General features: G+C 44.7%; 95 protein-coding genes (1 of these 95 running past the window's edge). 52 read left to right on the top strand and 43 right to left on the bottom strand.

The genetic code is table 11. The annotated features are described in order from the left end of the window. Nucleotides 1–736, top strand: partial view of a DUF2797 domain-containing protein gene (locus OQJ86_RS08820; RefSeq protein WP_265987513.1) — the 3' portion only. It extends 89 nt beyond the left edge of the window; the window shows 736 of its 825 coding nt (coding positions 90–825); its start codon lies off the left edge, out of view; it ends in the stop codon at nt 734–736. A 79-nt stretch (nt 737–815) separates the two neighbouring features. Here OQJ86_RS08820 and OQJ86_RS08815 read toward each other — a convergent pair whose 3' ends face one another. Both OQJ86_RS08815 and OQJ86_RS08810 read right to left on the bottom strand, forming a co-directional pair. Beyond that, entirely contained in the window at nt 816–2,051 is a 1,236-nt protein-coding gene (locus OQJ86_RS08815) for a cysteine desulfurase-like protein (RefSeq protein ID WP_265987512.1), read from the bottom strand. Continuing rightward, the gene (locus OQJ86_RS08810; RefSeq protein WP_010448603.1) at nt 2,035–2,694 is read right to left on the bottom strand and encodes a 2OG-Fe dioxygenase family protein; all 660 of its coding nucleotides are present in this window, start codon (nt 2,692–2,694) and stop codon (nt 2,035–2,037) included. The genes OQJ86_RS08815 and OQJ86_RS08810 overlap by 17 nt, the downstream gene beginning before the upstream one ends. A 368-nt stretch (nt 2,695–3,062) precedes the next feature. Between OQJ86_RS08810 and trxB the strand changes: the two genes are divergently transcribed. The 3 genes from trxB to cydC all read left to right on the top strand — a co-directional run bounded on the left by trxB (nt 3,063) and on the right by cydC (nt 7,630). Next, nucleotides 3,063–4,022, top strand: a complete 960-nt coding sequence (trxB, locus tag OQJ86_RS08805) for a thioredoxin-disulfide reductase (protein WP_009705851.1) — start codon at nt 3,063–3,065, stop codon at nt 4,020–4,022. 103 nt (nt 4,023–4,125) lie between these two features. Further along, complete coding sequence (cydD, locus tag OQJ86_RS08800) at nt 4,126–5,913, top strand: heme ABC transporter permease/ATP-binding protein CydD (protein ID WP_265987511.1); 1,788 nt, start codon at nt 4,126–4,128, stop codon at nt 5,911–5,913. Further along, nucleotides 5,906–7,630, top strand: coding sequence for a heme ABC transporter ATP-binding protein/permease CydC (gene cydC / locus OQJ86_RS08795; RefSeq protein ID WP_265987510.1), 1,725 nt, complete (start codon nt 5,906–5,908; stop codon nt 7,628–7,630). The genes cydD and cydC overlap by 8 nt, the downstream gene beginning before the upstream one ends. Before the next feature lie 87 nt (nt 7,631–7,717). Here the strand turns inward: cydC and dsdA are convergent, their stop codons facing one another. Continuing rightward, complete coding sequence (gene dsdA / locus OQJ86_RS08790) at nt 7,718–9,049, bottom strand: D-serine ammonia-lyase (protein WP_063345565.1); 1,332 nt, start codon at nt 9,047–9,049, stop codon at nt 7,718–7,720. Between the two features lie 15 nt (nt 9,050–9,064). After that, on the bottom strand, nt 9,065–10,402 hold the full coding sequence (gene dsdX / locus OQJ86_RS08785) for a D-serine transporter DsdX (protein ID WP_265987509.1): 1,338 nt from the start codon (nt 10,400–10,402) through the stop codon (nt 9,065–9,067). A 208-nt stretch (nt 10,403–10,610) separates the two neighbouring features. Between dsdX and dsdC the strand changes: the two genes are divergently transcribed. Beyond that, on the top strand, nt 10,611–11,552 hold the full coding sequence (gene dsdC, locus OQJ86_RS08780; RefSeq protein WP_265987507.1) for a DNA-binding transcriptional regulator DsdC: 942 nt from the start codon (nt 10,611–10,613) through the stop codon (nt 11,550–11,552). A gap of 4 nt (nt 11,553–11,556) precedes the next feature. On the opposite strand, the gene OQJ86_RS08775 is transcribed toward dsdC, so the two are convergent. Then, nucleotides 11,557–12,360 (bottom strand): EAL domain-containing protein, encoded by an 804-nt coding sequence (locus OQJ86_RS08775; RefSeq protein ID WP_104034805.1) that lies wholly within the window; start codon nt 12,358–12,360, stop codon nt 11,557–11,559. Between the two features lie 163 nt (nt 12,361–12,523). Between OQJ86_RS08775 and OQJ86_RS08770 the strand changes: the two genes are divergently transcribed. The 5 genes from OQJ86_RS08770 to OQJ86_RS08750 all read left to right on the top strand — a co-directional run bounded on the left by OQJ86_RS08770 (nt 12,524) and on the right by OQJ86_RS08750 (nt 18,041). Then, nucleotides 12,524–13,444: a helix-turn-helix domain-containing protein gene (locus OQJ86_RS08770; RefSeq protein ID WP_265987506.1), complete on the top strand. Its 921-nt coding sequence runs from the start codon at nt 12,524–12,526 to the stop codon at nt 13,442–13,444. Nucleotides 13,445–13,614: 170 nt separating this feature from the next. Further along, on the top strand, nt 13,615–14,547 hold the full coding sequence (locus OQJ86_RS08765) for a helix-turn-helix domain-containing protein (RefSeq protein WP_265987505.1): 933 nt from the start codon (nt 13,615–13,617) through the stop codon (nt 14,545–14,547). Between the two features lie 70 nt (nt 14,548–14,617). Beyond that, the gene (locus tag OQJ86_RS08760; RefSeq protein WP_039974469.1) at nt 14,618–15,565 is read left to right on the top strand and encodes a helix-turn-helix domain-containing protein; all 948 of its coding nucleotides are present in this window, start codon (nt 14,618–14,620) and stop codon (nt 15,563–15,565) included. A gap of 571 nt (nt 15,566–16,136) precedes the next feature. Beyond that, nucleotides 16,137–17,150 (top strand): helix-turn-helix domain-containing protein, encoded by a 1,014-nt coding sequence (locus OQJ86_RS08755; RefSeq protein WP_265987504.1) that lies wholly within the window; start codon nt 16,137–16,139, stop codon nt 17,148–17,150. Between the two features lie 504 nt (nt 17,151–17,654). After that, a complete protein-coding gene (locus tag OQJ86_RS08750; protein WP_265987503.1) occupies nt 17,655–18,041 on the top strand; it encodes a hypothetical protein in 387 nt (128 codons plus the stop codon). 87 nt (nt 18,042–18,128) lie between these two features. Here the strand turns inward: OQJ86_RS08750 and OQJ86_RS08745 are convergent, their stop codons facing one another. The 4 genes from OQJ86_RS08745 to OQJ86_RS08730 all read right to left on the bottom strand — a co-directional run bounded on the left by OQJ86_RS08745 (nt 18,129) and on the right by OQJ86_RS08730 (nt 23,909). After that, nucleotides 18,129–20,087, bottom strand: a complete 1,959-nt coding sequence (locus OQJ86_RS08745; protein WP_265987502.1) for a diguanylate cyclase domain-containing protein — start codon at nt 20,085–20,087, stop codon at nt 18,129–18,131. Beyond that, nucleotides 20,084–21,256: a sugar ABC transporter substrate-binding protein gene (locus OQJ86_RS08740; protein WP_038868698.1), complete on the bottom strand. Its 1,173-nt coding sequence runs from the start codon at nt 21,254–21,256 to the stop codon at nt 20,084–20,086. The genes OQJ86_RS08745 and OQJ86_RS08740 overlap by 4 nt, the downstream gene beginning before the upstream one ends. A 164-nt stretch (nt 21,257–21,420) precedes the next feature. Beyond that, complete coding sequence (gene serC, locus OQJ86_RS08735; protein ID WP_038868699.1) at nt 21,421–22,515, bottom strand: 3-phosphoserine/phosphohydroxythreonine transaminase; 1,095 nt, start codon at nt 22,513–22,515, stop codon at nt 21,421–21,423. 131 nt (nt 22,516–22,646) lie between these two features. Further along, a complete protein-coding gene (locus OQJ86_RS08730; protein WP_265987501.1) occupies nt 22,647–23,909 on the bottom strand; it encodes a DUF945 family protein in 1,263 nt (420 codons plus the stop codon). A 185-nt stretch (nt 23,910–24,094) separates the two neighbouring features. Between OQJ86_RS08730 and OQJ86_RS08725 the strand changes: the two genes are divergently transcribed. The 3 genes from OQJ86_RS08725 (at nt 24,095) to OQJ86_RS08715 (ending at nt 27,285) form a co-directional block, all read left to right on the top strand. Continuing rightward, nucleotides 24,095–26,035 (top strand): ATP-binding protein, encoded by a 1,941-nt coding sequence (locus OQJ86_RS08725; RefSeq protein ID WP_265987500.1) that lies wholly within the window; start codon nt 24,095–24,097, stop codon nt 26,033–26,035. Then, the gene (locus OQJ86_RS08720) at nt 26,032–26,529 is read left to right on the top strand and encodes a response regulator (RefSeq protein WP_038868702.1); all 498 of its coding nucleotides are present in this window, start codon (nt 26,032–26,034) and stop codon (nt 26,527–26,529) included. The genes OQJ86_RS08725 and OQJ86_RS08720 overlap by 4 nt, the downstream gene beginning before the upstream one ends. A gap of 207 nt (nt 26,530–26,736) precedes the next feature. Next, the gene (locus OQJ86_RS08715; protein WP_038868703.1) at nt 26,737–27,285 is read left to right on the top strand and encodes a hypothetical protein; all 549 of its coding nucleotides are present in this window, start codon (nt 26,737–26,739) and stop codon (nt 27,283–27,285) included. A 211-nt stretch (nt 27,286–27,496) separates the two neighbouring features. Here OQJ86_RS08715 and OQJ86_RS08710 read toward each other — a convergent pair whose 3' ends face one another. Then, nucleotides 27,497–28,084, bottom strand: coding sequence for a TfoX/Sxy family DNA transformation protein (locus OQJ86_RS08710; RefSeq protein WP_038868704.1), 588 nt, complete (start codon nt 28,082–28,084; stop codon nt 27,497–27,499). A gap of 369 nt (nt 28,085–28,453) precedes the next feature. On the opposite strand from OQJ86_RS08710, the gene OQJ86_RS08705 reads away from it, so the two are divergent. The 5 genes from OQJ86_RS08705 (at nt 28,454) to OQJ86_RS08685 (ending at nt 34,041) form a co-directional block, all read left to right on the top strand. Then, nucleotides 28,454–29,374: an HDOD domain-containing protein gene (locus tag OQJ86_RS08705; protein ID WP_265987499.1), complete on the top strand. Its 921-nt coding sequence runs from the start codon at nt 28,454–28,456 to the stop codon at nt 29,372–29,374. 107 nt (nt 29,375–29,481) lie between these two features. Then, complete coding sequence (locus OQJ86_RS08700; protein WP_265987498.1) at nt 29,482–30,387, top strand: lysine exporter LysO family protein; 906 nt, start codon at nt 29,482–29,484, stop codon at nt 30,385–30,387. A 208-nt stretch (nt 30,388–30,595) separates the two neighbouring features. Further along, a complete protein-coding gene (locus OQJ86_RS08695) occupies nt 30,596–31,108 on the top strand; it encodes a hypothetical protein (protein ID WP_005442243.1) in 513 nt (170 codons plus the stop codon). A gap of 121 nt (nt 31,109–31,229) precedes the next feature. Further along, on the top strand, nt 31,230–32,876 hold the full coding sequence (panP, locus tag OQJ86_RS08690) for a pyridoxal-dependent aspartate 1-decarboxylase PanP (protein WP_038874619.1): 1,647 nt from the start codon (nt 31,230–31,232) through the stop codon (nt 32,874–32,876). A gap of 310 nt (nt 32,877–33,186) precedes the next feature. Next, nucleotides 33,187–34,041, top strand: coding sequence for a MurR/RpiR family transcriptional regulator (locus OQJ86_RS08685; RefSeq protein WP_038868710.1), 855 nt, complete (start codon nt 33,187–33,189; stop codon nt 34,039–34,041). A gap of 67 nt (nt 34,042–34,108) precedes the next feature. Here the strand turns inward: OQJ86_RS08685 and OQJ86_RS08680 are convergent, their stop codons facing one another. Then, nucleotides 34,109–35,347 carry an iron-containing alcohol dehydrogenase gene (locus OQJ86_RS08680; protein ID WP_265987497.1) on the bottom strand — a complete coding sequence of 413 codons (1,239 nt, stop codon included), beginning with the start codon at nt 35,345–35,347 and terminating at the stop codon, nt 34,109–34,111. Nucleotides 35,348–35,706: 359 nt separating this feature from the next. Here OQJ86_RS08680 and OQJ86_RS08675 point away from each other — a divergent pair, with 359 nt between their 5' ends. Together OQJ86_RS08675 and OQJ86_RS08670 are read left to right on the top strand one after the other, a co-directional pair. Continuing rightward, the gene (locus OQJ86_RS08675; protein ID WP_005428550.1) at nt 35,707–35,973 is read left to right on the top strand and encodes a GrxA family glutaredoxin; all 267 of its coding nucleotides are present in this window, start codon (nt 35,707–35,709) and stop codon (nt 35,971–35,973) included. A gap of 182 nt (nt 35,974–36,155) precedes the next feature. Further along, nucleotides 36,156–37,838, top strand: coding sequence for an aspartate:alanine antiporter (locus OQJ86_RS08670; RefSeq protein WP_038868712.1), 1,683 nt, complete (start codon nt 36,156–36,158; stop codon nt 37,836–37,838). 109 nt (nt 37,839–37,947) lie between these two features. Here OQJ86_RS08670 and fabV read toward each other — a convergent pair whose 3' ends face one another. From fabV to OQJ86_RS08630, 8 genes are all read right to left on the bottom strand, one after another. Beyond that, nucleotides 37,948–39,150 carry an enoyl-ACP reductase FabV gene (fabV, locus tag OQJ86_RS08665; RefSeq protein WP_265987496.1) on the bottom strand — a complete coding sequence of 401 codons (1,203 nt, stop codon included), beginning with the start codon at nt 39,148–39,150 and terminating at the stop codon, nt 37,948–37,950. A gap of 180 nt (nt 39,151–39,330) precedes the next feature. Beyond that, nucleotides 39,331–41,616, bottom strand: a complete 2,286-nt coding sequence (locus tag OQJ86_RS08660) for an acyl-CoA dehydrogenase (protein WP_265987495.1) — start codon at nt 41,614–41,616, stop codon at nt 39,331–39,333. A gap of 69 nt (nt 41,617–41,685) precedes the next feature. Then, complete coding sequence (locus tag OQJ86_RS08655; RefSeq protein ID WP_038868716.1) at nt 41,686–42,312, bottom strand: TetR/AcrR family transcriptional regulator; 627 nt, start codon at nt 42,310–42,312, stop codon at nt 41,686–41,688. A 445-nt stretch (nt 42,313–42,757) separates the two neighbouring features. Continuing rightward, nucleotides 42,758–43,927: a Na+/H+ antiporter NhaA gene (gene nhaA / locus OQJ86_RS08650; protein ID WP_038868717.1), complete on the bottom strand. Its 1,170-nt coding sequence runs from the start codon at nt 43,925–43,927 to the stop codon at nt 42,758–42,760. A gap of 330 nt (nt 43,928–44,257) precedes the next feature. Beyond that, nucleotides 44,258–45,373: a lipocalin-like domain-containing protein gene (locus tag OQJ86_RS08645; protein WP_042604588.1), complete on the bottom strand. Its 1,116-nt coding sequence runs from the start codon at nt 45,371–45,373 to the stop codon at nt 44,258–44,260. Between the two features lie 8 nt (nt 45,374–45,381). Then, nucleotides 45,382–47,835 (bottom strand): ABC transporter permease, encoded by a 2,454-nt coding sequence (locus OQJ86_RS08640; protein ID WP_039977378.1) that lies wholly within the window; start codon nt 47,833–47,835, stop codon nt 45,382–45,384. After that, entirely contained in the window at nt 47,816–48,487 is a 672-nt protein-coding gene (locus tag OQJ86_RS08635; RefSeq protein ID WP_038874609.1) for an ABC transporter ATP-binding protein, read from the bottom strand. Before OQJ86_RS08635 ends, OQJ86_RS08640 begins: the two co-directional genes overlap by 20 nt. Before the next feature lie 129 nt (nt 48,488–48,616). Then, nucleotides 48,617–49,993, bottom strand: coding sequence for an MATE family efflux transporter (locus OQJ86_RS08630; RefSeq protein WP_265987494.1), 1,377 nt, complete (start codon nt 49,991–49,993; stop codon nt 48,617–48,619). Between the two features lie 94 nt (nt 49,994–50,087). Here OQJ86_RS08630 and OQJ86_RS08625 point away from each other — a divergent pair, with 94 nt between their 5' ends. Together OQJ86_RS08625 and OQJ86_RS08620 are read left to right on the top strand one after the other, a co-directional pair. Further along, nucleotides 50,088–51,527 carry a DUF2867 domain-containing protein gene (locus OQJ86_RS08625; RefSeq protein ID WP_265987493.1) on the top strand — a complete coding sequence of 480 codons (1,440 nt, stop codon included), beginning with the start codon at nt 50,088–50,090 and terminating at the stop codon, nt 51,525–51,527. A gap of 216 nt (nt 51,528–51,743) precedes the next feature. Next, complete coding sequence (locus OQJ86_RS08620) at nt 51,744–53,648, top strand: alpha/beta fold hydrolase (protein ID WP_265987492.1); 1,905 nt, start codon at nt 51,744–51,746, stop codon at nt 53,646–53,648. A gap of 152 nt (nt 53,649–53,800) precedes the next feature. Here OQJ86_RS08620 and OQJ86_RS08615 read toward each other — a convergent pair whose 3' ends face one another. The 3 genes from OQJ86_RS08615 to rsuA all read right to left on the bottom strand — a co-directional run bounded on the left by OQJ86_RS08615 (nt 53,801) and on the right by rsuA (nt 56,880). Beyond that, nucleotides 53,801–54,463 (bottom strand): DUF2913 family protein, encoded by a 663-nt coding sequence (locus tag OQJ86_RS08615; RefSeq protein ID WP_038868724.1) that lies wholly within the window; start codon nt 54,461–54,463, stop codon nt 53,801–53,803. Then, a complete protein-coding gene (locus tag OQJ86_RS08610; protein ID WP_265987490.1) occupies nt 54,463–55,665 on the bottom strand; it encodes a Bcr/CflA family multidrug efflux MFS transporter in 1,203 nt (400 codons plus the stop codon). Before OQJ86_RS08610 ends, OQJ86_RS08615 begins: the two co-directional genes overlap by 1 nt. Nucleotides 55,666–56,178: 513 nt before the next feature. Continuing rightward, a complete protein-coding gene (gene rsuA, locus OQJ86_RS08605; protein ID WP_265987489.1) occupies nt 56,179–56,880 on the bottom strand; it encodes a 16S rRNA pseudouridine(516) synthase RsuA in 702 nt (233 codons plus the stop codon). A gap of 154 nt (nt 56,881–57,034) precedes the next feature. On the opposite strand from rsuA, the gene OQJ86_RS08600 reads away from it, so the two are divergent. Continuing rightward, entirely contained in the window at nt 57,035–58,789 is a 1,755-nt protein-coding gene (locus tag OQJ86_RS08600) for a DEAD/DEAH box helicase (RefSeq protein ID WP_042601805.1), read from the top strand. A gap of 62 nt (nt 58,790–58,851) precedes the next feature. On the opposite strand, the gene OQJ86_RS08595 is transcribed toward OQJ86_RS08600, so the two are convergent. Beyond that, entirely contained in the window at nt 58,852–60,189 is a 1,338-nt protein-coding gene (locus OQJ86_RS08595; protein WP_265987488.1) for a GGDEF domain-containing protein, read from the bottom strand. A gap of 338 nt (nt 60,190–60,527) precedes the next feature. Here OQJ86_RS08595 and OQJ86_RS08590 point away from each other — a divergent pair, with 338 nt between their 5' ends. The 3 genes from OQJ86_RS08590 to OQJ86_RS08580 are packed head-to-tail and all read left to right on the top strand — an operon-like array spanning nt 60,528 to nt 62,983. Further along, nucleotides 60,528–60,956: a PepSY domain-containing protein gene (locus OQJ86_RS08590; protein ID WP_265987487.1), complete on the top strand. Its 429-nt coding sequence runs from the start codon at nt 60,528–60,530 to the stop codon at nt 60,954–60,956. Nucleotides 60,957–60,984: 28 nt separating this feature from the next. Then, nucleotides 60,985–61,644, top strand: a complete 660-nt coding sequence (locus OQJ86_RS08585) for a response regulator transcription factor (protein ID WP_038868732.1) — start codon at nt 60,985–60,987, stop codon at nt 61,642–61,644. After that, the gene (locus OQJ86_RS08580) at nt 61,634–62,983 is read left to right on the top strand and encodes an ATP-binding protein (RefSeq protein ID WP_265987486.1); all 1,350 of its coding nucleotides are present in this window, start codon (nt 61,634–61,636) and stop codon (nt 62,981–62,983) included. The genes OQJ86_RS08585 and OQJ86_RS08580 overlap by 11 nt, the downstream gene beginning before the upstream one ends. On the opposite strand, the gene OQJ86_RS08575 is transcribed toward OQJ86_RS08580, so the two are convergent. Together OQJ86_RS08575 and OQJ86_RS08570 are read right to left on the bottom strand one after the other, a co-directional pair. Next, entirely contained in the window at nt 62,980–64,341 is a 1,362-nt protein-coding gene (locus tag OQJ86_RS08575) for an LssY C-terminal domain-containing protein (protein ID WP_265987485.1), read from the bottom strand. The genes OQJ86_RS08580 and OQJ86_RS08575 overlap by 4 nt on opposite strands. Nucleotides 64,342–64,355: 14 nt before the next feature. Beyond that, on the bottom strand, nt 64,356–65,090 hold the full coding sequence (locus tag OQJ86_RS08570; protein ID WP_265987484.1) for a glycosyltransferase family 2 protein: 735 nt from the start codon (nt 65,088–65,090) through the stop codon (nt 64,356–64,358). A gap of 420 nt (nt 65,091–65,510) precedes the next feature. Between OQJ86_RS08570 and rplY the strand changes: the two genes are divergently transcribed. Next, nucleotides 65,511–65,789 carry a 50S ribosomal protein L25 gene (gene rplY / locus OQJ86_RS08565; RefSeq protein ID WP_038868737.1) on the top strand — a complete coding sequence of 93 codons (279 nt, stop codon included), beginning with the start codon at nt 65,511–65,513 and terminating at the stop codon, nt 65,787–65,789. Nucleotides 65,790–65,993: 204 nt separating this feature from the next. On the opposite strand, the gene OQJ86_RS08560 is transcribed toward rplY, so the two are convergent. Both OQJ86_RS08560 and OQJ86_RS08555 read right to left on the bottom strand, forming a co-directional pair. After that, a complete protein-coding gene (locus OQJ86_RS08560) occupies nt 65,994–66,509 on the bottom strand; it encodes a GNAT family N-acetyltransferase (protein ID WP_038868738.1) in 516 nt (171 codons plus the stop codon). A 21-nt stretch (nt 66,510–66,530) separates the two neighbouring features. Beyond that, complete coding sequence (locus OQJ86_RS08555; protein ID WP_265987483.1) at nt 66,531–67,229, bottom strand: GNAT family N-acetyltransferase; 699 nt, start codon at nt 67,227–67,229, stop codon at nt 66,531–66,533. A 349-nt stretch (nt 67,230–67,578) separates the two neighbouring features. Here OQJ86_RS08555 and ushA point away from each other — a divergent pair, with 349 nt between their 5' ends. Together ushA and OQJ86_RS08545 are read left to right on the top strand one after the other, a co-directional pair. Further along, the gene (gene ushA, locus OQJ86_RS08550) at nt 67,579–69,315 is read left to right on the top strand and encodes a bifunctional UDP-sugar hydrolase/5'-nucleotidase UshA (protein ID WP_265987481.1); all 1,737 of its coding nucleotides are present in this window, start codon (nt 67,579–67,581) and stop codon (nt 69,313–69,315) included. A gap of 445 nt (nt 69,316–69,760) precedes the next feature. Then, nucleotides 69,761–69,982, top strand: coding sequence for a hypothetical protein (locus tag OQJ86_RS08545; RefSeq protein ID WP_038868743.1), 222 nt, complete (start codon nt 69,761–69,763; stop codon nt 69,980–69,982). Nucleotides 69,983–70,083: 101 nt separating this feature from the next. Here the strand turns inward: OQJ86_RS08545 and OQJ86_RS08540 are convergent, their stop codons facing one another. Continuing rightward, nucleotides 70,084–70,332: a DUF1289 domain-containing protein gene (locus OQJ86_RS08540; RefSeq protein ID WP_080774337.1), complete on the bottom strand. Its 249-nt coding sequence runs from the start codon at nt 70,330–70,332 to the stop codon at nt 70,084–70,086. A 220-nt stretch (nt 70,333–70,552) separates the two neighbouring features. On the opposite strand from OQJ86_RS08540, the gene OQJ86_RS08535 reads away from it, so the two are divergent. Continuing rightward, the gene (locus OQJ86_RS08535; protein WP_038874586.1) at nt 70,553–70,999 is read left to right on the top strand and encodes an META domain-containing protein; all 447 of its coding nucleotides are present in this window, start codon (nt 70,553–70,555) and stop codon (nt 70,997–70,999) included. Nucleotides 71,000–71,080: 81 nt separating this feature from the next. Here OQJ86_RS08535 and OQJ86_RS08530 read toward each other — a convergent pair whose 3' ends face one another. From OQJ86_RS08530 to OQJ86_RS08515, 4 genes are all read right to left on the bottom strand, one after another. Next, nucleotides 71,081–72,571 carry a SulP family inorganic anion transporter gene (locus OQJ86_RS08530; RefSeq protein WP_265987477.1) on the bottom strand — a complete coding sequence of 497 codons (1,491 nt, stop codon included), beginning with the start codon at nt 72,569–72,571 and terminating at the stop codon, nt 71,081–71,083. Nucleotides 72,572–72,899: 328 nt separating this feature from the next. After that, nucleotides 72,900–73,568: a hypothetical protein gene (locus OQJ86_RS08525; RefSeq protein ID WP_265987475.1), complete on the bottom strand. Its 669-nt coding sequence runs from the start codon at nt 73,566–73,568 to the stop codon at nt 72,900–72,902. 167 nt (nt 73,569–73,735) lie between these two features. Continuing rightward, nucleotides 73,736–74,332, bottom strand: a complete 597-nt coding sequence (locus OQJ86_RS08520; protein ID WP_042601816.1) for a response regulator transcription factor — start codon at nt 74,330–74,332, stop codon at nt 73,736–73,738. Beyond that, entirely contained in the window at nt 74,322–76,127 is a 1,806-nt protein-coding gene (locus OQJ86_RS08515) for a sensor histidine kinase (protein ID WP_265987473.1), read from the bottom strand. The genes OQJ86_RS08520 and OQJ86_RS08515 overlap by 11 nt, the downstream gene beginning before the upstream one ends. A gap of 299 nt (nt 76,128–76,426) precedes the next feature. Here OQJ86_RS08515 and OQJ86_RS08510 point away from each other — a divergent pair, with 299 nt between their 5' ends. From OQJ86_RS08510 to OQJ86_RS08460, 11 genes are all read left to right on the top strand, one after another. Further along, on the top strand, nt 76,427–77,410 hold the full coding sequence (locus OQJ86_RS08510) for a sulfurtransferase (RefSeq protein WP_265987472.1): 984 nt from the start codon (nt 76,427–76,429) through the stop codon (nt 77,408–77,410). 21 nt (nt 77,411–77,431) lie between these two features. After that, entirely contained in the window at nt 77,432–79,228 is a 1,797-nt protein-coding gene (locus OQJ86_RS08505; RefSeq protein ID WP_265987471.1) for an FAD-dependent oxidoreductase, read from the top strand. Continuing rightward, on the top strand, nt 79,225–79,995 hold the full coding sequence (locus OQJ86_RS08500) for a (Fe-S)-binding protein (protein WP_265987470.1): 771 nt from the start codon (nt 79,225–79,227) through the stop codon (nt 79,993–79,995). Before OQJ86_RS08505 ends, OQJ86_RS08500 begins: the two co-directional genes overlap by 4 nt. A gap of 69 nt (nt 79,996–80,064) precedes the next feature. Further along, entirely contained in the window at nt 80,065–80,742 is a 678-nt protein-coding gene (locus OQJ86_RS08495) for a TVP38/TMEM64 family protein (RefSeq protein ID WP_265987469.1), read from the top strand. 335 nt (nt 80,743–81,077) lie between these two features. After that, complete coding sequence (locus OQJ86_RS08490; RefSeq protein ID WP_265987468.1) at nt 81,078–82,235, top strand: ABC transporter substrate-binding protein; 1,158 nt, start codon at nt 81,078–81,080, stop codon at nt 82,233–82,235. A 9-nt stretch (nt 82,236–82,244) separates the two neighbouring features. Next, nucleotides 82,245–83,954 (top strand): ABC transporter permease, encoded by a 1,710-nt coding sequence (locus OQJ86_RS08485; RefSeq protein ID WP_265987467.1) that lies wholly within the window; start codon nt 82,245–82,247, stop codon nt 83,952–83,954. Then, on the top strand, nt 83,920–84,567 hold the full coding sequence (locus OQJ86_RS08480; protein ID WP_265987466.1) for an ATP-binding cassette domain-containing protein: 648 nt from the start codon (nt 83,920–83,922) through the stop codon (nt 84,565–84,567). The genes OQJ86_RS08485 and OQJ86_RS08480 overlap by 35 nt, the downstream gene beginning before the upstream one ends. Then, the gene (locus OQJ86_RS08475; protein ID WP_265987465.1) at nt 84,560–85,168 is read left to right on the top strand and encodes a CDP-alcohol phosphatidyltransferase family protein; all 609 of its coding nucleotides are present in this window, start codon (nt 84,560–84,562) and stop codon (nt 85,166–85,168) included. The genes OQJ86_RS08480 and OQJ86_RS08475 overlap by 8 nt, the downstream gene beginning before the upstream one ends. A gap of 493 nt (nt 85,169–85,661) precedes the next feature. Continuing rightward, the gene (gene norR / locus OQJ86_RS08470; protein ID WP_265987464.1) at nt 85,662–87,191 is read left to right on the top strand and encodes a nitric oxide reductase transcriptional regulator NorR; all 1,530 of its coding nucleotides are present in this window, start codon (nt 85,662–85,664) and stop codon (nt 87,189–87,191) included. A gap of 543 nt (nt 87,192–87,734) precedes the next feature. Next, on the top strand, nt 87,735–89,396 hold the full coding sequence (gene hcp, locus OQJ86_RS08465) for a hydroxylamine reductase (protein ID WP_265987463.1): 1,662 nt from the start codon (nt 87,735–87,737) through the stop codon (nt 89,394–89,396). 76 nt (nt 89,397–89,472) lie between these two features. Beyond that, nucleotides 89,473–90,516: a hybrid-cluster NAD(P)-dependent oxidoreductase gene (locus OQJ86_RS08460; protein WP_038881401.1), complete on the top strand. Its 1,044-nt coding sequence runs from the start codon at nt 89,473–89,475 to the stop codon at nt 90,514–90,516. 92 nt (nt 90,517–90,608) lie between these two features. Here OQJ86_RS08460 and OQJ86_RS08455 read toward each other — a convergent pair whose 3' ends face one another. From OQJ86_RS08455 to OQJ86_RS08440, 4 genes are all read right to left on the bottom strand, one after another. After that, nucleotides 90,609–91,541 carry a class I SAM-dependent methyltransferase gene (locus OQJ86_RS08455; protein WP_265987462.1) on the bottom strand — a complete coding sequence of 311 codons (933 nt, stop codon included), beginning with the start codon at nt 91,539–91,541 and terminating at the stop codon, nt 90,609–90,611. 31 nt (nt 91,542–91,572) lie between these two features. Further along, nucleotides 91,573–92,265, bottom strand: coding sequence for a TIGR01621 family pseudouridine synthase (locus OQJ86_RS08450; RefSeq protein ID WP_038881403.1), 693 nt, complete (start codon nt 92,263–92,265; stop codon nt 91,573–91,575). Nucleotides 92,266–92,314: 49 nt separating this feature from the next. Then, a complete protein-coding gene (locus OQJ86_RS08445) occupies nt 92,315–93,928 on the bottom strand; it encodes a methyl-accepting chemotaxis protein (RefSeq protein ID WP_265987461.1) in 1,614 nt (537 codons plus the stop codon). A gap of 247 nt (nt 93,929–94,175) precedes the next feature. Continuing rightward, a complete protein-coding gene (locus OQJ86_RS08440) occupies nt 94,176–95,603 on the bottom strand; it encodes a sodium-dependent transporter (RefSeq protein ID WP_038873593.1) in 1,428 nt (475 codons plus the stop codon). A gap of 372 nt (nt 95,604–95,975) precedes the next feature. On the opposite strand from OQJ86_RS08440, the gene cls reads away from it, so the two are divergent. From cls to OQJ86_RS08420, 4 genes are all read left to right on the top strand, one after another. Beyond that, on the top strand, nt 95,976–97,436 hold the full coding sequence (gene cls, locus OQJ86_RS08435) for a cardiolipin synthase (protein ID WP_265987459.1): 1,461 nt from the start codon (nt 95,976–95,978) through the stop codon (nt 97,434–97,436). Between the two features lie 194 nt (nt 97,437–97,630). Beyond that, the gene (locus OQJ86_RS08430; protein WP_061034897.1) at nt 97,631–98,836 is read left to right on the top strand and encodes a cystathionine beta-lyase; all 1,206 of its coding nucleotides are present in this window, start codon (nt 97,631–97,633) and stop codon (nt 98,834–98,836) included. A gap of 280 nt (nt 98,837–99,116) precedes the next feature. Then, complete coding sequence (locus OQJ86_RS08425; protein WP_042601830.1) at nt 99,117–100,019, top strand: esterase/lipase family protein; 903 nt, start codon at nt 99,117–99,119, stop codon at nt 100,017–100,019. 13 nt (nt 100,020–100,032) lie between these two features. Further along, complete coding sequence (locus tag OQJ86_RS08420) at nt 100,033–100,890, top strand: lipase secretion chaperone (RefSeq protein WP_265987458.1); 858 nt, start codon at nt 100,033–100,035, stop codon at nt 100,888–100,890. 8 nt (nt 100,891–100,898) lie between these two features. On the opposite strand, the gene OQJ86_RS08415 is transcribed toward OQJ86_RS08420, so the two are convergent. From OQJ86_RS08415 to pspA, 7 genes are all read right to left on the bottom strand, one after another. Further along, nucleotides 100,899–101,459, bottom strand: a complete 561-nt coding sequence (locus OQJ86_RS08415) for a DNA-3-methyladenine glycosylase I (RefSeq protein ID WP_265987457.1) — start codon at nt 101,457–101,459, stop codon at nt 100,899–100,901. Nucleotides 101,460–101,530: 71 nt separating this feature from the next. Continuing rightward, nucleotides 101,531–104,635, bottom strand: a complete 3,105-nt coding sequence (gene vmeI, locus OQJ86_RS08410) for an efflux RND transporter permease subunit VmeI (protein ID WP_038881415.1) — start codon at nt 104,633–104,635, stop codon at nt 101,531–101,533. Then, nucleotides 104,632–105,717 (bottom strand): efflux RND transporter periplasmic adaptor subunit, encoded by a 1,086-nt coding sequence (locus OQJ86_RS08405; RefSeq protein ID WP_045402347.1) that lies wholly within the window; start codon nt 105,715–105,717, stop codon nt 104,632–104,634. The genes vmeI and OQJ86_RS08405 overlap by 4 nt, the downstream gene beginning before the upstream one ends. Nucleotide 105,718: 1 nt before the next feature. Further along, a complete protein-coding gene (locus OQJ86_RS08400; RefSeq protein WP_038873611.1) occupies nt 105,719–106,750 on the bottom strand; it encodes an efflux RND transporter periplasmic adaptor subunit in 1,032 nt (343 codons plus the stop codon). A 156-nt stretch (nt 106,751–106,906) separates the two neighbouring features. Continuing rightward, on the bottom strand, nt 106,907–107,296 hold the full coding sequence (gene pspC, locus OQJ86_RS08395) for an envelope stress response membrane protein PspC (RefSeq protein WP_265987456.1): 390 nt from the start codon (nt 107,294–107,296) through the stop codon (nt 106,907–106,909). After that, nucleotides 107,289–107,522, bottom strand: coding sequence for an envelope stress response membrane protein PspB (gene pspB / locus OQJ86_RS08390; protein ID WP_038873617.1), 234 nt, complete (start codon nt 107,520–107,522; stop codon nt 107,289–107,291). The genes pspC and pspB overlap by 8 nt, the downstream gene beginning before the upstream one ends. 14 nt (nt 107,523–107,536) lie before the next feature. Beyond that, nucleotides 107,537–108,208 (bottom strand): phage shock protein PspA, encoded by a 672-nt coding sequence (gene pspA, locus OQJ86_RS08385; protein ID WP_038873620.1) that lies wholly within the window; start codon nt 108,206–108,208, stop codon nt 107,537–107,539. 233 nt (nt 108,209–108,441) lie between these two features. On the opposite strand from pspA, the gene pspF reads away from it, so the two are divergent. The 7 genes from pspF to OQJ86_RS08350 all read left to right on the top strand — a co-directional run. Next, nucleotides 108,442–109,452, top strand: a complete 1,011-nt coding sequence (pspF, locus tag OQJ86_RS08380) for a phage shock protein operon transcriptional activator (protein WP_054755882.1) — start codon at nt 108,442–108,444, stop codon at nt 109,450–109,452. Between the two features lie 308 nt (nt 109,453–109,760). Further along, complete coding sequence (sapA, locus tag OQJ86_RS08375; protein ID WP_038881421.1) at nt 109,761–111,380, top strand: ABC transporter substrate-binding protein SapA; 1,620 nt, start codon at nt 109,761–109,763, stop codon at nt 111,378–111,380. After that, on the top strand, nt 111,380–112,342 hold the full coding sequence (locus OQJ86_RS08370; protein ID WP_038873626.1) for an ABC transporter permease: 963 nt from the start codon (nt 111,380–111,382) through the stop codon (nt 112,340–112,342). The genes sapA and OQJ86_RS08370 overlap by 1 nt, the downstream gene beginning before the upstream one ends. Continuing rightward, entirely contained in the window at nt 112,329–113,216 is an 888-nt protein-coding gene (locus tag OQJ86_RS08365) for an ABC transporter permease subunit (RefSeq protein WP_038873629.1), read from the top strand. The genes OQJ86_RS08370 and OQJ86_RS08365 overlap by 14 nt, the downstream gene beginning before the upstream one ends. Beyond that, nucleotides 113,216–114,211 carry an oligopeptide/dipeptide ABC transporter ATP-binding protein gene (locus OQJ86_RS08360; RefSeq protein ID WP_038873632.1) on the top strand — a complete coding sequence of 332 codons (996 nt, stop codon included), beginning with the start codon at nt 113,216–113,218 and terminating at the stop codon, nt 114,209–114,211. The genes OQJ86_RS08365 and OQJ86_RS08360 overlap by 1 nt, the downstream gene beginning before the upstream one ends. Continuing rightward, complete coding sequence (locus tag OQJ86_RS08355; protein WP_038873635.1) at nt 114,208–114,990, top strand: ATP-binding cassette domain-containing protein; 783 nt, start codon at nt 114,208–114,210, stop codon at nt 114,988–114,990. The genes OQJ86_RS08360 and OQJ86_RS08355 overlap by 4 nt, the downstream gene beginning before the upstream one ends. Nucleotides 114,991–115,149: 159 nt before the next feature. Then, nucleotides 115,150–115,343: transposase (locus OQJ86_RS08350; RefSeq protein ID WP_265987454.1), on the top strand; the 194-nt coding region annotated here is incomplete at its 3' end.

Raw genomic sequence — 115,343 nt, 5'->3', positions numbered from 1 at the left:
AGTGGATTTGAGCCCATTTCTTGGTAAACCCCTCACTCTAACTCACACTGGCAACATCTACTGTTGTTCTTGCGGTAAGAAAACCAAGAAGAGCTACTCTCAAGGCCACTGCTTTGTATGTATGAAGAAGTTGGCGAGTTGCGACATGTGCATCATGAAGCCAGAAACTTGTCACTACGAACAAGGCACCTGTCGCGAGCCGCAATGGGGTGAAGAGAACTGCATGGTGGACCACTTCGTTTACCTATCTAACACGTCAAGTTTGAAAGTGGGCATCACGCGTCATACCCAAATTCCAACCCGTTGGATAGACCAAGGTGCGACACAAGGTCTGCCTATCTTCAAAGTAAAAACTCGTCATATTTCTGGCTTGATTGAAATCGAATTAGCGAAACACATTGCTGATAAGACAAACTGGCGAACGCTGCTGAAAGGCGATGGCGACCCAATTGAACTGCAAGATCGCTTTGCAGAACTACTGCCATTAGTGGAAGACAAAATCGCTGAGATTAAACAGCAGTATGGCGATGACGCAATTGAAGTGTTGAGCGAAAACATCACTTCTCTAAGCTACCCAGTTCAGAAGCATCCGACTAAAATCACCTCGCACAACTTCGATAAAAACCCAGTTGTTACAGGTACATTGCAAGGTATTAAAGGCCAATACCTGATCTTCGATACTGGCGTGATCAACGTGCGGAAATTTACCTCGTATGAAGTTGAAGTGAGCGAATAAGCTCTCGGCTCATTGAATAAAAGAAACGAAAAAGCTCGAGCACCTGGCTCGAGCTTTTAGTTTGTGTCGTCTTCGATTCTTACGCGTCGAGGATATTTTCTAACACATCAAACAACATATCGATTTCTGCCGTCGTGTTGTAGTGCATACAACCGATGCGAACCACGCCGCCCGACTCTTCTAAGCCTAACTGGCGAACGAGTCCTAGTGCATAGAAGTGTCCATTCCAGACACAGATATTGTGCTCGCCCAACGTCTTCGCGATGAACTCTGGAGAGTATTTATCAAAAGTCAGCGCGAAAGTTGGCGTTCTCAATTGGTTACTTTCATTGTTAATACCAAACAAGTTCACGCCATCGAGCGCCCCTAAACGCTGCAAGAAATGCTCACTCAATTGCTGCTCATGTTGGCTGTATAACGCATAGCTTTGCTCTAGACGCTGACGAAGTGATGCTTCTTCATCGCCAAACTGGGCTAGGTATTCAACCGCAGCTGTGACGCCAGCCAAGCCTTCAAAGTTCTGCGTTCCGGTTTCAAAGCGCCCCGGTCCAATATTGGTTGCAGGTTCAACTTTGTAGGGCTTAACACTGTGTAACCACTGGTCTGCTACGTACGCAATTCCTACGTGTGGTCCGAAAAACTTGTACGCAGAACATGCCAAGAAATCACATCCTAATGCTTGCACATCGACTAAATGGTGCGGCGCGTAATGCACGGCATCCACATAAACTTGAGCGCCGCTACTGTGTGCCATTTTGACCACTTGGTGCATATCAACAATCGAGCCGGTGGTGTTCGATGCGTAAGTCACCGCAACTATGCGAGTTTTCTCATTCAACAAGCTCTGAAGATGCGCAAGATCTAGCGTGCAATCTTCTTCATTAATTCTGACTTGATGAACCACCACGCCTTTATCTTCTGCTGCTTGTTGCCAACTCGACACATTAGAGTAATGGTCTAGGGCTGAAACAATGATCTCATCGCCCTCTTTCCAATCTCGACTAATAGCGCGACTTAGCTGAAATGTCAGCGAGGTCATGTTCGCACCAAACACGATATTGCCAGAGGACGGTGCGTTTAGCAGAGCTTGTGCCGATTCGCGAGCCGATTGCATTACATCAACCGTCGCTTGGCTTGAGAAATAGTGCCCACCAAGGTTCGAATTGAATCGTCCAAGGTAGCTCACCATGCTATCCAGTACCGACTGCGGCACTTGTGAACCACCGGGTCCATCAAAAAAGGTCACTGGGCGATCATTGTGGTATTGCGCCAGTGCGGGAAATTGTTCTCGGATCTGATTAAGATTGAAGTTCATTTCGCTTGTCCGTCGCTGTCAGTACAAATACATCCATATGACCTTCTTGGTCATTAATCACTGAGCGAATTGGCACCGCGTTGTGCCACAGTTTGCTGTCTGCCAGCATTGCCACTTCGCCATTTTCCAATACTTTACGGAAAAAAGGCGCTTGGTTGTGGCTGCTGTAAAGCATGATGTCGCCACCCATGATGTTGTGACGCCCTACGCCTACTAGCGCGATGTGGTCAAAACCATCTTGGTGTACCCCTTCCGGTGCAACTTGGGTTTCATCGTAAATCGCAGTAATTCGAATTTGATGGATCTCGATTTCCTGACCGTTTGGTAAGTGGTTTGCGTTAACGAACAACTCACACATTTCACGGAAACCTTCACTGGAAAGAATCCCTTTTTCAATCGGCTCAAACTGGCGAATCACATCACCTTGGAAACGGTTGATATCAGAAGATTGTACAAAGCTGTTCTTATTTAAATCGACCACCTGACCGTTTTCAAACCCAACCACAGAGTAACGACGAAGACGATATTGGCCGTCGGCATGTTCCGTACGAGGTAGGCCTTCGAAGGAAGGAGAAAGTTGCTCAATCGCTGCCATGCTGAGCTGAGTCAAATGTAAGGTGTTCTCTCGTGAATGTAACATCATTGGCTCCTTTAATGAGGCACATTTAGCTTGTTTGAATTAACATTTAATTTACATCTTAGGATACGCAAATATTCTGCAATTACCAGAATTTGACGTTGATAGCTTCAACAAAAAAGAAAAAACGACACTTAGCACTATAATTAACATCAACAGCAGTTTAAACATTCAGAACGGAGCTTGCGCAGTATTTGAAACTAGAACTCTCTACTATAAACAGAATTTTATTCTAGTCTGGAACGCCTCTCCATAAACATCAGCAAGTTCTAACCTATAACCAATAATTCGATCCGCTCCTTTCGTTTATGCTTTTAAAGCACTAAGAATTTCCATACAATCGGGAGAAATGTTCAGCCCTCTATGGAGCCATAATGAGCGACGTAAAACACTGTAAATTATTAATTCTTGGTTCTGGCCCAGCAGGTTACACCGCAGCAGTATACGCAGCGCGTGCTAACTTAAACCCTGTGCTAGTAACGGGAATGCAGCAAGGTGGTCAGCTAACGACCACAACTGAAGTAGAAAACTGGCCTGGTGATGCAGAAGGTCTTACTGGTCCAGGTTTGATGGAACGCATGAAAGAACACGCAGAACGATTCGAAACAGAAATCGTGTTCGATCACATCAACGAAGTGGATCTGTCTCAACGTCCATTCCGTCTGAAAGGTGACTCTGGTGAGTACACTTGTGATGCGTTGATCATCTCTACTGGCGCATCAGCGAAATACCTAGGTCTTGAATCTGAAGAAGCATTTAAAGGTCGCGGCGTTTCAGCTTGTGCAACTTGTGATGGTTTCTTCTACCGTAATCAGAAAGTGGCGGTTGTAGGCGGTGGTAACACTGCTGTTGAAGAAGCGCTTTACCTATCAAACATTGCATCAGAAGTGCATCTGATCCACCGTCGTGATTCATTCCGCGCTGAGAAGATCCTTGTAAAACGCCTGATGGATAAAGTTGAAAGCGGTAATATCGTTCTTCATACCGACCGTACTCTAGATGAAGTGCTAGGCGACGACATGGGTGTAACGGGTGTTCGCATTAAAGACGTGAACAGCGGTGCGACAGAAGATATCGATGTAATGGGTGCATTCATCGCAATCGGTCACCAACCAAACACGCAAATCTTCGAAGGCCAAGTCGATATGAAAGATGGTTACATCCTCGTTCAATCTGGTCTTGAAGGTAACGCAACGCAAACCAGCATCGAAGGTGTGTTTGCAGCAGGCGACGTGATGGATCATAACTACCGTCAAGCAATCACCTCTGCAGGTACTGGCTGTATGGCAGCTTTAGATGCAGAACGCTTCTTAGACGCACTTACTGACAAATAACTTTTCACATTTGTGTCATATCCTTAAAGCCCAGCGGTATTCCCGCTGGGTTTTCTTTTGTATACTACCGCCTCATTAAAACAATTATCATTAAGCCTTCACGATGGATAAGAAAAAGCAAAGCAGCTTGAATAAGTGGCTTAAGCAACAAAGTAAGTTGGCCAAGCGCTGGCTGATGGTTGCGATAGGCCTAGGCGTACTATCAAGCGTGTTTTTATTGGCTCAAGCAGCCCTGCTCGCCTCCATTCTCCACCAACTCATTATTGAACAAGTCGACAAATCCGAACTCGTTTGGTACTTCGTCGGACTTGGTGTCACCGTTATCGGTCGCGCAGCTTGTACTTGGGGACGCGAAATCGCTGGATATCGTTGCGGCGAACAGATCCGCGTTTACATCCGCCAACTGATTCTCGATAAAGTTCACCAACTTGGTCCTGCTTATATCAAAGGCAAGCCAGCAGGTAGCTGGGCAACGTTGATTCTAGAGCAAGTAGAAGACATGCAAGACTTCTTCTCTCGCTACCTTCCACAAATGTCGTTGTCTGTTTTGGTGCCTTTCATCATCCTAGTAGTGGTTTTTCCAATTAACTGGGCAGCCGGTTTAATTTTCCTGATTACTGCACCATTAGTTCCAATGTTTATGGCATTGGTGGGGATGAAAGCCGCTGACGCAAACCGTAAGAACTTCAAAGCGCTGCAACGTTTATCTGGTCACTTTTATGACCGTTTGCAAGCAATGACAACCATCCGTTTGTTCGACCGTACTCAATCAGAAACCGAGACGTTAAAAGGTGCATCTGAAGTTTTCCGTACTCGCACTATGGATGTATTGAAGATTGCATTCCTATCTTCAGCGGTTCTTGAGTTCTTCACTTCTATCTCAATTGCGATTACGGCAGTTTACTTTGGCTTTAGCTATATCGGAGAGCTCAACTTCGGTTACTACGGCACAGGTGTAACGCTGTTTGCTGGTCTATTTATTCTGATCCTTGCGCCTGAGTTCTATCAACCATTGCGTGACCTTGGTACCTTCTACCATGCCAAGCAACAAGCAGTCGGCGCAGCAGAAAGCATTGTTGAATTTCTAGAGCTAGATGTAGACCAAGTAAAAGATGGCAACAAGGCCGTAGAACAAAACGCAGCGATTCATATCGAAGCTCAAGACCTTGTTATCTTCAGCCCTGAAGGTAAACAGCTTGCTGGTCCCCTATCCTTCTCGCTAGAAGCGAATCAAAGCACCGCACTGGTTGGCCCAAGTGGTGCAGGTAAAACCAGCTTAGTAAATACCATCCTTGGTTTTATGCCATACAAAGGCAGCTTAAAGATTAACGGCTGTGAACTTTCCGAGTTGGATTTGGCGACATGGCGCGAAACCATCAGCTGGATTGGTCAAAACCCAATGCTTTTGCATGGCAGCATTCGTGACAACGTCACTCTTGGTAAGCAAGATATTCAAGATCAGCAAGTCCACTCAGTACTGAGCGACTCCTACGCTGCAGAGTTTGTTGAAATGCACGGTCTGGACTACCAAATATCTGATCGCTCTGGCGGTTTGTCTGTTGGTCAGGCACAGCGTCTTGCCCTTGCTCGTGCGATGCTACAAAACGGCCGTTTTTGGCTACTTGATGAACCAACTGCAAGTTTGGATGCTCGAAGCGAGAAATTAGTTATGGAAGGCATCGGTAAATACACCGAATCCACCACTAACTTGATGATCACTCACCAACTCGCGCCGCTGCAGAATGTCTCCCAGATTCTGGTTATGCAAGAGGGTCAAATCGTTCAACGTGGCGATTACGCAACGCTGGCATCGCAAGATGGTTTATTTAAAGAAATGTTGGCTGCCAACCTAGCTCAACGTGAATCAGACAAGGGGAACTTAGATGCGTGATTTACTCCCTTATCTAAAACTGTATAAAAAGCACTGGTTTGGTTTGTCACTCGGTATGCTTCTGGCGTTTCTAACGCTGGCTGCTTCTATTGGCCTACTCACCTTATCCGGTTGGTTTATCTCTGCGGCTGCCGTCGCGGGTTTGACTATTGCTCGTGAAACCTTCAACTACATGCTTCCGGGCGCTGGCGTTCGTGGCGCTGCGATGGCTCGAACTGCGGGCCGTTGGGGCGAGCGTGTAGTTAGCCACAACGCAACATTCAAACTACTGACGGATCTGCGTATCTTCTTCTTCAAGAAGCTTGCGCCGCTGATCCCTGGTCGCGTTTCAACTCTGCGTGATGCGGATCTGCTAAACCGCCTAGTGGCAGACGTAGACGCGATGGACCATGTGTACTTGCGTCTTGTCAGCCCTGTGATTGTTGGCATCTTCGGTACCTTATCGCTAACCGCAGTGCTTGCCTTCTTTGACTGGCACCTTGCGCTACTGCTTGGCGGTATCCTAACGGTAATGCTGTTGGTGTGGCCAGTATTGTTCTATAAACTGGGCAAACATAACGGCGAACACCTGACTCAAAACAAAGCACAACTGCGCGTAGCAACACTGGACTGGCTGCAAGGTTACAGCGAACTGAGCCTGTTTGGTGCAGAAGAGCGTTACCGTAACGTGATTCTAGAAAAGCAAAAACAGCTGCTCTCCAACCAATTTGTTAACGCAAACCTCACTGGCATGGCGTCTGGCTTGTTGATGCTCGCTAACGGCTTGACCCTTGTTGCAATGCTTTGGTTTGCTGCGGATGGCGTTGGCGGTCGTGCACCAGACCCTTGGATTGCACTGTTCGCGTTTGCAACCATGGCGAGCTTTGAAATTCTGATGCCAATTGCTGGTGCTTTCCAATATCTAGGTCAAACACTGACTTCAGCACGTCGATTAAACGAAATCACGCTAGCTGAGCCAGACGTTGTCTTCCCAGAAACATCGAAGCGTGAAGGTGATAAGCCGTTAAATATTGAGTTCGACAAGGTTGATTTCACCTACCCTGATGGCCAGCAAAAAGTGCTGAAAGACCTGACACTGTCACTGCCACAGGGCTCAAAAACGGCGATTGTTGGCCAAACCGGTTCAGGTAAATCGACGCTTATTCAATTGCTTTGTCGCTACTGGGATGTAAACCAAGGTCAAGTGAGCATTGGTGGCGCGCCTCTGCAAGATTGGAGCGAATCCGATTTGCGCGCTGCGATCACAGTAGTTAGCCAACGTGTTGATGTGCTTAATGGCACATTGCGTGACAACCTATTGCTTGCGGCTCCAGAAGCAACGGATGAACAGCTGGCTGATATTCTGACTAAAGTAGACTTGGCGAATCTGTTAGACGAACCAGGGCTGGATGCTTGGCTAGGTGACGGCGGTCGTCAGCTGTCTGGTGGTGAGAAGCGCCGTATCGGTATTGCTCGCGCGCTATTGCGTGACGCTCCTATCCTACTGCTTGATGAGCCAACTGAAGGTCTAGACAAGCGCACTGAACAAACAGTGATGGAATTGTTCAAGCAACACTTCACCAATAAAACGGTGGTATTCATTACTCACCGTTTGATTGAGTTGGAAAGCATGGACAACATCTGTTTGATGGAACAAGGCGAAATCATCGAACAAGGTAGCCACCAAGCACTGCTTGCAGAAAAAGGTCGTTACCACCAGCTATTACAATCTCTGTAATACCGGGATTCAAATAGACAAAGGGCTCATCAATTGATGAGCCCTTTTCTTTTGCTCTCGCTGTTCCCATAACAAGTGCAAAATTCGTTAACGACCTGACTTGGCCAGATAAGCCGACATTTCCTCTTCCGGTACCATGCCGCCACCGGTCGCCCAAACTAAGTGAGTCGCGTTGTTTAATTTCTCTTCAGTAAACTGCATTCGCGCTTGGTAAGCTTTGTCGTTAGAAACATGCACCGCACCAATCATGCCCGCTAACGCTGATGGTTCTAAACGAATATCTTCCAGCTCACTTAACTCGCCTAGATGGTGATACATGCGCTCATCCGTCATGGTGTAGTAACCATCAAGCAGTCTTTCCATTGCTCGACCAACAAAACCTGACGCACGACCTACCGCTAAACCGTCAGCTGCAGTGATATTGTCGATGCCAAGATCTTGCACCGCGATGTCATCATGCAAGCCGGTGTGCACACCAAGCAGCATACACGGAGAGTGTGTCGGCTCCGCGAAGATACAATGCACATCGTCACCAAAAGCCATCTTCAAGCCGAACGCTACACCACCAGGACCACCGCCCACCCCGCAAGGTAAGTAAACAAACAGAGGGTGATTCGAATCAACGACAATGCCTATCTCATCAAACTGTTGCTTCAAGCGCTCGCCTGCAACGGAATAACCTAAGAACAAGGTTTGAGAGTTTTCATCATCAATAAAGAAGCAAGTTGGATCTTTCTCCGCTTCTTTGCGTCCCTGCTCTACAGCAACACCGTAGTCTTGCTCGTATTCCACTACATTCACGCCGTGAGAGCGCAGTTTGTCCTTCTTCCACTCTCTCGCATCTGCCGACATATGAACCGACACAGAAAAACCGAGTTTTGCACTCATGATGCCGATAGACATACCTAGATTCCCTGTCGAACCTACGGCAATGCTGTACTGCTGAAAAAACTGACGAAACTCTTCACTGAACAATTTGCTGTAGTCATCAGTTTCACTTAGAAGCCCAGCTTCAATCGCCAACTTCTCTGCGTGTGTCAGCACTTCATAGATGCCACCACGCGCCTTTATTGAACCTGAAATAGGCAGATGACTGTCTTTTTTAAGCATCAAACGTCCAAGAATTTGAGTGCCGTATTGCGTTTCCAAGCAGGACTTCATCTTGTCGATTTCAACAACGTTCGATTCAATAATTCCGTTAGAAGCCGCCGTTTCTGGGAAAGCTTTCACTAAGTATGGAGCAAAGCGTTTTAGTCGTTCACTCGCGTCTTTAATGTTGGCAGCACCTAAACCAACGAACGGCAAGCCTTCTTCAAGTGTGGCGATATTTGGGTTGAACCAAACCACCTCTTCTAACCCAATGAGTCGCTCAACCAAAGGGAATTCTGCTACTAGTGCGTTTACGTTATGCGTAGTCATTATTGTTTACCTTTATTAGATCATGTACGACAGAAGGAATGTGCCTGCTAATGCAACAAAAGAGGCAATGAATGTCGCTGTCGTGTAGTACTTGAAGATTTCTGTCATCGTGGCTCCACAATATTGCTTCACCAACCAAAAGAGCGAATCGGTCACTATCGTACAACCAATTGCGCCAGAGCCTATAGCCAGAGTAATGATTTCTGGACTTACGTTCGGATAAAGTGGGAGTAGCGGAGCCACAATTGCTGTCGCGCCCATCATGGCAACGGTGGCAGAACCCACTGCCGCATGAAGAATAATCGCGACAAGCCATGCAAGAAGGATCGGATGCATATCGAGATTAGAAAGTAACTGAGCCAATACATCCGCCAAGCCACTGCCCTTTAGTACGCCGTTGAATGCACCACCAGCGCCAATAATCAGCAAGATGTTGGCAATCGAAGAAAATGCACCTTCTGTTTTCTCAAGCAGTACACTCATGCCCATATTCTGCTTAATACCTAACATGTAATAAGCAACAAAAGCGGCGATAAACATTGCTGTGATTGGGTTGCCGATAAACTCCAAAGTGGTGTACAGCGCACTGCCATGTTCCATATTGAGTTCTGCCGTCGTTTTTAACAGCATCAGCGCAATAGGTAACATCACGGTGAATAGCGTCGCCCTCAAAGATGGTAATTGTGCTTCATCTTTCACTTCTAGTGAGGTGAACTCTTCAGGTACGGTTTTGAAAGGTAGACGTGCACCCAGCACCTTCAAGAACAACGGACCGCCAACTAAAGATGCAACCAAACCTATGAGTAAGCCATAGAAAATTACAGAACCGATATGAGCACCAAGCTCATTGGTCACAAACAATGCGGCAGGGTGTGGAGGAACAATACAGTGCACTGCCATCAAGGCGGTACAGAGCGGAATGGCGAGATTTAAAAGTGAGGTATTGGTTTTTTTCGCAATCGAAAAAGCCAGTGGAATTAGCAGTACCACGCCAACTTCTACGAATAGAGTAATTCCGCAAACAAGACCGATTAACACCATAATTACTTCAGGTGAGAGCCAGCGAATCTTTTGTAGGGTAAGGCCTATTCGTTCTGCCGCTCCAGATACTTCCATCATCTTGCCAAGTATGGTGCCTAAACCAATCACGACAGCAAGAAAACCAAGCGTTCCGCCAATGCCACTTTCGATAGCACTGACCATCTCTAAAGGTTGCATGCCCATCATCCCGCCAACGTAAAAACTGGCGAGTAACAGCGCTAAAAAAGGATGGAGTTTAAACTTAACGATCGCAAAAACGATCATTAAGATACTCGTTATGAGGGTAGTAATGACCCAAAGGTTGGATTCCATGTTCAGACCTATGTTGTTGTTTTAATTGACTGCAATTAAACGAGGAATCCATAGCCCTGACAAACGATCAAAACTCACCTTTAGATGAAGTAAATTGAAACAAAAGCGTGATTTATACGACATTTAGTGAATTTTTCGACCAATAGGTGAAGCTAACTATAACAACACCGTTATTATGTGTTTTATCAAGTTCTACTCGTTGACGCACATGTACACCAGAGACAATATTTTCGCCAAGAACCAACGCATCAATAGCTTTCAACTTTCCAAGCTTCATACTTTTGAAGTGGCAGCACGACACAGTTCATTTTCTCTTGCGGCAGAAGAACTCTCCATGACGCCTAGCGCCATCTCTCACCGTATCAACAAGCTTGAAGAAGAGCTTGGCATTGCCTTGTTTACCCGCTCTCACCGCAAAATCACGCTCACAGAAGAAGGTGAACGTATTTATCTCGCCTTAAACAGAACACTCAACGAGTTAAATCAAGAGGTAATGGAAGTCAGAAATGGCGAAGTCTCCGGAGAACTGACGATTTACTCTCGCCCTTCTTTTGCCCAATGTTGGCTTGTGCCTAGGTTGTACCTATTTAAGCAAAAACACCCTTCCATCGAGCTGAATATTCTTACTGGCAATGAGAACGTCAATTTCCAAGGCTATGGCATCGATGCTGCGATCTATTTTGATGAGCAAATGCCAGAAAAGTTGTGGTCGAAAGAATTGATGAGCGAAGAGATAATCCCGGTCTGCACTCAAACATATGCAGAACAATTTAATCTGTTTGAAAAACCGGCGAATTTGGTTAACGCCACCCTACTTCACGACAACCAAGCATGGGACTACAACTCTCATCACGATGAATGGGCGCTGTGGGCAAAGCAACAAGGCATAACAGGTATTGACGATATTCCAAGCATTTCATTCGACCGTTCCGATTTGGCCGTTAGTGCCGCAATGCACAATGCGGGCGTTGCTATCGGTCGACTGTCGCTGGTGGAAAAACGACTTAAAGCCGGCGAACTGATCACTCCTTTTAAAAACCAAACTCTGCAATGCAAACAGAAATATTATGTCGTTACGGCTAACGAGAAGCACTCACCTAAATTAGCGCTCTTCATTGGCTGGTTGAATCAACAAGTAAATGGGGAATAGCGAGCTACGCTCTTTTGAGTAACCGTTGGCTTTGTGCCAATGTGTCGAATGACAAATTGTCGTCAAGATCGCTGCGTAGTGTAGGTCGGTGTAAATAGTAACCTTGTGCATAATCCACACACAAACGTCGTACAAAATTCAAGTCGTCCGGAGTCTCTATTCCTTCTGCAACAAGGTCAAATTGGTACTTTTGCTTCCAAAGGCTTAAACACTGCCAAAATATCGCATACTGTTCTCCCCTCATGGTTAATAAGCTGCGATCCATTTTGACAATATCGGGCTCAACATAACGAATGATGGCTTCATCTCTGTGATTCGCACTACCAAAATCATCCAAGGCAATTTTGATACCCAAACGCTGGCAAACCTTTCTGTTCATTTGAAACATATGTTGATCAGCAACTTCCGTCGGATATTGGTTTTTCTCGGTAATCTCTAACCAGAGAGTCATTTTACCTCGGTTGCAAGACTGTAATAGAGGTAAAACATCTGCCAAAAATGAAACGCTCGCTAGATATGAAGGCGGAATATTGACCGAAATGAATCGGACAGAGCTCGGCAACATTTTCAATTGCTTGGTAAGTTTTTGAAATAAACGCTTGGTAAATTGGTTTGCGTACCCCTCCTCTTCGATACAACGAAATGAAGACTCAATACAACGAGGCGTATTCCATCGCGTTAACACTTCTGCTCCTAGAAGGAGATCTTGCCGCATACCATAGATCGGTTGATAGATTGGATAGAATGCTCCCTTACTAATATCAGCAAAGACCTGCTTACATTTATCCTCCTTGGTTAAATTACTCATACATAACACCATTCAAAAGTATTTGTCAGCCCGAAAGAGTAAATCAACGAAACGCACAACTGTAGGCATCGAAAAATGGGATTGCTTGAGCTTTGCTATGCGCCTTCTATAATGACATAGCAATCAATAACCTAATATAAAAACAGAATGAGAGAGGTATTTGATGTTTGGCGGCTATTTAAAGCAAGTGCGGGAAGAGATTGGATTAACACAAAAAGAGCTTGCCACTAAGCTTAACCTTGCAAGCGCCGAGTTTGCCTCCATCGGTCCAGTAACTATCAGTCGATGGGAAAGAGGAACGACCGCCCCCACGGTTATTAAAGCGATAAAGATTTTAAGAGTGCTGACGACAAACTTGATGCCTTTTTTGCGTCAGTTGCCAACGAAAGTAGATAAAAACCTGCTTGCTGAAATAGCAGAGTATCGTTTTAAATCGCCATGGGCGACCTTAATGGCGTCGTCTTACGACGTACCAACTCCGGCAGGAGAAGTCTTAGAATGCCCATTACTAGAAAGCGATCAAGACGTTTACTTAGCGAATCTCAAACACTTTTTTAGCAATATTGACCTCGACAATAAGGCACTTTTTGATGTTGATTTATATCAATACCAATTAGACAAAAAATTGTTTGCCCGAAAATTCATCGACAAAAATACGAAGGAAATATTAGGACACAGAATTGCTTTTTTACTCGATGCCAACGAGCTAAGGCAATACTTTTCGTCCCCTTATTTTCCACTACCAGTTCAACAATCTCGCAGTTATTCTTCAAATAGAGTCATGGCCATGTGCACGGTATCTCGTTATTCATCCAACGAAGCCGTGTTTTGGGAAAACAATGCATCAGGGGCGAGATTTGTCGCCACTCATGCCAATATACATGACATCTACTTTTACGCGATTGACCAATGGTCGGTGAATTATATGGAAAGTTTAAATGCGGAAAAGGTTGCATTCGATACACCAGATGAAGATGGCATCGTCAAAATTGGAAATCAGTCATTCAAACGTTGTTTATATCGAGTGGACAGTGCCAATTGGCTATCTCGTCCAGAAGTCATCTCTCTGTTACAAAACGCATAGCAAGACGCTGCGATATCCTTTTAAAAACAGGAGTATGAAAAGGATATAACCAAACTCAGACATATTATTGACATGGTTAACGATAACACTACCTAACATTAAAATAACGACTACAATTTATGTAGACTCCGGTAAGAATTTAATAATATTCAATTTATTATGAGGTTTATATGTTTGGGGATTACCTGAAGCAACTTAGGGGCGAGGCGGGCCTTACGCAAAAGGAGCTTGCGGTAAAACTAAATTTGATCGACTCAGAATTTGTATCTATTGACTCTGTCACAGTGAGTCGCTGGGAGCGTAATAGCACAGCACCTAACCCGATTAGAGCAGTCAAAGTCTTACGCTCACTGACCAATGATCTTCGTCCGTACTTACTTTCATTGGAGGTTGAAGAAAACAGGACCCAAATCAACAACTATTTGAAAGATCGATACCGTTCTCCTTGGGATGTGTTAATGAGTTCCTCTTATCACTCATCAAAAGAAACTGCAGAAGATGACGTAAAAGAGCTCCCCTTATTTGAATCGCGTTCAGAGAAATATGAAGAGGGATTGAAGAACTTTCTCAACAGCATCGGTATTGAAAACGAAGCACTATTCGACTTAGACCTATACCAACATCAGATAGAACACAAAATCTACGGGAAAAAATACATTAACGAAGATTCGGGTAAGCTACTTGGGCACTCTCTCTCTTTCTTCTTTCATGCAGAAGATCTCAATGATTACTTTTGCTCCCCTTTCTTGAAAATCCCGATAAAGAAAACGAAAGCTTATTCTCAAAACAAAAAAATGGCGATTTGCACACTCACCCACTTTTGCTCCGATGAGCCCACCTTCTGGATCGATCATCAAACAGGGATCGATTACCTTGCGAGACACGCAAATGTTCATGATCTTTATTACTACGCAGTCGATAAGCTAACAGCCGATTACATGATCAACATTGGGGCCGAAAAGGTCGCGTTCGACACACCCAATAAGCATGGCATCGTTAAAATCGGCCATGAAAAATACATGCGTTGCTTGCTCAAATTAGATAGTGCGGTATGGCTAACAAGGCCAGAATTATTACTGCTTCTGAAAAACCACTATGCTTAATGTTCAACGACCATAATGTAACGAGCAATTGTTAGTTGGTTCATTTCAATAATAAAAACAAGGTAAGTTTATGTTTGGAGATTATCTAAAGCAGTTGAGAATTCAACATGGATTAACGCAAAGGGAACTTGCCACAAAACTAAATCTATCTAGCCCAGAATTCACCTCGGTTGACTCTGTCACCATTAGCCGCTGGGAAAGAAACGCCACAACCCCAAACTCGGTAAAAGCAATCAAAGTGCTACGACAACTGACTTTGGATCTCAAGCCGTATTTGCTGACAATAGAAGCCCCATCAGAAGGAACGATATTAGATGATATTCTCTATGATCGTTTTCACTCGCAACGTGCGCTACTAATGTCTTCTGAATACGAAGAATTGAAACCTCAGAAAGACACTAAAATCATTGAAGAATCGATGTTCTCGAATGAAACCGCAGATCATGCCAGCCGATTGAAGAACTTCTTTATCAATGCCGATGCACACTACCCTGGTTTGATTGACTTAGACTTATTGAGCTTTCATAAAGAAGATAAAGTTATCGCCAACGTTTACCTAGATGAAGAAAGCCATAAAGTCAGAGGGCACTCCATCTCTTTTTTATTCAAAATAGAAGATCTCGAATCACTCTTTACTAGACCGGAACATACATTACCGTTTAGTTTAGCGAAACCTTATACTGAAAATAGAGAACTCGCACTTTGCTGCTTGAGTCGATACGCCGCAAACCAGCAAGTCTTTATGATGCTTCACCCAACCTTAGTGGATTATCTTGCTGCAAGATCCAACATTACCAGCCTCTACTATTACTCGTTTGATAATCAGTTCTCTGAATACCTTGTCAGCTTAGGGGCCGAAAAAGTGGCCTATGATAGCCCTGATAAATCAGGTTCAGTAACGATAGGTAAAACGGCCTATCGCAAATGCTTACTTAAAATAGATACATCGATATTGTTAGCACAATCTTCAATGATATACCTACTCCATCAACATCAACGTCATAGCAAACGTTGTTAACCAAAACATAAAGACTATCTAAATTAATGTCGGACGATTCATCGCCGCCATTAATTTAGAATAATGACTCTACTGGCAGCCGAATAAGGCTAAGTTCGGCAAATAACCTTAAATAAATATCTAATATACCCATATGAAATATGTTATCTGATATGAACATTTCTCACTTTTAAGATAAGACCAAGAAATAATTTACAGCACGTATAATTGTAAATACATCATCAAGTTTTACTCTAAATTCTCAAAAATGCTGTAATTTCAGGGCTATCCATCCCAAAATTAAGACAAAAAATGCGAGAACTAGGCACCTATTCATTGCTCAATAGCACAAATGCCTTCTCAATTTAATATCAAACATAATACGATTCTTATGATATTTATGAATAAATACGACATGAATATTAATGCATTTTCAACCTCCTATCAGCCGTATCAATTTTAGAAGGAAGGTCGCAAACCGAATATCGTTTATGACCTTAAAACTATTCGGTAGAGGAATGTCATGCACATAACTTAAACGAAGAATAACAATTAGCTATGGACATGTTTTAGATATATGGGAGAAAGTAAGGTGTTCGGGAGTTATCTAAAATCAATAAGAACCGCGTTAGGGTTAACTCAGGAGCAAGCATCGATTAGGCTAAATCTATTAGGTGGTGATTTAGCAAATATAGATTGCGTCACCTTCAGTAGATGGGAAAGAGGTATCACTCAACCAAGCCTTAGTCGACGAGTAAGAGTGCTTCGTGCATTCGAGAATAATTTGCTGCCGTACTTATGTAGCCTAGGGCTAGATTTATCGCTAAAAGAAGATGTCGAGCAATTCGAGCTGTCGCTAAAGCAACGGTATCAGGATGCGATGTCAATTATATCTGGCATTGATTACAACAGTGTACGCCAAGTCGAGCACGAGTACATCGAAGAGGAGGAGCTGAGTCAAAATAATGAGCAAGACTTTATTCATAGTTTGAACAACTTTCACGACCAATTAAAGTCGCTCAATATCAAACACAACCTCTCTTCAATCGATCTGGTCGAATATCAAAAGGATGGCCGCGCGATCGCTTATAAGTACTTATCAAGAGGTAAACTGGTTGGTCATAACATTGGTATGTTTTTTAGCGCCCCAACGTTAGAAAACGAAATTGATAGGACAAAGCGAAATCGTCTTCCCATCGATACCATCGATCTGAGATTAACGAAACCATTGAAAGACAAAGGTACATATTCCTACTACGCGATTAGCCAACATTCGAAAAGCGAACGAGTATTTCGCAGGCAATTGCACACTGAGTTTACTTTCCTCGCTCAAAATGCGCATATTCATCACTACTATGCGAGCGTGACCCTAAAGAGCTCTGTTGATGTCATGTTAAAAATGGGATTTAGCGTTGCAGCCTATGAAAGTGAAAATCCTGTTGGTGCAATTAAAGTTGGTTCAAAACGCTATACGCGTGCTGTTATGTACATCGAAACCAGTGAGCTATTTACTCAACCGGAGTTTCTTTACTTATTAACTTGCTGTGGTGTCTGTACCGAGCGCGAATGCGACACATGTCTAGAGCACCCACATTGCATTTGCTGATAATAAACCTCGAATAACGAACAGCTCATCAATTTTTCGCTACGTTAAGGTCAATGTCGACAACGTTTTGCTTCGTCGTTATTGGCCTTCCTCCGAATAGCAACGATCTTGAAAATTCACTAGCCTTTAACGCTCGATAAAGTTTCTATTCTTGCCTTTCTGTTACAACTTACTCCTAGCGCCGCGTTCGTTGGTATCACTATTTGTCGTCATCATATTTGTGATTGAAATAAATTTATAGGCAAATACCATTTTAGCATTCATTAATATGCTTAAGGTTGATTAGGGAACTTACTATAACGTACCAGTTCAATCACTCTTACAAACAAGTGAAAAGCACAAATAATATCTTTGTTTATTAAATTATTTTTACGTAAGTGCATGAAAATAAAACTACTTAGCAATTTAAGGTTTTTTCATTTCATAGATGCTATCCAAAGTCAGAATACAATCACTATGATCAATCTTTGACGCGCGAAACAGACTTGTTCACAGGTGAAAAGCATGAAAAAGATCCGCTATCCATTCGATTTGCACGGAACGCTATCAATTCGATACAGGGATAAAGTAAACCCAATTTTCCTCGATACCGATGACGATAATCAATCAGTCATCGACATTGATGACTTTGCGGTCAGATCATTTAGCTACGACTCTGAAGATCGCCTACTTAAAATATCTCTGCAAAAAGCCTTGAACTTAACCGAGATCGCCGATTGCGGTACCGTATTTACAGGAATTGAATTGGAGCAGAATAATATCAAACTAGACATTGTTTATTGCTTGTACAATGCAGGTATTATCAGCTCAAATATCTCTTACCCATTAGATGATGCTTCCCCTATTCAGTCTATCGCAGTTGCAAAACCTTTGACGCTTCACTTAAAGTGACAAGGCAGCCTCATTAATAACAGGCTAAAAAGACCCTCACTCCTATAAGGAATGAGGGCTTTCTTATGTATTCATCGTATATCGAAACTACGTCTTTCTTGAATCCTCTTCTGTGCTCTCATAGAACGCTCTCTTACGCTCATACATGGCTTCGTCAGCCATGGAGAACAAGTTATCAAGAGAGGTCCCCTCGCTTGATGCCCCACCAACTGAGAACTTAACTGGGTGACGCTTATGTTCTGAGATTTCTATCCACTTGTCTTCTTGCGCAGCTTCCAGAGAGAAGGTTAGCGCATCAAGCGCCGTGCTATCAATATTTTTCGCAATCACCGCAAATTCATCACCACCGATTCGGTAAAGCATGAACTCCTCTTTTAATACGGATTTAATCAATTGTGTTGATTTTGCTATTAACAAATCACCACGGTCGTGACCATAGTTATCGTTCAACATTTTTAATCCGTTAATGTCGATGATAATAATCGCTATTGAGTTCCATCGCCCATTTACCAACGACTGGCAAGCGAACTCATAATCTTCATCGAATGCTTTTCTATTTAGACAACGTGAAAGCTTGTCTCGACGAGCAAAATCTTCCAGTTCCAACCAGGAGTAGAGCTGCTTTTTGAATAGTTCGATCAGAATGCGTTCTTCTTCATTCATCTCATACTGACCATAATCGAAATAACCAAGTACGGTTCCTGTGGATGAGCGCATCGTCTTCGTCTGCCCTCCCTCTGGATGGCTAAAACTAAACCGCATATCTGAACTTGTTATCAGACGATTCAGCCCAGAGTTAATCACTCCTGGGATAGCATGATAACCAATACCTGCATGACTCGTGGTAAAGTTAATTAAAGTCATTAACTTCTCTTGGTGGGCTTCTTCTCGCGTTAAGTTGACACGCAATTCCGCCGTTTGCTCTTCAACTCGGTGTTCCAACTCTTGGTTAAAATTGGCGAGCTGAGCATTGGTGTCCTGCACTTGCTGGTTAGCTTTCCGTAAATCTTGGTTACGAATCTCCAGTTCATCCATGTGGTTGGTCAATTGTAACCACAACGAATCTAACAAGTTCATCAGTTGGCGGAACTCTTTAAATTGAAAACGTTTTGGTCGTAAGTCTGGGCGAGTGTTGTTTTTAAAACTGCGTACGACGATTTCCATCTCTCGAATTGGACGCGTAAGCCAGCGACTCGCGACCACGGCGATACATAACGTCACCACTAAGGTTGCGATTATGATATTGAGTAGCTGTTGCTTAGACTGCATCAACTCCTGATTACGTGCTACGTTAGACACAGAGTGAATCATCGAAACTTCTAATGGTTCAACAAAGTTGTTGTTCAGCACTTCAATATTGGTTAGATGTCGAGAGGCATCACCCTTCGTTTGACTAACAGAGCCATAATGAAAGTTGACACTTTCTTGTGCGTAAAGGAACGGTTGCGATATCTGAATCAAGTCCTGATACGACACTAATACAACAAGATAACCTTGGGGTTCATATTCTGAATCAGGTAGCAAAGTATATGGCAGCAATGGACTCACAAAAACAAGACCACTTTGACCACCTTTGAGTACCAAGCCTTCATAAAAATAAGTGGTATGGAACATTTTCCCTTGTTTGTATACCGTATCTGCTGCGCGTATTTTTTCTAATAACTTACTGTTTTCCAGATGGTAAACTGACCCGTTGCTCTCATACATCGGCTGCCAGTTTTTGTCTATGATGTACGTAGTACTGACGTTGGTCGCCAACTCTTCAAAGGTTTCAATCATTTGCCAAATGATGCTCGAGTAAAGAACGTTATCCATCCCCTGAACTAACAGGCGATCTTTCGAATACCAACGCGTTAAATTGGCAATGAAGGTAAGGTCTTCTTTGACGGTTTTCTGAATACCTTGATTGGTATTCTCTAGCTTGATTTCTTTTTGCACCAACAAATCTGCTTGGTGTTTATCAATCATGCTAGTACCTACCCAATAAGCAGGTAACAACGATCCGAGCACCACGATCAACGTTAAGATATTACGCAAACTGATCATGATGAAGACTTCCTGCTTTTATGGATATGCTCGGAATGCTTTTGGATAAATTCAACCACAAACTCAGCGGCGCTTTCTGCTGGCATTCCAGCTTTAAAACGCTTGTAGCCACGAATCAATGCCTCCCATGTGACCGCCATTTCCACCGTACTCGGCATAGCATAAGCGGGGGTTAGCTCTTCATACAAGTCACTGTAATAGGTGGTGTCAGAGTCATACCACTTGCGATTGATAGAACGATTAGTAGAAATCAAGTTTTGGTTGATGATCACATCTTCAATAAACTCTGGTTTTTGTACAATCATCGCCAAGGTTCGCATGGCTTTCTGCTTGGCAGGGTTGGCCATCGCCTCCTCATTAAACGCCAACACTTTACCACCACTTAAAGAATGCATGTGATGATTGTTATAGGTAGGCAAACTGCTGATTTTCAGTTCTTTAGAAAAATGTTGTTTTAGCTCGCCCAGAGCCCAATCACCATCGATAAGATAGGCAACTTCCCCTTCAATAAACTGCTGGCGAGCTTGCTCTTGAGAGTAGTTATCTTTGACGACTCCTTCTTGGGGCAACTCACCATAAAATCTAAGCGCCGCCGCTAGCGCACCAACATCAATATCGGTCACCGGTTTTGAGCGATGCTCCGAAAACATAGGTACAAACGACATTAAAAAGTACATGTTTGGATATTGCATCGCGAGTGAGGATTGCCCCTTCTTAGCCTCTTCCAACAATTTTTCCCACGTAGGTTGTAGCTCTTGGGTCAATTTAGTGTTTACGTACAACACAAGATGGTTACCCAAACCTAAAGGCACACCATAAATGGCATTATCTACCGTTACCAATTCCAGAGCTTTGGGCTCAATGCTCTTTTCTTCTATCCAACTGCTAGGAATCTTAGCCAAGTCAAAGTAGTCATGCAGCCCAAGGAAGTCTGATGGCACCCAAATGACATCCGGTACGGTAATGCCAGTTTGCTTGGCCAATAACAATTCAGAGCGGATGTTGTTTACATCAAACTCTCTGATCGCCAATGTGTTTCCTGTTTGCTCTTCAAAACGTTCGTTGATTTCAGCAACCGTTGAATATTCAATGCCGCTCCATACTTGGATCTCCTGAGCAACAGTCAGGTTAGAGAAGCAAAGCAGTAAGGTTAAGCAGAGGTTTCTCACTAGAATTCTCTAAAATAGATGGTGTTACAAAGATAGCGAACCAATGTTGGTTATTCAAAACCGTCCAATGGTTCTGTGCGAATGATTCCATTAGAAAACGATCTTGTAGAAAGTAAAAAGCGCCGCTATTGCGACGCTTTGGAGGATTATATCACAGGTCTGGATTAAGCATACTCTTGCTCAAAGTTGCGCATAAAGTCGACCAACGCTTGCACACCTTCTAACGGCATTGCGTTATAAATTGAAGCACGCATACCGCCAACCGCGCGGTGCCCTTTTAGTGCTTTTAGACCTTTAGCGTCCGCTAATTCAAGGAATGTTCCGTCTAACTCTGGCTTTGCCAGTTGGAATGGGACGTTCATTAAAGAGCGGTTCTCTGGATGCACACCGTTACGGTAAAAATCAGACTGGTCGATATAATCATAAAGCAGCGCCGCTTTCTCACGGTTTACTTGTTCAATAGCTTTAACACCACCCTGCGCTTTTAGCCATTTGAAAACTAGACCAGATAAATACCAAGCAAATGTTGGGGGGGTGTTGAACATAGACTCTTTTTCTGCCAGCACTTTGTAGTCCAAAATGCTTGGTAGTACTTCTTTCGCTAGACCAAGCAGATCATCACGAACAATAGCAATCGCGATTCCTGATGGGCCGATGTTCTTCTGCGCGCCTGCATAAATCACACCGTATTTCGATACGTCAATTTCGCGCGAGAGAATCGTTGAAGACATATCCGCAACAATCGGTTTGTCGGTCACTGGTAGATCATTAATTTCAATACCATCAATGGTCTCGTTGGGACAGAAATGCACGTACGCTGCGTCAGGGGCAATTTTCCACTCTGTTGCAGGTAGTACGGCCGTTTTACCATCAATCACTGTCTTCGCGTTGAAAACATCTGGTTCACAGTATTTTTTGGCTTCTGCCACTGCACTTTCAGCCCAGTAGCCACCATCGATGTAAGTCGCAGTTTCTGCATCACCTAATAGATTAAGCGGAACAGCGGCAAACTGAGCACGAGCACCACCTTGGCAAAACAGTACTTTGTAGTTACTTGGGATATTAAGAAGATCACGAAGGTCTTGCTCTGCTTCTTCCGCAACCTTGATGAACTCTTTACTACGGTGACTGATTTCCATCACTGAAGTTCCAAGATCTTGCCAATTAATTAGCTCCTTTTGTGCTTGCTGCATGACTGCTTTTGGCAGACCTGCTGGCCCTGCACTGAAGTTAAATACGTTGTCCGTATTTTGTTCCATGATGCTCATTGCTCCTGCTAAGTAAGTATGACGAAATTAATATCATGTTTTCGTGGGGATAAAAACAACAAAAGAGGTCTTACGACCTCTTTTTAATCTGAAAAAGCTAAAAACTTACGTTGTAAACTTGCCTATTGCATCAATGCAGGCATAAGCAACGCGATTAAAGGAAACTCTTGTCCATTTTCGAACTTCAGTTTCCCATCAGAAATTTGTGCTTTCAATTGGTAGCCGTTGTCTTTTTTCTCGATAAGTTCCATCACCATCAGCTCATCCACGCTTTCTTGGATGAATGGGTAAAGATCCACAAGCTCATCAGAGAAATAAGTGCTTAACGAACCGCTTGTTGCCGTCATTAACTTCATTGGGTCTTGAGTGATATTATCCGTTCCTTCTGGTACAGACAGTTGCCATTCGTTACGGAATTTACCTTCACCAAACGCAAGAGAAAGCTCATTCACTGACAATTTAAAGCCCTTGCTAAACAACGTATCAATGTGAGGAAGCAACGTTTGGATTTCTTGCTCATCTAGCATTGGCGAGTTTTGATAGATAGACATAATCTGATCAAACGATTGGCTGTCAACATCGGCGATTGAAAAGTCCAACTTAAAGTTGTCGACATCTGTCCCATCCGTCAAACGCAGTTGGTTGGCTTCTAGGTTCAATTTACTGTTGAGTTTGTCGCCAGTTTCATTAAGAGAAGTGTTACCGTTGTATGTCGCGTTCTCAATCATAAACATCGGAGCAAGTTGCGCATCAACGACATCTAGCTTCTGCAATGAGAACGTTTGTTCGCCTAACCAGTACCCCTTTGCTTGCTTACCTTTCCCTTGACCAGTCAGTTCGGTTAAATGAATTTCTTCGCCGTTTTCAAAATCCACTTGTACTGAAGGCACTGAAACTTGATAGTTCAGATCACCAAGCACCGTCACGTCACCAGTGATTTGTAATGGGCTCGTCGATAATGACATTCCTTGAGCATCGTTTTGATAGTTCCAGCTATCCAAATCTAAGGTAAAGGCAGTATTACCGTTTAGTTGGGTTTTACTGTGCATCGTAAGTGGTAGGAAATCAGCGTCCACCAGCTTAGAGTCCGCCGTAAGGCTGGTTAAACCGTGAGATAAGTCACTCGTAACATCGAAAGTTGTTGGCAAACCATCACGCTCAAGTTGAGTTTTGATATCTGGGTCAACCACGGTGTAACGAGTAAGGACAACCGAAGAAAGGTAACCGCGGTCGTATTTCACGATCTCGCCCTTCACCATGTCATCATTCATGTTTGCAATACCATCTTCAATGATGGTTTGACCAATCTGCCCAACCGCAAGTGGCCAACAAAGCGCAAGAGAAATGGCACCACCGATGGCACCTATTTTTTTAAGATTTTTCATAACATCACTTATTGAGTATTTGTGCTCAGTCTAACCCAAACCCTAAGCGGATAAAACATTGAGTTAAATCAGACTATTGATGGTTATTTTAGTTCATTAATCAAGAACAATACTCAGCTCTCAACCATTGCGGTGTTTAATTGATATGTTGTTTGTGCCAAGTTTTAACCGGAGCTCAAACACCTGTGAACCGTTACGCTGTATTGTGCCTCGACAATAATCCTATCAGTGCTGAGCAATTTCGATTGGAGTTGTCCGCCTTTTCAAGCAAATTTGATATTCTCTCTGTCGAATCCATAGAAGAAGCGCAGAGCGCACTCGAATACCTAGAAGAAAGAGAGCAAACCGTTGCTCTAGTCATCGCGAGTCACCACGCACACTTTAATGGTGTTGATTTTCTTATCGGTCTAGACCGAAAACCTCACACGCAAAACGCTCGGAGAATACTGATCAGTTGTTCATCCGATATCGAAGCTATTTTAACGGCGGTAAACGAAGGGCGTCTCGACCACTGCTTGACCAAACCTCTACCCGATAAAGTTCTTTTCAATACTGCCCAAAAAGAATTGACTCAATTTATCCTTCGTCACGACAAAGAAGATTTGCTCAGCTATAGCCAAATTCTCGATCAGCACAAGTTGTTACGTGCGCATATTGAAAACCAAATGAGTAACTATCAGGCGGGCTTTTTGAATGATTACCATGCCCTCTCTGATAGTGAATTGGCAGAGCAAGTGATTAGCGCGTTGCAATATTTTTTCACCCAAGATGACGATAGCGAAGCATGCCGAACCTACTCACCCGAACACTTACTAACGGTAGAGGGAGAGCCAAACAGCTTTCTATGGTTTATCACCAGTGGCGAGGTTGCGCTTTATAAGCGAGACGAACTTGGTATGCAACGTGAGGTCGTTCGTCACTCAAAAGGCAACATCGTAGGTGGCATGTCGTTTGTTACTGGAGAAAGCTCTTTCTCGACAGCGTTAACACTGACCAAAACAGAAGTCATAAAACTGGACAGAAAAGTGTTCCGTAAGGTGATGCAGAGTGATTCTAATTTGCTACCACTGTTTACTAATTTGCTCCTTCGCCACTTTAACCGCCGATTACAACGCAGTATCAATACCAAGTTGAAGCTACAAAAAACCTTAGAATCATTAGAGTCTGCTCATCAACAATTAATTGAACGTGAGAAGATGGCCATGCTCGGCCAATTAGTCGCAGGCGTAGCGCACGAGCTCAATAACCCAATCGCTGCGATATTGCGTGGCGTCGAAAATCTAACCCATACGCTGGAAGAATTACTCACCAAACTCCCAACCGACGACATTCAAGAAAAAGGCGTAGAACTGCTCATTCATGCCCAAAAAGCCAAGCCGGCCTCAACAGCAGAACTTAGGGAAAGAGTGAAACAACTCAACCATTACCTACCCGACCGCGCTTTAGGGAAAAAAGTGGTCAATCTAGGATTAGAATCAGACTTGGCCTTCATCGATAAACTCAATCGCCAAGAACCGGCGTCACTGCGCTCATTGGGAACGTTAGAACAATATCACCAAGTAGGCGCATCACTTCGCTCGATTAACGTCTGCGCCGCCCGTATTGCCGACATGGTTAAGAGCTTAAAAGGTTACGCTCGTTCAGATGATGAAACACTACACTATGCTGACCTTCATGAAGGCATAGAAGATACATTGGTCATCTTCGAGAATCTCCTCAAATTGCATCAGGTCGCGACAGATTATGCGAGCTTACCCAACACGTTGTGTCAGCCTATCGCGTTACAACAAGTGTGGACAAACCTCATTTCCAACGCAATTGACGCATTCCCAGAAAAAGGGAGACTCAGCATTCAGTCGCAACTAATCGAAAAAAACCATCAACCTTATGCTGTGATTTCGTTTAAAGACAACGGATGCGGCATTCCTGAACAACAGAAGAAAGCGATTTTCGAACTTAACTTTACAACAAAGAAAGAAGGTAACTTTGGCTTAGGTATCGGGCTTTCAATTTGCCAGCAAATCGTGGCAAGCCACAATGGTTGGATTGAAGTGGATTCAGAGTTGAACCATTTCACCTGCATGAAAGTTTGGCTGCCTATCACATCAGAAGGAGATGAAACATGACGAAATATCTGATTTTGTGCGTGGATGACGAAAGAGAAGTCTTGGATAGTGTCCTTCAAGATCTCATGCCCTTTGAAGATAACTTTGTTGTCGAGGGTGCAGAGTCTGTCACAGAAGCGAAACAGGTGATAGAAGAAATGACCGACGAAGGCGTTCGTTTGGCTCTCATTCTTTGCGACCATATTATGCCAGAACAAACTGGCATCAGCTTTTTGATTGAGTTGAGTCAAAATAGCGACACTCGATCTGCACGTAAAATTCTGCTCACAGGACAAGCTGGGCTAGAAGATACCGTAGAAGCGGTGAACCACGCCAGTTTAGACTACTACATCGCAAAGCCTTGGAAAGGCGAAGCGCTTCGAGAGGCGCTTGTGTCGCAACTGACTGCTTTCATGATAGAAAACGACGATAACCTTTTATCATGGACTGCAATTCTAGATTCCGAAGCCATTTTGAACGCTATGGCAAAACGACGCAGTAGCTTTGGTGAATAACCGCTCCCGATAGAAAACGCGGACAGATAAAGAGAATCTGGCGCGTTTTTTGCTGTTAAGTTGGCACAATTGAGTCAATTGACAAAACATCGACACATTTTTGTTGGTCGTAGACCTTCGTTTTTATTATGATGTCGAACAAATCAGATTACGGTTCAAGTGGTTACTTGGATCCATGGAACTATAAGACAAGGTTTATCGTTAGTTATGCGTAAAACACTATTAGCCGCTGCCCTTTTGTTGGCATCTAGCCAAGCTCTAGCTGCGAACGATTACAACGCTCCAGCAACAATGAGCAACTTTAGCTACGACTACATGGAAGCTCGTATCGGTGCAAGCCCAGTAACATTCGGTGCTGGTTTCAGCAAATCAATTCACCCAAATGCGCACATCATTGCTCGCATCGACTCTGAATTCGATGGTGATTTCGATTCAGCAGCGGGTTTTGGTTTCCACTCGCCACTAAACAACTGGGCTGATCTAACAGGTGCAATGCTAATGCGTGTTGTACAGCCTTCAAACTCAAGCAGTACTGATGTTGGTATGGAACTTAACCTTGGTGTTCGCCAATGGCTTGGTCCTCAACTAGAAGTGGGTGGTAAAGCTGGCTACGTGTCTATCGATAACGATGACGATTGGATTGGTTCTGTTTACGCTCGTTTCCACTCTACAGAGCTATTCTCTCTAGGTGCAGAAGCGCGTATTAATGATTTCTATGGTGATCAAGTGATGTTCACCACTCGCTTCAAGTTCTAATCTCAAGTTGATTGAAATCTAACTGAAGCAGAAAAACAAAAACCGAGGTACTCACCTCGGTTTTTTTGTTCTTAATTATTGATTCGTTGCAATGACTAACTCGAATGAAGTGGCTAAAAGCATCCAACTTCCTTTTGTCGCTTTCAACGCTCACTTTTATGACTCGCTGACTTCATCTAAGACGAGTCAATCATCGTGAAACTAAATTAGCTTACTCACACATTGCCAGTAGCTGCTTTTTACGTGGCTCTTGGATAAGTTTCCAATGAACGCCGTCAATTGCACCAGCAAATTTCCATAAAAGCTTCACGTCGACATCACTGCCGTACGCAACTCTTACTTTATTGAATACTTCCACTGGGCCAAGTTCCAAAAACGTCTCTACGTCATCGATTCCTGCTTTTTTCACCATACGTTCTAACGTCAGTTGCATGTTTGGCAGATCACGTAGGCGTCTACTGGCTGAAGACTTTTGGTATTTACGTTCCTTAATTGAACAATCTATAGATTTTTGTAACAACGTATCAAGACCAGCAAAGCCAGCATCGAATAAGTCTGTTACGTCATAGTAGTTAACTGTTGCCGTCGTTTGTTTTTTGACGTGCTTATATTTTTCACAGTTAAGTTGAGTAAATTCTGCGTCGAGTTCGTCTCCGCCGCGCAAGTAGCAACAGTCGTTACTTACAAGCGCAAACATAGCGTCATTGCTAAATAAACCAATGCCGCCGAACATTGAACGTTTCTGATACTCACTAAAATTGCTTACATAGTTAAAAAAAGCTTGGTCTGTCATGTCCATTGACCTCTTTAATCTGAATAAATTACCCCGATTAGCGATGTCACCAGATGAACAGCAGCTTAGTGCGAATTATAAATGTCGATATGTTGGCGATATTTTTGTGAATTGCGCTCACCAACTGCCTTAATCATACTTAACGTTGAAAAATAAGTTAGGATCTATGTCACATATGCCAAAGTACAAATTCCACATACGTGATTAGTTTCACATTTACCCATCCTAAAGCGATGTTTTTTTGACACAATCACTGCCAAAAACCGAACGCCATGGTGATTAATACAGCAATTGCGAGAGTCAAACCTGTATTTAATTGATTACTAACATACTGTGAGGGTACACTGTACGAAAGCTCTCTAGCACAGCGTCGTAATGGAACATCTATCATTTTTTTGGCTACCCAATAATAAAGATAAGCTTATAAAAGCATTGGAATCTGAGTTCGCTCAACTGGTAGAACAATCCATTTCTACCGGTAAAATATCCCTTCCTCCAATCCCTGATGTCGTACTTAAAATTCAGCAGCTTTGTACTGAAGAACATACAACGATTGCCGACATTGCTAATGCCCTACTCGAAGACCCGGGCCTTGCTGCTGTCGTTGTTCGTGTCGCTAACTCTGTTATCTTTAACCGCCGCAACATTACCTGTAATGATCTCATGACCGCGGTTTCACGCTTAGGTATCCTGAGGGTAAGAGATATCGTTACCGCACAAGCTATTGAACAATTAAAGCACTCGGTGAACTTAACCAAAGAATGCAATGCCATCTTAGTAAAGAGCGCAGCGGTCTCCCGTGAGCTTGGCGCAGCAATGGTATTGGTGGTTCAAGAGTTTAAAAAACATGAGCCCGCTACCTATGGGCATCTCGAGCAAGAGAAAGCCTTACTTGTTGGCTTACTTGCAGATATCGGTTTGTTCTGCCTTATCAATGAATACCACCTGTATCTTGATAGAGGGAATTACCTCGATTCTGATATTGCTTTGCAAATATTCCAAACTCGCTGCTCTGCAACCAGTAAACTCGTGCTTGAGAAATGGGGCTTCGACAACGATTTCCGTGAAGTGTCTTCAAACGAAAAATATCAAACTTCCCGTCCAGAAGTGAGCTATCTGGATATCGCCCGCATTGCAAACCATTTACTGATGTTCCGTAATCAGGATGAGCGAATTGAAGAACACGAAGTAGAATTTAATTTAACTGGTGCAGAAGTCTTGTATGAACTCAGCAATATGAGTGATACTGACTTCCAAAGTGAAATTAAAGAAGTTCTCAGTGCCAGCGGCCTTTAATCTCCCTATACATCAAATCCAGCCACGTTAAAGCTCAAATAGTGTTTTGATCCGTTTATACGTGGCTAAGTTATTCTGCTTACCTCATAAAGGAATCATTGAGTTTTATGTTCTCAGGGATGCTATTTATCTTCGCCCCATTGGTGGTGGGCTATTTAATTCCAATTTCTCGAGCTTCGATGTTGGAGAAAATCAACAATTCGACCTCATACCTCATTTACGTCATTCTTTCTTTAATGGGTTTGAGCCTTGCGGCATTGGACAACCTTGGTAGTAATTTACAAACTATTCTTCTTTACGCTGGCACATTTTTCGCCTGCCTGAGCGTATGCAACCTACTCGCTTTACCTTTGGTCGATAAGCTGCTTCCTTTGCAAACCGATCAGAATCAAAAGAAGCTTCCTCTTTCGTCAATGGCTTTAGAGTCAATCAAACTTGTCGTTGTTGTGGGTGGTGGCCTAGTTGCTGGCTTGTTTCTTCCTATTGGTTTGTCTTGGGTGGACACAGCGAGCGAGTGGATTTTATTCCTTTTGCTTTTCTTTATCGGCATTCAACTACGCAATAGTGGTTTGACGCTTAGACAAATCCTACTCAACAAGCAAGGTATGGCGATTGCGACAGTGATCATTGCAACGTGTATGCTTGGCGGCGTAATTGCTGCAATGATTTTGGATCTTCCTCTTTATCAAGCTTTGGCGATGTCTTCTGGTTTTGGCTGGTATTCACTGGCTGGCATTTTGATGGGTGACGCCTTTGGGCCTATCTTTGGCGGCGCTTCTTTCTTAATTGAGCTGATGCGTGAATTGGTCGCGTTGATTGCCATTCCACTACTTATTCGCAGTTATCCATCTACAGCAATTGGCTACGCCGGCGCGACGGCGATGGACTTTACCCTACCCGTCATTCAAACCACGGGCGGTGTTCGATGTGTGCCTGTTGCCATTGTAAGTGGCTTTATCTTGAGCTTATTAGTGCCAGTTATGATGCTTTTCTTTGTGTCTCTTGCTAGCTAGATCTCAGGAATATTCATTAACATCCATTACAATACGGCAAAAATTCAAATACCCAAGTAACCTCAAAATGCTCAATTCGAAGAGAATTTTCTGGTTCACCGCTTTGTTATCGAGCCCTTTAATTTTTAACTCTTGGATCGGTAATCAGTGACAGGCAAGGCATATGTCTATTGGGGTTACAAAGGGAATACAACCAAAAGGAATAATAATGAAACGCTTTGTCGTTGCGGCGCTCCTCGCTACAAGCTCAACTTTTACTTTTGCTGCTGATCAGCAATGTCTTGCAACTAAATACGATGGCTACATTGATGCTTCCCTACAGTGGTATCAAGATCTCGTAGACCTAACCGTGACTCAATACCCTGACTTAAACGAAGTTAGCCAATGGTTCTTAGAAGGCCGTAAACACCACTTCGAACTCAACCGTGAAGCTGTACATTATTTTCTAGAAAACGATCCAAGCCGAGTAGCAACGGAGCAACCGGTTGAAGCATGGTTGAAGCTAGAACAACACGATGTGAAGCAACTGGCTACACGCAGTGATGCCCTAGGTGAAGCGGCGAAGAAAACCTTCAGCGATCGTCAATCTGCTAACCATCCAAAGAACTACGACCTACGCTCAGCGTTTGCTGACTTGCTAAGCCATCCAAAACAGATCGATTCTGCGCTTAACAAGTATAATCAATCAATTGCTAAGATTGAAAAGCAGAAGTGTGAGTAAGACCCCGCCTAAAGTTTCATTTCAGCAACATGGGTTTCAATAATTAAAACGGGACTTTGCGCCCGTTTTGGTTTAGATTGTGCCGCTCGCATTACCAAAATAACTACAAAGATTCTTTGCTATGGTTAAGGAACAAAAAACCGCTGACGTTAGCTTCGAGAGCTTGTTAAAGATCTTCACGATTCCTGAAGGTCCAGATTCCACGTTGACGAAAATTGATGAAAGTCTTTCCCAAAACTTAAATCAATTCCTTCGTGAACACATCGTGGCAGAAGAAAAGCCTTTACGTGAAATCGAGAAAGACTTTTCTTCTGCTCAGATTCCTGAGCAACCTGAGTTTGTATCAGACCATACCGAGCACCTTTTAGATACCTTAGTATCTCACTCGGTTCACACCTCTGCACCAAGCTTTATTGGTCACATGACTTCTGCCCTGCCGTATTTTTTAATGCCGCTGTCGAAAATCATGATTGCCTTAAACCAAAACTTGGTGAAGATTGAGACCTCAAAAGCTTTCACTCCACTAGAGCGTCAAGTGCTAGGCATGCTACACAGTCTTATCTACGGTCAGGACGAAAAGTTCTACCGTAAGTGGATGCACAGCGCCAAACATTCTCTAGGTGCATTTTGTTCTGGCGGTACCATTGCCAACATTACTGCGCTTTGGGTTGCTCGCAACAAAGCATTGAAAGCAGATGGTGCATTCAAAGGTGTAGAAAAGGAAGGCCTTTTCAAAGCGATGAAGCACTATGGCTACGAAGGTCTTGCGATCTTGGTATCAGAGCGTGGCCACTATTCACTTAAGAAAGCCGCCGATGTCCTTGGTTTAGGCCAAGATGGCTTAGTTGCCGTCAAGACAGATGCAAACAACCGTATTGTTGTCGATGACCTCAAGGCAAAAATCACGGAGCTTGAAGCACAAAACATTAAGCCGATCGCTGTTGTTGGTGTTGCAGGTACGACCGAAACGGGTAGCGTAGACCCCCTAGCCCAAATTGCCGAAGTTTGTGCACAGCATAATTGCCACTTCCACGTGGATGCAGCTTGGGGTGGTGCGACACTAATGTCGAACAATCATCGTCATCTACTCGGTGGCGTTGAGCTTGCTGATTCAGTCACGATTGACGCGCACAAACAACTGTACATTCCTATGGGTGCAGGCATGGTTCTGTTTAAAGATCCTGATGCAATGAAATCCATCGAGCATCACGCACAGTACATACTGCGTAAAGGCTCGAAAGATCTTGGCAGCCATACGCTTGAAGGCTCTCGTTCTGGAATGGCGATGCTAGTTTACGCAGCCATGCACATCATTAGCCGCCCAGGTTACGAACTGCTTATCGATCAGAGTATTGCAAAAGCGCGCTATTTCGCCGATCTTATCAAGCAACAAGAAGATTTTGAACTGGTCTCTGAGCCTGAACTTTGTTTACTGACCTATCGCTATTTACCAACTCACCTACGAGCAGCACTGGAAAAGGCACAGGGCACGCAAAAAGAAAAATTGAACGAACTGATCAACCAGCTCACTCAATTTATTCAGAAGCGCCAACGCGAAACTGGTAAATCCTTTGTCTCTCGTACTAGGCTGAATCCAGACCAATGGCAACGTATGAATACCATCGTATTTCGTGTTGTGCTGGCGAACCCTCTAACTACGAACGACATATTGAATGCTGTTCTTGATGAGCAACGTGAAATTGCTCAACAAGCACCAAGCTTGATGGCTAAGATTGAAGAAACTGTCGAAGACATTCTCAATTCTTAAGCGCCAATGTGAGTTACATCAAATTGAAAATTTCTTTCTTTTTGGTGTAACTCAAACATCATTATTGTGCCACTAGAGCAACATACCTTCGATCCCACATCCAATTCTGTAGTTTTTACAACATTTTGTTTGAGGCTTGTCAAATTCTCACGAAATAGTAACCGTATTTGTTTTAGCCAGATAAAGGATCGGGTTTATACTGAATTTATGGCGCTGGTCGTTTTCGTTAACGCCCCTCTCGACCGAGAAACTTTGTGTTTCTACCCGTTAACAGAGCCAGCGAGTTGTTCTCTATACCCTCGTGAACACTATGAATACATTAGAAAAAATTCAAAAAAACCTGGAGAATTTCAGTAAGTCAGAGCGCAAAGTTGCGGAAGTAATTATGGCGTCTCCACAAACTGCAATTCATTCAAGCATTGCAACGTTGGCGAAAATGGCTGACGTGAGTGAGCCAACTGTTAACCGTTTCTGTCGACGTCTGGATACCAAAGGTTTCCCAGACTTTAAATTGCACCTTGCGCAAAGCCTTGCCAATGGTACGCCTTATGTAAACCGTAACGTTGAAGAAGACGACGGTCCTGATGCCTACACCCACAAGATTTTTGAATCGACAATGGCGTGTTTGGACGTAGCGAAGAATAGCCTTGACGCGATGCAAGTGAATCGTGCCGTGGATCTTCTTACTCAGGCAAAGCGTATCTCATTCTTTGGTCTTGGCGCTTCTTCTGCGGTTGCGCGGGATGCACAAAACAAATTTATTCGCTTTAACATCCCAATTACTTGCTTCGAAGACATTGTAATGCAACGTATGAGCTGCATTAACTGCAGTGACAACGACGTAATTGTTTTGATTTCTCATACCGGACGAACCAAGAGCCAAGTTGAGATTGCGAATCTAGCTCGTGAGAACGGCGCAACTGTTATTGCAATTACAGCCAAAGATTCGCCACTAGAGAAAGCAAGCTCACTGGCGATTACATTAGATGTACCGGAAGACACAGACGTATACATGCCTATGGCCAGTCGTGTAGTTCAAATGACCGTCATTGATGTACTTGCAACGGGCTTTACGCTTCGTCGTGGTACTGGGTTCCGTGAGAACCTAAAGCGAGTAAAAGACGCGCTAAAAGATAGCCGTTACGACAAGCTAAGTCAGTACTAATAGAGATACGAAGGGGAGCTTAATTGCTCCCCTTTTTTTGTACAGATAACCGCATTCGCTATCTCAGTCAATTGTTGACACTAGAGAGATCTGAGTGTGATTCAAGAATTTCAACTGAACTAGCATGAAGCTTGCTTTCTTCCATGCATTCCCCGCTACAATCGCACACTTGACGTAAGATATAGACTAATCGGTCTTGATTGAGCGGAAGAGGATTTCCTTTAATAGCAACGGACATGAGGGCGTCATCGGCCACTTGTTCAAAAGAGGTTTGGCAAACTCCAAACTTACCAAGATCAGGCAACTCAAGTTTATCGAGCACCATTTTCACCCATAGCACACCGTCATGTTCATTAGCATTCGTTCTATCCGTGACAAGTTGCGCCAACCTCCTATAGCGACTGATCACATCCGCTCTGCCCGCTTGCTTTGCTGCCTTTATGTTCTCTTGCATAACGTGCGGCGCCAACCTTGCAGTAATCACACTATGGGGGGCATCTAACTTTCCACCTAATGCCGAAGCTAAACCATGCGCAGCACCTAGTTTAGCATTAGTGATCGCCATACCTCCCAACAAGGCTGCGAAAGACAAATCTGATCTCGCCTTATGATTATCTTGCTTACAACCAGCTATGACAGAGCGGCTTAGCCGTCTGAGCCCCTCTTCGCACACCATATCAGTTAAAGGGTTAGGGTCACCGCAGACATACGCTTCCATCAAATGAGTGAAAGCATCCATCGCTCCCCTTCCAGATGTGTATTGATCCGTACCATAAGTTAAGGTGGGATCCACAATAGCGACATCCGCTAACATCTCCGGACTGCGTAAACTAACCTTGACTTGGTCTTGCCCAGATTTTAGCACTGCGTTACGAGTCACTTCGGAACCTGTGCTTGCCGTGGTAGGGATAGCAATAAAATGAATCGGTTTGGTTTTTAATGGGACGTTTCGACCAACAACTTCAACGTAGTCATACACATCCCCTTGATTTGGGATAATAGCAGCCAGCGCTTTCCCCATATCAATCACGCTGCCTCCCCCAATGGCAACGACTATATCCGGCTGAAACTTTCGTCCTAGAATGGCAGTTTCTTCCACCATGGTGATATTAGGCTCACCATTTATAGCGACATGCTGATAACGCATATTCTGCGCTTTAAGATAATTAATGATCGGTGTGGCACGTTGCGTGTCTTTACCTGTCACCAGTAATACGCTGTAGCCAAATTGATTGATTACAGACAACGAAGATTGAAGCGCCCCTTCGCCGAAGATAATCCTTGTTGCAGTCATAAACTGAAACATACACTTCCTCCCCAAAACAACAACTCAGACTAGATTGCTATGCTTTGCGCAAAAAAAAGTTGACCGAGTGCACCTTGCCGCCATTAACCCTTCAAAATGTGTGTTTTTATGCGTCACTTCACAGAGTTAGCTAAGCCCAAAGATCGATTAACTTTTGTTCTAAAAGTGACTTTTCTTGGCTTTAAGCTTAGTGCGTGTTTAGTTTTTATACGATAGATTTCGCCTATCGAAACAAGAGGCATTTGCTGCTTTATTTCCGGTTCTGGATCGGGCATAGTTGTCCCAACATACGAGAGCGAATCGCAGCATTGACGTTTTCGTTCGCTTTCAATAAGAATAGATTTAGGAGAAATAAGATTATGTTCGTAGTTATCTTTGGTCGCCCTGCATGTCCTTTCTGTGTACGTGCTAAAGAGCACGCTGAAACACTTAAGGCAAAACGTGATGATTTCAACTACCGTTACGTAGACATCCACGCTGAAGGTATTTCTAAAGCTGACCTAGAGAAAACAGTTGGTAAGCCAGTAGAAACTGTTCCTCAAATCTTCATCGACCAAACGCACATCGGTGGTTGTGATGACTTTGAAGCTTACGCAAAAGAGCACCTAGGTCTATTCGACGAGTAATTCGAATAACTGAATTTTTAAAAGCCGCTAGTAGCGGCTTTTTTATTATGTATTCAAAATGTTATTCCCTTACGTCAAGTAATAGTAAAACCTAAAAAAATTCACTTATCTTTTTGCTATATTTAGTTACAATTCGCAATTCTTAATCTTTTTCTTTGGCACACACTTTACCGAGCCACACAGTGAACATAGACGTCGTACATCTTCTTGAACAAAACCCCATTCTTCTAATCTTCGTCGTATTAGCAATTGGTCTTGCCATTGGCAAAATTCGCTTTGGAAAGCTGCAGTTAGGCAACTCTATTGGCGTGCTCATTACCTCGCTTATCATGGGACACCTCGGCTTCTCATTTAACGCAGAAGCGCTAACGATTGGCTTTATGCTGTTTATCTACTGTGTAGGTATCGAAGCTGGGCCTAACTTCTTCGGTATCTTCTTCCGAGATGGTAAGCATTACTTCATTTTGAGCATGACCGTGTTGGTCTCGGCTGTCGGCTTAACTTATTTCTGTAGCCATTATATGGGCCTAGATTTTGGCTTATCTGCCGGTATGATGGCGGGTGCCCTTACCGCAACGCCTGTTCTGGTAGGTGCACAAGATGCATTAAACTCTGGTCTTGCTACCATTCCGCGTAACATGGATTTTTCTCTCGTATTAGAAAATCTATCGGTTGGTTATGCCATGGCTTATCTGGTCGGTTTGATCAGCATGATCATGTTTGCCAAACTGCTGCCTAAATTGCAAAAACAAAACCTATCCGACTCAGCTCAACAAATCGCACAAGAACGCGGCTTAGGGAGTTCTAGTCAAAGAAAGGTGTATTTACCCATTATCCGTGCGTACCGTGTTGGCCCTGAGCTGATTGACTGGACAGATGGTAAGAACCTTCGTGAGTTGGGCATTTACCGCCAGACGGGTTGTTACATAGAACGTATTCGTCGTAACGGCATTCTTGCCCACCCAGACGGTGATGCAATCCTGCAAGAAGGTGACGAAATCGCACTAGTAGGCTTCCCAGACAGCCATGCGCGTCTTGACCCTAGCTTCCGCAACGGTAAAGAAGTATTCGACCGAAACCTGCTTGACCTTCGAATAGTCGAAGAAGAGATCGTGGTTAAGAGCGATGCCATCGCAGGCAAACGCTTGTCCGATTTGAACCTATCTGAATTCGGCTGTTTCTTAAACCGCGTAGTGCGTGCTCAAATTGAAATGCCGATGGATTTAGACATTGTTCTCGCTAAAGGTGATGTCCTTCAGGTGAGTGGTGAAAAGAGTCGTGTACATGGTCTCGCTGAGAAAATCGGTTTCATCTCGATCCACAGTCAAATGGCAGATTTACTCGCGTTTTGTAGCTTCTTTATTCTGGGCATTATGTTTGGCTTGGTGACCATGACGTTTGGTCAAGTGTCATTCAGCTTAGGTAACGCAGTCGGCCTATTACTTTCAGGCATCACGCTAGGCTTCCTACGAGCAAACCACCCTACCTTCGGTTATGTTCCGCAAGGGGCGTTAAATATGGTCAAAGACTTAGGGTTGATGTTCTTTATGGTCGGAATAGGCTTAAGTGCTGGTGGCAAGATGTTCGAGCACTTGACTCAAGTTGGTCCACAGATCATTGGTTTAGCATTTATTGTAAGCGTAGTGCCGGTTGTTCTTGCATACCTAGTTGGCGCTTACGTGCTTAAGATGAACCGTGCCCTACTCTTTGGTGCTATTATCGGAGCTCGTACGTGTGCTCCAGCAATGGACGTAGTGAACGAATACGCTAAGTCGACAATTCCTGCACTTGGTTACGCAGGTACGTACGCGATTGCCAATATCTTGATGACCCTAGCTGGTACCATTCTGATTATTCTGAGTTAATCACAATGAATGAGCGTTACAGATCAGTTTATGCAGCGCTCCTTATTCAAAGATTCTAGACAGAAAAAAGGCGCTCATTGAGCGCCTTTTTCAATTCCGCTAGAAACGATTAGATTTGTGTGAAATCTGTTTCTACTGCTGGGTTCACGTCTGCTTCGTAATCCACACCGTCAACACCAAAGCCGAATAGCTTCAAGAACTCTTCTTTGTACTCAACGTAGTCAGTTAGCTCTTTTAGGTTTTCAGACGTGATCTGTGGCCATAGGTCACGACAGTGTTGTTGGATGTCTTCACGCAGTTCCCAATCATCCAGACGTAGGCGGTTCACTTCATCTACTTCTGCAGCGCTGCCGTCTTCTTTGTAAAGACGTTGACTGAACATGCGGAAGATTTGTTCCATACAACCTTCATGTACGCCTTCTTCGCGCATTTTCTTGAATACCATTGCGATATATAGAGGCATTACAGGAATTGCAGAACTTGCTTGAGTCACCACAGACTTAAGTACCGCTACGTTTGCGCTACCGCCAGTTGTAGACAGTTTCTCGTTCAGTGCTGCTGATGCACGATCTAGGTCCATTTTCGCTTTACCTAGAGCGCCATCCCAGTAGATCGGCCAAGTTAGCTCAGTACCGATGTAGCTGTATGCGACTGTTTTACAGCCATCTGCTAGCACGCCAGCGTCTGATAGTGCATTAATCCATAGTTCCCAATCTTCACCGCCCATTACGGTTATTGTGTCTTGGATTTCTTGCTCAGTTGCAGGCTCTACGCTTGCTTCGATGATGACGTCTTTGTTGGTATCAACAGCTGTCGACGTGTATGTCTCACCGATAGGCTTAAGTGCTGAACGGATCAGTTCACCCGTTTCTGGCATTTTACGTACTGGAGAAGCCAGTGAGTAAACCACCATATCTACCTGACCAAGGTCTTCTTTGATCAGATCGATTGTTTTCTGTTTTGCTTCATTTGAGAACGCGTCACCGTTTAGGCTTTTCGCGTATAGACCCTCTTCACGAGCTAGCTTTTCAAATGCAACAGAGTTGTAAAAACCTGCTGTACCTGGCTTCTTCTCCGTGCCTTCTTTTTCGAAGAAAACACCGATAGTTGAAGCACCGCCACCAAATGCCGCAGCGATACGAGAAGATAGGCCGTAGCCACTTGATGCACCCACAACGAGAACGCGTTTTGGAGCGTTTTTAATTGGGCCTTGTGCTTTAGTGTAAGCAATTTGTTCTTTTACGTTAGCTTCACAACCCACTGGGTGCGTAGTAGTACAGATAAATCCACGAATTCTAGGTTTGATGATCATATTCAACTTCCTTTAAAAAACGTTGCTAGGATAAAAGGTTCAGCCCTACTTCGCACCTAATTTCTGTAAAAATGCTGCGAAAATGCAAGTGGTTGGAGCACTCACAGCATCATTTATGACCGATAGAAACAAATAAGCACCTCGGCTGAGGTGCTTATTTCGAACATTTTAGTGTGGACGTTATGCCGCTGAATTCAAATGCGATTTTTTCGTCGTCACATTAGTACGAACTTCTGAGAAGTCATGGCTAAAGTGGTCAACTTGAATTGCTTTGTAACGCAGCTTATCCGCCGCCATAATCTGATCTATTTCTTGCTCAGTTAACACACCTTCTTCAAACGCTTGCTGTAGGCGGTCATGTAGTAGACCTTTACGTGCAACTTTGCCATCTTTAGCCGCCTTCATCAGTTTGCGCTCTAATGGCTTAACGTCATACATCGCTAAAAATGCACGCTCCATCAAACCCACACTGTCGTCTTCGTCTTTACCGATGTAACAAAGGTGCGTCAGACGGTCACGCTGAGCGCCTGGGGTCATCATAGCCTCTGTCAGACCTACACACAGTTCATCACTCGGTGCTTTGAAGTGATTACCAAGTGGGAATAACAAGCCTTTAAGGACACCACCTACGTATTTCACAGGGAAGTTTGAGTACGCTTCATTCAGTGACTTAGACGCATTGTATAAGCAGTGCTGTACCGCGTAATGGACAAAGTTTAGATCACCCTGTTGTCGAACTTCATCTTCGTACTTCTTCAACGCGGCTGATGCCATATAGAGGTAGCTTAGGCCATCACCCAAACGAGCAGAGATCATCTCTTTACGTTTTAAATCACCGCCAAGCGTCAGCATCGCAAAGTCAGCACTTACGGCTAGCGCACGGCTTAGACGAGTAATGTCCTTGTAATATTGCTGCGTAGGGCCGCTCATGTGCGCCTTAACAAAACGAGAACCAGTTAGCGCTGCGCCAAGTGCGCCAAAGGTGTTACCCGTGGCATGTTTAATGTGCTTAAACAGCAGATCATCAAACTCTTTCGCACCTTCTTTCGAATCTGGGTTGGCCGCTGCTTCCATCTCTTTCAGTACGTATGGATGACAACGTGTCGCACCTTGACCGAAAATCATTAGGTTGCGAGTCAAAATATTTGCACCTTCGACGGTGATAGCAACAGGAATGCCTAGATAATGCTTCGCTAGGTAGTTCATTGGACCATCTTGAATCGCGCGTCCCGCATGGATATCGAAAGAATCGTTCAGGATAGTACGGGCCATTTCCGTCATGTGGTATTTAGCAATAGCTGTCACGATGCCTGGTTTCTCTTTCATATCAAGAGACGTCGTCGTCAAAGTACGTGTTGCTTCAAGTAGATAAGTTAAACCACCAATGCGTCCCATCGCCTCAGCGACACCTTCAAATTTACCGATGGACATACCAAACTGTTTACGGACATATGCGTAAGCGCCTGTGGTTCGTGTGGTAAGGTGACCGATCGCGGTGCCGAGCGCAGGAAGGGAAATACCACGGCCTGCCGACAAACATTCCACCAACATACGCCAACCTTTACCCGCGTACTCTGAGCCACCAATTAGCCAGTCCATAGGAATGAACACATCGTTACCACGTGTTGGACCGTTCATAAACGCAGAACCGAGCGGATCGTGACGCTCACCAATTTCCACACCTTCGTGATCAGCAGGAATCAATGCACAGGTAATACCCACATCTTTCTTGTCGCCAAGCAGGCCATCTGGGTCTTGAAGTTTGAATGCGAGACCAAGAACAGTCGCAACAGGTGCTAGGGTAATATAACGCTTGTTCCAACTAACACGGATACCAAGAACTTCTTCACCCTCGTGCGTGCCGTAACAAACTACGCCTTGGTCTGGAATACCGCCTGCATCTGAGCCAGCTTCAGGGCCGGTTAAGGCAAAACATGGAATATCCGTACCGTCAGCGAGACGTGGTAGCCAGTAGTCTTTTTGTTCTTGAGTACCATAGTGAGAAAGTAGCTCACCTGGGCCAAGAGAGTTTGGCACCATGACTGATACGGCTGCGCTGATGCTTCGTGTGGCAATACGAGATACGATGGTTGAGTTTGCAAGTGCAGAAAGCTCTCGGCCGCCGTATTCTTTCGAAATGATCAGAGAGAAGAAACGCTCTTTACGTAAGAACTCCCAGACTTCAGGTGGTAGATCACGGTCATCTTTTACGATCTGCTGATCGTTTAGCATTTCAAGTAACGTCTCAAGCTCATTGTCCATGAAGGCTTGTTCTTCAGACGTCAGTGCTGGTTTTGGGTAGTGATGAAGCGTTGTAAAGTTAGGCTTGCCAGAAAACAACTCGGCATCCCACCATACACTACCGGCTTCCATTGCCTCTTTTTCCGTACTCGACAATGGTGGCAGTACTTTCTTAAACATTTTAAATGCTGGGTCACTAATCCATTTTCTTCGTAGAGAGCTCATAGTTCAGATCCTTTTGTTCACATTACCGCTCGCGGCTTTCACTTTTCTTTTTTATTGATTTAATTAGGTTTACTTGGCGGACATTCCTGCCGACAGGTATGGAATCAGTAGGTCGACGACAGACTTCGCATCGACGTCTTTTTGGAATTTACTTTCCGCAATTTCCGTTAGCGCTTGACTAGATGCCATGGTGAAAACACAAGTTCCAAGGGTAAAGTGTAATCGCCAAAACAGCTGTTCTTCTGTTAGTTCAGGGTTTGCTTTGCCTATGGAGAACATAAACAACTTCAGCACTTCGTCATATCTGGTGCTGATAAACCAGCGCAAGTGCCCCTGCACATCGGTGTAACCTCGCCCTATCAACAACATAAACAAGGCAGTACCGTTTGGTCGCACATCATTTAACGCCCGTAAGGGTAAGCGCAACGATTCGAATACCTCATCCATGTTGTAATCGTCACGGGTGTTTAGCTCTATCAGAGATGTTTTAATGCTCGGCATTAACGCTTCTAAATAGCGGTCTAAAACGGCTCTAACGAGCGTCTTTTTATCGCCAAAATGGTAGTTTACCGAAGCAAGGTTGACGTTCGCCTTACCAGTAATGGTTCTTAGTGATGTGTCATTGAAGCCGTATTCTGCAAATAGTCCTTCTGCTACATCGAGTATTTTTTCTTTTGTTGTACTTCTCGGGGCCATTTCAATCACTCGTATTAAACAACTGTTTGAAAATATACTCCCGAAACGACAGATTAACAAACGATTAACATCACATTTTCAAGCATTGGTCTGACCAGACATAGAAAGTGCAGGCGTAAAGGAATGAATTTAAAGCGAATATTATTTTGTGAAAAAAACTTCTAAAAAAAATGGAACTGAATGGAATTAGCTCGGTCTGAATTACTGTAACAACTAGGGCATTTAAAGTTTTTCAGGCCGTCAAACTTGTTTCTTTCTGGTTGTTACATTGCTGCTTTTTCTTATTAACTCCTATGTTTGTATCCGCCCAGATAAATTTTCTTCTGGGCTTTTTTTCGTCTGTCGTTCCCCGCTATGCACTAGCAAATAGTAAATCCAAGATATAAAAAACCTCTCAATTGAGAGGTTTTCGTATTTCAAATTGCTGCTCTAAAAGCGGTTCGCTTTAGTATTCCTCAGCAACCTCTTCTGACGCCTGCTTTGGCAACGAGAAGTGCAGTAACGCATAGCCAAGTACAGCGGCAGTGGTAGAGCCCATCAAGATGCCTAGTCGAGCATAAGTGTCAAACTCAGGACTCACGTTTGCAAACGCCAATGATGAGATGAAGATAGACATCGTAAAGCCGATACCACACAACACTGACACCGCAAAGATATGCATAAAGTTCACGCCTTTCGGCAGCTTAGCAATACCTAGTTTCACTGCCGCCCAACTGAATGTGAAGATACCCAGAGGTTTACCAACCAACAGACCCAGTGCAATACCTAATGGCAACATTGAAGTCAGACCTGACATCGATACACCCTCTAATGAGATACCTGCGTTTGCGAACGCGAATAGAGGAAGAATACCGAATGCTACATATGGGTGAAGTGCATGCTCCATGTGTTTTAGTGGAGAGTGTTCACCCTGCTTACCTTTCAGTGGAATAGCAAAACCGATCACCACACCTGCCAATGTTGCATGGACACCAGATTTCAGAACCGCGAACCAGAGAATAGCACCAACGATCATATACGGTGTTAGCTTAGTCACCCCTTTTGCATTCAGCATAAAGAGCAAGCCAGTCATCGCAAAACCAACTAACAAGGCCATTGTTGATAGGTCACCGGTGTAGAACAACGCGATGATCACAACAACACCAAGGTCGTCAATGATTGCAAGTGCAAGCAGGAACACCTTCAAAGCAATTGGCACACGTTTACCTAGTAACGCCATGATACCAAGCGCAAATGCGATATCTGTCGCCGCTGGAATTGCCCAACCAGAGATCGCTTCAGGGTCGCCAGCATTGAAAGCAACGTAAACAAGTGCAGGAGCCAACATGCCGCCAACCGCAGCAATTGCCGGGAAGATTGCGGTTTCTTTCGATTTTAGTGCGCCTTCAAGTAGCTCACGCTTTACTTCAAGACCTATGAGTAGGAAGAACACAGCCATAAGGCCATCGTTGATCCAATGGGATACTGACATACCAAATACATAAGTATGCAGCATAGCTTGATAAGTTTCGCCAAGTGGGGTGTTAGCAATGGTCATCGCAATTGCCGCAGCAATTACCAGAAGAATACCACCAGCGGATTCCATTTTGAAAAAGTCACGAATGACATCGTTCATGATTTCGCCCTTATATTTATTATCTTAATAAACGATTAACAAAGAATGATGAGAGTGTATAGCTGCTGAAAATTTTAGAATAATCGCTTGTTCAGAGTATAAACTTCGATTTTTCCGATGTATTCTTTACGACACATCGTATTTTTCAACAAGAACATATAAATTTACAAGACCTGACAATCTCCCTATAAGTCTATGTATTCACATAGATTACTATTAACTTAGTATAATATGTGACTGATTTTCGTGATTAACATGCAGTTTTACGACGAAAACTGCGTGTTTCAACGACAAAAAAGCCACCTTTGATGAGGTGGCTTTCTGTTCTTTTTAGTAACCGGTGAGTTGCATAAATCCCCACGCCTCACTGGAACCCGATGCGAGTATCGGTCCTTCCCAATAAGGGATCACAAACGGAAGCCACATGTCCGATTTTATGATTCTCGTCGTCAAATTGATGTTGTGCTCGGGGACATTAATGATCCATTGCAGCGGTAGCCTTCTTCCGTTTGATAAGCCAGTGACCTGCAAAGGTGTCATGGTTAATTCTTTCTCAGTTAAGTTGATCACCTTACCGGAACGTGTCGCTAAAGTGCCAAACAGATGGGGAACCTGTCCATGATGACGATAGCGACTCACCGTAAGTGCTCGTCCATCATCAAGATTGAAAACAAACCAGTCCCAGCCTTGTTGCCCTTCACCGATTAGGCCACTACCCCACTCTTTTTGCGTCCACGCAGCCCCTGTCACTTCAATATCCCGACCATTTAAGGTTAGGTTGCCTTTTACATTTAAGAAAGGCGCACTGAAGCTAAAGGATGCGACAGATTGGAGCGCGTGCTTAACTTGAAAGCCTTTATCGCCATTCACGACGAACGGGCCGCTAGTAGTGGTATTTAAATCCATACCAAAGGTATCCGTTGTCACCTCTAAGTTACCCGGAAAGGGCGTAGAACCTAACGCTCGCCACGTCCAATTATCTATCCACAGACGGAACGGGCGATTCGTCATTCCAGCTTGTCCAATGCCACCACGCGCCACTCTTTGTTCTTTCCATACTTTAGAGCCATTGCTAATCACAATATGGGAGATAAAAAGCTGTGGATTTTGCCAACCTCTGGTATCACGCTCATCTGTTGCAACTCTAAAGTAGCTCCATTGAACGTTGTAAACCTTGCCATGCTTATCTTGTAATTTGGCAAAGTAATTCCACCATTCATGTTGATAATCTGGATGGAAGCGAAAATCCTGAGGAAGCGAGACATGTTCATCTGGCAACACTGGTTCAAAGATCGTTTTGCTTTCTCTTTGTAGTACTGCGCTAATGTCACTCTCTTTCGTTGCCGTCGCTTCGGCCCAATGCGTGAAATACAGTGTCGCACCCGTTAATGCAATGAAAGCAATAAACACCAACACTGATATCGAGAAGATCTTTTTCGGCTTCATATTCTTCGTCACAGAGCATCCCTCAACGACTTCATCGGAGTACTCTTAATCATTCTGATCACTGGCAATGCCCCCGCGATCATGATGGCAAACATCGCCCAAGCAATCGTCTGAACATACTCCCAAGGGATCGTTTGCAACTCTAAAGACCAGCCAAAAGATTGCTTAATAATGATATCAACAATCAAATGTGCCAACGCTAATCCGAGCGGGACGGCAATAATGGCGGAGATCATACCAAAAGCAAACAACTGTAACCCACCAAGGAGGACAAGCTCTTTACCCGACACGCCCATACAACGAAGTAAAGAAAAGTGCCTTTGCCGTGAAAACTCGCCAGCAAGGGTGGCAAAGAACAAGCCAAACACAGCAATAATCAATGTAATGTTGCCTAGTGTGCCTGCAATCGCAAAGGTGTGGTCAAACACTCGCATGGCTTGGTTATAGATATTGTTGTTGTCGAAGACTCGGTCTTGTGACAAGCGGAACACGTTTTCTAAGCGACGTTTCAAACCTTCGCCATTAACATTGTCTTCAAGTAAAACGCCAAGTCCAACGTTACCTGAGCCCGCAAAAGCATACAGCCAATTTCGGTGCGACATCATCACTTGGTTGTAGGGGTTGCCATAGTCGTAGTACACCCCAACAACTTGCCACCCTCCGCCTAGCGGTGGCTGAAGATCAATATAGTCACCAGGGCGAATGTCGAGCTTCAATGCCATAGACTCACTGACCATCAGACTTTTTGAATGATGTAAGTGATACCAATAATTAGGCACGCCAAGTTTTACTGTGAGTGAATCAAGTTCCCCTTCCGAAGCCCCTGTACTCACTACTTGAAGCGCTCCACGTTCCGTAGGCACATCTTTTTCCCAACGCCACCAAACGGTATCGACCTCTGGTTGTTCTTTTAACCAAGCACTCATGCGAGCTGCTGAGTTGTTCGTAGGGTAGATGTAGATATCTGCAGCAAGACGTTGGCTCAACCATTTGTCGGTCGTATCACGGAAACTGCCTACCATGGTCTCAACACCAATGTTCGCCGCAAGTGCCAGCATAAAGGCCATCGTAGCAACACCCCGGTAACTCATGCTTGCCGCCGCATCAGCGAAGAACCAACGGACACGAACCCAACGTAATGAATAAGAGAAACTTTGGAACATATGCCACATCAAAAATGGCATAAACAACGCCACGCTGATCAACATTAGCGCGATGATAGCAAAACCTGACTCTTGCGTTCTTGGAGCTTGATAAACCGCAACGGCCGCCACACAAAAAGCACAAGCAGCAAACGCCTGCCAAGAGAACTCACGTCCAGCAAAGCGCATCAAAGATAAACGAGAAGAAAGACGGATGGGTTGTGATTTCAACAAACGAATCAAAGGCCATAAACAAGAAATCAGAGCGCCCAACGCCGACATTGCCAAGCTATATAAACTCGATTCCCATGACCAACCAATGGTGAGACCAACGTTGGCATCGTATAAATCACTTAAGCTGGATGACACTGCAGGAATCAGTTCATTCGCTAAGATCAACCCGAAGAAGTTACCACAAGCCCATGCAACCAAAACTAGAATGGTCAGTTCTAACATCAATGCCTGTGCGAGCTGCATGCCATTCACGCCCGTTTGGCGAAGAATACCAACTAAACGTTGACGTTGGATAAAAGACAGAGACATTGCTTGATAGAAGATAAACAAACCAACAAGGAAGGACAACATTCCCATGGCCGTTAAATTCATGTGGAATGCTTTAGTAAGCGATTCTAACTCTGTTCGGCTATTGCGCACCAACGTCATGCCATTAGGTAGCATGTTTTTTAGCGCCAGAACTTTTTCCTCTGGCATTTCACCACAAGCAATCGCAGACAATCCTGAACTGCGTTGCAGCATTCTTAATAGAGAGATGTCCGTGACTAAACGCGTACCAGAAAGCAAGTTGTCACTATCAACCTTCAAAGGTCCGAGCTGACTGCCATCATTCAGCGTAATAAAGTCCCCATTACTCCATGACATATGTGCAGCTAAATCTTGGCTGACTAAGATTGGATATGGCGGCTTCATTAACGTCAACATTGGAAGATCTTTAAGCGATTTACCTTGCTGTAGCGGCAGCAATGCAACAGGGTCAACCCCCACTAGCATCAAACTTATATCGGTGTTGGTGTCTAAATGTAGAACATCAAATGGTGCGCATTGATTAAAACCAGCACGACGAAGCTGGATATAAAAGCCTTGAGGAATTTTGTTTGCAGAGTGTTTAGTACGAATACGGTAAGGCAAAGGGTTGGAAAAAAGTTTCTCACCAGTTTCGTAGCTCTGTTTCGCGTGTTGGTTAATTGAAGTCACACCAACAAGGAGTGATACTCCGAGGGTTAAACCAAGCCAAACAAGAATAATTTGAAGTGGGTAACGACGGTAATGACCGAGTAGCGCCTTAACTACGGGCCATAACATGCAATTGCCCTCCTTGAAGACGAATGCGGCCTTCCATGTGCTCAGCGACCTTTTCACTGTGCGTCACCAACAACAGCGTACACTCAAGCTGACGAGCAAGGCTGGTCAATAAGCGCATTACCGCTTCAGCATTTCGTTCATCTAAGCTACCAGTCGGCTCATCGGCAAGTAAGATCTTCGGCTCCATATACAGCGCACGAGCAATCGCAGCGCGCTGCTGCTGTCCACCTGATACCTCTTCTGGATAACGCCCTAAAAGCGGCATAAGATCGAGTGCAGAGAGAATTTGGCGCCATAAACCTTTGTCTTCAGGCAAGCCTTTTAACTGGCGACAGAAACGGATGTTATCTGCAATATTCAAAGTAGGCAGCAGGTTGAATTGCTGAAAGATGTTGCCGATGTTGTTTCGACGATAAAGTGTTCTTAAGCGCTCTGGAGCACTGTGCATCGCGAAACTTGGGTATTGGATTTCACCAGAGTCAGCGGTATCAAGGCCTGCAATTAAATTAAGGAGTGTACTCTTACCTGAACCACTCTCTCCCATTAATGCAACTTGTTCACCCTGTTGTAATGTTAATTCTGCCCCTTGTAGTACAGGATGAAATTCGCCCCCGTCTACATAGCCTTTACATAGGTCTGACAGTTTCAACATTGATTTTGCCGCTCAAATGGTGTTTAAAAATTGGAATCAGAATCTACACTAAAATCCGGTTGGTAGGAAGTAATTTGAATAGTTGATCACACTATCAGACTACAAATGCAACTTGTCTCGCGACCCTTCTTAAGCATCGATCAAATTTTTCATCCATTTCTTACTCGCCATGCGGTGTAAACATGTCCCCCACTTAACCACTTCCTCGGTTAAAAACAATAAGTAAACCCATTGTGGTTCAAAGCCTAGGTAGATAGCACCAAAGGCGGCAAGAGGAATGCTAATCACCCATTGCGCAATCAGATCTTGGTACAAGCAGAACTTCACATCCCCACCCGCACGAAGCACACCGACAATGGCCATCATAGGAACAGAGCGAAGAACCACGCCGACGGCAAGAATCACCATAAACTGTTCAGCTAGGTGGCGCGTTTCTGGTGTCAACGCACTGAAGGCGTCGAGAATAAGTTGGTTAGAAAACAGAAGTAAAATCGCCACCACGATAGCAATCGCCACATTGAGGATCACCGTCGCCCAAGCTTGATAATAAACAGGGCCAAAGTTCTTCGCTCCCAATTGATTGCCCACCAATACTGCAGCAGCGTTAGATGAACCAATCATCATAGCTAGAGCAATTGACTCTACCGGCGTCATTACTGACAATGCCGCTAAACCTTGAACGCCTGCTTGCCCCATAATCGCATGATAGGCAAACAAACCACCCGCCCAAGCAAGGAAGTTAAATGTGGTCGAAAGAGAGAGCTTCAAGAAACGTGTAATTTTATCCAACACCAAGCTGGCACGAATATCATCCAAACAAAACGCAATGATGTGTTTTTTAAACCACAGGTAACTGAATAAACAAGTTACTTCAATAGCACCACTGATAACGGTGGCAATGGCAGCCCCTTTAATACCCATTGCAGGAAAGCCAAATTGACCAAAAATGAGCACCCAGTTAAGGAAGATGTTGGACAGAATGCCGATGCCACTGAAAAAGGTGCTAAGCCCTGGTTGATGCATGGCTCGAAGACCGACAGCCATACTTGCGACACAGGCTACAGCAAACATACTAACCGATGAAATAACGAGATAATCAGCACCAAGTCGAATCACCTCTTCCGAATCCGTTGTCAGGCGCATGATTGGTTCTGGGAACAGAACGAACAACACCACCGTAAGGGCAGCGAAAACCATGGAGATCATCCACGTCAACGACGTACTTTGCCTTACACCTACTTTGTTTCCCGCTCCCCAGTACTGCGCTGTTAACAACGCCCCGCCGGTTGTGACGCCAAGGAGCATGATGGTCGTAACGAATGTCGCTCTTGCCGCAACGCCGACCGCAGCAATTTCAGCCTCTCCCAATTGACCGAGCATCAGTACGTCCACCAAGCTTCGGCTGGAGAACATCATGCTCTGTAAAGTTATGGGTAATGCGATGGCAAATAGTCGACGTAAAAACGACTTATCAGCATGAATAACCAATTGTGAGAAAAAAGTCATGCTCGCTCCGACGACAACTTATTGATAGAACGGGAAAAGTGTCTCATGATTATACCCAGTGGTGACTAATCCACCAGTAATAAAAGGATTCATAATGAAAAAGGTGTTGGTACTCGGGGCTTCCGGCTACATAGGCTCTCAACTTCTTCCACAACTGATCGATAAAGGTTACATTGTCACTGCAGCAGTTCGTCATATTGACTATTTAGAATCTCGAACTCAGCCACACCCTAATCTCACTCTCACTTATTTAGACCTCGCAGACGCAGAAGCGACGCTTGAAGTCGTAAATGATTTTGATTTGGTGTTCTTCCTTGTGCATGGTATGGCACAAGGTCACGACTTTGTTGAGTACGAGTTAAACCTCGCAGAGAACTTTAAAAATGCGCTTGAGAAAAGTCGCGTAGAACACGTGATCTATTTGAGTGCGATTCAGCCTCAAACCGGCAACTCTCAACACTTAGCAGCACGTAAAGCGACGGGGAAGATCATTCGTCAAGCCGGTGTTCCTGTTACCGAGCTTCGCGCAGGCGTGATTATTGGGCCAGGGTCTGCGGCATTCGAGATCATGCGTGACTTCGTCTATAACCTGCCGATTCTGATTGCGCCTAAGTGGGTCGACTCCAAAGCTAACCCAATCGCCCTACCCAACCTCAATCACTATTTGCTGGAACTGGCAGAAACCAAACCAACAGAAAGTGAAATCTATGAAGTTGGTGGGCCGGATACATTAAGTTATCGCGAGCAATTTGAAGTCATTTGTAAAATCACGAAGAAACCTTACAGACTGTGGTCAACGCCACTGCTAACACCCAAAATGGCATCGTATTGGTTAGCCATTGTGACGTCAGTTCCCACAAGTATTGGTAAAGCTCTGCTTGCTGGTTTAGAGCACGATTACATTGCCAATACCAAAGCCATTCACGAACGATTTCCACAAGAGCTAATCAGCTATGAACAGTCCGTAGCGGACACCATCGCTACGGAAGGAACTTTTGTGCGCAGTAACGTATGGGGGTTTGAACCAGCAGCTCTCAAACGTTGGCAACCGGGCTACGGGTATTATCCAAAACAGGCAGGAGCAAGCATTAAGACAAAAGCTTCTGCAGAATCACTTTGGAAAGTCGCACAAAAGATCGGGAGCCCTGAAAAAGGCTATTACTTTGCCAACATCCTTTGGCGCACCCGAGAGTGGCTTGATATCTTCTTTGGTGGAGGAAAACCCATTCGAGTTTCACCACCGGGGCCAGAGCTCAAAGTAGGTGATTTCATTGATTCATGGAAGGTCATTCGCTGCGAAGAGAACCAGTTCCTCTCACTGTTTTTCGGTATGAAAGGTCCCGGACTTGGTCGTTTAGAAATTACAATCAAAGACGATGGCGAAGAGCGCGAATTCGATATCACCGCATGGTGGCACCCGCAAGGCTTCCCTGGTTTGCTTTACTGGTTTGCGATGATGCCAGCACACCTATTCATCTTCAAAGGTATGGTAAAAGCGATCGCCAAAAAAGCAGAGCATCTAGAGCGGGAGTAACGCCCCATTGCGCTTGGCCTCTCATAGCACTTTCAAACAAAGCAGATAAAGGCTATTTGAGAGTGCTATTGAAAAGGTTCTATATTGATTAACACTCTGTAAATTTAATTGAATTTATTTCAGTACAATCTCCATATTATTCTTAGCTCATACCTTTTTAGACCGGCTTTGTTCTGAACTTAGTGACTATAACGTTAAGCAGATTTTGGAATCACAATGGGCAATCGATACATCATTAGCAGTAAACACCACGATAACTTTATGCTTCGTCAGCAACACGTCGATAAGATCGCTTTGGTGACAGAAGGTGGCGGCCAGCGAGGCATTTTTACTGCAGGCGTGTTAGATGCCTTCCTACATGCTGATTTCAATCCTTTTGATTTGCTGATTGGTACTTCTGCTGGCTCTCTCAACCTCGCCTCGTACATCTGTGGGCATCAAGGGCATGCTTACAAAATCATCACAGAAACAACACGACGCCCTGAGTTCTTTAAACTCACGAAATACTTGCTCAACGGTGAAGGGTTTGACTTAGATTTTTTAGTAGACAATGCCGAGATAAGCATCCCGTTAAACTGGGAAAAAGGTTCTGATTTACTCAAAACAAAGCAAGTCGTCGCTGTCGCGACACACGCACGAAACCTAACGACAGAGTGTTTTGATGTCACCGTTGATAATTGGAAGGATGTACTGAGAGCATCTTGTGCTATTCCCGCTCTGCACAAAAAGCCCGTTGTGTTTAATGGCGCACGTTGGTTAGACGGCGGTGTTTCTGCACCAATCCCAGTTGAAGAAGCTTATCGTCGAGGTTACAAACACATCGTCGTGATCCGGACGATGCCCATCGATTTTGACGAACATCATCCTTTAATAGAAGCAGTGCTAAAGCGCGCGCCATCCAAAACAATGAGTGAACTGTCGGCTATTTTGCTCAAACACGAAGAAACTTATCGACAAACTCGACGCTTTCTCGCCTCTCCTCCTGATGATGTAAACATTTACGAGATTTCTCCAGCGCGGAACTTACAATCTTCGGTTGTTGAGAGTACGAAAAAACAACTTGATGCCGACTATTTGCACGGCGCTCAACTGGGCCGCTTGTTTGTGACCAGCATAGGAAGAAAACTCAATATTCCTCACAAGCCCTATAAACGCTATCACCCCATTACCTCGGAATTGAGCCACCATAAGCAGGATTATCACCATCAAATAGATGACGTATGGCAAAACAGAAAGAGCGGTTACTTTAAAGGTGCGATGAATAATGATATCGCTTGGATTAACGTGAACCCTCAAAACCATACAAGAACGTTAGTCATTGTTCAGGGGCGAAATGAATCGTTTTGGAAGTACAAAGAAGTCATTTACGAACTCAGCCAATACTTCAATATCTATTCCTTTGATCATCGAGGTCAGGGAGAGTCGCAACGCTTGGCAGAACACAGCGAACTTGGACACGTGGACCAATTTGAACATTATGTTGAAGACTTAGCTCAGTTTCTTGAAGAGGTTGTAGAGAGCCAACATAAAGACGAAGTTATGATGCTCGCCCACTCGATGGGAGGTGCTGTCGCAACTCAATACCTCGCGAGTTATGATCACAACGTTAAAGCTTGCGCCCTAACAAGCCCAATGTTTGGTATCAAATTACCCAAAGTGGTTGGCGGCATTCAAACGGCCACCATTAAACTCATCAATCAACTTCAGAAAACACCGAATTTCGCCCCTACCCAAACAGCATTTGTGATCAAAACCTTTGAAGGCAATGATCATACAAGTAGCCCTAATCGCTTTAAAGCCTACAGTGATTTGTTGAGCAACCATCCCAACTTGAGACTCGGCGGTGTTAGCCCTAAGTGGATTAGTGAAGCCGTTGCTGCCGGTAAAAATTGTTTAGCTCAAGCCAAAGACATTAAAACGCCGATTTTAATCGTGCAACCGGAGGGGGATAACGTTGTGTCCTTGCCTGCCCAAGACTTCTTCAATGAGCATTGTGCCAGTTCAAGGCTTTTAAGCATTCCTCATGCAAGGCATGACATTTTAATTGAATCCGACCGATATCGAGATTGGGCCCTGAAGCGCATCATGAATTTCTACGACCACAGCCATAAGTTTGTTTAATCGCTCGATAGAAGTAAATGTCAGGCCCTCAAAAACAAAAAAGCGTACACACCACAGTATGTACGCTTTAAAGAACCGTAATCTCCGATAAGTAACGTTTTTCGCTCACTTGTAGGTGAAAGTCGATTACTTATTGAGATGCTTAATACGGTCTAGTCTGCTTTAAATGACAACGGGATCTCTGCCAGCTGATTACCTTCATTCGCAGGGAAGATCAGGTATTCACCGTGGTATTTCACCATTGACTTGTAATCGGTCACCTTATGGACCATGTAGCCAGCTTGCGTTGCTTTCTCGACAAATTCAGCGTGGTTACCGCGAACAAACCAACTCATCGGTTTAGCAAGCACTTCACCATCAAAACAGCTTTCACATTGGTCTGCACAAAGCGCCAGAGAGTTTTGACCCTCAGTGAAGATTTGTACTTTACCACAACCAATCAGTTGCTCAGAAGTCGACACTTCCCACTGAGCTTGCTCCATAAGATCCAAAAACGCTTCAATGTCTGAATCTTTGATCACTTTCTGTTCTTCGCCTTCTGGGAAGAATTGTGCGTAATAAGCAGAAATACGTTTGAAGATAAACAGCAAGCCAGCATCGTTCCCTTTTGAACGACCCGCTTTTTGCCAACGCGTTAAATCATCCCCAACAGTGCGACCGAAACGCTGTGATTTTAGCGCTTTGGTCACCCAACGAACCAAGTAATGATTGTTAGCAACTGGCGCATTCGCCAATTTACCTGAACGATGTTCCTGATCCAGTTCTTCCAGAGCAGAATTAACCAAGTGTTGAATTTCTTTGGTGTAATTAGACATTACGCCTTTCTTCCTAAAGTCCAATAAAACAGTGCAGACAGCACTGAACAAGCAAACATAACGATGATCATCGGCCATGCAACACCGCTCGGCATTGCAGCAACCAGCGCACCAATAAGTGAACCAGTACCAAAACGCAAGGTGCCAGCAAGTGAAGATGCTGTACCAGCCATGGTTGGGTAACCACTCAACAACAACGCCATTGAGTTACTACCAATCGTAGACAAGGTACCAATAAACAGCACGACAAATGGCACCATACCCCACAAACCAAGGTTGAACATCCAACCAACAAACAGACCAATACCCGCGGTTAATTGCACAGCTAAACCAAAACGAAGCATGGTATGAGAGCCGACTTTTTTCACCAAACGACCGTTGATGCTGGTCATGATGATCATCACCACGATGTTCAAACCAAATAGATAACCAAATTGGTCCGGTCGAACACCATACAAATCTATATAGATAAATGAACCCGCCGTCAGGAATGCAAACATACCTGAGAACGAGAACGCCCCAGAAAGCATTAAACCTAATGCTTCAGGATTTGAACACAAGCGTGCATAGTTGCGAATTGTTGTTCGGAATCTTAATGGCTGACGGTTTTCTGGTTTTAGCGTTTCCGGAATCATCCATAACACCAGCAAAATCACTACGACAGCAAAGATAGCCAATACCCAGAAGATAGAGCGCCAACCGAACCAAATCGCTAAGTGACCACCGATCATAGGCGCAACAAGCGGCGCAATAGTGATAACTAGGGTCACAAACGACATTGCACGTGCAAAGTCTTCACGGTCAAACATATCGCGAACGACAGCTTGGATGATCACGGCAGCTGCTGCTCCTGCAAAACCTTGTGCAGTACGTACATACGTCAGAGCATCAATACCATTTGTAGTTGCACTAACTACCGCCGCCAAACCAAAAAAGAACACACCTAAAATGAGTACAGGTCGGCGACCATAGCTATCAGCTAGCGGTCCATGAAGCAACTGGCCTAACGCAAAGCCTGCGGTGTACGCCGTTAACGTAATTTGCACTGCCCCTGCTGTCACGCCTAGATCTTTCGCGATAGTAGGCATAGCTGGCAGATACATATCGATAGCAAGCGGGGTTAATGCACCGATTGCACCGAGAACAAGAAACAATAAAAAACTGATTTGTGACTGGGGAGCACTTTGGGCTTTTTCTGTCATTGATTTACCTCTTGTTGTGGTCCTCCCATCAACATTCCACATTGATTGAGACAGATGAGTGACACTTCTCGAACACTGGCTTCATAACAGAGTTACAAAAAACAGTGCGTAGTATCCATACTATTGAGAAATACAGATGCTCAAGTACTTTTTCACTTTTTTAGTGTCACTTAAGCATTACTGACGAAAGTATACCAAGGCGGTCTTGACTAACTCGACGCTTAAACCTGCATGATGATTATGCGCAGCGACAATATAACCGAGCTAAAACGAAGAGGCGGTGAAGTTAACACCGTCTGTACTTATCGTCAGTAAGGACCAACAAGAGAAAAGGTTTTTCTCAGATTAAATACAGTTCAGCCTGCGTTTACGAGCAGCGAATACATGACTGGTTCAGTCATTAACACAAATTTGGTAGGAAACCCCATTCTGAGTGATTTCCTACCAAAACACTAGTTCCTATCGAGAACTAAACAATTTCCCAGAACAGCGATTATTTCCAATCAGAAAGAATTACTTTAATACCGATTCGACTTCTTCTTCGGTTAACACACGGTAATCACCGGGCTCTAGAGCTTCATCCAATACGATAGAACCGATACGCTCACGGTGAAGGTGTTCAACCTTATTGCCAAGAGCAGCAAACATGCGCTTCACTTGATGGTACTTGCCTTCGACAATCGTCAATAGCACTTCGTTTTCGGCTTCGTTCACGATTTCCAAGTGTGCTGGTAATGTCGGTTCACGTTCATTGCGAAGTTCTATCCCTTGGGCAAACTTCTCCACGTAGTTTGGCTCAATCGCATCCACCAACCAAACACGATAGGTTTTCTCACACTTGTGTTTAGGTGAAGTAATACGATGAGACCATTGGCCATCGTCAGTGATCAAAACTAATCCTGTCGTATCGACATCCAAACGACCAGCAAAGTGCAAGTTCTCTACTTTCGGCTCATCGAGCAGAACGAAAGCGGTCGGGTTATGCCCGTCTTCATGCGAACAAACAAAGTCCGCAGGCTTGTATAGCATGATGTAACGTGGGCCAGGTTTACCAACGTCACGACCATCCCACTGGACGACACCACCTTCTGGTACTTTAAAAGAACCACTTTTTTGTACTTCACCATTGATGGTTACTTCGCCACTTTTGATGATCTTTGTTGCCTGCTTGCGAGTCGCACCCAGAGCATCACACAAATATTTATCTAAACGCATGAATACCTCATTGAATTATACCCAAATGACCTCTGCCCAAGCCCATTTAAGCTAACAATCGGTAAGTAAAACCGCACTCAAAAGTCACTTGGGTATAAAAGTCGGGTATTATAGCGATCCTAATTAGAATAGTTGAGCAATTTCACAGATTTTCATGTACACCCTTCGCCCTTACCAAGCCGACTCTGTAAAAGCGGTGATTCATTATTTTCGCAAACACACCACACCAGCGGTCATTGTACTACCAACAGGTGCCGGTAAGAGTTTGGTTATTGCAGAACTTGCGAGACTCGCCAAGGGACGCGTATTAGTGCTCGCACACGTTAAAGAGTTGGTGGAACAAAACCACGCCAAGTATGAAGGCTACGATTTAAAAGGCTCAGTTTTTTCGGCGGGTTTAGGCAGAAAAGAAACCGATCAACAGGTGGTATTCGCATCCGTTCAATCAGTCGTACGCAATTTAGATTCATTCAAAAACCAATTTTCCTTGCTGGTCATTGATGAATGCCACCGCGTACCCGATGATAAAGACAGCAGCTACCAAAAAGTCATCACTCACCTAAGAGAGCTCAATCCAGGTATCAAGGTCCTTGGCTTAACCGCAACGCCATATCGTCTTGGGATGGGGTGGATTTACCAATACCACACTCGCGGACAAGTTCGTACCGAAGAACCTCGTTTTTTCCGTGATTGTATCTTCGAACTACCGATTCGTTATTTATTGGATGAAAACTTCTTAACACCTGCACGTATGATGGATGCGCCAGTACTGTCCTACGACTTCTCGCAGCTTAAGCCAGCCAGTACTGGACGATACAAAGAAGCCGAAATGGATATGGTGATCGACAAAGCCAAACGCGCCACGCCACAAATCGTTGAACAGATCATTCAATACGCCAAAGAACGTCAAGGTGTGATGGTATTTGCTGCGACGGTACGACACGCTCAAGAAATTCATGGTTTATTACCTGAAGGGGAAACATCCATTGTGATTGGTGATACACCAACTCCAGAGCGAGATGCGATCATTCAGTCGTTTAAAAACCGTGAGATTAAATACCTAGTTAACGTCTCCGTGTTAACAACCGGCTTCGATGCACCGCATGTAGATTTGATCGCGATTCTACGGCCCACGGAATCAGTCAGCTTGTATCAGCAAATTGTAGGTCGTGGTCTGCGTTTATCAGAAGGCAAAACCGAATGTTTAGTGCTCGATTATGCCGGTAACAGCTATGACTTATACCAACCAGAAGTGGGCGACCCAAAGCCAGACTCCACCAGCGAGATCATCACTATTCCCTGCCCTGCTTGCGGGTTCAACAATAACTTTTGGGGCAAGTTAGACAGCAATGGTTTCTTGCTTGAGCACTTTGGCCGTCGCTGCCAAGGCTATTTTGAAGATGACGAAACCGGAGAACGCGAGCATTGTGGTTATCGGTTTAGAGCAAAATATTGCGGTGAATGCGGCGCTGATAACGACATTGCGGCGCGTATTTGTCATGAGTGCGATGCCACCCTTGTCGATCCAGACAAAAAACTCAAAGAAGCATTAAACCTGAAAGATGCGCTGATCTTCGAATGTACAGAAATGGATTTGTCGGTATTTAAGTCCAGTGACGGTAAGTCGCAACTGAAAGTGACATACTCTGGTGAAACCTATCAAGGCGAAGGCAATGCACTGGTACACGAGTTTTGGTCATTGAATACCAAAAAACAGAAGCAAACCTTCAAAGACCAGTTTGTGCGTCCTCACCTTGCCGACAAACATCGCCCATTTGAAGAGGCTTCCCCGACCAAAGTGGTCGCGAATCAGCATCGCTTTCGCTTACCTCAATTTGTAATAGCAAGAAAGTCTGGTCGTTTTTGGAAGTTACGAGACAAGATTTTTGAAGACGAATTAAAGCAGTAATCGGCACATTATCGCGTCCAGATTGAATACAACGGCGCGACATGATTACTGAAAACTCTCGGTTATTTTGAGCGGTACATATCCCGGTCAGCGAGTTCGATAACGTCTATCAGGGATTCATTCCCTGTTGCTTTGGCCACACCTGTCGTTACTTTTACTTCTACATTATAACGATCTAAAGGCTTGGCAACGATGTTCTCCTTGAGTTGTAAAGCTAAGTTTTCCGCAGATTCTAAGGAACAAGAAGGAATCACCGCTACAAACTCATCTCCGCCCAAACGAATCAACCAATCGCTCTGACGGAACGTAGATTGCATCGTTCGAGCAATATGAATCAATGCCATGTCACCAGCATTGTGGCCATGGTTGTCATTGATCTCTTTAAACTTATCACCGTCAATCAAAATCACAGAGTAGTGGCCTTGTTTTATTACCTGCTCAAATTCTTCATCTTCAAACACCTTCCGGTTATGTAGAGACGTCAATTCATCTTTGCTGGCATTTTTTATTGCATGCGCTAAGTGGTTTTGATGCCTTATATTAGAGGAATACAATCGATGGTAGGTGCGCACCAACCCCCAAGCGACCAACAACACCCATAGATTATCGATCAGCACCTTTACTACCGGAAGCTGATAGATAACCACGCTCGTATTATCGAGAGGTAGCACTAATCCTCCAGTAAGGTCATAAAAAGGGTACTTATCATGCCCTATCGTGACATAGTAATGCCCATTTACTTTTTCTGATGTGAGGCTTTGACCATCTAAAAAATGGTAGTTCACATAAACTTCAACAACGACATCTCCCAAAATCTGACCATTTAAATAAACGGGACTGGAGATGCTGAATGCGGTTTCACCGGTTTCTGTGTTATTGAAGTTTTCCGAGAAGATGACGCGATCCGCTAAGTCTGAGTCGTGCATATTCAAAGTACAGGAACGAGTTTGACTACATAGCATGGGATCAAACATCGATGCGTCGATAGCAAGATCATCATTCGCTTTCGAGAAGATAAGTTTCTTTCCCTCATAAGAACGATAGTAGATATGAACGTTAGGTCGTTCTGTTAGTTCTCTATTGTAGCGAAACAAGTCATCTAGAGCAGAAAACGCGATGCGTTCATTTGGGGTTAATTCTGCATCGTTAAGAGATTTAACTCGTTGCGAGCTCTCTATTTGTTGTTGGGTAAAGTTTACATCGGATTGGTTCTTCAAATCAGACTCGATTCGTAGCCCAGTTAATACCGCGGTACTTTTATAAAGTTCCAGATAGTTCGCAATAGAGGCAAACTCTTTTTCGCTGCGATTGATCGCCCATACGCTCATCACTGAAACTACGACGATATAGAGGCAAAACGAAATCACTAATGAGTTTTTCGACAATTTAAAAAGAAGCATTCTTTATCCTAGAACTCCATGCATACACTATGAACTGCACCGAGCTATCCAATTAAAGTGCTCTATGATTTGTCCAGACCAATTATATGTAACATTTATATCAACAGCATATTGCGCGAAAAATATACATTTGTTGTGTTTTTGTTTATAGGCATGTTGCAAAACGCGAACCCGTCTTTTGCCTAATTAGTGTCAATTTTCTCTATAAGCTATTTAAATTACGGAATTTATATTTTTAACGGTTCGAGCGCAGAAAACTTTGCACCTAAATCCACATTCACTTTCCATTCATGTACAAGCGGATATAATTTTGCTAACTCTCCCAAAAAGGCTTTGCTATGTCTAAATCCTTCATTACACGCAAGCTACCCATGCTGTTAGGTTTAGTGCCACTTTTGTTGTCTGCGCCAAGCTTTGCGAATCATCACGATCACAGTGACCATCATCACGACAAAGATGGACACGCCATTGTTCGTGACGTTGAAAAACCGGGAACCAGAATTGAATTCGATGAAGATCAAGACGAAGTCTATCGCGCTGTGCAGAAAGGCTATATTCGCCCTTTCTCTGATATGTATGAAGCGGTGGAGAATGATCTTTATGGGCGTATTATTAAAGTAGAGTTGGAAGAAGATGACGATGAATGGGTTTACGAGCTAAAAATCCTATTCGATGACAGCGTGATCAAAGTGGAATACGATGCTGCTACGCTTGAAATGCTAGAAATCAAAGGTCGTAACTTCAATAAAGCGCTCAAACCGCAATAATCCATCAAACATAATAAGAAGAAAGAACATGAAAATACTTGTTGTCGAAGATGAACCTCGCCTAGGCGAACAAATTATCGAAACTTTAGAAAACAATGGTTGGGTACCTGAGTTATCTCAAGATGGCATTGATGCGCTTTATCGCGCGACGTCTGAAGAGTGGGATGTGATCGTGCTTGATTTAGGCCTGCCAAAACTGGACGGTTTAACAGTACTTAAGGGGATTCGAGATGAGAACATTAACACCCCTGTTGTCATACTCAGTGCACGTGACACCCTATCCCAACGCGTTGAAGGCTTAAACGCAGGCGCGGATGACTACTTAACAAAGCCATTTGAAATGATGGAGTTAACGGCTCGATTACGAGCTCAATTACGTCGAGCATCTGGTAATGCCTCCCCAGTAATGAAGATTGGGGATTTGAGCCTAGATACGCGTTCTTCGAAAGTTCTATGGCAAGGACAAGCGGTTAGCCTTACTGCATTGGAATACAAAGTGGTCGCGTATTTCATGCATAACCCAGAGAAGGTCATTTCGCGTACTGAGTTGGTGGAACACATTTACAAACAAGACTTTGACCGTGACTCCAACACCATCGAAGTTTTTATCGGTCGTATTCGTAAGAAAATCGCACCAAAGATCATTAAGACAGTACGTGGCTTGGGGTATCAGTTGAATGCCGAGTAAAAACAAACTGCCAATGCACGTTCTCAAGCGGCTAAGTATTAAAAGCCGCTTAGTGCTTGCAGCGGTGGTTTGGCTCACCGCAATGATCCTCGCTGCCGGCGTGACAATTCCAACTCAAGTTTATCATTACATGGTGGATGACACTCGTTCACAATTAAATGTCTTTATGGACGAAATAGCCGCTCAGCTTGAAGTTGACAGTAAGGGACAACTCTCTCTTTCTACTCAACTTTCCGACCCTCGCTTTAGTCGCCCTTACAGTGGTTTATACTGGAGCGCCTCCACAGAGACCAGCCTCGAACGCTCACGTTCACTTTGGGATAAAAAAATCACTTATAAGGGGCTTGATAAAAACGCGTTTGGTGCACGAGATGAAAAACTCATCACCATAAAGAAAACCCTTTATCTGCCCGACTATAACGGTCCTATCGATATAATCATTGGTGTTGATGAAGATCCAATTGAACACACTATTCAATCTCTCACCGGTCAATTGTGGATTATATTAGGCTTGCTATTCGCCGGCGTCTTAGCAGTTATCTTGCTTCAGATCGCTTGGTCATTGAGTCCCCTAACGAAGCTGCAAAGAGAGCTTGCCGAGCTCAAATCGGGCAACAAGAAGGGGCTGGAAGAAGAGTATCCAAAAGAAATTTCACCTCTAATTTCCGATCTGAATGCCTTGCTCTTTCACTACCAAGAGCTACTTGAACGAGCACGTAACCACGCGGGTAACTTATCTCACGCGTTAAAAACACCACTCTCCGTGTTAAAAAACGAAGTGCAGAGCTTAGCCCCTGAAACTCAAACGAGATTGAATGCGCCGATTAGTCAGATTCAACAACATATTGATTACCACTTAGGTCGAGCTCGTATGGCCGGCTCTATGAACATCCTATCGGTAAAATCCAACCCATCAGAACGCGTTGATGCGATCTCTATGGCGTTCGATAAAGTGTATGCCGTAAGAGAAGTCACATTAATCAATGAACTTGATTCTGAGTTGAACGTTGCCGTTGAGAAAACGGATCTTGATGAAATGGTGGGTAATCTACTAGAGAATGGTTACAAATGGGCAGCGAGCATTATTCGTGTCCATTCTACGCAAGACAAAGACAACATTCAGATCATCATTGAGGATGATGGACCTGGTATCCCCGCCGAGCAGTTATGCCAGGTAATCAAACGGGGTTACCGATTGGATGAAACCACCCCTGGCTCAGGTTTAGGCCTGAATATTGTGAGTGAGATGGCCCACAGTTATCGTGGCCAGCTTGAGCTTTCACAAAGCAAAATGGGCGGTTTAAAAGCCACCCTTATTTTGCAAAAGAGTCGAGCTTAAATCACATCCGGTGATAACTCTGAAATGGCACTTATCGATGTTTCATCGTTAGGTGCCATTTTTGTATCTGATTGCTGATTAGGCACATTTAAAGCAAGTGAAGGCTCGCTAATCAACAAGACATTCCCATCAGAGTAATAGTCATGTTGATTGTCCATCGCGACAGGTTGCGCCAACGAATACAATTCCCCTGCTAAGGCTAAATGACTCATTTCGATTTGATTTGCCAAACGGTCTCTTTCACTATCTACATTGGGATCAATCCGATGCAACACAGTCACAATACCGGAATAATGCGCTAATTTGAGTCCATCATCGTAACTTATCGCCCCAACCCAAACCGATTGATTTGAGCTTGCTTCGTGCCCTGCTTGCCACCAGCGTATATGCGAGCGCTTAAGTAAGCTTCCGGGTTCTTGAAACGCCATCGCTTGTGGTTTGCCATTCCAAAACAAATCCGACACAGGTGGCAGCTTTTGCTTCAACAAACTCACATAATTAGACAACTCAATGTCGTTTCTTGAGAAGGTTTGATTTTCTAACCAACCGAGTTCTTGCATTAAGGTTCTCGGTGATTCACCGACGTAGACCAAATTTACGGCCTGAGCGTCAAACACATTGGAACGTCCTGGATACACTTTAAAACCAAGCTCGTTAAACGCGATTGGTCGAATCTCAGTGGACTCGACTTGCTCAACATTATCGTCAGCAAGATAGAAAAAATGCCCGTAATTCGCAGCAACCAAACACAACACTAGTGCCGTCAGTGATTTGGTCCATTTACGTGACCAGTTCTTTTTCCACGCAACAACGGTAAATGTCACAGCCACCAATACCGAAGCAATAAGAAGTTTATGTTCGATTAAGATTAACTTTAGGGAATCCAGTGGTAGCCAAGTTTGTAAACCTGCAGCAAGCAAGTATCCAGCAATGACAAATTGCCCAACACCGAGCATCAAACCTATTGATGAACAGACGGTAAAGCGCTTCCAACTCACGTTCACTGAACCCGCCATAAATGGCACGACCCAAGCGACTGGGCCTAGTAGACGTGCAAAGATTAAAATGGCGTTACCACACTTTTTCATCAGCAAACGACAACGGGCAATTGGGCGCTTCGTCTTAGCTTGCCAACGAATCAGCTTTCTCTGGGCTTTAGAGCCCGAACGTTTACCAATAAAGTAACTGAGTTGATCACCAAGCCAACCACCCATGAGGACGGCTATTACGCCCCAGATGATGCCTTGGTGTAATTGATAGCCCGCGGCGAGCAAAAACGGCTCACCGGGAACAAAGAGATTTGGTCCAATCGTCGCATCTAGAAATGCCCCGAAGAACAGACTGATTGCTTCCAGCATACAGCCTCCAACGATCATGAGTGTTGATCTTTATAGTGACCGAATTTGTATTCCATTTCGTTGTTACGCATTTCCCCAAAGAAGAATCGACGTACATTCGCTTTGAAATAGGTCATGCCCATTTTAAAGAAACCATCTTGCTCCAAACGACGCGGATCGAATTCGAATGTCATTGGTAAAAAGCGGAATCGCCATGTTTTTGAAGCGCGTTTCACGTAATCACAATCTTCGCAAAGCGTGATGGATTCATCAAAACCGTTAAGCTCTTTATGCGCACGCTTGGTCGAGAAAATACACGCACCAACAGCGGTTGGGAATGTGTACTGGGTAATGAACAAGCCTGTATTAAACAAGCCATAGCCAAGTTTGTGCGCCATTGGTAATTCCTTTGCCCCCATGTACACACCGGCCACTTCTAACTTCGCATCTTCTAACTTGCTCATTGCACGACTTAGAAAATCGCTTGGCAAACGTACGTCTGCATCCAAGAAAAGAATGCGTTCGTATTTCGCCAACTCTGCCCCCGTGTTACGTCCTAAGCTGACACCACGAGTCTCCATTTGATGAACGGTAAGTTCCGGCAATGAGCTTTCGTAAGCTTGTGCAACTTCACGAGTCAAATCTTCGCTGTTCGAGTCCACCACAACCACTTCAAATTTCTGATGTGTTTGTTTAGTTAAATCTTCGAGTAGTCGACCAATACGTTTTTCTTCATTTAGGGTAATAATCACGATACTGACTGGGTTCATAATGCGCTCCATTGATGCTCTCGTTAGGTTTTGGACCAAGAATAGAACCGAGTGGCTTAACGGTTACTGAGGTCAGCATTCATTTTGCGTTCATTTCGTTAATAACAGATGTCGATGATTATCCATTCACAAAAATGATGCCTGTCGAGAAAGGGAAGAAAAATACAAGTAAAGGAAGGTAAATAGGTTAAAATCGCCTCAAAGTGAACAAACTTTTATCTAAGCGATAAAACTTGCACTCTTACTATCCAAAGATTGCTGTCTTTTTATTGATTAGGGTGCATTTATGGTTGCTGAACCCAGACCAGGATGATAGTATCCGCGCTCGCTTGAACAGTTCCTGTTTCAAGCTTTACCACGAACTCAAGGTCGCATTGTGGTTCGTGAAGTTTAATTTTTACTAATTTGAGAGTAAATACTATGAAATTCGAAGCAGTAGTACGTACTGAACTAGGTAAAGGTGCGAGCCGCCGCCTACGTCACGCTGGCAAATTCCCTGCAGTTGTATACGGCGGTGAAGCAGCAGCAGTTGCTATCGTTCTTAACCACGACGAGATCGTTAACCAAATGGACAAGCCTGAGTTCTACGAAGGTATCGTTCTAGTGATCGACGGCGCTGAAGTTAAAGTTAAGCCACAAGACGTTCAACGTCACGCGTTCAAGCCAAAAGTTGAGCACATGGACTTCATCCGTATCTAATTCCCTACCAAGGAATTAACGGATAAAATCCAAACCTTTTGCATAAAAAGATTATCGGACTTACCAACCGAGATATCTAAAAAATTCAAAACCCCGGAGCCTTACCATCTCCGGGGTTTTACTATATATGGCCGATGAAAATTCCCACGCAAACTCCAAACACAAGAGAGCCCCAAACATGGGAGCGCCATGGATTCGAACCAACTATGTTCGTGCGATGTACTTCACCAAAGTGAGGTCATTCAACACCATGCCCTCAATGACCTCTGCCTCCTCCTCTCCTGACCGCACAAAGCCACATTTTTTATAGAAGTTCAGCCCCTGTTGATTAGTATCCAACGCTTTAAGGCTGATTTGCATCACCGGTGTGGACAACAAACGCGTTTCTAGCTCATCAATCAATGCACTACCCGCTCCTTGCCCGTAGTAAAGAGGCGAAACATAACAACAAGTGACAACTGCTGTCTTATCCTCACTAGAATGGTTCGGTAGCTCGTAGCTGAGAAAACCCACTATCTCTTTACCCTTCTCTACCACAATCAAATTTGCTAATTGTTCTGTCATCACTCGTGTCCACATCTTTTCTCTGCGCTCAAGAGTAAACTGACAAATATAACTTTCAGGCATCAATCCTTTATAGGCGACTTGCCATGAATCGACATGAATCTTGGCGATAAGCCTAGCTTCGTCCCTTAGTGCGTTTCTTACTGTATATCCCATTGCGCGCCTTTCTTATAACTCTTAAGTAAACACTCTCTGACGACTGTATGCTTCAAATCCCAGTGATTGGCACAACTTTATTGAAGGTGTATTTTCAATGTTTACTCGATACCTAACTTTACGCTGTCTTGCCTTCACCTCACGGACTAAGTGAGCAAGCAGCCGCTTCCCATACCCTTTCCCTCTCGCATATGGAGAAACCAATATGGACAAAGATTCAAACGGTTCCTTTCCCGGATAACAATATGACGCCAGTACCGCAACGAGCTTTTCATTGTCGAAGATGCCATAAAAGAAATGACTATCCAGCTCAAAGTCCGCTTTTTCTATATCCTCACTACTATTCTGGCTTAAAAAGAATTCAAGTAATGAAAGATCGGATTCGATAGTAAGCGGAATTATTTCGTCATAATTGTTGACGTTATCGTCATTAAATAAATAGTAGTCGACATCGTCATAATCACAGAAGAATTGCTTATTATTTAATTTCCGTTCGATCTCACTCGGTTGAAAATGTCTTATTTTATTCCATAGCTCTTCGGGACAGGATATAAACGTCGTTGCATCGGATTGGTATAAAAAAACCGCAGCCTTATCGGAAAATTTTTTCCAATATCCAGGGTCGTAAGAGTAACCGTTGTACATTTTATCGATGGTTGTGAACTGCTTTTGCCAAGAGCAATCGATTTCCGCTGTGAGCGCGGCTGATTTTTTGAGCATCCCTACCTCTCAACATGCTGTACAGAAAAATCTTAACTATATGTTTCGCATACATTATAAAAACATGAATCTGGTAAAATAATAATCAATCCTTGGTTCATATCTCGCCAAAATGCGTATTGATTCACACTAAGAAAACACATTCAATTGAGCTGCTCACAATTTTAATAAACCACTTCGCAAAAACCTTTCTAAATACGATTTCTGTTTATTTATCGACATCCATTGCAGGCTTGTTATTTCCTTTATTCAACAAAACTATAAATAAGATATAGATCACTAAAGTTTCACACTAATTCCGTATATTTCACGCCGTAATAAAATCAAAATCACAAAGAAAGGATCCCTTATGAAGTTTTCCAAATCCCTCTTGGTACTTTCAGTCGGTATTGCCATGGTCGGTTGTTCTGATGATGAGACCATCATCGTTCAAGAGCCTGGTGGTGACGTAAACACGTGTTTTACTGCTGAATCATGTACTAAATTCACTGTTCTACATACCAATGACAACCACGGTCGTTTTTGGGAAAACAGCAAAGGCGAGTACGGCATGGCTGCACGTAAAACGCTTATTGACTCAATTCGTGCGGAAGTGGAAGCAAACGGTGGTGAAACCATTCTTCTATCTGGTGGTGACATCAACACAGGTGTACCAGAGTCAGACATGCAAGATGCCGTGCCAGACTTCGTAGGTATGAACCTTATCGGTTACGATGCAATGGCCGTTGGTAACCACGAATTTGATAACGCCCTATCAGTCCTAAATATGCAAGCAGAACTTGCTGACTTCCCAATGCTAGCTGCAAACATCTACAAGAAAGATGCAGACGGCAAAGTGACTGACGAGCGTTACTTCGACCCTTACCAAGTATTCACGGTTAACGGCCTTAAAGTGGCGGTTATCGGTCTTACAACAAAGGACACAGCAAAACTGGTAAACCCAGACAACGTTGCGACTATATATTTTGAAGATCCACAAGTTGAAATCGAAAAAGTGCTTGCTGAAATCGAAGCGAATGAAGAAGTAGACCTAGTATTCGCAACAACGCACATGGGCCACTACCAAGATGGTCAACACGGCAGCGAAGCACCTGGCGATGTTCTACTAGCTCGCTCGGTAGAAGATGGCAAACTAAATGCAATTATCGGCGGCCACTCTCAAAATCCTGTTTGTATGGAACCTGGCACTAATGATTATGCAGACTTCAAACCGGGTGATGACTGTATGCCAGATCGCCAAAACGGCACTTGGATCATGCAAGCACACGAATGGGGTAAATACGTAGGTCGTGCAGACTTCGAATACTACGATGACAAACTTCACCTAGCAAGTTACCAGCTAATCCCTGTAAACCTTAAAGCTAAAGATGAAAACGGTGATTACCAATTCATCGGCGAAGAAATCCAAGCTGATACAGACGTGAAGTCGACACTTCAACCTTATCAAGATCAAGGTCAAGAATTGCTTGACGTTAAAGTTTCTGAAACCGACGGCAAGCTAGAAGGCGACCGCAGTGTTGTACGTTCACAACAAACCAACCTAGGTCATCTACTGGGTGAGGCATACCGCACTTATGAGCTAGTTGAGGCTGACTTTGGTGTAATGAACTCAGGCGGTGTACGTGACTCAATCCAAGCTGGTGATATTACTTACCGCGACGTACTAACCGTACAACCTTTCGGTAACTTCGTAACCAAAGCAACGATGACCGGCCAAGAAATTAAAGATTACCTAGACGTAGTTGCAACGAAATCTGCGGGCTCTGGTGCTTACGCTCAACTAGACAACATCACGCTATCTGTTGATTGTGACGCAAGCGATGTCACTATCACAGACATCAACGGTAAGGGCTTCAACCTAGCGGATACTTACACGTTCTCTGTGATCAGCTTCAGCGCGGCTGGTGGTGATGATTACCCAGTGATCGATGTTGAATCAACTCAAATGACAGATGCTTCTGTACTGCGTGAGTTCTTCGTTAACAACCCTCAGATCTCTGCTGCAGACTTTGACAAGAATCTAAGCAATATCGAGTACTTCAGCAACGGTCAAGCTGTGAAAGGTTGTCCTGCTTCAGGTAGCTAATCTACTGAGACCTTGTCTACACTTAGATGTTGACAGCCATTCGGTTGCATAACAATCGAAACAAAAGCGTGTCAGACTGACTCTAAGACCAACCGGAGCCCAAGTGGCTCCGGTTTTTTTATTGGTGCTAAATCCCTGAAAAAGCAGCCCCTTCATAAATCGTTCAAAAAATGTTCATTTGTGTTATTGACGCCCATGTGCGGGGCTTCTATGTTTGATAAGGTCTTTCAAATAAGCTGATTCATTGACTAACTTTCGCGATTCATTTTTATTCGCGCAGCTAATGATTCTGAGAAAGATTTGAATGGCGTTACAAACACTGCTCTCAAACAATTTGTCTTTAGGACTTCAAACGACGGCGTTGTGCCTCCACGTGCACGCCAATGAGCAGCGATCTGGACGTCAATGTGTTCAAACTGCTGCCATCGAGTTCTGGAGGTCAAAAATGAAACGAGCCAGCAACAGCTACAGACTGCAACTGATTAAAGAAGTGGTAACTCGCAGAGAGCGTGAAGCATGTACTGATCCCATGGCAAACTATATTCATCAACTGATGGATGAACTGCCAACCAGTCGATTAGAGGTGGAGCAAAACCACCGCTTCGCCGGAAGCCACTTTGACGAACAAGCAGGAGGCTGGGTCAGTGACCAATGGTCAATGAAATAACGCCAACCACTTTTTCAGAGGTGGAAAATGGATAGGAGCTTCCCGGCTCTTATGGATAAGTATCTCAGACTGGGCCGGGAATAGTTGAATCCCACTATCAACTAAAACAAGTCTTGCTGCGGTGATGATCCATCCTGTGGCGATTCTGCTTTTGCCTTCCCTGCCAATACCTTTCTTCTATAGCGTTGACGACATAGCTTGATCACGTGTAACTGTTGTGCAGGGGTAAAGCTTAGCCAATTAAACCGCTCTTCTCTCTTACGCATGCATCCCTTGCAATACCCTTTTTCGTCGGAAGTGCAAATTCCAACGCAAGGACTTGGGACGGTAAAAAACTCCAGTTGCTCCATGCTCAAACCGTTCTATCGTTAGCTTGTTTAAATCCAATACGTTAATAGTCGAATAACTGTAAGAAATTTCTAAGTTTTCGGTGAATATCAATACCGATAATGGGATCTCTGTTATAAAATACGCTGTGTTTAAAAACATACGAAACCATAACCGTATGCTGACAAAAACAGTGTTTTATTACCTATACTTACCACGTTTTCTAAAAACGGAGTCAATAAAATGAAGCTTAGCCTAAAAACGTTAGTAGCAGCAATCTCACTTCCAGTTCTAATGACTGCATGCGCTAGCAACGGTGATAATGTGAAAGAAATTACGGCTCAAGATCTACAGCACCATAACTGGGAGCTGGTTCAAATCGATGGCAAAAACATTGCATCGGAAGAACAAAAGAAAGCCCCTCGCTTAGAAATTGGTGAAAACCTAACAGCGAACGGCAACGCAGGTTGTAACAACTTCTTCGGTCAAGCAGAACTGAAAGACAACCAACTGCGCATTGAGAAAATGGGTATGACCATGATGATGTGCGTAGGCGATCAAATGAAGATTGAAAAAGTAATGTCTGAAACGCTTTCTGATTGGAGCGACGTTACTCTGACTAACGACGGTCTAGTACTGAAAAACGCAGATCACGAACTAACGTTCACACTGCGTGACTGGGTAAACTAATCCCATATTCAGTTTCTAAGACAATACGTCTCTGAAATGACGAGTCTCTAAAAAAGCAGCCATTGGCTGCTTTTTTTGTTTCTAATGTCCGACAGATTGCTTCGCAAGCTTTTCAGGATCGTCATACACCGCATGACGGTCAATCATATCCAATGTGGCTTCGTTCATGCCTCTCACTGCGACAATCGCCCCTCCTTTTCGGAACTTCATGATGGCTTTATCAAGCGCAGATATTGCCGTGATGTCCCAGAAATGCGCATCCGATAAATCAATCGTGATGTACTTAGTGGCATTATCGAAGTCAAACATATCCGTAAAGCTATACGCAGAAGCAAAGAAGATTTGCCCATGCACTTTATGAATGGTGTGGTCGTTATCTATGATCACCTCATCCGACACTTTCATTAGGGTTCGACTCTGGTTCACATAAAACACACACGCCAATAGCACCCCGACTAACACACCTATTGCTAAGTTATGCGTCGCAACAACCGCAATCACGGTTGAAACCATCACAAGGTTTGTGGACAGACTGTTCTTACGCATTTCGGCAATCGAATTCCATGAAAATGTGCTGATAGAAACCATGATCATCACCGCTACCAACGCGGCCATCGGGATCTGTTTAAGGTAGTCACCCAAAAACACCACCATGATAAGTAGAAACACACCAGCGCATAACGTAGACAACCGCGTACGTCCACCAGACTGAATATTGATCATTGATTGGCCGATCATAGCGCAACCCGCCATACCACCAAACAACGACGAGACCATATTCGCAATCCCTTGTCCTTTACACTCATCATTATTTTCACTTTCCGTGTCTGTCAGCTCATCCACGATGGAAGCTGTCATCAATGACTCCAGCACACCAACAACAGAGAGTGCTAGTGAATAAGGGAAAATGATTTGGAGTGTTTCAAGGTTAAAAGGAATATCTGGGATCATAAAAACAGGGAGTGAATCAGGTAACTCTCCCATATCGCCTACTGTCCGAATATCAATATTGAACATTAGGGCAATCACAGTCACTGCGACGATACACACTAAAGGTGAAGGTAGCATTTTTCCTATTTTCGGAACATAAGGAAACATGTAGATAATGGCCAACCCTAATCCTGTCAGTGCGTAAACAGGCCAAGAAACATTGGTTAGTTCAGGCAGCTGCGCCATAAAAATTAAGATAGCCAACGCGTTTACAAACCCGGTCATGATCGACTTTGAGACGAAACGCATTAAATCCCCTAGCCTCAAATAACCGATCAACAGTTGAAGTACGCCAGCGAAAAATGAAGCGGCCAACAGATACTGTAAACCATGGTCTTTGACTAAGGTTGTCATTAATAGCGCCATCGCTCCTGTCGCCGCGGAAATCATTCCGGACCTTGAGCCTGTGAACGCAATCACGACACATATTGAAAACGAGGCGTATAGACCAACTTTAGGGTCTAATCCTGCGATAATAGAGAATGCAATAGCTTCTGGTATCAGTGCCAGCGCTACAACAACTCCTGATAAACAATCTCCTTTAACATTGTTGAACCAAGTATCTTTTGTAAATTTAAACATAATTCTCTCATAAACGTATTGCCTTAGTTGGTGCATTGCGCACGGTGAAGGGAGTGATGCAAACGCATCTGAGAGATCGTTCTAAGGCGGACTAATGAGCAAAAAGCACCTTCCTTTTCCTATTGATGGACCAAAAAATGAGGACAAACAACGAGAGTGCCCCCCAAAAGAAGTGTGCTTTATATCACTATAAAAATCTAAATTGTAATAAATTCTTACAAAACGAAGTCAACAGTCCTACAAAGAGCCACAAAAAAACGCCTCACAAAGGAAGCGTTCTTATCATCTCTATGCCTTATAGGATAAGGGATTATCGTAACAACCGTTTTTAGAATGACTGCTGAGAGTACCTTTCTCCATCAAAGCCACTTAATTGCTCATAAGCTTTGGAAAGAATCGCAATACCGATAATCGTCACCAAGAAACTCAACAGACTCATTAAGAAAGGAAGCTGTAAAAACGCAAGTGGTGACATAGCCAAACCAAACAGAAGCGGCACTATAATCACAACGCTCATCATGTACCAAGTATGGCCTTTGGTAAGGTTCCAAGCGTAAGGGAAAGAAACACCTTTACCAATCGCAATGGCTGGAAAAACCAAGACTAATCGACAACACACTACACTTAGCGCCAATAACGCAATAGCAGCAAGGGCGACATTAATCATCGCAAAAAGCGCAGCCACAGCGACCACCACTACGGTCATGACCAAGTAATGGCCGATAAACCACATTTCGATTTTTCCAAACGTGAAACGTCCCCACTGCGGCACAGACTGTGGACCTTTCAAAATGATGCTATGAACATTGATTGCAACGATTGCAGATAAAAGAGCCATCAAGACCTGAACAAGGATAGAAGCCACATCCCCTTGTGCTGAGTTAAGTACAAGATCCAGCATCAAAGAAAGAAGGATAGGTAACGCTGTTGCTTTCGCAATAGCCTGTTTATTTGCACTTAATGATGAGAAAGCGCTTTTGACGGTATCGACAAACATAGTTGGATTCTAATTAAGAGTAAGGTTTATTCTGGTTACTGATGTTATCTTCCAGATACTAAATGAGCAAACCTTTCCCTAATTATCATTAAGTTACCGTAATTACTTCGACCTAAATAGATTCATTTCCCAACAATGATACGCTTTGTTCACCGAATACGGCTTTGTTAGATTAAATGCCCGACTTTACGAATCAGTACAGCAAGGCTTTCCGATTCGAGTTTCTTCATCACGTTGGAACGGTGTACTTCAATCGTTCGTAAGGAGACACACAACAAGTCCGCCATCTCTTGGTTTTTCATCCCTTTAACCACTAAGCCAAGCACTTCTCTTTCACGCTTAGTAAGGTTCTGTAGAACTTGTTTTGCACCGAGCTTTTCACAGTTTTTGATCGACTGTTCCATAGCATCTTCAATCGCTAACACCAACGCATTGCCATCAACTGGCTTTTGGAAAAAATCGAGCGCACCATCTTTTAGCGCATCTACCGCCATAGGGATATCGCCGTGCCCAGTAAGATAGATAACACTGATTGGGCTAAATTGCTCATTCATGATTTGATGAACATCTTGCCCTCGCATCTCTGGCATACGACTATCAAGTAGCACACACCCTGCTGACGGTAAATCGGCTTCTTTTAGAAAATCTGGGCCACTACAGAACGCCTGAACCTCATAGCCATAGCTTTCTAACATGAACGCCATCGACTCTAATACGGGTTCTTCATCATCGACGATATAAAGAGGACAGAGGTTACGACTCATGACAAGTCTCCTGATACGGTAAAATAATGGTCACTTGGCAGCCAGTAGGCTCTATTGACCGAAAACGAATACTGCCTTGATGGGCATCGATAACATCACGACAAATCGCGAGTCCTAGTCCCAGGCCATTTTCTTTGGTGGTGTAGAACGCTTGATCCAGCGGAATATCTTGTTCTTCGATGCCAATACCGTTGTCCATGACATCTATGATGACCATTTCGTCACAAAAGCTTATGTGCAGGTCAACGTAGAGCTCCTTTCGCTTTGGCTCGTGACTCAAACATGCATCTTTTGCGTTGTTTAAGACGTTAAGGATGACTTGCTGCAACCCCGTTACGTCTGCAAAAATGGGTTGTACTTCACCTGAATACATCACCCCTAATTGAATGCGATGGCGTTGAAATTCATAATCCACCAGCTTCATTGACTCTTCGATGAGACTTGGAAGGTCAATCCATTTTTTTTCAATCGGAGTACGATGAATCAAGCTTCGTAAACGTTGAATGATGTCACTGGCAGAAGTCACTTGTTGCTGAATCTTATCCAAAATAGGCAACATCTCTTCGGGTGTTGTCCCTCGTTCCATGCGGACTTTCGCCCCTTGGCTGTAGTTCTTAATCGCAGCTAACGGCTGGTTAATCTCATGAGCAATGCTGCTGCCAAGCTCCCCAACAATAGTGATCCGCTGTGCGTGTTCAAGCATGCTGCTTTTGCGTCGTAAGTTATTCATGGTGGATTTTAGTTTTTCTTGGCTGCGTTGAAACTTCCATTCCAACCAAAAGTGGTAACCCGTCATAAGCAATAAGGTCAACAAAGATGCCATCGCTATCGCTTGGTTCTTACCCAACCATTCTTTGGCCTTTTGTCCCCATGATTTCTGCAAAGGATGCATATCCAAATGCTTGTAAACTTTATCTACATTGATACTCGGCGCAGGCAACATCCAACCTACATTATTCGCCGCTATTGCCGCAGGGTGCTCAGCAGGCATCGCAAATAGTGTTTGTGCGACCATTTGTCCGACATCAAAAGGCGTGCGTTCAGTCATTGCCATGGTCCAGTTTGGATAAAGAGGTGTACTGACTGCACAAATTGAATCGGCCGGACGCTTTTCGTTAAGTACTCTTAAACTATGCAGCTGGATACGGCCCTCTTTCGCCATATTTTCCAACGTACAAGCAGGAACGATCGCCACATCCAGATCATTTTTGATCACATCCAAAATCAATTGATCCGTTGGTGGACCTGTGAAATGGATTTTTTCAAAGAATGAAGAGTTGAAGTAACCCAACTTATCCAATTCATAACGCAGGGCAAGAAAACCACCAAAGGCTTTTTCAGACACAGCAGCGACATTGGCTTTATTGATGTCTCTAAGTGTTTTAAAAGGTGATTCTTCACGTACCACCACCACCGAAGCAATCGACTTATTTGGCAAGTCGCTGTAAGCGGTTTTTTGTGTGGCTAACCAATTAATAGGGTATTCACGAGCAAGCTTGGTCGCCTGCCCCGGGCTGGTCAAAATGAAGTCGAGCCAACCGTGCAGAAATGCGTCTTCCAGTTGGTCGAAATCGTAAGTATGTAAATTGAATTTGTATCCAGGGTTTTGCACCTCTAACCAATCCAAAGTCGGTTGCCAAGCTTCACACGCATGGGCGTGTCCGCGCAGTGCTAAAACACCAACATCATAGTCTGTTCTGTGTGCTTTTTGTTCACTAGCAAACACAAAAGAGGTAAAGAAAAAGAAGAGAGCACAAACGAAAAGAGTTAACTTTTGAGAATAATTATCAATCACTTACGAGATACTACCAAAACACCGTTGTGGCGCATTTTAGCACCACTCCCCCCTACTACTTTGTTGCTTTAGATCAATCCCACATCATTATTGTGGGAAACCACAATATCGCCATTTAAACGTTTTCCTCAGAATGCCTTACCCATAAAGGGGTAGAGGCACTTTACCTATTTCACACAATGAACATCTCTAACGAACAAAAAACGTTCATGTCGGCCTTTCCCCTTCAAAAGCATTCTAACTGTCGAAAAATCGAAGTTTCGGCACAAAAACTTTAAATTAAAATATGGAAGCAACTCATGAAAAAATCGACGATTGCGTTGGGTGTGTTGGCGGCTGTCGCAGCTGTTGGCTACTCAGCTTACAATACGATGTTCTCAGCAGAGGCCGTAACAGTGGATGCCGCTGCTCAAGAGCAGAAATTCACACAATACGCTCACCCAGAGCATTTCATTTCATCACAGCAACTGAAATCGTTAATGGACAGTGATAAAGACGTGGTTGTGATCGGCGCGTTAAACCCTATCAAACCAGATAATCCTATCTCTGGTTCTTACACTATGTGGCGTAACGATTACTCTGCGGCTGAAGGCGTTTACGATTTCGGCGGTATGAGCAACAGCACGGAAGAGATGGAAACCATCTTAGGTAGCTTCGGCGCATCAACGGACAGCACAATCGTGGTTTACGCGGCAGGCTCTCACCACGATGCTGCGCGCCTTTACTGGCAAATCCATAACCTTGGTCACCAAGACGTTCGTTACCTAGACGGTGGCTTAAACGCTTGGATGGGCGCAGGTTTCCCAACTGGCTCTGCAAATCAAAGCGTTGCAGCGGTTGAATACAAATCTCCGAACACGGAGCAAGACAACAATACGCTAGCAACGTTAGATATGGTTATCGAAGCGCAAAACAGCTCTGATTGGGTGATCCTAGATACGCGTGGTAACGACGAATTTAGCGGCGAAGTAGCGGTTTCTGGTGCATTTGGTCCAGGCACCATTCCAAACAGTGTTCACATCAACTGGACAAAAGCACTAAACGAAGACACGACTCTTAAATCAGCAGAAGAGCTGCAAGCCCTTTACGGCAACATCATCAAAGGAAAGAAAGTGATCGCTTACTGCCAATCTGGTGTTCGTTCTGCCCACACAACCATGATTCTTACTGAAGTATTAGGTGCAGAAGGCGTCTACAACTACGACGGCTCATGGATCGAGTACAGCCATGCTCACTACGAGCAGAAGAATCCTGAAGTGAACGTTATCAACGGCAAGAGCTAATAAACACGGAAACCGCAGTTAATGAACAATGTAATTTTTAGCCAAAAGCTATTCGACACCGCTCAAACTATCGTCGATGGCTGTATGGGGGATGCCGATCCGGCATGTCAAACCGCATGTCCAATGCACACAGACGTAAAACAATACGTTCGCATGGCAGGCGAAGGTGATTTCCAAGGCGCTTTGGATCTGATCCGCAGCAAACTATTCCTACCTCAAACGCTTGGCCGCATCTGTGCACACCCTTGTGAAGCTTCTTGTCGTCGTAATACTGAGTTCGGTCAGCCGATCAGCGTTGCAGGCATCAAGCGTTTTGTTGCAGAAAAACTGGATAACCAAGATCACTGGGATCTCAACATTGCTCCCCTAACCAACAAACACATCGCGATCGTTGGTGCAGGCCCAGCTGGTGCGCAAGCGGCTATTGAGCTTCGTCGTCAAGGCCACGAAGTAACGATTTACGAAAAGCTAGACGTATACGGCGGCATGATGCGTGTGGGTATCCCTGAATACCGTCTACCACGCGACGTTATCGACTTCGAATACAGCTACTTAGCAATGCTAGGTGTGACGACTCGTTTCGGTGTTGAAATCGGCAAAGACATCAGCTTCGATACTCTACGTAGCGAACACGATGCTGTGATTCTAGCTCACGGTGCACACGTAGGCTCTATCATTCCGCTACCAGGTCATGACAACGATGGCGTGTTCTCTGCGGTTGAATACTTGAAAGAGATTTCTGAAACTCGCCAGTTCCCACGAGCAGGTAAACGCGTGATGGTTATCGGTGGTGGTGACGTTGCGATGGACTGTGCGCGTTCTTCATGGCGTATCGGTGCAAGCGACGTTTACCAATGTTCGCTTGAGAGCCTAGAGAATCTACCTGCAAGCCAAATCGAAATCGACGAGTCGCTAGAAGAAGGTGTCGAGTTCAACGCAGGTTGGGGCCCAGTTGCTATCGAACATGAAAACGGCAAAGTAACCGGCATCACTATCAAGAAAGTAGTGTCTATCTTTGATGAGCAAGGCAACTTTGCGCCTCAGTACAGCGAAGAAAGCAAAACTATCTCTGTGGATACGGTTGTTTTCGCTACGGGTCAAGTTGTGGCTGACATCACTGGTGGCGCACTAGAACAAACTCGCGGCGGCCGTTACGTAGTCGATAAACAAACACTAGCTTCTAGCCTTGAAGACGTCTTCGTAGCCGGTGACGCGTGTGGCGGTAACATCGTGATTGAAGCGATGGCATTAGGTCGCAAAGCCGCAATGAGTGTAGAGCGCTTCCTAACGACTCGCTCACTGACTGAAGGTCGCGACTTCGAGCAAGAATACAGCTACTCATCTCGTCTAGACGTGCCACTACCAAAAGGTACGGTAGATACCCCTCGCCTACACGGTGAATTGCGTAACGCGGAAGAGCGTAAGCAAGATTTTGCACAAGTGGATTTAGGCTTTACTGAAGAACAAATCAAACAAGAAGCATCTCGCTGTCTGCAATGTAGCTGCAAGCTATGTATGACCGAGTGCATCATGATGAACGACTTCAGTGACTGTCCGAAGACCATCTTCTCTGACTTCGTGAACAACAAGTCAATGGACCCACTGATGGCTTACTCATGTAACGCCTGTGACCAGTGCACCATCGTATGTCCGAAAGACTTCCCAATGAAGGAAATGTTCTTAGGCGCACGTGCGGACTTTGTTAAGGCAAACAATGGTGAATCACCAATGCTGGGGCACAAAGCAATCAACATGCACCAGAAGCTGGGCTTCTCAAAAATCTTCACTATGGCAAAACGAGCGGTATCAACAAAATGAGTAATAAAGTATTTATGCCAGGATGCAGCTTGCCATCCTACTCACCAGAAGGCGTAGCAGCAATTGCGAGCTACTTAAAAGAAGTGTACCCAGACATGGGCGCAGTGCAGAAGTGTTGTGGTAAACCAACCGCTGCTATTGGCCAAACTGAGAAGTTCAAAGAACGCTACGGCCAGCTTCAAGCGGACTTCGATAAGCTAGACGCACAAGAAGTCATTGTGGCGTGTCAAAGCTGCTACGGCATAATCAAGAAATCTGGCGGCACACAAAAGCCGATCTCATTGTGGAAACTGCTTCCAGAAATCGGTCTACCAGAAGCGCTACGCGGTAAAGCGAAAAACAGTGACGTGGTATTCACCATTCACGACTCTTGCTCTACTCGCTACGAAAAAGAACTGCAAGACGGTATCCGCTGGATCTTGAACGAGCTTGGCTACAAAACTTCAGAACCAGAACACACACGTGAAAACACGCGCTGCTGTGGCTTTGGCGGCATGGTAGTGCCAGCAAACCCAGACGTCGCAACACGCGTAATCAAACGCCGTGTGGAAGAGTTTGAGACAGACTACGTGGTGGTTTACTGCTCGGCTTGTCGCGCATCCATGATGGGTGTAGGTACGAAATCTTGGCACATTCTGGATCTCATGTTCGGCCCTGTGGTCATGCAAGGTGATGAGCCGCCAGTAAACGTACTTGCTAGCCCTGTGAAAGCTTGGTTCAACCGCTACAAATCGAAAGCGGGCCTAATCAAGTGTATGTCTGTGTAGCTAAGTCTCTGTAGCTACGTTTTTGTAGCTACATCTTTTTAATTATTAGGTTTAAGTGAAGTTGAACTTATGAAATTCGTAAAAATTGCTCTTATTGTTGCTGTTATCGCTCTCGCTCTATTTGCAGCAAAACAAACTGGCATCCTTGAAATCATCACAGACATCAAGAGCCTACAAGATTGGATCGCAAGCTTTGGCGTTTGGGGTTACGCAGTATTCGTAGCAGCATTCGTGTTTGCGTGTGTTTTCCTACTACCAGGCAGCGCATTTACTATTGTGGCTGGCATCGTGTTTGGCCCGATCAAAGGCGGCATCCTAGCGCTATTCTCTGCAACACTTGGTGCTGTAGTAGCGTTTATTGTTGCTCGTTTCCTATTACGCAATACAATCATGAACAAGTTTGGTGATAACCCAATCTTCAAAAAGATCGATGACGGTGTTGCTGCAAACGGTACTAGCTTCTTGATCCTAACGCGTTTGGTTCCTGTCTTCCCATTCAGTCTACAGAACTATGCTTACGGTCTAACAAGCCTAAACCTTGGTACTTACGCCTTGGTTTCTCTACTAACGATGGCACCAGGTGCATTCATCTTCGCTTACATGGCGGGGGATATTGCAACAAACGGTGTGTCTGCAATGCTGCTAGTGAAGTTTGCGGTTGCAGGTCTTATCCTGTTTGGTATGTCTCTGATTCCAAAATACATCGCGAAGAAAAAAGGCATCAACATGGAAGAATTAGCGAAGTAATCCGGTCTATCCATTATTGACGCCAAAAGAGTGCGACTTATCGGGAGTTGCACTCTTTTCATTCATACCAGCTTGGTCATATTTTATGCCCCTATTGCTCACGTTTAAGGCCAAGAATAAATGCTGATCGGTATGACCTCACAAGGCGAGTAATTCTCTGAATCTATTGTCAAATTCGCGTTGATAATAAAGCAAGATAGATTACTATCCATCTAGAGGGAACGGAGCATTCAGTTGATGAATAGCCCTATGTTGAGTGCCGAAAATAAACGGTTGCCACTTCATAGCGGAACAAAGCTCCAAAATGAAAACAAAGATAAAAACACGGATTACGTATGAAAAAGCTACTTAGCACCATTGGCATTTTAACCGCCACTTTTGCCACCTCTTCCTATGCCTCTTCTAACACAGAAGAATGGCAAAAAATCGAACAACAAGCCGACGGTCAGACTGTTTATTTCCATGCTTGGGGGGGTAGCCAAGAGATCAACCGCTATATCCAATGGGCAGGCAAAGAGCTTAAATCTCGCTACAACGTGACGCTTAACCACGTAAAAGTCACCGACATTTCTGAAACCACCACTCGTCTTATCGCAGAAAAAGCCGCAGGGAAGAACAGCGGTGGCAGCGTAGATATGGTTTGGATTAATGGTGAAAACTTTAAATCAATGAAAGACAACCAACTGCTGTTTGGTCCTTTTGTTGATGGTCTACCAAGTTGGCAATATGTCGATAAAACACTACCGGTAGATGTCGATTTCTCTGAACCAACAGATGGCCTAGAAGCGCCATGGGGTGTTGGCCAACTTGTTTTTATCTACGATGAAGAGACGCTAAACAACCCGCCAAGTTCTTACGCAGAAATGCTAAGTTACGCAAAAGCGTTCCCTAACCGCCTTACTTACCCTCGCCCACCAGAGTTCCATGGCACTAGCTTCATTAAATCTCTGCTCATTGAGTTAAGTAACAACGATCCTGCACTGCAAAAACCAGTGACCGATGAAGCATTCAAAACCGTTACGCAGCCTCTATGGGCTTACTTAGATGAATTCCACACTGTCGCATGGCGCGGCGGTAAACAATTTCCTGGCGGAACAGCAGAAACCGTACAACTGTTAGATGATGGTCAGATTGACTTAGCTGTCACGTTCAACCCGAACGCGGTTTTCTCATCACAATCAGGCGGTAACCTAGCAGAAAGCACCAAAGCATACGCGATGGACGCTGGTGCACTGTCGAACATCCATTTCTTAGCGATTCCTTGGAACGCAAATGCCAGTGCAGGCGCGCAAGTTGCTATAAACTTTTTATTAAGCCCTGAAGCACAATCTCGCAAAGGTGATATCAACATCTGGGGTGATCCTTCAGTGCTAAGCAGCCAGTACCTAACCGGCACGGCTAAGAATACTCAACAGTTCAAATCTATCGCGGAGCCACACCCAAGCTGGCAAGCAGCGCTAGAAAAAGAATGGCTGAAACGCTACGGAAATTAATACACACCCATGTTAAGAGCGCTGTATCTAGTTATTATCGCAGTTTGTATATTACCGACCATCCCGGGGCTACTCGGGGGGGTGGTGTCTGCGCTCGGCTATGTACCCCCTATCGGTTTGCACCACTTCTCACTGGATGGCTTTCATGCTGTGTTTGACTGGGAAGGTGTGTGGACGTCGATTGGATTGACTTTTTATTCCGCCATTTTCAGCAGCTATCTTGCTTGTTTGATCACTTTCGCGATTCTTCAAGCCTCATGGGGCAGCAAGTTCTGGCGTAAGATTGAAATGAGTCTTTCCCCTCTTCTTGCTATGCCGCATGTCGCGTTTGCCATTGGCTTCGCTTTTCTATTCGCACCAACAGGTATGGGCGTTCGTGTACTCAACCAAATGTTTGGTTACGATCCAAATGCACAAACGGTGAATGATCTGGCGTTGTTGATCAAAGACCCACACGCACTGGGTTTGATCGTCATGCTTGCTATCAAAGAAGTACCGTTTTTATTGTTGATGAGCATTCCTATTCTTCAGCAATTAAAAGTTAAGAAGATTGAAAAAGTCAGCCATTCGATGGGTTACAGTTCCGCGCAAGCATGGTGGAAATGCGTTTTCCCACAATGGTTAGCGAAGCTGCGTTTTCCAATGTTGGCTGTTCTGGCTTACAGCTTATCCGTTGTGGATGTGGCGCTAATTATTGGCCCAACCAACCCTCCTACGTTTGCAGTGTTGGTATGGCAATGGTTTAACGACCCTGATTTGTCACTCCTACCAAGAGCGGCGGCGGGCGCGGTTGTGCTGTTTGCTATTGCAAGCCTTTTGATTGGTTTTGCACGACTCGTCGAATGGAGCATTACCAAAGGCTTTAAACGCTGGCAATACTCTGGTCGCAGCGGTTTCCGCTTACCGGGTAAAACCTTGTTTTCTCTGATAGCCCTACTCGCACTGTTAATGGTGCCATTGATGGTGGTCTGGAGCTTTGCACAGCGTTGGCGTTTCCCTGACTTATTACCAAGCCGCTACAGCTTACGTTTTTGGGAATACGAGTGGCAAAGTATTCTTGGCACGCTAGAGCAAAGCATGTTGATTGCGGTGATCTGTGCGTCTATTGCCCTTGTACTGGCGCTGATTGCTCATGAATACCGATTACGTTACCGCTGGCAGGTGCCGGGATACATCATTGCCGTGCCAATGTTGATCCCACAGCTTTCTGTGTTGTTTGGTATGCAAGTCGTCACGCTGTATCTCGACAGCAACGCGTACTTCTTCTGGGTATGCTGGGCTCACGTGTTCTTTGCGTTCCCGTTTGTTTATCTGTCCTTGGATGGTCCTTGGCGCAGCTTCGACAACGGTTTAACTCGTGTTGCCCTAAGCCTTGGTAAATCACCGATGCAGGCTTGGTTGAAAGTGAAGTTGCCGATTCTTCTGCCTGCCATTGCCTTTGCTTGGGCAGTGGGAATTAGTGTGAGCTTGGCGCAATACCTACCAACACTCGTGCTGGGGGCCGGTCGCATCAGCACCATAACAACAGAAGCGGTAGCCCTCTCAAGTGGCTTCGACCGTCGTGTCACCGCGATTTACGCAATTTGGCAAGCGCTCTTGCCGTTAATGTTCTTCTCTTTTGCGATTCTACTTAGTCGTTTACACGTTAAGTATCGCCGGTTGTCTATTAAAGGTTTACTACCGAATGAGTCTTTGTCTCGAAAACCTCGCCATCCGTAAAAACAATGGCGACACACTTTTCTCTGCCTTCAACATGACGGTAGAGAAAGGTGAAATTGTTACACTGATGGGCCCAAGTGGCTGTGGCAAATCCACCTTGTTGGATGCCATTGCTGGTCACCTGTCTTCCGAGTTCGACTATTCAGGCTCAATCACACTCGATAATGAAAAGCTGGATGCTTTACCTGCGCACAAACGTCAGGTGGGTATCCTATTCCAAGATGACTTGCTCTTCCCGCACCTTACCGTGTGGGAAAACCTTGCGTTCGCACTACCCAATTCAATCAAAGGGGCTGAGCGTAAAGAGCGCGCGATGCAGGCTTTGAAGCACATCTCGCTAACTAAACTTGCAGAGTCTTTCCCTGACCAAATCTCAGGCGGCCAGCGCGCGCGTATCGCTCTCACTCGCATGTTGTTAGCGAAACCGAAAGTTGCATTGCTCGATGAGCCATACAGCAAGCTGGATAAAGATCTTCGCGTACAGTTTCGTAACTGGGTTGTGGAGCAGCTTCAACAAGCCAATATTCCTGCTTTAATGGTAACTCACGATGAGGATGATATTCCTGAAGGCAGTCGGTGCCTAAACTGGCCTTGGGAGACTAGCCATGCTTGATAGCCTGAGTATCAAAATCATTAAGTGGCCATTGACACAGAGTGCGAAACTGATTGATAAATGTGGCGTGACGGCTAACCAAACCACGCTGTTTGGCTTCGCCCTTGGTTGTTTTGCCTTACCTGTATTGATAGCAGAGCAATACACGCTTGCATTAGCGTTTATTCTGCTAAACCGAATTTGTGATGGATTAGATGGTGCGTTGGCAAGAATTCAAGGCATCACCGATGCCGGAGGCTTCCTTGATATTAGCTTAGACTTCTTGTTCTATTCTCTGATTCCATTTGGCTTTGTACTAGCAAACCCAGAACAGAACGCCGTTGCGGGCGCGTTCTTGATCTTCTCGTTTATTGGTACAGGAAGCAGCTTCTTAGCATTTGCGATCATGGCGGGTAAACGTGGTATCGATAACCCTGTCTACAAGCATAAATCTCTGTACTACATGAGCGGTCTGACAGAAGGCACAGAGACCATAGGTTGCTTCGTACTGTTCTGTTTGTTCCCTCAGCACTTTGCCGTGATTGCGTACATCTTTGGTGCAGCGTGTTGGTTTACTACGTTTACGCGCATTTACTCTGGGTTTCATACGTTGAAGCCGTAAACAAAACTTCAAGAGAGATTCCTGATTGCGACGAAAGACCGCAGTCGGGAATCTCTTTTCAGCCTTCTCTCAATAAAGCATCCCACTCAACACCAGCGTCAGCACAATTCCAGAGACAAAACTCGGAAAATGCCACGTCCGCTGCTTAGCGCGGTAATACTCTTTTTGTAGGTCCTCTTGGTAGCTCTTTATGGCTAATTCTTTAATGTAGTTATTATGCATAACCTGTCCTCCTGACGTGTTTTACAGATGGAGGATAAAAGCTCAAGTTAACTTAAGGTCAACGGAAAAATTCAATTTCGGATAGTATTATTTGCGGAGGCTGAATCCCTCACTCCTAGCTCTTAAGTTCAATCAGTTGCACTTGTTTGTATCACAGTTCCGTTATGTCACTTGATCGTCGTCAATGGAACATCAATCTCTCACACCTTTCGATGTTCAAATGACATCAAGTTGCTAGCATGAGCCCATTCAAGATAACTCTGGGCTTGTTATGACTCCTACTGTCGACCACGTACTTCTCAATATTGCACTCAATCTGAGCTCAAATCGCTCTCATGATCAGCAATACCAAAACCTGATTGACGGGGTAGCACAAGTCTTCCCTTGTGATGCGAGTTGCCTGTTTATCTTTGATGAAGATGGCTTCCTAACGCCAGTCGCAGTAAAAGGTTTATCGAACTCAGTTCTCGGTCGCCGTTACTTTCCTAAAGCTCACCCGCGTTTAGATGCCATCATTCATAGTCGCGAGCCTGTTCGCTTTGATGCCGACTGCGCCCTGCCCGATCCATTTGACGGAACACTGTTAACCGAAGACCAGTGTATTGACGTCCATGACTGCATGGGCTTTAGCTTGTACCTTGAGGGGCAGCTTGTCGGCGCATTAACCATGGATGCGCTAGCGGTTGGCGCGTTTGACCATATCGACCCAGTCGCAATCGAAACATTCGCAGCACTAACGGCGGCAACACTGCGTAACATTGCGCAATTAAAAGCCCTTAAAGCGCAGAACCAGAAGCAAAAGAGCGTCACGCAAACCCTGATCCAACAGGCACGCTCACAACACGGTGACATGGTTGGCTTAAGTCCACAAATCAATCAATTACGAAACAACATTGCGACCGTTGCTCAGTCAGATTATGCAGTATTGGTAACGGGAGAAACGGGAACGGGCAAAGAGCTTGTTGCTCACTCTGTCCATGCTCAATCTCATCGCAATGACAAACCGATGATCTACGTAAACTGCGCCGCCCTACCCGAAGGTCTGGCGGAGAGCGAACTGTTTGGCCACGTAAAGGGCGCTTTTACCGGAGCCAATAGTCATCGTGCAGGTAAGTTCGAGCTGGCTGATGGCGGGACAATCTTCTTAGATGAAGTCGGTGAATTGCCATTGATTTTACAAGCAAAACTGCTGCGAGTTATTCAGCAAGGTGAGTTGCAACGTGTCGGCAGCGATCAGCATTTGATGGTTAACGTGCGCATCATCGCCGCCACCAATCGACAGTTAGAAAAAGAAGTGGAAGATGGCACATTTCGTGCGGATCTGTTCCATCGTTTAAACGTGTTCCCAATCAAAGTGCCACCACTTCGCACGCGTGATGGCGATATTCCAGTTCTCGCGGGATATTTGTTGGAAAAAGTACGTCAGCAATTTAACGCACCAAATCTTCACGTTCACCCTAAGGTACTGACTCAACTAGAATCTCTGCCTTGGTATGGTAACGTTCGAGAGCTTGAACACACCTTAACGCGAGCTGCGTTACATGCGATTCAACAAGGCGCGAGCACCATCATGCTCAATCACTTTGATACTTCACTGGCATTGGATGATGTAAAAAACACATCACATTACTTGCCAAAAGAGAGCCAACCAATGCGCGAGTTAGTAGAGAGTTATCAACGTGACTTGATTGAACACGCTTTGAGCCAAACCGGCGGTGTTTGGGCACAAGCAGCGGAGTTTTTACAAATGGATCGAGGCAACTTGTATCGCATGGGTAAAAAGCTCGGTATTAGCAAATAGAAGCCCCTACTTCGCTCTTTTCTCTCGAAGGAAAAAGTTATCTCTTGAACAGAGGGATTCCGGATGGCTCGCTTAGACTCGTCCGGAATAACGCTTAACACCAATGCGCATGGCTAACTGTCCCATTTGGTTTCTCGCTTTTCATTCCCTGTTCCTCATTCGTGACAATTAAACCGCTCTAGTCTCTGCTTTCTTCTAACTCTTTAAACTCACCAAGTTCTCAGCAACCCTATTGCGTCACTCCCGAAATCTACAGAGGCACACAATCGCGAATCTCTTACCTCCACAAAGCCGCCTTAACTTTTCTCCTGTTTAACAAGTACTTCCACTTTCGATTGTTAAAGCGTTTCCAGCGCGTTGCTTTTCTCATCACATCTGTATTTTCGTTGTCATTTGCACATCATTCGTGTTGTCACAATCACATCAACCACGCACTTAAAAAACAACAAAACCTTTATACATCAATAAGATAACAATTGGCACGTATTCTGCTCTAAAAGGAAAAACAAAACGACTATTACTACAATCACTGGAGAACCCAATATGTTCTGTATTCAATGTGAACAGACAATCCAAACCCCGGCTGTAAAAGGCTGTTCTTTCGCACAAGGTATGTGTGGCAAAACTTCAGAGGTATCCGATCTACAAGACGTGTTGGTTTACACTTTGCAAGGGGTTTCTTTTTGGGCAGCACGCGCGCTTGAATTCAACATCATCAATGATGAAATCAACCAGTGGGCTCCAAGAGCATTCTTCTCTACGTTGACTAACGTAAACTTCGATCCTGAGCGTATCCTTGAACTGACTTCTCAAGCAGCAACATATAAAGCACTGCTAAAAGACCAAGTTATGTCTGCCGCAACACTTGCTGAGGAAGTCGTATTGAACGTACCTAACGTTGCGAACTTCGAGCTACCAAACAGCGCAGAGGAAATCTTGGCGTTTGCTCCTCAAGTTGCGGTAAACCGCGGTAAAGACCAAGTACACGAAGACGTTATCGGTCTACGTCTGCTTTGCTTATACGGCCTAAAAGGTGCAGCTGCGTACATGGAACACGCACGCGTACTTGAGCAAACCAACAATGATATCTTCGCGGAATACCACGAAATCATGGCTTGGTTAGGTACTGACCCTGAAGATCTAGGCAAACTGCTAGACTGCTCAATGCGCATCGGTCTTATGAACTACAAAGTGATGGAAATGCTGGATCACGGTGAAACAGCTACATTCGGTCACCCTGAGCCAACAACCGTTAACGTTAAGCCAGTCAAAGGCAAATGTATTCTTGTTTCTGGTCATGACCTTCATGACCTAGAAAAAATCTTGCAACAGACCGAAGGCAAAGGCATTAACGTATACACCAACGGTGAGATGCTGCCTGCACACGGCTACCCAGAGCTGAAAAAATACCCTCACCTAGTGGGTAACTACGGTAGCGCTTGGCAGAACCAACAAAAAGAGTTCGCTAACTTCCCTGGCGCGATTGTGATGACATCAAATTGCCTATTGAACCCGAACGTTGGCCAATACGCAGACCGCTTATTCACTCGTAGCATTGTTGGTTGGCCGGGTGTCGCTCACCTAGAAGGTGATGATTTTAGCCAAGTAGTCGAGTGTGCATTGGCACAAGAAGGCTTCCAACACAATGAAATCGAGCACAACATCACGGTTGGCTTTGGACGTAACGCACTGATGAACGCGGCTCCTGCAGTTATCGACCAAGTGAAGCAAGGCAACATCAAGCACTTCTTCCTAGTAGGTGGTTGTGATGGCGACAAAGCAGAACGTAGCTACTACACCGACTTCACTGCAGAAGCACCAGAAGATACGCTAATCCTAACGCTGGCTTGTGGTAAATACCGCTTCAACAAGAACACATTTGGCGACATCAATGGCATCCCTCGCCTATTGGATGTAGGCCAATGTAACGATGCGTACTCAGCAATCCAGCTTGCACTGGCACTTGCGAAAGAGTTCGATTGCGACATCAACGAGCTTCCTCTAACGCTTGTTCTGTCTTGGTTCGAGCAAAAAGCGATTGTGATCCTGCTTACCCTATTCGCTCTTGGTGTGAAAGGCATCTACACGGGTCCAACAGCGCCTGCATTCCTAACGCCAAACTTGATTGCGATTATCCAAGAGAAGTTCGATATGCGTAGCATTGGCAATGTTCAAGATGATCTTAAAACTATCCTAGCAGCGTAATCGCCTCGCTTATCATGCGCCTCCTTAATTGGGGGCGCTTTTATCTATTGAGTACTCGACAACCAAAGAGATTGTTATGTTTTTTGAATGGCAAGGCAGTCAACCTGTCACGTTACGCTGTGTAGACAAATACCATGAAACTGCTGATGCAGTGAGCCTCAAGTTGGCAGACCTGTCAGAATCGCTCTTGTTTGAATTTAAAGCGGGTCAGTTCATCAACCTTGGCGTTGAAATCGATGGCAAGATGGAGTTTCGTGCCTACTCTCTCAGCTCTCTTTCCGGTGACGACTGCCTGCAACTGACGATCAAGCGTGTCGACGGCGGTAAGGTATCCAACTACATCATCGATAAGCTCCTCATTGGCGATACGGTTCAAGCGCTTCCTCCTACGGGTGATTTCAACTGCATTGATCACCCACCAATCGCGATCAATGGCAGAAAGAAAGCACTGCTCATCAGTGCGGGCTGTGGCATTACGCCTGTATTCGCGATGGCAAAAGAATGGCTAGGCAAAGACGCTGGGGTTGATATTGAGTTCCTGCACATTGCTCGTTCTCAACCAGAAACCATCTACTTTGATTTACTAGAGACCTACCATTCGGTTTATCCAGATTTCAATCTGAAATTGCTACTGAAAAATCGTGGTGAAACACTATACCCAGAAGGTCGTTTGAATACCGAGTGGTTAAAAGAACTGGTGCCCGACTTTAAACAGCGCACGGTTTATCTATGCGGTCCAAATCAGTTTATGCTTGATGTTCAAAGCTACTTGAGTGAGCTTGGCTTTGATATGGCGAACTTCTTCCAAGAAAGCTTTACACCAGCAGCAAGCGAAGAAACCGAAGTATCAAATGAATCAGCGAGTGTGTCAGTGCCTGATTTCGCCCAAACGATTGATGCTCAAAAAGGCCAAGTCCTTGCTGATGTGTTGGAAGGCGCAGGATTACCACTGATCATAGCTTGCCGAAGCGGTATTTGTGGCTCTTGTAAGTGTAAAGTTCGCAAGGGTAGCGTGTCTTCAACAAGCCAAGAGACATTGACCCCTGAAGAAATTGAGCAAGGCTATGTACTCGCCTGCTCTTCGACGATTGAATCCGATCTTGAAGTTCAGATTGGTTAAAGCCGTTAATACGAACATTAAAAAAGCGCCGTACTAGGCGCTTTTTGCTTATGGAAAAGTGTTATTAAACTCGGAAGTTTCTTTATCTAAACTCAGCTAAACAGTAAAACCTTCAGTGCAGCTTCGCTATCTACATCCATAAACTCTGGCGGGTTATCCAAACGCTCGCGGAATGTTAGCTCTGGCGCTTCTTCCTTCATGCTTTCAATCAAGAAATCGCTGGTCACCGATGGCGAGTTTACACACGCTAACACCTGACCACCTTCTGCCAATAAATCAGGCAAACGGCGTAGAATCTTTTTGTAGTCTTTGGTTAGTGCAAAGCTGCCTTTCTGGAATGATGGTGGATCAATGATGATCACATCGTATTGGCCCGCTTTCTTAATCTTGCCCCACGACTTAAAGATGTCGTGCCCCATAAAGCTCACTTGGTTGATGTTATGACCATTCAGCTTATGGTTCTCACGACCTTTAGACAGCGATGCTCTCGCCATATCCACGTTAACCACTTTATCTGCGCCACCAGCAATTGCAGCAACAGAAAAGCCACAAGTGTAAGCAAACAGATTAAGTACGTTTTTGTGCTTCGCATTTTCACATACCCAGTCACGGCCGTAACGCATATCAAGGAACAGACCGAAGTTCTGGTTACGTCCGATGTCTAGCTGGTACTTCAAGCCACTTTCTTCAACCACAGGTCGAGCATCTAGCTCACCCAACAGAGTTTCAGAAGGTGCGCCGTCAGCGTAGCGATGTTGAATTACGATCGTACGCCCTTGTTTCTCTGCCCACAGAGCAGATTCTGAAAGCGTGTTCAACCCTGCTTTCAATTCAGTAAGAAACGTCTCATCCACTTCTTTAAATAGGTTGATGATCAACTGACCTTGTAACCAATCACACGTGATTTGCTCTAAACCTTCAAAACGGCGACCACGACCGTGAAACAGTCGGCGAATTTCATTGGGAGCTTGTGTTAGCTCCGCTTCTAGATGCTGGAAAAACAGCGGAAGTTGTGATGCTTGCATCGAATTCTCTTATTCGTTTTCTTTGTGATGGTTATTTAATCGTAGGCCAGTTCAGCTCCCACGGAGAAAGCCAAGAGTCTACACCTTGAGAGACGACTTCATTATGCCATTTACTGCCAAGTGCTTTATGCTCGCGCGGGTCGCAAACAAAGCGATGAGTTTCATCTTGATACGGAAAGCACAACGAAAATGCATGCAAGTAACCACGGTCTGCTTCATTGCCTGCATTATAAATAGGATCGCCAACAATTCCTGAGCCAACTGATTTCAATGCCACGCGAATTTGGTGTGTTTTGCCAGTGTGCGGCTTACATAAAAACAGGCGCTCTCCCGGCTCTGCAGCGAGGGAAAAGAATTGGGTAATCGCGGGATTCGTTTTGCTGTTCACCAGTTTCCATGAGGAACGACGAGAGCGTTCCATATCACCCACTACTAGCCCTTGTTTCTTCTTAGGCTTTTTCGAGCCAATCGCAAGGTAGAACTTTTCGACTTCGCGATTGGCAAATGCTTGAGATAAGGCGCTTGCTGCTTTCGCATTGCGGCCGAGAAGTAGAATACCAGAAGTCATTTTATCGAGACGGTGGATAAGATACAGCTGCTCATCACCACTCTGCTTTGCTACTTCTTGAAGCAACATAGTGTCACCATCGTCTTTATGAACAGAGACGTTGGGATGTTTATTGATGATCAGAAAATCTGGATGGGTATGTAGAATGTCGAACATAAAAAACTGGCTCCACGTTTGGAGCCAGAAGTATACCGATTCTAAGCAATTAGGCGAGCTTAAACTTACCCACTAGAGCTTCCAACTCTTGAACTTTACAATTCAGGCCCTCAACACTTTGAGAGCTGTCATTCGCTAGTTGTAATGAACGAGCTGAAATATCACTGATCGACGTAATATCCGCGGCAATTTCTTTCGTTACAGCGGTTTGCTCTTCTGCAGCAGTCGCAATTGAGTTCACCATACTTTGAACATGCGCCGCACCAGAAACGATTTCCTCCAGTGAGTTCACTGCACCTGAGCTTTGACTCACGCCAATTTCAACCAAACGACAGCCATCCTCAGTGTAAGTCACCGCCTCTTGAGTACCGACTTGAATTGCTTGGATGATCTCACCAACCTCTTGTGTTGCCTTTGTTGTTCGTTCAGCAAGAGCACGAACTTCATCTGCAACCACAGCAAAGCCACGACCAAACTCACCTGCACGTGCCGCTTCAATCGCCGCGTTCAATGCCAGAAGGTTCGTCTGCTCTGCGATATCTTCAATGACTTTGATAACCGCACCGATTTTCTCGCCATGAGAACCTAGGCTGTTCATTTGCACCGACATATCCGACATTTGCTGTGATACTTGCTGAATGCTTTCAACCATATCAACAATAACAGTACGCCCTTGCTCTGCGGTTGATTCCGACTTGCGTGCCTCTTCAAAGGTTGCTGCGCCCTGCTCTGCTACTTGAGAAATGGTCAGACTTAGCTCTTCTGACGCCGTCGCGATCAAGTGCGCTTTGTCCGCTTGGCTGCTTGCACCGGAGACAATATCTTGACTGACGGTAGCCAATTCTCCAGTCACGGACTTCACTTCTTCGGATACTAACGATATAGAACCAATAAGACTGGTCAAAGACGCTTGCATCTTATTCAAAGACGTCGCGAGGTTTGCTAGCTCGTCACCTGATTTATCGTCGATAGGCGCTACCGTTAGGTCACCCTCTGCAACGCGCTGCGCCAGTTCATCCAATTTACTCAAGCGACTGGTAATCGAATTAGACAACAAGTATGCGATAACAGCAGTGGCAACAAGTGCTATCGAACCAAGCACATAAATCGTCAATTCGATACTGTTAAATGAATCCGAAAGATCAAGCAAAGCTTCACTAGTACTTTGACGACCGTCGATTGATGCAGCATCTAGGATAGACTCAAGCGGTGCTAGATTCGTTTCATAAAGTGAGCGAAGACGCGCGACATTCTCTTCAACATTTTCTAAGCCGAGATTGGACAGAACTTGGGATTCAAAGTCTCGTGTAAAATCGCTCATGTAACGCTCAGCTTTCTCAACGTTACGGTAATCTTCACCACCTACCGTCTCCAAACGTTTAACTTCAGCAATCGCTGCTGCAAACTCCTTTTTATTAACTTGATATTCAGCCTGAGCGCCAGAGACACCAACAATGCTTCCTAATGCATCGCGATAAACATCACCGGCCTCATCGATCAGAATTAGATACTGAACTGTTTCAGGAACATCGTCCGTTCTCACCTCGTCAGCCACTTTGTGCGAGTTCAATACTTCTAATGTAATAATCCCTATCATCACTAGCATGATCGCCAAAATGGCACCAAAACTCGCGTACAGTTTTTTACGAACAGACATTGTCACTAATAACCTTCCTTACCGTTGTCATGGATTTTCTTACTGGTTAATCCACATATTTACACATGCTTTGTAAGGGTTATCGGAACGTACCTCTGCAACTTGAGTACATTTTTTTGTGATCTACATCTCTATGCGAGCGATCTCACAATTACTACCCGTTATTAATATGAGTTTTCTCAATCCTATAAATTATGAATATAAAAAAACGGGAACCGATTAAGGTTCCCGTTTTCAATCAAAGTCTATTTGGTTATAACTTCTTAGAGAAGATACCCGCCAGTGCGATGATGCCGATACCCACCAGCATGATTTCGCCCTTACCGCTGTCGAAACCAGACTTGATACCCATGAAGGCTACGATTGCGATTGCCACTGGGATTACGTACTTAACTAGGTTGTACCATAGACCAAATAGTGGGAAAGAAACTTTGCCGTCGTTAGTGATCTCTTTCTCTAGTTCAGCGCGGTTTAGACGCCAGCCAGCAAAGATACATACCAACATACCGCCAACCGCTAGGAAGATCTTATCCGTTAGTAGGTCAAAGATATCAAATGCGCCCGTACCGAATAGTGTCGGACCAACACCACCAAGTGATAGCGATGCGAACACACACAGTGTTGCCATTACGACACTCGCAGACAGTACTGCTGTAGAACGCTTCAGGCCTTTCTCATCGATTAGGTAAGAAACCACTACTTCTAGCAGAGATACTGAAGACGTCAGCGCTGCTACTGTTAGACCAATGAAGAACATCAGAGCAAATAGAAGGCCAATTACGCCGCCCATTTCAGCAAACAGTTGAGGAACAACGACGAATACTAGACCTGGGCCTGCTGCTGGCTCCATACCGAATGCGAACATTGCTGGGAACATTGCTACACCCGCTAGGATTGCAACACCTGTGTCCATTGCCGTAACCATGCCGGTAGTTTGAACTAAGTTTTCCTTCTTCTTCAGGTAAGAGCCGTACGTCATCATACAACCCATACCTAGACTTAGAGAGAAGAATGCTTGGCCTAGCGCCGCCAGAACGACATTGCTGTCTACTTTCGAGAAGTCTGGCATGAATAGGAACTCAAGACCCGCCATTGCACCAGGAAGCATCAGACCTTTCACTGATACAACGATCAGGATAAGGAATAAAAGAGGCATGAGGATTTTACCAGCCTTTTCGATACCGCCAGAAATACCTTTCATAACGATAACGATGTTAAGGAACAGGTAAACACCCATCCACATTAACGGTTGGACTGGATCAGAAATGAAGCCGCCAAAACTGTCACCAATTGCTTCAGGAGCACTTAGTAGACCACCTCCTACTTTAAAGATGTAAGCAAGCGCCCAGCCACCTACTACAGGGTAGAAACCCATGATTAGTAGACCACTTAGCACGCCGATAACACCGGTAAACGTCCAACGGCGGTCAGTAGATTTGAACGCACCTACTGCTGAAAGACCTGTCTTACGACCAATAGCGAATTCTGTCAGCATGACGCTAAAGCCGATAAAAATAACGAATAAAAGGTAAATTGCTACGAACGCGCCGCCGCCGCTCTCACCTGCTGTGTAAGGGAACTTCCATATATTGCCTAAACCGACAGCGGAACCCGCTGCTGCCATGACGAAGCCTAGTTTAGACCCCCACGTATCACGTGGTGCTGCTGTATTTGTAGCCACGCTTTTTCTCCAAAATGTTTTGTTGTGTTTGCATAGAGATAGGCGTCTAGAATATGTTCGTGTAAAAAATAATGTACACTTTATAAGATGTTTGTATGACGCTCTATGTATGGCAAGTAAAGCAGTTTCAATTTAAAATTGGAACCCCGATCAGCACATTTATCGTACAAATGTATCATTGTTCACGCTAAATGCTGCTTTTTTACGCAAAAGTTAAGATTTCCTCCAACTTTTCACACCTTAGTAACAGAACGTCTCGTTATAAAATTCATTTCACGATACAAAATCATCCTCCTCTAGTGGTATGAAAATAGTTTCCCGTTCCGCCATTTACGCTTAATATCCATATTGGGTTTATTACTTTTGGCGACTATGGACAAGTTCTATCATTTTCTCACTCTAACTGGCATCGGCCTTTACTGGTTTTTGGTTGCTGGTGTTACGATCCGTGTCGTATTAAAACGTCGCGCTGTTAGTGTTTCTCTTGCATGGCTGATGATCATTTATATTCTGCCAGTGCTTGGCGTCGCTTGTTATTTTCTATTCGGTGAGCTCAACCTCGGCCGCAAACGTGCAGAACGCGCAAAAGAGATGTTTTCACCATTCCAGCGATGGTTCACTCAGTTAAATGACTGCAACGCGCATGTCCCTGAAGCAATGGGACGCCATATCTATCGTATTGATGAGCTGTGCAACAATCGTCTTGGTTTACCTGCATTAAGTGGGAACACGCTTTCTCTACAACAATCGCCTAACGAAATTCTCCACTCGATTATCGAAGACATCGAGAATGCTGAACACAGTATTCGCATGGTTTTCTATATTTGGCATCCCGGTGGTTTAGCTGACGCTGTTGCTTCGGCTTTGATTCGCGCTTCTAAACGTGGCGTAGACGTAAAACTGCTACTCGATTCAGCGGGCAGTCCACGCTTCTTTCGCAGTCATTGGTATAAAATGATGGAAGACGCAGGCATCGATGTTGTGCAAGCGTTAGAAGTAAAAATGTGGCGTATCTTCCTTCGTCGTTTGGATTTGCGCCAACACCGTAAGATCATTGTGATTGATGATGAGATCGCTTACACCGGTTCGATGAACCTGGTTGACCCAGCCTTTTTCAAGCAGAACAGTGGGGTTGGGCAGTGGATCGATATTATGGTGCGAGTCACTGGACCGACGGTAAATGTTTTAAGTGCTATTCATTGTTGGGATTGGGAAGTAGAAACTGGTGAGCGTTATTTTCCTAAGCATCCAGAATGTAGAATCGACAATAAAGAAGACGAGTTTCAGCATCCAATCCAAGTGGTGCCGTCTGGCCCTGGTATGCCAGAATATTTGATCTACCAAGTACTCACATTAGCCATCAACCAAGCGAATCGTTCCGTCAGAATCACCACGCCTTACTTCGTGCCAAGTGCCGATCTATTAGAGACTCTGAAAATGACCGCGCAGCGCGGCATCGAAGTAGAACTTATCATCCCACACAAGAATGACTCTATGATGGTTCAATGGGCTTCGCGGGCATTCTATGACGAGTTGCTCGTCGCTGGGGTGAAGATTTACGAATTCTATGGCGGGTTACTGCATACAAAATCAGTCGTGATTGACGAGCAATTCTGTTTGGTGGGTACCGTAAACATGGACATGCGCAGTTTGTGGCTTAACTTCGAAGTAACACTGGCTGTCGATGATGAAGAGTTCACAAAACAGATGTCGTGGCTGCAAGACAGCTATATAAAACAGTCCCATACCGTTGATCGAGATAAGTGGGAAAAACGCAGTATTTTCTCTCGCTTCTTAGAGCGTGTTTTCTATCTGTTTAATCCATTGCTGTAGCAAATACCCAAAATAACAAAACTTCCTCGAAAACCGACAGCCATAAACTGTCGGTTTTCTTTTTCTTATTCAATCAATGCTTCTGTTTTTCGACCTATCCTCGGAGGAGTCGTTTGAAGTTAAGTTTTCCCTTGCAAACCACCCATCGTCCATGTTTTAAATATTGAAAATCGTAAATTAGACAGGGAAATTTTATGTCAGAGGGCAAAAAGACCAAATTCGTTACTGCAGGCCGTGATAAGAAGTGGACGAATGGCGTGGTCAACCCACCAGTACAACGAGCTTCAACTATCGTGTTTGATACAGTTGCTGAAAAGAACCAAGCAATGATTAACCGAACCAACAAAACACTATTTTACGGACGTCGTGGTACGAATACTCACTTTGCTTTCCAAGACGCGATGGTGGAAATCGAAGGTGGTGCTGGCTGTGCACTTTACCCTTGTGGCACGGCCGCAATCTCGAATGCGATTCTGTCTTTTATCGAAACCGGCGACCACATTTTGATGGTGGATACTTGTTACGAACCAACCCGCGATTTCTGCGATACCATTATGAAAAAAATGGGTGTCGAAACGACTTATTTTGATCCTATGATAGGCGAAGGTATCCGCGACCTAATTCAGCCAAACACCAAGGTACTTTTCCTTGAGTCTCCGGGTTCTATCACTATGGAAGTCATGGACGTTCCGACTTTAGCAAGCATTGCACACGAAAAAAACATCATCGTAATGCTTGATAACACTTGGGGTGCCGGTGTGAATTTCTCACCATTCGAGCACGGTGTTGATATCTCTATCCAAGCAGCAACCAAGTACATTGTTGGTCACTCAGATGTAATGCTGGGTACGGCGGTTGCGTCTGAGAAATACTGGGACCAGCTGCGCGAACAAAGCTACCTTATGGGACAATGCGTTTCTCCTGATGACGCATATCTTGGTCTGCGCGGTATTCGTACTTTGGATGTTCGCTTACGCCAGCATGCCGAGAATAGCCTGAAAGTCGCACAGTGGTTGGCAAGCCGCCCTGAAGTTGATCACGTTCGTCACCCTGCCCTAGAAACCTGCCCAGGTCATGAGTTCTTTAAACGCGACTTTACTGGTGGGAATGGCTTGTTCTCATTCGTATTAAAAAGCTCGTACCCGAAAGCAACCACAGCATTGTTGGATGGCATGAAACACTTCAGCATGGGTTACTCATGGGGTGGCTTTGAGAGTTTGATTTTAGCTAACGAACCAAAGAGCTTTAACAGTTTGCGCACAGTGGCGAATCCAAACTTCGAAGGCACACTTGTCCGCCTGCACATCGGTCTTGAAGATGTTGAAGATCTCATTGCCGATCTTGAAGCAGGCTTCGAGCGATACAACGCACTCGTACTAGAAAAAGAAGCCTCTTTATAAGCATTCAGAACAATTATTAAATAGCCTCGTACTGCGAGGCTATTTTTTTGCCGCTCATTACAGAGTTACTAACCCATTGTCTTAATTAGAATTAACTAACATTCTAATATTCATAAATTCAATGTTAATCATATCTGTTGATTTTCTTTTGAGTAATCACAGATTAAAACAATGTGCCACAAACGAACTTCTCAACCGCAAAACTTATCTCCTATTTTATAAAACTCACAAGAGGTCATACCACAAGGAGATCGTTTTGAAACTCAGATTCATAACAACAATGCTTTTCGTTTTAAGCACCCTACCCTTTGCATCCGCCAACGCCAGTGGGTACACGGAGACTAAATATCCCATTGTTCTTGTTCATGGGTTGTTTGGCTTTGATACCTTAGCCGGTGTCGATTACTTCTATGGCATACCACACTCTCTGACCAAAGATGGCGCAACGGTTTATGTTGCCCAAGTGTCTGCGACCAACAGCAGTGAAGCTCGCGGCGAGCAGCTATTAGCACAGGTTGAAACGCTGCTTGCTGCAACAGGTGCACAGAAGGTCAACTTGATTGGACACAGTCACGGTGGCCCAACAACACGTTATGTCGCCTCCATACGCCCAGACTTAGTAGCATCCGTTACCAGTATCGGAGGAGTAAATAAGGGCTCTAAAGTTGCAGATATTGTGCGCGGTACGGTGCCTGAAGGCTCTATCAGTGAAGGCGTGGCTGTGAAGTTGGCAGAAGGGCTCGTGACATTGATTAACCTACTTTCTGGTGGCACAGACCTAGACCAAGATCCATTGGCCTCTTTAGAAGCTCTAACCACCGAAGGTTCTTTGGCTTTCAACCAGTATTACCCAGAAGGTATCCCTACCAGTGAATGCGGAGATGGTGATTTGTTGGCATCGAATGGCGTGTATTACTACTCATGGACGGGCTCTTCGAACTTTACCAATCTATTTGACCCTACTGACGGCGCAATGGTCGTCTTAGGCTTGGCATTTGATGGTCCGAACGATGGCCTTGTCGGGACATGCAGTACTCACCTAGGTAAGGTGATTCGAGACAACTACAAGATGAATCATCTAGATGAAATCAACGGATTGCTTGGTATTCATCACTTGTTCGAAACTGACCCAGTCACACTGTATCGTCAGCATGCAAATCGCTTGAAACTGCAAGGTCTATAAAAAGGAACTTATCATGAAGAATGCCGCTCTTGTCATTGTGTCCGTTGTATCACTCATTAGTGTAGGAGCGGTTTATTTGTATCAACCTCAGTCAGCGCAGCCAATAAAGGCGCATTCACAACAAGACACTACAGTTGATCTTTCCTCCCAGAAAGACTTCTTTGAGTACTCATTGAGCAGTCTTGGGGAGCAAAGCCTTGCAGAAATCAAAGCCAACGTAGAAGCCGGAGAATCACAATCAAACTCACTGGATATCAACGCAGAATTGTTCGAAACCTACCTCGCCTACAAAGAAGCGTTATCCAAGCTAGAATCGTTTGAAGGAAATTCATTGTCATTGATGGAGTTGAAACAACTGAACAACGCCATCTTGTCGATACAGAGCGAATTTTTTACTGACGAACAAGTCGCTCAACTTTTCGATGAAGAAAATCGCTTACGTCAGTTAGCAATAGATAAACTCGCCATTCGGGAAACCCAATTAGACGCTGACTCTCAAAAACAAATACTCGAAGAAAACCTCGCCTCTCAACCTGAGTACATTCAACAAAGTGAGCGCAATAACGTGCTAGTGATTGAACTAAATCAGACCTCAGAAATGACTGCACAGGAGAAGTATTTGGCTCGTATTGATTTGGTGGGCGAAGAAGGCGCCGAACGACTACAGGCTTTGGACGAGCAACGAGCCTCGTTTAATGCATCACTCAACGAGTATTTAGAGAAACGGGCGGAGATCATCAACAATGATTTCCTCGGCGAAGAAGAAAAGAAAACAGAAATCGCCGGATTAAGAGAGCAAAGCTTCGAGCAAAACCAATGGCGTCGCGTCGAAGCTTTAGAAAGAATTCATGATAGTGAAGCGAACAACTAGTTCGATGTCTAGTTAGGCTTTTTAGGACAACCAACAATGTGGTCGTCGACCATGCCTACGGCTTGCATAAAGGCATAGCAAATGGTCTCACCAACAAACTTAAATCCTTTCTTTTTAAGGAATTTGCTCATCGTTTTGGACTCTTCTGTCGATACTGGCACTTGGCTCATATCTGTCCAGTGATTCACAATTGGCTTGCCATCGACAAATTGCCATAGCGCAGCGGAAAGGCTTCCGTATTCTTCGATTAATTGTTTGGCTGCTTTGGCATTGCTAAATACCGAGTTGATTTTACCGCGGTGCTTAACTACGTCGAAGTTCTCAACGATGAACTCTGTACGCTTTTCATCGCGTTGAATCAACTTCTCTAAGTCATAGTGCTCAAACGCTTCACGATAGCCTTCTCGCTTTTTCAGAATCGTAATCCAACTCAAGCCGGCTTGCGCGCCTTCTAGCGTAATGAACTCGAATAATACGTTGTCATCATGAACAGGCACTCCCCATTCCGCATCGTGATATTCACGTTCAAGTGGGTGGTTCATCGCCCACGCACACGTTCTATGTTCCATACTTTTATCCTTATAAAAACGCCCCTGACAATCGGTCAGAGGCGTTTTTCAAACTTAACTGAGTTAAGCGGTTACTTTGGTAATGCTACTCTGTGGAATAGACGATACAACACTGGTACAACAATTAGTGTCAGTACGGTCGCAAAACCCAAACCAAACATGATGGTTACTGCCATTGGTTTGAAGAAGATATCCGGTAGTAGAGGAATCATACCAAGAATGGTAGTGATTGCCGCCATACATACCGGGCGCACACGACTCACCGCGGCATCAACTACGGCATCGTACGCTTCTTTACCCGACTTCATCTCAATCTCGATCTGGTCAAGCAGTACAATACCATTCTTCAGAACCATACCAGACAAGCTCAAGAAGCCCAGCAGCGCCATAAAACCGAATGGTGTATTCAAGGCCAATAAACCTGTCGTCACACCAATCAATGCCAGAGGCACCGTTAACCAAACAATCAAAGGTTCTTTGATTGAGTTGAACAAGAAAATGGTGATCAAGAACATGAACAAGTAACCCATCGGCATCGTGGTGAACAACGATGCTTTAGCATCACCAGAAGACTCATATTCACCACCCCACTCTAGAGAGTAGCCTGGTGGCATTTCGATCGCTTCAATCTGAGGTTGTAGGCGTTTTTGCAATGTTGCCGCCGTCTCTTCACCCAAGATATCTGGATCTGCCATCACCGTTAGCATACGCTTGCGGTTCTTACGCACAATGATTGGATCTTCCCAACGCATATCGTAACCCATGGTCACTTGTTGCAATGGAATAAACTCACTCTGTGCTGGACTCCAAATCTTCATCCCTTCGATGTTGCGAATATCGATACGCTCATCTTCTGGTAGACGAGCAACAATTGGCATTAGCGTTGTACCATCTCGGTAAAGACCGATGCTCATGCCCGAAAACGACATTGAAAGGAAATCGTCCACATCTGATTTGGTGATACCGTAACGGCGTGCTTGGCTTTCATTAAACTGAGGCTCAAGTACCTGAGTACGTTCACGCCAATCATGACGAATGTTTGTTGCACCTGGGTCGGCGTACATCACATCCATCACTTGCGCAGCGATAGTACGTAGCACTGTTGGATCAGAACCGATAACACGTGCTTCAATTTTCGCACCGCCACCAGGGCCCAATTCAATTTGTTTCAGCTTGTAGTTGATCTCTGGATAATCAGATTTCAAATGCTCTCTAAAACGTTCCATTAACGGGGCTAGTGCTTCGTAGTTATCAACTCGAGTAGTGATCTCACCATAAGCCGCGTAGCTTTTTTCTGGTGCGTAGGTCAGCATGAAACGTTGCAAACCTTTACCCGCCGTCGTCGTGATGTGGTCTACATGGTCCTGTTCTGCCAACCAACCTTCTAACTCCTGCAACGTATCGTCAGTCGCTCGAATATCGGTGCCTTCCGGTAACCAAACATCCAATTGGAAGATAGGTGTCGTTGAAGATGGGAAGAATGCTTGTTTCACGTGCGTAAAGCCGTAAACGCTCGCGGCCAAACCTGCCACCAAAACAACCACGGTGAACCAAGCTCGGCGCATACAGAAGCTAAGGAACTTCTTGTACATGACAAAAACAATACCGTTGTATGGGTCGTTGTCTTCGCCTTCACCACTTTTGATTTTCTGCCCTTTAAAGAAGATATCAGCAAAAAATGGTGTTAACGAAATCGCCGTAAACCAACTTAACATCAGAGAGATAAGCAACACGGTAAACAGGGTGCCACAATATTCACCCGTCGAGTCTTCTGATAAGCCGATTGGTGCAAACGCCGTCACCGCGATCACCGTTGCACCCAATAGCGGCCATTTAGTTTGCGTTACAATATCCGTTGCAGCTTGCAGTCTCGTTCTCCCTTTCTGGGTACCTATGAGTATCCCTTCCACGACAACGATGGCATTATCCACGAGCATACCTAGAGCAATAACCAAGGCACCTAACGAAATACGCTGCAAATCGATGGCCAGATACTTCATGAAGATGAAAGTGCCAAGCACGGTCAAAAGCAGAATTAGACCGATAAGCAGACCCGAGCGCAGCCCCATGAAAAACAGCAAAACGATAATTACGATACCAACCGCTTGAGCTAGGCTGATAACGAAGCCGCTCACTGACTTATCTACTTCTTTCGGCTGGTTGTAGATTTCTGAAATTTCAACACCAACGGGTTGTTGGTATTTCAGTTCTGCAACACGGCGATCAAATGCTTTACCCACTTCCACAACGTTCACACCTTGAGCGAATGAGACGCCCAAGTTCAACGCCAGTTCACCGTTGTAGTTGATGATGTTCGTCGGGACTTCCATGTAGCCACGTTTAATTTCAGCAACGTCTTTTAAGAAGATAAGACCTTGAGCACCTGATTCCGTGATCAACAAATCACCTAGCTCATCAACACTTTGGAACTCACCCGTCGGTTGAATACGAATGTACTCATTACCAATTCGAATTGCACCGGCATCGGAAACGACGTTTTGAGTCGAAAGTAAATTGAAAACCGTATTTGGTGATAGGCCAAGACTGCTCAACTTCTTCATCGAGATTTCAATGAAGACTTGCTCTTGTTGCTGGCCAGAAACCGAAACTTTGCTGACGCCGTCAACAAGTTCGAGTTCCCGCCTTAAATAATCAACATAGTCGAGCAACTCTTTGTAACTGTACCCATCACCAGTAACCGCGAGCAAAATACCGTATACGTCGCCAAAGTCATCGATAACCGATGGGTCATTTACACCCGGAGGCAGGGAGCCCTTTAAGTCATTTACTTTTCGACGCAGTTCATCCCATATCTGTGGTAAGTCATCTGGACCATAGTTGTTTTTCATGGACACGGTGATTTGCGACAAGCCTCGACTGGAGATGGAATTGACCTCATCAACATAAGTCAGCTGTTGAATCGCTTTTTCTATCGGATACGTTACCTCTTCCTCAACCTGTTGAGGCGTTGCGCCCGGATAAGAAGTAACAACCATTGCATCTTTGATAGTAAACGCAGGATCTTCTAAGCGTCCCAAGCCAAAGAATGCTGACACACCGCCGATCAAAAAGATCAGCGACACCATCCAACTGATAACACGGTTGCGAATAAAATAGGCCGCAATGCCAGTTACGTTATCGTCATCTTGAGGCGCAGTATTTTTTTGTTCACTCATTGCGTTGCCTCCTGCTTAACCACTTCCACTTTTATGCCATCTCTTAATCGGGATACACCAGCAACAACGACTTTGTCATCAAGTTCTAGGCCATCAAGAATCTGAACTGAGGTTTGTGACGCTTTACCTGCACGCACTTGTTTGCGGCTCACGGTATTATCATCATTCAAAACCCAAACGAATTTATTTTCACGGCTCAGATCATCTCCATCGGCATTAAAGATCGCTTCAATAGGAACGTTAATGCCGACGTTAAGCTCAAGACCCACCTTTTCATCTTTCGATGTCACGTCTACCGCCATACCATCAAGAATGTATTCGTTTTCCGGCATTGGCAGTGATAGCGTCACCGTAAAGGTGCCTGTATCAGGGTCAGGTTCTGTCGTGAACTCTTTGATTTTCGCCTTGTATTCATTGCCACTTGGCACACGAACGACAGCATTAATTGCCGTCAAACGCTCTTCAGTAGGAGGTTGGTTCACGTAAAGACGATCGGGGAGCTGAATAAGGACTTCGACGCGATCAACACTGTGAATGTTAACGATATATTGACCAACTTGAATATTTTCAAATTGATCGACATTAACGCGGGAAATAATGCCGTCGACTGGCGCTTTAAGCTCAGTGAAAGACAAACGCAACTTAGCCAATTCAAGCTCAGCGAGCGCGATTTGGCGTTGTGCCGCAATCTCATCAAATTGGGACTTAGCTAATAAACCTTTTTTAACCAGCGGTGCAGAACGACGATATTGGCTGTCTACCACAGAAAAACGCGCAGATGCGTTATCTACGTCCAATTGATAATCGGTTGGGTCAAGCCTAGCAATGACATCACCTTTAATGACCTTATCGCCTTCTTTGACCAAAACACGGCTTACCTCGCCTGCCACACGGAAACTCAAATGTGAACGATCGGCAGCGTTGGCTATCGCAGGAAAATATAAGTTGTCATCAACGCGCTGCCCTTCTAAAGAAGCAACACGAACACGAGGGGTCTCCAATTCTCTTTCTGGGCCTTTTTCACCACAGCCTGCAAGTAACATGGCAGAGCAAAGCGTGGTTAAAGCTATGATTCCTTTCATACTATAATCCTCGCTCCTTAACCCACTCACGAACCTTAATACCCGGCTCAATGACATTGACACCGGAGATGATGATTTGATCTCCATCCTCTAGCCCTTTTTCAACTTGCTGCTTGTCGTTCAAAGAAACCGAGACTTTTTCAACAATGCCTTGATCATTAACACGCCAAACGCAGGTTTTGCCATCTTCGGTAAACAGGGCTGAATCAGGAATTTTAGTCGCACCCGCGTTTTCAGACACAAGATGAACATTACCGGACATTCCTGGTAGGATGCCAACACCCTCAGGACGCTCCATTACCATTGTAACTTTGTAACTGCCAGTTTTAGGATCGGCTTCGGTATCAATTTCTTGGAATGTCACCTCAAAAGCGCGCTCAGGAAACGCATCAAATGTCATTGATGCATAAGCATTCGCACCCTGTGTGAATTTGCTGAGTAGATGATCAGGAAGCTGGAACAACACCTTCATGACTTGATTGGTTTGAATATTCATGACGCCTTCTTTTGCCGCCACATACTCATGGTTTTCTGCTGGCAGATACGAAATCGTGCCATCGTAAGGCGCAACAAGCTTTGTGTACCTCAGGTTAGCTTTGGCCTGATTCCACTGAGCTTTAGCTGAATTGTGATTGGCTTTCGCCGCATCGAAGTCTTGTTCCGAAACCACTTGCTCTTTACGAAGCTTTTTCGAGCGTTCGTATTGAACATCAGCAAGGGTGTAATTTGCTCGGGCTTGTTTTTCGAGTAGCGAGTATTCGTCAGGGTTGAGTACGGCAAGCACATCACCTTTATTCACCATTTGTCCGGCATTGACTTCGATCGATTGAAGCAAACCAGGCACTCGGAATGCGAGAACGGCTCGGTCTCCGGCTTCTGTAGTGGCAGGAAAGTGTCTTTCAAACTGTGCATTGCCTACAGTGACCGTAAAGAGTTTAGCGGGCCGAGATTCCGGTTCTGGGACTGGTGGTAGCTCTTTTCCACACCCAGAGAGAACCGTCATGACAGCGATTGGAATAAGCGCTTTTCTCATGTTAATTCATCCATTTAAGATCCATTCCTTTTAAGGTAGATGAATTTATGGTGTTCTTCTAGAGCATCGGAGCAAAAAAATTCTTTAAAAATAGCAATTTGAGACAAAAACAAAGCAGACCGAAGCCTGCTTTATCAATAAAATCATAATTAATCATCAGAGCTTATTAAATTCTCTGTTTACGCGATATGCGTCGGATGTGACATACGCTTCCATACTACGGATTTTTCCATCAAGGCGGCCAAAGTCACTTTCTAAAACACTCAACAGTTGGTCTGGGCTCTGGCCTTTCTGCCATGGTTTGCTCTTCAACGTATGCTCTTGGCGTGACTTGATATTCTCAGTATAAGTTACGGGCTGCTTTTCCAACATGAATGTCATCGCAATATAAGCCAGCAACACGAGAAAAGTACCACCAAGTAAGGCTGCCGATATCACGACGATCCGAATCAACCAAACTTCCGCACCAAAGTAGTTCGCGACTCCGGCACACACACCGGAGATTTTGCCATTAACAGGGTCGCGATACAGCTCTCGTTTAATCATACTTTCGTCTCCACGTTGGGGATTCTGCATCTAAGATACGCTCCAATGTTTCAACGCGAGATTGCATCGCCTCCGCTTTTTCAGACAGTACCTGAAGACGCTCTAGATCTTGGCCCGACAGTGCACTATCTGCTTTGCGTTTGCTGCGATAGTGTAAGAAGAGCCATAGTGGAGCGACAAAGATTAAAAAGACAATCAATGGTCCAGTAATAATAAATGTCGACATGAATGGCTCCTTTCTTATTTATCGTTCGATGACATCTGTTCTTTCAGTTTTGCCAACTCTTTTTCAATTTCATCTTGTGCTTGCAGCTCTGCAAACTCTTGGTCTAACGATTTAGCATTACCAGTCTTTGCGTAAAGATCCGCTTCTGCTTCCATCTCATCAATTTTACGAGAGTATTGTTCAAACTTTGCCATCGCTTCGTTTGTACGACCTGCGTGCAATTGTTTTTGAACATCACGTCGGTTAGAAGCCGTTTGGTTACGAATCGCAAGCGCTTGTTGCTTCGCTCGAGTTTCTGTAATTTTGGCTTCCAACTTACCGATTTCACCTGTCAATTTTTCGATGGTTTCTTCAACGAGTGTTTGCTCAGTGTGAAGGCCTTTAATTACGTGCTCAAGTTTCTGCTTTTCAATCAAAGCGGCACGCGCTAAATCTTCACGCTCTTTTACTAGTGCAAGGCTCGCTTTTTGGCCCCACTCAGTAATTTGCTCTTCTAGTGCTTCCACTTTGCGAGCCAACTCTTTTTTGTCTGCAATCGCTTTAGCCGAGTTGGTACGCACTTCAACAAGTGTGTCTTCCATTTCTTGAATGATAAGACGGATCATTTTTTCAGGATCTTCCGCCTTGTCTAGCAATGCACTGATGTTTGAGTTAACGATATCTGCAAAACGAGAAAAAATACCCATAACGGAACTCCTCTTTCTTCCTATTTAAACTCGACAAGGTGGTCATTTACCTTGTGTCTCCCTTTACCTATATCAAGTAGTATGCCAACTTTATTTTTCTTTACTAAACAACAAGTTAATCATTTTGTTGTTGTAGCACACTGATATGCTATGATGTTTTTTACCAACAGTTGGTAAATTTCACCAACTTCAATACTGTAAATCATGGTCAGATAAAAAATAAGAAGGACTTTATGAAGCAGAACCTAATCGGTGAATCACCCGCCTTTCTCTCTGTGTTAGATAAAGTATCACAAATCGCGCCGATTGAACGACCAGTCCTCATAATCGGAGAACGAGGCACAGGTAAAGAACTCATCGCACAACGTTTACACTATTTATCAAGACGTTGGGATAAGCCACTGCTTTCTCTAAACTGTGCGACATTAAGCGAAGGCTTGATTGATTCTGAACTTTTTGGCCATGAATCTGGTTCATTTACCGGTTCGAAAGGGAAACACAAGGGACGCTTTGAGAGGGCCGAAGGGGGCACGCTTTTCCTCGATGAACTCGCGACAGCCCCGCTTTTGGTACAAGAAAAACTATTGCGAGTAATCGAATACGGCGAGTATGAGCGTGTAGGCGGCCATACCGCATTAACTGCAGACGTTCGTTTGGTGTGTGCTACCAACGCTGACCTTCCACAATTGGCAGAGCGCGGTGATTTTCGCGCGGACTTGCTCGACCGACTGGCCTTTGATGTGATCATGTTGCCACCCTTGCGAGAACGCAAAGAAGACATTCTTTCTCTCGCCGAGCACTACGCCATAAAAATGTGTCGTGAATTGCAACTGGAGTACTTTGTTGGCTTTACAGAAGAAGCACAACAGTCTCTATTAGATTACGCTTGGCCTGGTAATGTGCGTGAACTCAAGAACGTAATAGAGCGAGCTATTTATCGCCACGGACTCAATGCCGATCCAATCGAGTACTTGGTGTTTAATCCATTTGAAACCGGTTGGGAAAACGCACTTGGTCATTCTTCAGAGCAAGGAGAGCAGGAAACGGAGCAACCTCATGTTGGTCCAACAATTAACTTCCCGCTGGACTACAAACAATGGCAAGAAGAACAAGACATCACTCTTCTTAACCGCGCATTAGAAGAGGCCAAATTTAATCAACGACAAGCAGCGGACTTACTTGGACTCAGTTACCATCAACTTAGGGGGATGGTAAGAAAATACGGATTGGTTGGACAAAGCTAAGTCTTTGACGTAAATGGCATCATCCTTAAATCGCTCACTATACTAAAACACAGCCCCCTTTATCGAATTAGGGGGAATTGAGCGGAACTTCATGACGACTGGAATAATACATAGTAGCGAGCACTCAAGAGGCAAATTTGGTCATTATCAGTAAATGATGCGGTAATTTGATCTAACACCCTGCGACTCAACGATTTTGTATTTGGAGCGAGTTAGCAAAGGTGATAAATTAGCGAGATCATTTTCGCTTGTCACTCTTCGCCTTCAACCGCATAGAAACAAGCAAGATCCAATGACCATTTCATATTATGAAAGCTTTTATCAAACTATCGCTGAGCCTTATCGGGATTAGCTTACTCACCGCTTGTGGTGACGAAATCGATCACAATGATATTCGTGAGAATGGATTTGTGTTTTGTGGGCAGGGTAAGCCAACCACGTTTAACCCTCAGCTCATTGACAGCGGCATCACTGCCGAAGCACTTAGCCCTCAGCTATACGATACGCTGCTTACACTCGATCCTAAATCTCACCAACCAGTTGCAAACCTTGCAGAAAAGTGGTCTGTAAATGAGGAAGGTACGGAATACACCTTTAACCTAAAGCAGGACGTGCAATTTCAAAAAACTCCTTGGTTCTCCCCCTCTCGTCCATTTAATGCACAAGATGTGGTATTCAGCTTCAAGCGAATCATTGATGTAGACCATCCGTTTCACGACGTCGGTGGTGGTTTTTATCCATGGTTTGCAGGTTTAGACTTCCAAAATCTCGTGCAAGATGTGATTGCTCTTGATGACCACACCGTTAAGTTTGTTCTCTCTCAACCTAACTTTGCCTTTTTAGCCAATATTGCCACCAGCCACGCCGTGCTGCTGTCAGCAGAATATGGGCAACAACTTGCGGCCAAAGACGAAAAAGAACAAATTGACTTGTTACCTATCGGTACAGGTCCTTACCAGTTAAAAGAATACCAAGTGAATGATTTGATTCGTTTGGAGCGTCACCCTAAATACTGGAAAACGCCGGCGAAAATGGAACAGGTCGTGTTTGATATTTCACATCGTGGTACTGGCACGTTGGCAAAACTTTTACGCAATGAATGTGATGTACTTGCTTCGCCAATCTCTAGCCAAATTCCAATCATACAAGAAACCGAGCACCTTGAATTAACCGCAACGCCTGCTAATAACGTCTCTTTTATCGCGATTAATACTGGTCATCCGGCACTGAAAGATGCGCGAGTTCGTCAAGCTCTCAACCTTGCTATCAACCGCCAAAATATCCTTGATTCCGTATATTACGGCACGGGTACTCAAGCTTATACACTACTGCCGCCGAACTCATGGGCATACCAGAAAGACAGCGTGAAGATCCGTTATGATCGTAATTACGCATTGGCGTTGCTGCGAGAGGCTGGGTATGAGAAAGGTCTGCAATTAACCATGTGGGTGCCGCTAGAACCTAGAGCCTTCAATCCAAGTCCACGTAAAACCGCGGAGTTGATTCAGGCGAACTTTGCTGATATCGGCGTCGAAGTACGACTACTAACCGATGATCGCTTTGAACGAACTCAGCTCGAAAACATCAATAATGTTGACTTACTGCTAACAGGTTGGATTGGTGATACGGGCGATCCTGATAACTTCTTCCGCCCTCTGCTTTCTTGTGAATCTGAACGTGTTGGCCTTAACGTTTCCATGTGGTGTAACGACGACTTCGATTTCTTGTTGGATCTGGCATTAGAAACCGAGCAACAACGTTATCGTTTAAACTTGTATCGCCAAGCGCAGAATATTCTCAATGAAGAGTTTCCTGTCATTCCATTAGCTCACGGCGTTCAATTCCGTGTGCACGATAAATCGTTGAAAGGCTTTAAATCGAGCCCTTTCAATGCACAACCTTTTGATAAAGTTGAGAGAGTTCATTAATGTTTTGGTACGCCGTAAGACGTCTTAATCTCTTTGTCATCACTTTGATGATCCTCACTTTAGTGGGCTTCTCTTTGCTACGTCTTGATCCGACATCACACTGGGCAAACGTGGAGTTTTGGTCAGGCTGGCAAAGCTACCTTGTTGAGCTTTCACATCTTAATTTTGGTATCAGTAAGAATGGGAACCCAATCTATGATGAGCTCGCGGTCGTATTCCCTGCGACGTTAGAGTTGTGTTTCTTCGCCTTCGTTGTTTCACTATTAATTGGTATTCCTTTGGGGACCGTAGCAGGCATGAAACAAGGCAAGTGGCTAGACACCAGCATCTCATTTGTCTCTATGTCAGGGTATTCGGCGCCAATCTTCTGGGTTGCCCTGATGCTGATTATGGTCTTCTCTCTGCAATACCACGTATTCCCTGTGGCGGGTCGTTATGACTTACTTTACGAAATTGACCACGTAACAGGCTTTGCAATTATTGATGCCTTTATGGCCAAAGGTGAATACCGTGCTCACGCGCTACAAAGCGTGATTGAGCATATGATCCTGCCTTGTTTGGTTCTCGCATTGACACCAACAACACAAGTCATTGGCTTGATGCGTGCATCCGTGGCAGAAGTGATGAGTCAAAACTACATTCGCGCCGCACGAATCAAAGGTTTATCCAACCGTGAGATCGTCACTCAACACGTTCTTCGGAATGCGATTCCGCCTATCATCCCAAAAGTTGGCGTTCAGCTTTCGAGCATGATTACCTTGGCGATCATCACAGAATCTATCTTTAACTGGCCGGGCATTGGGCGTTGGTTATTGGATGCACTTGCAAATCAAGATTACGCTTCCATCCAAGCAGGTGTCATGGTGTTAGCGACGCTTGTTTTAACCGCCAATATCCTATCGGATCTGATTGGTGCCATGATTAACCCTCTGGTGAGAAAGGAATGGTATGCTAACAAATAACGTTTATCAGGAAGAGCGCATTCCAACCCAGTTTGAACGATTCTGGCGCAGTTACCGCGCAAACAGTTTGGCAATGTTTGGTCTTTGGTGCCTTGGCTTTATTGTCTTAATCACCATATTGGCCCCTATTTTAGCGCCTTACGATCCACAAGCTCAATCTGGCGAATTGTTAGTGCCGCCTTCGTGGGCGCCAGCCGGAACCGTCGATTACTTTTTAGGAACTGACGACCTAGGTCGCGATATCTTATCTCGTTTAATTATGGGCTCTCAGCTCACCTTTGGTGCTGCCGTAGCAATTACTGCTATTGCCGCATTCATCGGCTGTATTATTGGTGTGTTAGCGGGTATGACCAAAGGTCTTTTATCCAGTACGCTTAACCACTTGCTCGACACAGTCATGTCCATTCCATCATTACTGCTGGCGATTATCTTTGTGGCGTTTTTGGGCTTTGGTGAGTTCAATATCCTTTTGGCGATCTGTCTGGCTTTAATTCCACGCTTTATCCGCTCGGTTTACATCGCCGTGCACACCGAAGTCGAAAAAGACTACATCATGGCTGCCCGTTTGGATGGCGCTAACGACTTCTACTTGCTTTGGAACTCGATTCTACCGAACGTATTAACAGTCATCGCTGCAGAAATAACCCTGGCACTCTCGGTCGCTATTCTAGATATAACTGCGCTTGGTTTCCTAGGTTTAGGCGCACAAGCACCAAGTACGGAATGGGGTGCGATCTTGGGTGACTCTGTTGAACTGATATACATCGCACCTTGGACCGTTACCTTACCGGGTCTGACCATTATGTTTACCGTTGTTGTTCTAAACTTAGTGGGTGAAGGTGTACGCCAAGCACTCAATGCGGGGATCGAATAATGCCATTATTAGATATTCGACATTTAACCATTGAAATTGAAACACCATCGGGCTTAGTCAAAGCCGTTGATCGCATGAGCATTACCTTGAATGAAGGTGAAATTCGTGGTCTGGTTGGTGAATCTGGTTCCGGTAAGAGTTTGGTTGCAAAGGCTATCGTGGGTGTTTGTAAAGACAACTGGAAAGTGACCGCAGACCGAATGCGTCTTGGCAATATTGATCTGCTTCAGCTAACGCCAAAAGAGCGCCGTCGTGTGATTGCACGTGACATTGCGATGATTTTCCAAGAGCCATCGACTTGTTTGGATCCGTCGGAAGAAGTCGGAAGACAGTTAATTGAATCCATCCCTTCTCGATCGTTTGAAGGTAAATGGTGGGAGCGCTTCAAGTGGCGCAGGAAACAAGCAGTTGCCCTACTCCATAAAGTGGGTATCAAAGATCACCGTCGTTTGATGGGCAGTTATCCTTATGAGTTGACCGATGGTGAATGTCAAAAAGTCATGATTGCGATGGCGATTGCAACCAAGCCAAAAATCTTGATTGCTGATGAGCCAACCAACGATCTAGACCCGATTACTCAATCTCAAATTCTGCGTTTGCTGAGTCGCATGAACCAACTCAACAACACAACGATTGTGCTGATTGGTCACGACTTAACCACTATTACTCAGTGGGCAAATCGCATTACGGTAATGTACTGTGGGCAGTCCGTTGAATCGGCTGATACAGAAAAGTTGGTCGCCGCTCCCAAGCACCCTTATACTGCGGCACTGCTTAAAGCCATGCCTGACTTTAACGACTGGATTCCGCACAAGCAAAAGCTGCAATCTCTACCGGGTTCTATCCCTCCACTTCAGCATCTGCCGATCGGTTGTCGCTTAGGACCTCGTTGCCCTTATGCTCAGAGGCAATGCGTCGAAATTCCACATACTAAACGTATCAAAAACCATAAATTTAGCTGTCACTTCCCACTGAATACGGAGAAACATTCATGAGTGCGTTGCTTGAAGTCGATAACCTATCGAAACAGTTCGTCACGCGCTCTGGTCTGTTTAAACGCACAGTCAAAGAAGCAGTTAAGCCGGTGAGCTTTTCCTTAGAGCCTGGACAAACTATCGGCTTTATTGGTCAAAATGGCTCTGGCAAGTCAACGTTAGCGCGCATGCTTGCTGGCGTTGTCGAACCAAGCTCTGGGGAGATTCGCGTTAATGGTGAGCGCTTAGAACACAAAGACTATTCGACGCGTTGTAAGCTGATCCGCATGATTTTTCAAGATCCAAATACCTCATTGAATCCGCGCATTCAGATTGGTCGAATCTTGGAAGGTCCGTTAAAGCGAAACACGAACATGCCACCAGACGCACGCATGAAACGTGTAAAAGAAACCTTACTTCGTGTGGGTTTGCTTCCGGAGCATGCTTACTTCTATCCTCAAATGCTAGCAGCAGGTCAGAAACAGCGTGTGTGTCTTGCTCGTGCTTTGATTCTACAACCTTCCATCATTGTTGCCGATGAGGCATTAAACGGTTTAGACATGGCGATGCGCTCGCAAATCATTAATCTCTTCCTAGAATTACAAGAAGAGATGGGCTTGTCTTTCGTTTACGTATCACAGCATATTGGCATAGTGAAGCACATTACTGATAAGGTCATGGTTATGCACGAAGGTGAAGTAGTAGAGTTTGGTGAAACCAATCAAGTACTCACCAACCCAGAGCATGCGATTACCCAGCGTCTGGTGGAAAGCCACTTCTATAAAGCTCCAACTCACTAAAAGTCGACAAACACTGACAGTGATCAAAAAACAAAAAAGCCTGCTATCACAGCCTGTCTCTTATACACAAATCCCCAAGCTTGTAGCTTGGGTATTTTTTTTGAACTCTTTCACGTGTGTGTGATCTGATCACTTAGTAATCCTTACTGAAACACTAAGATGACACATTCAGACGCTAAACTTTGGGCACAAGAACAATTTGGACAAGCACAACTTAAAGACCCTCGAAGAACACAACGCCTCATCAGTTTAGCGACTTCCATTGCTAATCAACCTGGAGTCTCCGTGGCTAAACTTCCTTTTTCTCCCGCCGATATGGAAGGCGCATATCGCTTTATCCGCAATGAAAACAT

The organism is Vibrio sp. Sgm 5 (assembly GCF_026241575.1).
Classification (GTDB): Bacteria; Pseudomonadota; Gammaproteobacteria; order Enterobacterales; family Vibrionaceae; genus Vibrio; species Vibrio jasicida.
This window is presented reverse-complemented; position numbering and strand designations above follow the sequence as displayed.

Coding starts and splice junctions, on each gene's coding strand:
- OQJ86_RS08815 (WP_265987512.1), bottom strand. CDS start 2,051: ATGAACTTCAATCTTAATCAGATCCGAGAACAATTTCCCGCACTGGCG.
- OQJ86_RS08810 (WP_010448603.1), bottom strand. CDS start 2,694: ATGATGTTACATTCACGAGAGAACACCTTACATTTGACTCAGCTCAGC.
- trxB (WP_009705851.1), top strand. CDS start 3,063: ATGAGCGACGTAAAACACTGTAAATTATTAATTCTTGGTTCTGGCCCA.
- cydD (WP_265987511.1), top strand. CDS start 4,126: ATGGATAAGAAAAAGCAAAGCAGCTTGAATAAGTGGCTTAAGCAACAA.
- cydC (WP_265987510.1), top strand. CDS start 5,906: ATGCGTGATTTACTCCCTTATCTAAAACTGTATAAAAAGCACTGGTTT.
- dsdA (WP_063345565.1), bottom strand. CDS start 9,049: ATGACTACGCATAACGTAAACGCACTAGTAGCAGAATTCCCTTTGGTT.
- dsdX (WP_265987509.1), bottom strand. CDS start 10,402: ATGGAATCCAACCTTTGGGTCATTACTACCCTCATAACGAGTATCTTA.
- dsdC (WP_265987507.1), top strand. CDS start 10,611: ATGTACACCAGAGACAATATTTTCGCCAAGAACCAACGCATCAATAGC.
- OQJ86_RS08775 (WP_104034805.1), bottom strand. CDS start 12,360: ATGAGTAATTTAACCAAGGAGGATAAATGTAAGCAGGTCTTTGCTGAT.
- OQJ86_RS08770 (WP_265987506.1), top strand. CDS start 12,524: ATGTTTGGCGGCTATTTAAAGCAAGTGCGGGAAGAGATTGGATTAACA.
- OQJ86_RS08765 (WP_265987505.1), top strand. CDS start 13,615: ATGTTTGGGGATTACCTGAAGCAACTTAGGGGCGAGGCGGGCCTTACG.
- OQJ86_RS08760 (WP_039974469.1), top strand. CDS start 14,618: ATGTTTGGAGATTATCTAAAGCAGTTGAGAATTCAACATGGATTAACG.
- OQJ86_RS08750 (WP_265987503.1), top strand. CDS start 17,655: ATGAAAAAGATCCGCTATCCATTCGATTTGCACGGAACGCTATCAATT.
- OQJ86_RS08745 (WP_265987502.1), bottom strand. CDS start 20,087: ATGATCAGTTTGCGTAATATCTTAACGTTGATCGTGGTGCTCGGATCG.
- serC (WP_038868699.1), bottom strand. CDS start 22,515: ATGGAACAAAATACGGACAACGTATTTAACTTCAGTGCAGGGCCAGCA.
- OQJ86_RS08730 (WP_265987501.1), bottom strand. CDS start 23,909: ATGAAAAATCTTAAAAAAATAGGTGCCATCGGTGGTGCCATTTCTCTT.
- OQJ86_RS08720 (WP_038868702.1), top strand. CDS start 26,032: ATGACGAAATATCTGATTTTGTGCGTGGATGACGAAAGAGAAGTCTTG.
- OQJ86_RS08715 (WP_038868703.1), top strand. CDS start 26,737: ATGCGTAAAACACTATTAGCCGCTGCCCTTTTGTTGGCATCTAGCCAA.
- OQJ86_RS08710 (WP_038868704.1), bottom strand. CDS start 28,084: ATGGACATGACAGACCAAGCTTTTTTTAACTATGTAAGCAATTTTAGT.
- OQJ86_RS08705 (WP_265987499.1), top strand. CDS start 28,454: ATGGAACATCTATCATTTTTTTGGCTACCCAATAATAAAGATAAGCTT.
- OQJ86_RS08700 (WP_265987498.1), top strand. CDS start 29,482: ATGTTCTCAGGGATGCTATTTATCTTCGCCCCATTGGTGGTGGGCTAT.
- OQJ86_RS08695 (WP_005442243.1), top strand. CDS start 30,596: ATGAAACGCTTTGTCGTTGCGGCGCTCCTCGCTACAAGCTCAACTTTT.
- panP (WP_038874619.1), top strand. CDS start 31,230: ATGGTTAAGGAACAAAAAACCGCTGACGTTAGCTTCGAGAGCTTGTTA.
- OQJ86_RS08685 (WP_038868710.1), top strand. CDS start 33,187: ATGAATACATTAGAAAAAATTCAAAAAAACCTGGAGAATTTCAGTAAG.
- OQJ86_RS08680 (WP_265987497.1), bottom strand. CDS start 35,347: ATGTTTCAGTTTATGACTGCAACAAGGATTATCTTCGGCGAAGGGGCG.
- OQJ86_RS08675 (WP_005428550.1), top strand. CDS start 35,707: ATGTTCGTAGTTATCTTTGGTCGCCCTGCATGTCCTTTCTGTGTACGT.
- fabV (WP_265987496.1), bottom strand. CDS start 39,150: ATGATCATCAAACCTAGAATTCGTGGATTTATCTGTACTACTACGCAC.
- OQJ86_RS08660 (WP_265987495.1), bottom strand. CDS start 41,616: ATGAGCTCTCTACGAAGAAAATGGATTAGTGACCCAGCATTTAAAATG.
- OQJ86_RS08655 (WP_038868716.1), bottom strand. CDS start 42,312: ATGGCCCCGAGAAGTACAACAAAAGAAAAAATACTCGATGTAGCAGAA.
- nhaA (WP_038868717.1), bottom strand. CDS start 43,927: ATGAACGATGTCATTCGTGACTTTTTCAAAATGGAATCCGCTGGTGGT.
- OQJ86_RS08645 (WP_042604588.1), bottom strand. CDS start 45,373: ATGAAGCCGAAAAAGATCTTCTCGATATCAGTGTTGGTGTTTATTGCT.
- OQJ86_RS08640 (WP_039977378.1), bottom strand. CDS start 47,835: ATGTTATGGCCCGTAGTTAAGGCGCTACTCGGTCATTACCGTCGTTAC.
- OQJ86_RS08635 (WP_038874609.1), bottom strand. CDS start 48,487: ATGTTGAAACTGTCAGACCTATGTAAAGGCTATGTAGACGGGGGCGAA.
- OQJ86_RS08630 (WP_265987494.1), bottom strand. CDS start 49,993: ATGACTTTTTTCTCACAATTGGTTATTCATGCTGATAAGTCGTTTTTA.
- OQJ86_RS08625 (WP_265987493.1), top strand. CDS start 50,088: ATGAAAAAGGTGTTGGTACTCGGGGCTTCCGGCTACATAGGCTCTCAA.
- OQJ86_RS08620 (WP_265987492.1), top strand. CDS start 51,744: ATGGGCAATCGATACATCATTAGCAGTAAACACCACGATAACTTTATG.
- OQJ86_RS08615 (WP_038868724.1), bottom strand. CDS start 54,463: ATGTCTAATTACACCAAAGAAATTCAACACTTGGTTAATTCTGCTCTG.
- OQJ86_RS08610 (WP_265987490.1), bottom strand. CDS start 55,665: ATGACAGAAAAAGCCCAAAGTGCTCCCCAGTCACAAATCAGTTTTTTA.
- rsuA (WP_265987489.1), bottom strand. CDS start 56,880: ATGCGTTTAGATAAATATTTGTGTGATGCTCTGGGTGCGACTCGCAAG.
- OQJ86_RS08600 (WP_042601805.1), top strand. CDS start 57,035: ATGTACACCCTTCGCCCTTACCAAGCCGACTCTGTAAAAGCGGTGATT.
- OQJ86_RS08595 (WP_265987488.1), bottom strand. CDS start 60,189: ATGCTTCTTTTTAAATTGTCGAAAAACTCATTAGTGATTTCGTTTTGC.
- OQJ86_RS08590 (WP_265987487.1), top strand. CDS start 60,528: ATGTCTAAATCCTTCATTACACGCAAGCTACCCATGCTGTTAGGTTTA.
- OQJ86_RS08585 (WP_038868732.1), top strand. CDS start 60,985: ATGAAAATACTTGTTGTCGAAGATGAACCTCGCCTAGGCGAACAAATT.
- OQJ86_RS08580 (WP_265987486.1), top strand. CDS start 61,634: ATGCCGAGTAAAAACAAACTGCCAATGCACGTTCTCAAGCGGCTAAGT.
- OQJ86_RS08575 (WP_265987485.1), bottom strand. CDS start 64,341: ATGCTGGAAGCAATCAGTCTGTTCTTCGGGGCATTTCTAGATGCGACG.
- OQJ86_RS08570 (WP_265987484.1), bottom strand. CDS start 65,090: ATGAACCCAGTCAGTATCGTGATTATTACCCTAAATGAAGAAAAACGT.
- rplY (WP_038868737.1), top strand. CDS start 65,511: ATGAAATTCGAAGCAGTAGTACGTACTGAACTAGGTAAAGGTGCGAGC.
- OQJ86_RS08560 (WP_038868738.1), bottom strand. CDS start 66,509: ATGGGATATACAGTAAGAAACGCACTAAGGGACGAAGCTAGGCTTATC.
- OQJ86_RS08555 (WP_265987483.1), bottom strand. CDS start 67,229: ATGCTCAAAAAATCAGCCGCGCTCACAGCGGAAATCGATTGCTCTTGG.
- ushA (WP_265987481.1), top strand. CDS start 67,579: ATGAAGTTTTCCAAATCCCTCTTGGTACTTTCAGTCGGTATTGCCATG.
- OQJ86_RS08545 (WP_038868743.1), top strand. CDS start 69,761: ATGAAACGAGCCAGCAACAGCTACAGACTGCAACTGATTAAAGAAGTG.
- OQJ86_RS08540 (WP_080774337.1), bottom strand. CDS start 70,332: ATGGAGCAACTGGAGTTTTTTACCGTCCCAAGTCCTTGCGTTGGAATT.
- OQJ86_RS08535 (WP_038874586.1), top strand. CDS start 70,553: ATGAAGCTTAGCCTAAAAACGTTAGTAGCAGCAATCTCACTTCCAGTT.
- OQJ86_RS08530 (WP_265987477.1), bottom strand. CDS start 72,571: ATGTTTAAATTTACAAAAGATACTTGGTTCAACAATGTTAAAGGAGAT.
- OQJ86_RS08525 (WP_265987475.1), bottom strand. CDS start 73,568: ATGTTTGTCGATACCGTCAAAAGCGCTTTCTCATCATTAAGTGCAAAT.
- OQJ86_RS08520 (WP_042601816.1), bottom strand. CDS start 74,332: ATGAGTCGTAACCTCTGTCCTCTTTATATCGTCGATGATGAAGAACCC.
- OQJ86_RS08510 (WP_265987472.1), top strand. CDS start 76,427: ATGAAAAAATCGACGATTGCGTTGGGTGTGTTGGCGGCTGTCGCAGCT.
- OQJ86_RS08505 (WP_265987471.1), top strand. CDS start 77,432: ATGAACAATGTAATTTTTAGCCAAAAGCTATTCGACACCGCTCAAACT.
- OQJ86_RS08500 (WP_265987470.1), top strand. CDS start 79,225: ATGAGTAATAAAGTATTTATGCCAGGATGCAGCTTGCCATCCTACTCA.
- OQJ86_RS08495 (WP_265987469.1), top strand. CDS start 80,065: ATGAAATTCGTAAAAATTGCTCTTATTGTTGCTGTTATCGCTCTCGCT.
- OQJ86_RS08490 (WP_265987468.1), top strand. CDS start 81,078: ATGAAAAAGCTACTTAGCACCATTGGCATTTTAACCGCCACTTTTGCC.
- OQJ86_RS08485 (WP_265987467.1), top strand. CDS start 82,245: ATGTTAAGAGCGCTGTATCTAGTTATTATCGCAGTTTGTATATTACCG.
- OQJ86_RS08480 (WP_265987466.1), top strand. CDS start 83,920: ATGAGTCTTTGTCTCGAAAACCTCGCCATCCGTAAAAACAATGGCGAC.
- OQJ86_RS08475 (WP_265987465.1), top strand. CDS start 84,560: ATGCTTGATAGCCTGAGTATCAAAATCATTAAGTGGCCATTGACACAG.
- norR (WP_265987464.1), top strand. CDS start 85,662: ATGACTCCTACTGTCGACCACGTACTTCTCAATATTGCACTCAATCTG.
- hcp (WP_265987463.1), top strand. CDS start 87,735: ATGTTCTGTATTCAATGTGAACAGACAATCCAAACCCCGGCTGTAAAA.
- OQJ86_RS08460 (WP_038881401.1), top strand. CDS start 89,473: ATGTTTTTTGAATGGCAAGGCAGTCAACCTGTCACGTTACGCTGTGTA.
- OQJ86_RS08455 (WP_265987462.1), bottom strand. CDS start 91,541: ATGCAAGCATCACAACTTCCGCTGTTTTTCCAGCATCTAGAAGCGGAG.
- OQJ86_RS08450 (WP_038881403.1), bottom strand. CDS start 92,265: ATGTTCGACATTCTACATACCCATCCAGATTTTCTGATCATCAATAAA.
- cls (WP_265987459.1), top strand. CDS start 95,976: ATGGACAAGTTCTATCATTTTCTCACTCTAACTGGCATCGGCCTTTAC.
- OQJ86_RS08430 (WP_061034897.1), top strand. CDS start 97,631: ATGTCAGAGGGCAAAAAGACCAAATTCGTTACTGCAGGCCGTGATAAG.
- OQJ86_RS08425 (WP_042601830.1), top strand. CDS start 99,117: ATGCTTTTCGTTTTAAGCACCCTACCCTTTGCATCCGCCAACGCCAGT.
- OQJ86_RS08420 (WP_265987458.1), top strand. CDS start 100,033: ATGAAGAATGCCGCTCTTGTCATTGTGTCCGTTGTATCACTCATTAGT.
- OQJ86_RS08415 (WP_265987457.1), bottom strand. CDS start 101,459: ATGGAACATAGAACGTGTGCGTGGGCGATGAACCACCCACTTGAACGT.
- vmeI (WP_038881415.1), bottom strand. CDS start 104,635: ATGAGTGAACAAAAAAATACTGCGCCTCAAGATGACGATAACGTAACT.
- OQJ86_RS08405 (WP_045402347.1), bottom strand. CDS start 105,717: ATGAAAGGAATCATAGCTTTAACCACGCTTTGCTCTGCCATGTTACTT.
- OQJ86_RS08400 (WP_038873611.1), bottom strand. CDS start 106,750: ATGAGAAAAGCGCTTATTCCAATCGCTGTCATGACGGTTCTCTCTGGG.
- pspC (WP_265987456.1), bottom strand. CDS start 107,296: ATGATTAAACGAGAGCTGTATCGCGACCCTGTTAATGGCAAAATCTCC.
- pspB (WP_038873617.1), bottom strand. CDS start 107,522: ATGTCGACATTTATTATTACTGGACCATTGATTGTCTTTTTAATCTTT.
- pspA (WP_038873620.1), bottom strand. CDS start 108,208: ATGGGTATTTTTTCTCGTTTTGCAGATATCGTTAACTCAAACATCAGT.
- pspF (WP_054755882.1), top strand. CDS start 108,442: ATGAAGCAGAACCTAATCGGTGAATCACCCGCCTTTCTCTCTGTGTTA.
- sapA (WP_038881421.1), top strand. CDS start 109,761: ATGAAAGCTTTTATCAAACTATCGCTGAGCCTTATCGGGATTAGCTTA.
- OQJ86_RS08370 (WP_038873626.1), top strand. CDS start 111,380: ATGTTTTGGTACGCCGTAAGACGTCTTAATCTCTTTGTCATCACTTTG.
- OQJ86_RS08365 (WP_038873629.1), top strand. CDS start 112,329: ATGCTAACAAATAACGTTTATCAGGAAGAGCGCATTCCAACCCAGTTT.
- OQJ86_RS08360 (WP_038873632.1), top strand. CDS start 113,216: ATGCCATTATTAGATATTCGACATTTAACCATTGAAATTGAAACACCA.
- OQJ86_RS08355 (WP_038873635.1), top strand. CDS start 114,208: ATGAGTGCGTTGCTTGAAGTCGATAACCTATCGAAACAGTTCGTCACG.